Source organism: Streptomyces rubrogriseus (genome assembly GCF_027947575.1).
Classification (GTDB): domain Bacteria; phylum Actinomycetota; class Actinomycetes; order Streptomycetales; family Streptomycetaceae; genus Streptomyces; species Streptomyces rubrogriseus.
On record NZ_CP116256.1, the window covers coordinates 8238638 to 8350430 of the forward strand.

Genomic DNA, 111793 nt, shown 5'->3' on the forward strand with positions numbered 1-111793 from the left:
AGCTGGAGGCAGCCGTCCGCCAGGCCGCGCACGGCCTCCGCGAACTGCCACATGACCGCCGGGTCCTCCGGCGAGCCGAAGTTCAGGCAGTCGGAGACCGCGAGCGGCTTCGCGCCGGTCGTGGCCACGTTGCGGTAGGCCTCCGCCAGCGCCAGCTGCGCGCCCGTGTACGGGTCGAGCTTGGCGTAGCGGCCGTTGCCGTCGGTGGCGATGGCGACGCCGAGGCCGGACTCCTCGTCCACCCGGATCATGCCCGAGTCCTCGGGCTGGGCGAGGACGGTGTTGCCCTGCACGAAGTGGTCGTACTGCTGGGTGATCCACTGCTTGGACGCCTGGTTGGGCGAGCCGACCAGCTTGAGGACCTGGGCCTTCAGCTCGTCGGACGTGCCCGGCCGGGGCAGCTTGTTCGCGTCGTCGGCCTGGAGGGCGTCCTGCCAGTCGGGGCGGGCGTAGGGGCGCTCGTAGACCGGGCCGTCGTGGGCGACCGTGCGCGGGTCGACGTCGACGATCTTGCCGCCGTGCCAGAAGATCTCGAGGCGGTCGCCGTCCGTGACCTCACCGATCACCGTGGCGATGACGTCCCACTTGTCGCAGATCTCCAGGAAGCGGTCGACCTTCTCCGGCTCGACGACCGCGCACATGCGTTCCTGCGACTCGCTCATGAGGATTTCCTCGGGCGAGAGGGTCGAGTCGCGCAGCGGGACGTCGTCCAGGGTGACGCGCATGCCGCCGGAGCCGTTCGACGCCAGTTCGCTGGTCGCGCAGGACAGGCCCGCCGCGCCGAGGTCCTGGATGCCGACGACCAGCTTCTCGGCGAAGGCCTCCAGGGTGCACTCGATGAGGAGCTTCTCCTGGAAGGGGTCGCCGACCTGGACGGCGGGGCGCTTGGAGGGCTTGGCGTCGTCGAAGGTCTCACTCGCCAGGATCGACGCGCCGCCGATGCCGTCGCCGCCGGTGCGGGCGCCGTACAGGATGACCTTGTTGCCCGCGCCGGACGCCTTCGCGAGGTGGATGTCCTCGTGCCGCATGACGCCGATGGCACCGGCGTTGACCAGCGGGTTGCCCTGGTAGCAGGCGTCGAAGACGACCTCGCCGCCGATGTTGGGCAGGCCCAGGCAGTTGCCGTAGCCGCCGATGCCGGCGACGACGCCCGGGAGGACGCGCTTGGTGTCCGGGTGGTCCGCGGCACCGAAGCGCAGCGGGTCCACGACAGCCACCGGCCGCGCGCCCATCGCGATGATGTCGCGGACGATGCCGCCGACGCCCGTGGCCGCGCCCTGGTAGGGCTCCACGTACGACGGGTGGTTGTGCGACTCGACCTTGAAGGTGACCGCATAGCCCTGGCCGACGTCGACCACACCGGCGTTCTCGCCGATGCCGACGAGCATGGCGTCGGACTGGGGTGCCTTCTCGCCGAACTGGCGCAGGTGCACCTTGCTGCTCTTGTACGAGCAGTGCTCGGACCACATGACGGAGTACATGGCCAGCTCCGCCCCGGTGGGGCGGCGGCCGAGGATCTCGACGACCCGCTCGTACTCGTCCTTCTTCAGGCCCAGCTCGGCCCAGGGCAGCTCGACGTCGGGGGTCGCGGTCGCGTGCTCGACCGTGTCCAGAGGCGTCCGGCTCATGCGTTGACCAGCTTCTTGAGGATCGAGGTGAAGAACGGCAGTCCGTCGGTACGGCCCGTACCGATCAGCGACTCGACGGCGTGCTCGGGGTGCGGCATGAGGCCGACGACGTTCCCGGCGGCGTTGGTGATGCCGGCGATGTCGTTGAGCGAGCCGTTGGGGTTCAGGTCCAGGTAGCGGAAGGCCACCCGACCCTCGGCCTCCAGCTCGTCCAGCGTGCGCCGGTCGGCGACGTAGCGCCCGTCCATGTTCTTCAGCGGGATGTGGATCTCCTGACCGGCGGTGTAGTCGCTGGTCCAGGAGGTGTCCGCGTTCTCCACCCGCAGCTTCTGGTCGCGGCAGATGAAGTGCAGGTGGTCGTTGCCCAGCATGCCTCCCGGCAGCAGGTGGGCCTCGGTGAGGATCTGGAAGCCGTTGCAGATGCCCAGCACCGGCAGACCGGCCTTCGCCTGGTCGATGACGGTGTCCATCACCGGCGAGAAGCGCGCGATGGCGCCGGCGCGCAGATAATCGCCGTACGAGAATCCGCCGCACAGCACCACGGCGTCGACCTGCTTGAGGTCCTTGTCCTTGTGCCAGAGGGCGACGGGTTCGGCTCCGGCGACGCGGATCGCGCGCTGCGTGTCCCGGTCGTCGAGAGAGCCGGGGAAAGTGACGACGCCAATACGAGCGGTCACTTCGCCGCCCCCGCGACCACGTCTTCGGACTCGACCTTGACGGTGAAGTCCTCGATCACGGTGTTGGCGAGGAAGGATTCCGCAAGATCATGGATGCGGGCGAGGGCGGCGTCGTCGACCGGCCCGTCCACTTCCAGTTCGAATCGCTTTCCCTGGCGGACGTCCGAGATCCCTTCGAAACCCAGTCGCGGCAGTGCGCGCTGCACCGCCTGGCCCTGGGGGTCGAGGATCTCCGGCTTGAGCATGACGTCGACTACGACGCGTGCCACTGGCACTCCCGGTGTGTGGTGCTGAGCAGGTTCCTTCAGACTACCCGTACAAAATTTCTACGCGCGTAGCCTTGGAGGAAACTACGTGAGCCCAGTCACGATTCGGCATCGGGAGGGGGCGGTCACGAAAAGCTTCGGGAAAGATCCCGGATCGGGCGCGGACACCTATTGCGCGACGGACACGCGGGCAGATTTAGTCGGTCTTCCCATTGCAATGCCGGGCACTGTACAAATGAAATGTCATTAGCCGATACTTTGCCCAATTACAGGCGAACAGTCGGCATCATCGCGGCGTCTCGGCACGTTCGGGCACGTCATCGCGGAGATGCCGCACGAAGGGACCGATATTCGTGGCGCAGCGTGTCGTGGTCACTCTCTTTGACGACATCGACGGCTCGGAAGCGGCGGAGACGATCGCCTTCGGAGTCGACGGCCGGATGTACGAGATCGACCTGAACGAAGCCAATGCCCGGAAACTGCGCAAGGCGCTCGAGCCGTACGTCTCGGCCGGCCGCAAGCGCTCCCGGTCCGGCAAGGCCTACCGGCAGACGGAGGTCGCCCCCGACCCGGCGGCGGTCCGCGCCTGGGCCCAGGCGAACAAGATGGACGTGCCCGCGCGGGGCCGGATCCCGAAGAAGGTGTACGAGGCGTTCGCCGAGGCGCGGTGAGCCGTGCGTGCGGTACGCCGTGCGTGCGGTGAGCCGGCGGGAGCGGCCGACGGCCGCTCAGCCGCCCCTCGCGGCAACCGACTTGCGCGGCACCCCGGGTGATCAGCTAAAGTCTGGAGCACGCCGAGGGGCGAGGCCGAAAGGCCCAGCTCACGGAACATGCGGGTGTAGTTCAGTAGTAGAACATCCCCCTTCCAGGGGGAAGGCGCAGTGTGCAATTCCTGTCACCCGCTCTGCACCGCCGTACCAATGGTCCGATGGGATCAGGTAGGCTGGTGCTCGCACCGATCGGTGAACGCCGGTCGGGAGCAACTGCGGACGTAGCTCAGTTGGTAGAGCGCAACCTTGCCAAGGTTGAGGTCGCGAGTTCGAGCCTCGTCGTCCGCTCTGGCATCAGACCCCGGTCCCTGGGACCGGGGTCTTTTCGTGTGCCCGGGCCCGGGTGCCCGGCGGCTCTGACATTTGTCATGTCCGGTGATGACGGCTCGCACTGTCGCACCGCCCGGTGCGCCGGAATGCTCGAAGCATGCAAACGAACGAGCACGAACACGTGATTGAGGTCACCGACCTTCGGCGTGTGTACGGGGGCGGGTTCGAGGCCGTGCGCGGAATCGACTTCTCCGTGCGCCGCGGTGAGGTCTTCGCCCTGCTCGGCACCAACGGCGCCGGCAAGACGTCGACGGTCGAGCTCCTGGAGGGGCTGGCCGCCCCGGCCGGCGGACGGGTGCGGGTCCTCGGACACGACCCGTACACCGAGCGGGCCGCCGTGCGCCCCCGCACCGGGGTCATGCTCCAGGAGGGCGGCTTCCCCTCCGAGCTGACGGTCGCCGAGACGGCACGGATGTGGGCCGGGTGCGTCAGCGGCGCCCGGCCGCCGGCCGAGGTGCTGGCGCTGGTCGGTCTGGAGGCGAAGTCCGACACCCGCGTGAAGCAGCTGTCCGGGGGCCAGCGGCGCCGCCTGGACCTGGCGCTCGCGCTGCTCGGCGACCCCGAGGTGCTCTTCCTCGACGAGCCCAGCACCGGCCTGGACGCCGAAGGCCGCCGGGACACCTGGGAGTTGGTGGGCGCCCTGCGCGACCAGGGCACGACGGTGCTGCTGACCACGCACTACCTGGAGGAGGCCGAGCACCTCGCCGACCGGCTCGCGATCATGCACGACGGCCGGATCGCCGCCACCGGCACCCCGGCCGAGGTGACCGCCGCGCAGCCGTCCCACATCTCCTTCGAACTGCCCGACGGCTACTTCGTGGGCGACCTGCCGCCGCTGGCCGAACTCGGGGTGAGCGACCACGAGATCGACGGCCGGACGGTGAAGCTGCGCACCCGGGAACTCCAGCGCGCGGCCACCGGCCTGCTGGTGTGGGCCGCGCAGGCCGCGGTGGAGCTGCGCCGCCTGGACGTGCGCTCGGCCTCCCTGGAGGAGGCCTTCCTCAGCATCGCCAAGCAGGTGTCGGCGAGGTCGGACGGCACCGCGACGGACACGACGGAGAAGGAGTACGCGGCATGAGCGCCACGGACGCACCGGCCCGCGCGAAGGGTCCCGCCCGGACGGCGGTCACCACGCCGAGGAGCCGCATGACCGCCCTCGCCCGCGCCGAGCTGATCCTGCTCGGGCGGAACAAGGGCACCGTCTTCGCCGCGCTGTTCATCCCGTTCGTGATGCCGTTCAGCGTGCGGGCGGGAGCCGAGGAGATGGACCTCGGCAAGGCGGGGCTGACCATCGGCACGCTCGTGCTGCCCGCCGCGATCGGCTTCTCCCTGCTGTTCGCCGTCTACTCGGCCCTCGTCGGCGTCTTCGTCGTCCGGCGCGAGGAACTCGTCCTCAAGCGGCTGCGCACCGGCGAACTGCGGGACGTGGAGATCCTCGCGGGCTCCGCCCTGCCGGCCGTGCTCAGCGGGCTCGTGCAGTCCCTGCTGCTCGCGGTGGGCTGCGCGGTCCTGCTCGACCTGCCGGCGCCGTCGGCACCCCTGCTGAGCGTCGTCGGTCTGCTGCTGGGCCTGGTGATGTGCGCCGCGCTCGCGGCGGTCACGGCGAGCTTCACCAGGACGGGGGAGAGCGCGCAGGTCACGCCGCTGCCGTTCACGTTCGTGTCGATGCTCGCCTCCGGCCTGTTCTTCCCGCTGGAACTGCTGCCCGACCGGGTGGCCTCGGTGTGCGAGCTGCTGCCGCTGACCCCCGTCGTCACCCTGGTGCGCGGCGGCTGGACCGGCGACCTGTCGGCGGCCGAGACGCTGGGCGCCGCGGCGACGGCGGTGGCCTGGACCGTCCTCGCGGTGTTTGCTGTACGGCGGCGGTTCCGGTGGGAGCCGCGGCACTGACGTGCGAGTCGAGCGGGAGTGGCGGACGGATGCGCAGGCCGGGCGGTTGGTGGCGGCTCAAGAGCACGCCGGAGAAGGTGGAGGCGTACACGCGCTGGTCGTTCCACTTCTACGGCATCGTGGAGATCGCCGTGATGGGGCTGTCCGCGTTCGGACGGCTCGACGCGCGGCTCGCCGCCGTGCTCTTCCTGACGGTGACCGCGCACGCCACCGTCCTCATGCTGGTCGCCTCCCGAGCGCTGGACTGGGAGCTGGGTCAGCGGGGGAAGCCCGTACAGCTGCTGCGGGCCCTCGCCGTCCTCACCGTGGTGGTCTCGGCCACGGCGCTCCTGCTCGCCAAGCGCGGGGCGGGCGGTGACGACGTGGGCGAGGTCGCGGGCATGGCCTTCGGCGGCGTGGTGACCGTCGGCTCCGGGGTCCTCGCGCTCGGAGCGCGCAACTGGCGGCACACGGTCGCGCTTGTCACCGGTTTCGCGGCCGGCTCCGGGGTGCTGGTGGTCCTGCTGGGCGCTCCGGTCCAGGCCGGGCTGGCCACCGCGTGCGTGGTGCTGCTGGGCAGCGGCTTCGTCGCTTTCGCCTGCGTGTTCTCCGTCTGGCTGCTCAACGCCGTCTACGCGCTCGACGAAGCCAAGGAGACCCGGGCCCGGCTCGCCGTCGCCGAAGAGCGGCTGCGGTTCGGCCGGGACCTGCACGACGTGATGGGTCGGAACCTGGCGGTGATCGCGCTCAAGAGCGAACTGGCCGTCCAGCTGGCCCGGCGAGGCAGGCCCGAGGCCGTGGAGCAGATGATCGAGACCCAGCGCATCGCGCAGGAGACGCAGCGCGAGGTCCGGGACGTCGTGCGGGGCTACCGGGAGGTCGCGCTGGAGGTGGAACTGGCCGGTGCCCAGGGCGTGCTCTCGGCGGCCGGGATCCTCTCGCAGGTCACCGGCGAGACCGGCGACCTGCCCGGTGAGGTGCAGTCGGCCCTCGGCTGGGTGGTGCGGGAGGCGACGACGAACGTGCTGCGGCACGGGGACGCGGAGAAGTGCTCCGTGACGATACGTCCGGCGGAGGGGCGAGTGGTGCTGACGGTGGAGAACGACGGGGTGCCGGAGACGACCGGCGCCCCGGGCGGCACGGACGGGCGCCCGGCGGGCTCCGGCCTCGCCGGGCTGCGGGAGCGGCTCGCCGCGGTGGGCGGGACGCTGGAGGCGGGGGCCGTCGGCAAGGGCGTGTTCCGGCTCACGGCCGAGGTACCGCTGCCCGTCGGCGGCACCGCGCTGGAGGTCGCGCCGTGACGACGACCGTGCGCGTCCTGCTCGCCGACGACGAGCACCTCATCCGCGGGGCCCTGGCGGCCCTGCTGTCCCTGGAGGACGACCTGGTCGTCGTCGCCGAGGCGGCCACCGGCCCCGAGGCACTGGCGATGGCGCGGGCGCACACGCCGGACGTCGCCGTACTGGACCTCCAGATGCCCGGCGCCGACGGTGTGAAGGTCGCCACATCACTGCGGGCCGAGCTGCCCGCCTGCAAGGTGCTGATCGTGACCAGTCACGGGCGCCCCGGCCATCTGAAGCGGGCGCTGGCGGCGGGGGTGCGCGGGTTCGTCCCCAAGACGGTCAGCGCCCAGCGGCTCGCCGAGCTGATCCGCACGGTGCACGCCGGAAACCGTTACGTCGACCCGGAGTTGGCCGCCGACGCGATCTCCGCCGGGGACTCGCCGCTGACCGCGCGCGAGGCCGAGGTGCTGGAGCACGCCGCCGACGGGGCGCCCGTCTCGGAGATCGCCGAGCGGGCCGCGCTCGCCGAGGGCACCGTACGGAACTACCTGTCGTCGGCCGCGAGCAAGCTCGGTGCGGAGAACCGGCACGCGGCGGTGCGGCTCGCGAGGGAGCGCGGTTGGGTATAGTGGCTGTCGCGCCACGGAGAAATCCACGGCACGCAGTGCGAACGTAGCTCAGTTGGTAGAGCGCAACCTTGCCAAGGTTGAGGTCGCGAGTTCGAACCTCGTCGTTCGCTCCAGACGAGAAGCCCCCGGTTATCGGCCGGGGGCTTCTTCGTGTGCGGCCTTCTGCGGCCTCTGCCGCTACGACCAGCTCTGGCCGGTCAGCAGCTCGTAGGCCTCCACGTACTTGGCGCGGGTGGCGTCCACGACCTGCTGCGGCAGCGGCGGCGGGGGCAGCTCGCTCCCCCGGTCCCAGCCGGACTCGGCCGAGGTCAGCCAGTCCCGCACGAACTGCTTGTCGTACGACGGCTGCGCGCGGCCCGGCTGCCACCGGTCGGCCGGCCAGAAGCGGGAGGAGTCCGGGGTGAGGACCTCGTCGGCGAGGACCAGGTCGTCCCCGTCGAAGCCGAACTCGAACTTGGTGTCCGCGAGGACGATGCCGCGCTCGCGGGCGATGTCCCGGGCGCGGGAGTAGACGGCGAGGGTGGCCTGGCGCAGGGCGGCCGCGGTGTCCGCGCCGACCTGGCGGGCGACCTCCTCGTAGGAGACGTTCTCGTCGTGCTCGCCGACCTCGGCCTTGGTGGCCGGGGTGAAGATCGGGGCGGGCAGCTCCGAGCCGTCGACCAGGCCCTCGGGGAGGGCGAGGCCGCACACGGTGCGGGTCTGGTCGTACTCCGCCAGGCCGGAGCCGGTGAGGTAGCCGCGGGCCACGCACTCCACGGGGACCATCCGCAGCGACTTGCAGACCAGGGCGCGGCCCTCCCAGTCGGCGGGGGCGCCGGGGGGCAGCTCGGTGCTCAGGACGTGGTTGGGGGCCAGGTCGGCGAGCTGGTCGAACCACCACAGGGAGAGCTGGGTGAGGACCCGGCCCTTGTCCGGGATCTCGGTCGGCAGCACCCAGTCGTAGGCGGAGATGCGGTCGCTGGCGACCATCACGAGGTCGCCCGCCTCGTTCCGGTACAGCTCGCGCACCTTGCCGGTGTGCAGATGCACCAGACCCGGAACCTGGATCGGCTCGGGCTTTTCAACGAATCCGGACACGGTTCCTCCCCGTGGTTCTGAACAATACGTCGATTGTCCCGTACGTCGGGGGGAGGGCGACGAGCGGGGCAGGCAGGGACGGGGGCGGCCCGGGGTGCGCGGCTCAGTCCCGTTTGCAGATGCGGTCCAGGAGGTTGGCCGTGGCGCGCTGGACCCGCGGGTCGACGTGGCCGGGGCGGTCCAGGGCCGGGGACCAGGCGAAGGTGCCGGACGCGAAGACCCAGGCGCCCGACGGGGCCCGATACAGCGACGTCTCCTGGTGGCGCCGGACGCCGTCCACGTCGGCGTACGGGGAGTGGGCGAGCAGGACCCGCTCGTCGTGCTCGGGGAGCGCGGTGCGCGGGAAGTAGCGGTCGGCCTCGCCCGCCACCAGGTCCTCGATCTCGTCGCCCTCGTGCGCCCCGGTGGCCTCCCAGAGCCAGTGACCGGCGTTGCGGACGATCATCGGGTGGGGTTCGGGGACGCGGCCGGCGTACTGGATGCCGAGCAGCTGCTGCTCGGGGCGGTCGATCTCCCGCCACAGCGCGGGCCGGCCGGGGCCCTTGCGTTTGCGGCAGGTCAGCAGGCGGTCGGCGACACCGGAGGGCGAGGGGGCCAGCTCCACCTGCCAGTACATGGTGTTGGCGGAGAGGAAGACCAGGGACGTGCCCCGGTCGCGGGCCAGTTCCGCGGTGCGGCGCATGGCGGTGGACCAGTACTCGTCGTGGCCGGGGAAGACCAGGCCCCGGTAGCGGGCCGGGTCGACCCGGCCGGAGTGCAGGTCGCGGGCGTCGGCGTAGGCGAGGTCGTAGCCGTAGCGCTCGGCGAAGCGGATGAAGTCGTAGGCGTGGCCCACGTGGAGGGGCAACCCGGCGCCCGCGTACGGGCGGTCGAAGGAGACGGTCGTCGCGGCGTCCGCCTCGCCGAGGAGCCGGCCCTCCTCGTCCCAGGCGTGGTAGAGGCTGGCACCCGTGCGGCCGTCCTCGGGATAGAGGTTGTACGCCTGCCAGGTGACGTCGGGCAGGAGGAGGAGCAGGTCGGCCGGGTGGTCGTCGCGGACCGTGAAGGGGACGTGGGAGCGGTAGCCGTCGGCGGTGGTGAGCACGGCCACGTACGCGCCGATGTTCCAGTACGTGGGGATCTGCAGGCGCCAGGACAGCCACCAGTGGTGGCAGGAGACCGTGCGGTCGGCGGCGAGCGGCGGGGGCTGGACGATGCCGGACAGGCGGGGGCTGGTGGTGATCTTGGCGGCGCCGTCGCCGCCGTAGTGCCCGATCCGGTACACGTCGACGCTGAACTGCTGCGGCGGGTCGACGGTGACGTGGAAGTCGATGGCCTCGCCGGGGGCGGCGGCTCCCGTCGCGGTGAAGCCCTTGATCTGGCGGCGGACGTCGTCCGCGGCGCGGGGGCCGCCGCCGGAGTCGGTGCCGGTTCCCGTGCGGGTGCGGGTGCGGGTGCCCGTGGTGGTGCCGGTGGTGGTGTCGGTGTCGGTGCGGTCCTGGTCCGCGTACCAGGCGACCACCTGGCCGGTGTCGCCGAAGTACGTCTCGCCGCCGCGCAGCCAGGGGACGGGCCCCTGGCCGAAGGGGTCCGTCACGGCGTGCGCGAGTGCTCCCGACTCCCAACGGCGGATCTGCTCGGAGCCCATGGGACAGTCCCCTCCCTCGTGCCCCCGTGGTCGTGCGTATGACGAACGCCTTTGCCATGTGCGCGATCGGTCCCAGCACATCACATTTCGCACGCGGGCTGTCACTGTTCGTCGCGAACTGGCCGAAAGTGGAATGGGAGGGTCCGATTCGTTGGAGGCCCGGGGGATCAGACCAGACGCACCGGCTTCTCGGGACGTATGCCGAGGTCGGTCATCCAGGCGCGCAACGGGCCCGGGTCGCCGGTCTCGACGAGGCTGAGCACGCTGGGCGCCAGGTCCGCGGAGCGGGCGCCGTCGAACAGGAGCGAGGGCCCGTCGAGCCAGTCGAGACCGGGGGCCGCCCCGGCGGTGTCCATCGCCGCGCAGCACACCATCGCGGTGATGTGCGCGGTGAGGATCTCGCGCCCGGTGCGCGGGGGCTGAAGCGGGAGGAGGGGGAGCGCGCGGTCGTCCCAGAGGGCCGCGTCGGGACCGGTCCCGGCTCCCGGTTGCGGGGTCGGCGAGGTGGCACCGGCCGCGGCGGGCCGCGCCTGGGCCTCCTCGCGGGCCAGCTGCGCGCTGAGCCCGGCGGCCAGGGCGGCGCCACGGGCGGTGGTGCCGGCGAGATCGTCCTCGTCGTCCACGTCGTCGGCGGCGTGGACGGCGTGGACGGCGTCGTCGGCGTGGAGGGCGTGGACGGCGTGGACGGCGTCGTCGGCGTGCGGCACGTGCGGGGCCTCGTCGTCGGTGTATGGCACGTGCGGGGCCTCGTCGTCGGCGTGCGGCACGTGCGGGGCCTCGTCGTCGGCGTGCGGCACGGGTGGGTGCGGGGTGCCGTCCCCGGCCGGTGCCTCCGTCCCTGCCTCGGGGGCCGCTGCGGTCTCGGTGTCGGCGCCGGTGACAGGGGGGACGGTGACCGCGTTGTCCGGGGTCGTGAGGTGGTCCAGGACGCGGGCCAGGGTCGGGCCGTCCGTGCCCGGTGCGACGCCCCCGGCGGCGCGGCGGACGCCCAGGGTGTCCAGCACGCGGTGCAGGCGGGCCGCGTCCGTGCGCCAGGTGCGGTCGACGACCTCCTCGGGATACTCGTCCCACCCCACCGGCGACCAGTCCGGGCCGGTCTCGGCGGGCCCGCCGTGGAACAGACGCGCGGCGAGGAGCGAGACCGCCTCGTCCATCACCCCGGGCTCCTCCAGCAGGTCACAGGCGGGGCGCTCGCCCAGCCGGGAGGCGAAGCCCTCGGCCAGGCGGTCCCGGCGCGACAGCTCCGTGAGGGCGGCGACGACACCGACGTCCAGCCGGGAGGGCCAGCGGCCCATCCGCCAGGCCGGCAGCGCCACCCGGGTCAGCAGCCGGTCCCAGCCCGCGTACGCGAGCCCGACCTGCTCCTGCGCGACGATCCGCAGACCGTAGTCCACAGCCTGTGCACGCTCGGCGGCCGCGGCCGCGACCCCGCGCTCCATCTCGGTCGCGTGACCCCGGCAACTGCGCAGCAGCAGCCGGGACGCCCAGCCGAGGCCCGCGCACGCCACGCGGGACAGCGGATCCCGTCGGCCCGCCGAGGCCACCGCCACCGCGGCGTCCAGGCCCCGTATGAAACGCCGGGCCGCGGCTATGTCGGGGTGGGCCGAGGGCCCCGTACCGGCGACGACCGGGGCGAGGACGGCGCGCAGCTCGCCCACCCGCATCCACCACAGGAACGGTGAGCCGATGACCAGGACGGGCGCGGCGGCCGCGCTCCGCCGGTGGGCGGGGCCGCTCAGGCCGGCCGGGTCGTCGTCGTGCTTCACCGCCGGGGGCGGGCCGTGGGCCGGGTGGGTCCGGTCCTCCAGCCAGCTGTCGCAGTCCGGGGTGAGCGCTATCGCGGAGGGGGCGGGGACGTCGAGGCGGTCGGCCAGGTCGCGCACCATCCGGTAGAGGTCGGGCGCCGACTCCTCGGCGACCGTGACCGTGGGGGTCACGGCGGGCCGGGAGCGGGCCACGACCAGGGCGACTCCGGCGGCGGCCAGCAGCACGAGCAGCGCGAGGACGGACACGACCCAGCGCAGGACGTCCCAGGCGGCGCCCGCCAGATGCCCGGTGGAGCCGCCGACGAGGAGGATCACGGCGACGGCGGCGGGCAGCAGGGCCACGGCCAGCGCGCGGCTGCGGACCCGCAGCACCGCCAGTGCCCGGGCACGCGCGGCCTGAGCGCCCATCTCCACACCACCGATACCGGTCACGGCCGGACCTCACCCCCTCATCGCTGTCCTGTCTGTCCTGGACCGTCCTGCTGCTCTTGCGTGCTTCCGCTCTTGCTCACTCCACCCACTGTGGCACCCAGCACTGACATCGCAATGCCGGTGGGCCAAGTGCCGGAACGCTTGCGCGGCACCATAGTTGGGGCCCCCGCCCCCGTCAGCCGTATGGCCCATCGGTCACCCGATGGAATGGCTTTGGGGAAAGGTGAAGACGGACAGCAAAGGTCAGGCCCCGACTCCTGAGACGGAGCCGGGGCCTGCCGGGTTCGGTGACGGGGCGACTGCGGGGCTACGCGCCCGCCGCCTTCGCCGCGATGTCGGTGCGGTGCTGCGAGCCGTCGAGGCCGATACGGGCGACGGCCCGGTAGGCACGGTCGCGGGCCTCGGTGAGGTCGGCGCCGGTGGCCGTGACGGACAGGACGCGGCCCCCGGCGCTGACGACGGCGTCGCCCTCGGCGCGGGTGCCGGCGTGCAGCACGTAGGCGTGCGGGGCGTCCTCGGCGGCCACCGCGTCGAGGCCGGTGATCGGGTCGCCGGTGCGCGGGGTGCCGGGGTAGTTGTGCGAGGCGACGACCACGGTGACGGCCGCCTCGTCGCTCCAGCGCAGCGGCTCGAGATCGGCGAGGTTGCCGGTGGCGGCGGCCATCAGCAGACCGGCGAGCGGGGTCTTCAGCCGGGCCAGCACGACCTGGGTCTCGGGGTCGCCGAAACGGGCGTTGAACTCGATCACGCGCACACCGCGCGAGGTGATCGCGAGCCCGGCGTAGAGAAGTCCGGAGAACGGGGTGCCGCGGCGGCGCATCTCGTCGACCGTCGGCTGGAGCACGCTCTGTACGACCTCGTCGACCAGCTTCGGGTCGGCCCAGGGCAGCGGAGAGTAGGCGCCCATGCCACCGGTGTTCGGGCCCTCGTCGCCGTCGAGGGCGCGCTTGAAGTCCTGGGCGGGCTGGAGCGGGCGGACGTTCTCGCCGTCGGTGACGGCGAACAGGGAGACCTCGGGGCCGTCCAGGAACTCCTCGACGACGACGCGGTCGCAGGCGTTCGCGTGCGCGCGGGCCGCCTCGACGTCGTCGGTGACGACGACGCCCTTGCCCGCGGCCAGCCCGTCGTCCTTGACGACGTAGGGCGCGCCGAAGGCGGCGAGGGCCGCGTCGACCTCGGCGGGGTCGGTACAGACGTAGGAGCGGGCCGTGGGCACGCCCGCGCCGGCCATCACGTCCTTGGCGAAGGCCTTGGAGCCCTCCAGCCGGGCCGCCTCCCCCGAGGGGCCGAAGACCGGGATGCCGGCCTCGCGGACGGCGTCGGCGACCCCGGCGACCAGGGGCGCCTCGGGTCCGACGACGACCAGCTCGGCGCCGAGCCGGGTGGCCAGCGCGGTGACGGCCGCGCCGTCGAGGGCGTCGACCTGGTGCAGTTCGGCGACCTCGGCGATACCGGCGTTGCCGGGTGCGCAGTGCAGCGCGGTGACGTCGGGGTCGAGGGACAGGGAACGGCACAGGGCGTGTTCGCGGGCGCCGCCGCCGATGACAAGGACCTTCACGGGGTGAAGCCTAATGGGAGCGGGCCGGTGCGGTTTGTGCGGGCTTCCGAAGGGACGGGAGGCGGAGACTCGTACCTTCCTCCAGGCCCGGCGGCAGACCGACGGCGGCTACTCGTTCGTGATCTCCTCGACCACCGTGGCGCCCAGCTCGCGGACCAGCAGCTCCTTGCCGGAAAGAGCCGACTCGTCGAGGTCCGGGTCGTCGTCCTCGGGGATGTCGTCTTCGGGGGAGACCGGGGGCGGCTCGGGTGCCGAGGGCCGGGGAGCGGGCGCCGGGGCCGACGCGGGGGCCTGCGGTGGCGCGGCGGGCGTGGACGCGGACGCCGAGGGCCGCTGGGCGGGCGCGCCCCCGCCGAAGCCGCCACCGCCACCGCCACCGAAGCCGCCACCGCCCCCGGATCCGCCGCCGAAGCCACCGCCTCCGGATCCGCCGAGGCCGCCGGAGGAGCCGGAAGGGCCGGAAGGACCACCGGCGGGCGGGGGCGCCGCTCCGCCGCCGGACGGGTCGACCACCGCGTCGATCTTCCACTGCACGTTGAACTGCTCGGCCAGGGCCTGCCGCAGCACGTCCTCGCTGCCGCTGCTCACGAAGTTGTCTCGGGCGCCGGCGTTGACGAAGCCGAGCTGGAGGGAGGTGCCGTCGAAGCCGGTCACCTGGGCGTTCTGGCTGAGCAGGATCCAGGTGAAGCGGCGGCGGTTCTTGACCGCTTCCAGGATGTTGGGCCAGAGCGAACGGGGGTCGACCCCGGAAGCACCCGGCGGCGGCGAGACGGACGCGGGGGCGGGGGCGGCCGCCGCTGGAGCCGGCGCCTGGGCCGGAGTCGCTGCGGGGCCGGAGGCGGGGGCAGCCGGGGTCCGGGGCTGTCCACCGCCCGTCGGTGCCGCCGTGGGCCATCCACCGGGGCGGCGCCCGCCACCCGCGGGGGCCGCGCTCGGCCAGGCACCGGGCGCGGGCGCCGGAGCGGGAGCGGCAGCAGGTGAGGGAGCGGGCGCAGGTGCGGGAGTCGCAGGCGAAGGTGGCGCAGGCGCAGGAGCGACGTCGGCGGAAGAGGGCGCGGCCTGCGCATGTCCGCCACCGGTGGGAGCCCCACTCGCGTCGGAGGCGGGGCCGGCACCGGTACCAGCACCGGCACCGGCAGCCGTGTCGGCGGAAGGGCCGCCGCCCGGTGCGCCCGCCGGGGTCCCGGCGCCCTGCCCCCGTACCGCCGCACGGGCCGCGGCGGGCCCGCCGCCCGGCGGCACCTGAGCCGCGACGGGCGCCCCGGCCCCCGCACCGGCGTGCGCCTCGGGCCCAGGCGCGTACCCCATCGCGGGAGCGCCCGCACCGGCCGAGAACTGCACCCCGCGCTCGATCCGGTCCAGCCGGGCCATCACCGACCGCTCGTCGCCGTACGCGGCGGGCAGCATCACGCGCGCGCAGATCAGCTCCAGCTGGAGGCGCGGCGAGTGGGCGCCGCGCATCTCGGTGAGCCCCTCGTTGACGATGTCGGCCGCGCGGCTCAGCTCGGCGGCGCCGAAGGACCGGGCCTGCTCCTGCATCCGCTCGACGACGTCGGCGGGGGCGTCGATGAGCCCCTTCTCCGCGGCGTCGGGCACGGCGGCGAGGATCACCAGGTCACGCAGGCGCTCCAGCAGGTCGGTGACGAAACGCCGCGGGTCGTTGCCCCCTTCGATCACCCGGTCCACCACCCCGAAGGCGGCGGAGCCGTCCCCGGAGACGAAGGACTCGACGACGGAGTCGAGCAGCGAACCGTCCGTGTAGCCGAGCAGGGCGGTGGTCATGTCGTACGTCACACCGTCGGCGCCGGCGCCCGCGAGCAGCTGGTCCATGACGGACATGGAGTCACGCACGGACCCCGCCCCGGCCCGCACGACGAGCGGGAGCACGCCCTCCTCGACCGCGATCCCCTCCCGACCGCACACCTCGGCGAGGTAGTCGCGCAGGGTGCCGGGCGGCACGAGCCGGAACGGGTAGTGGTGGGTCCGCGACCGGATGGTCCCGATGACCTTCTCGGGCTCGGTGGTCGCGAAGATGAACTTCAGGTGCTCCGGGGGCTCCTCGACGACCTTCAGCAGGGCGTTGAAGCCCTGCGGCGAGACCATGTGGGCCTCGTCGATGATGTAGATCTTGTACCGGCTGGAGGCGGGCCCGAAGAAGGCCTTCTCGCGCAGGTCACGGGCGTCGTCCACACCGCCGTGCGAGGCGGCGTCGATCTCGATGACGTCGATCGAACCCGGTCCGTTGCGCGCGAGGTCGCGGCAGGACTGGCACTCGCCGCACGGGGTCGGCGTGGGGCCCTGCTCGCAGTTCAGACAGCGGGCCAGGATCCGGGCGCTGGTCGTCTTGCCGCAGCCGCGCGGACCGCTGAACAGGTACGCGTGATTGACCCGGTTGTTCCGCAGCGCCTGCTGCAGCGGGTCGGTGACATGCCCCTGCCCGATGACCTCGGCGAAGGACTCCGGGCGGTAACGGCGGTAGAGCGCGAGAGACGACACGCATACGAGGTTATAGGCGCCCACCGACAACCGGACCGCCCGCAAAGGAGACGCCCCCCACGCACCCGCCAGAGCCGACCTACCCTTGCTGCCTTCCGGCCCTGGGGGAGTTCAGTCAGATAGCGCCGCGTGAGGGGCTGGGCCACACGTTACCCGATGTGGGGGCCTCAGAACGAGTTCGCAAGCACTCCCCGGCGTCATGTAATGTTCTCGGCGGAGGATTCGCCTAGAGGCCTAGGGCGCACGCTTGGAAAGCGTGTTGGGGGCAACCCCTCACGAGTTCGAATCTCGTATCCTCCGCCAGTGCCTCACCGGGCACGATGTCGAAGGGCCCCCTGGAAACAGGGGGCCCTTCGACGTGTTCGGTGGCGTACGAGGTACGCAGGCCGAGGCGCGCGTCTTCAGTCCGGTCGGTTCGCCTCGGGTTGTTCCGCCAGTGTCTTGATCCGGAGCAGGCGGGTCTCCCAGGAGCGGCCGATGCGGTCGAGCTCGCGGGCCAGTGCGCCGAGGCGGGCGCCGACGGCGACGTGGACCACCTCGCGTCCCCGCCGCTCGGACTCGACCAGGCCGACCTCGCGCAGCACCTCCAGGTGCTTGACGATCGCCTGCCGGCTCACCGGCAGGGCCCTGGCCAGCTCGGACGCCGACACCGGGGCCTCGCCGAGCCGGGCGAGTATCTCCCAGCGCGTCGGGTCGCCGAGCGCCGCGCACACCGCGGGCAGGGCGGGGGCGGTCACCGGTGCCCCGTGGCGGGCGTGGTGGGCGTGGTGGGCGTGGCCTGCTCCGCGTACGCCTTCGCCGCGGCCAGTTCGGTGAGCCAGCCCTTGTCGTTGCCCTCGCGCTGCTCGAGCCAGGTCGCCGGGTCGTCGGCGAGGCCGGAGAAGCCGCTCTCCACCACCCGCAGGGTCACCCCGCCGCCGTCCCGCTCGTCGATCCAGAACTCGACCAGGGTAGAAGGGGCCGACTCGTCGCGCGAGGGGGTGCCGATCCACCGGAACGCCGCGTAGCGCGGCCTGTCCAGCTCCACCGTCCGGAACCGGAACTCACCGAGGGACGGATGGCGCACCACCGCCGTGTCGCCCTCGTACCGCACGTCCTGGTCCGCCTCGACCACGCCGTCGTTGACGTACCAGCCGGGCCGGGCCACCAGCTCCCACACCCGGTCGGCCGGGGCGTCGATGTCGATCTGCCGGGCGATCCGGTCCAGCTCGGCCGTATCGGTAGCGGAATGTGCCGACTCGTTCATGACTGGTCCCCTTCTCCGTACTGCTGAGTGCCGCGTTGGGTTGTATTGCAATTAAACGGTTGCACATCGAGGGCCTATTAGCAACCTGGCGGTTGCACATCATGTCCCCGCGTTGCTCCATCGAGGGGGAGTCTCGCGCGGACAGGTCGCACTCTCACCCGGTTGAGCCGCCCGGGGGCCGCTTTGCGGGTAGGGAGCGGATTGGTCTGTTCCGTTTCCAGCGAAGGAGGGCCGGTGGCCGAACGCATTGTTCATCGACGCGGTTATCGAAAGGGCCTCGGCGGTGAGATGTGCGCCGAGTTCCTGGGGACGTTCGTCCTGATCCTGTTCGGCATCGGGTCGGTGGCCGTCGCGGTCGCCGGGCTGCCCGGCTCGGGCCGGCAGACCGCGGACTTCGGACCCGCCAACTGGCTCATCATCTCGTGGGGGTGGGGCCTTGCCGTCGTCTTCGGCGTGTACGTCGCCGGGGGCATCAGCGGGGCCCACCTCAACCCCGCGGTGACCCTCGGGTTCGCGGTGCGGCGGGACTTCCCGTGGCGGAAGGTGCTGCCCTACTGGCTCGCCCAGGTCGTGGGCGCGTTCGTCGCCGCCGCGCTCGTGTACGCCTGCTACCGGTGGGCGATCGACGCGGCCATCGCCAAGGCGGGCGAGACACGGGAGACGTCCCTGAACACGTACTCGATCTTCGCCACGTTCCCCGCGGAGTACTTCGGCGACTCCTGGTGGGGTCCCCTGCTCGACCAGATCGTGGGCACCGGGATCCTGCTCCTGCTGATCTGCGCGCTCATCGACACCCGCAACACGGCGCCGATGTCCAACCTGCACCCGTACCTCATCGGGCTGGTCGTCGTCGCGATCGGCCTCGCCTTCGGCACCAACGCCGGGTACGCGATCAATCCGGCCCGCGACTTCGGCCCGCGCCTGTTCACCTTCTTCGAGGGATGGGGCGACATCGCCCTGCCCGGCACCTTCCAGTGGTTCAGCGGCTACTGGTGGATCCCCATCGTCGGCCCGCTCATCGGCGGGGTCGTCGGGGTCCTGGTGTACGACCTGCTCGTCAGCCCGGTACTGAAGGCCAGGCTGGTCGAGCGCGAGGAGGGGCCGGCCACCGAGGAGCCCTCCTGACGGCGGCCGGGGCCCCGGTCTCCTAGCGGTCGGCGATGTCCTCGCGGAGTCCGTCGGAGAACTCCCACCACGACAGCGGAAGCCAGTCACCGTTGACGAAGGCGTCGACGGTGGCGCCGCGGCCGCGGACGGTCACCGTCGTGCCGGGCGGGTAGGTGGTGCCGGACAGGCCCGGCACGGGAACCAGCAGAGTTCCCAGTCGTTGCGCTGACACCCTCTGGCCTCCTTTCGCGGTGTGCGGCGGGCGTCTCGTACGCCCGAGATTCCCGAGATTACCGACTTGCCCCTTCTCATCGACCGGAGAACGATGAGAGATGGGTCACGGGAATCCGCGCGCGGACGGAGGTCACGACCATGAAGGCTGTTGTCTACAAAGGACCGTTCTCTGTAGCGGTCGAAGACGTCGAGAAGCCGGACATCCAGCATCCGAACGACGTGATCGTGCGCGTCACGTCGACCGCGATCTGCGGCTCCGACCTGCACATGTACGAGGGGCGCACCGCGGCCGAGCCCGGCATCGTCTTCGGTCACGAGAACATGGGGATCGTCGATCAGGTCGGGCAGGGCGTCACGGGGCTGAAGAAGGGCGACCGCGTGGTCATGCCCTTCAACGTCGCCTGCGGCTTCTGCACCAACTGCGCCGCGGGCTACACGGGTTACTGCACGACCGTCAATCCCGGCTTCGCGGGCGGTGCGTACGGCTATGTGTCCATGGGTCCCTGGCAGGGCGGCCAGGCCGAGTACCTGCGCGTCCCGTACGCCGACTTCAACTGCCTGAAGCTGCCCGAGGGCGACGCGCACGAGACCGACTTCATCCTGCTCGCCGACATCTTCCCGACCGGCTACCACGGCTGTGAACTCGCCGACGTGCGTCCCGGCGAGAGCGTCGCCGTGTACGGGGCCGGTCCGGTCGGGCTCATGGCGGCCTACTCGGCGCTGCTGCGCGGCGCGAAGAAGGTGTTCGTCGTCGACCGCGTCCCGGAGCGGCTGCGGAAGGCCGAGGAGATCGGAGCGGTGCCCGTCGACTTCTCCGCGGGCGACCCGGTCGAGCAGATCAAGGAGCAGACCGAGGGCGCCGGCACGGACAAGGGCGTGGACGCCGTCGGCTACCAGGCGACGGCGGGCGGGACGGGCAAGGAGGAACCGGCGACCGTCCTGAACTCGCTGGTCAACACGGTCCGGCCGACCGGGGCCCTGGGCGTTCCCGGGCTCTACGTCCCGGCCGACCCGGGCGGTCCGGACGAGCAGGCCAAGCAGGGCATGCTCCTCGTCGCGATCGGCAAGCTCTTCGAGAAGGGCCTGCGGGTGGGGACGGGTCAGTGCAATGTGAAGCGCTACAACCGGCAGCTGCGCGACATGATCATCGAGGGCAGGGCGACGCCGAGCTTCGTCGTCTCCCACGAGCTGCCCCTGGACCAGGCTCCGTCCGGCTACGACAAGTTCGACAAGCGGATCGAGGGCTACACGAAGGTGGTCCTGCACCCGTAGTGCCCCTCAGGACACGATCCGTATCCGGCGCTGCTCGCTCACCTGGTCCACCTCGGACACCCTTACGGTCGCCTTCATCGTCCAGACGCCGGGCAGGGGCAGCGTGAGGGTGTTCGCGCTCCAGTAGCCGCCCCGGTCGACCAGGTCCGCCTCGATGGGGCCGACGTCCTTGTCGGGGAGGGTGAAGGAGAGGCGCAGCTCGGGTACGGCGGCCAGGCTGCCGTCGGGGCCGAAGACGACGACCTGGACGGAGTTGTCGCCGGTGCGGCCGGGGTCCAGGGTGATCTGGACCGTGCCGCGGGCGGCCGTGCCGATCTCGAACGGGATCGTGGTGACGGACGCGGGCAGTACACCGCCCGCCGGTACGGCCGTCCGCGCCGCCTCCTCCGCCGCACGGCCGGGGAGGGTGGCGGTCAGCACGGTCGTCACCGCCAGGACGACCGCGGCCACGGCTGCCTCGGCGAGGACGGAGCGGCGCAGGCCGCGGCGGAGGGCGGCCTGGGCGGCGGTGTCTGCGGCGGCCGTGGTGTCTGCGGCGTCCGGGGCCGTGGTGGCCTTGGCCGTGGTGGCCGTGGCCGTGGTGGCCGTCGCCGTGGTGGCCGTCGCCGTGGTGGGTGGTTCCGGCTCCGGCTGTGACTCCGGCTCCGGAGGGCCGCCCGCCGGTTGGGGGATCCGCTCGCGAAGAGTCGTCCGGCCGGGCTCGCGCACGGCGAGCGCCGCCGTCGCCAGGGCCGTCGTCCATCTCCGGGACACCGCCGCCCCGGCCAGCAGTACGGCCACCAGGAGCACCTTGACCAGCAGCAGCCGGCCGTACGTCGTGCCGGTGAGCGCCTGCCAGGAGCCGAGGCCGCGCCAGGACTGGTAGACGCCGGTGGTCACCAGGACGGTGACGGCGGCGAAGGCGACACGGGAGAAGCGGGCCACGGTGGCGGCGTCGGCGGTCGCGCGCAGGGTGAGGATCAGGGCGGTGAGGCCGCCCAGCCAGACCGCGGTGGCGAGCAGGTGCAGGGTGGAGGACGTGATCGCGAGGGGCACCTGGACACCGGCGGAGGCGTGTTCCGCGGCGGCCCACGTCAGGGCGAGGCCGACGGCCAGGGCGGTGCCCACCGCGCCGGCGAGCGGGGTGCGCTCCCCCAGCCGGTCCGCGCGGGACGCCCGGACGAGGAAGAGCGCGACCGGGGCCAGCAGCGCCAGCCTGATCAGCAGCAGCACGCCGGGGCGCGCGGTGAGGGTGTCGGCGAGCGCCTCGGCGTCCAGGGCCGACGACGGCCCCGTACCCGCCTCGTACGGGGCGCGCAGCACCAGCAGGGCGACGGTGGCCGCCAGCAGGGCCCACCAGCCCGCCACCAGCGGGCGGCGCAACGGGGCCGGGTCCGGCGGGCGGCACAGGGCGGCGAAGGCGGCGGTGCCGATGAGCAGGGCGGCGGCGAGGTAGGCGAGGTAGCGGGCGAGTTTGTGGAGGGTCGCGGTCAGCGGGTTTTCGGTGGGGCCCGTGTCGACGGGGGCGGACGTCTGCGACGGCTTGCCCACGGAGAAGGTGAACGCGCCCGACACCGGGTGGCTGTCGGCGGACACCACCCGCCAGGCCACGGTGTACGTGCCCTCCCCCAGGCCGTCCGGCAGCGCGACCCCGGCCGTGTCGGACCGGCCGTCCGCGTGCCCGGCCGCCCCGGTGCGGACGCGGTGGCCGCCCGGGTCCAGGACGCGGAAGGAGTCGTCGCGCAGGCCGACGGACTCGCTGAAGGTCAGGGTGACGTGGCCGGGGGCCCGCTGGAGGACCGCTCCGTCGGCGGGGGCGGTGGAGCCGAGGGCGGCGTGGGCGGCCGCCGGCCCGGCACCACCGAGGAGGAGCAGGACCAGCATGGCGCCCAGCAGCACCAGCCGCCGGAGTCCCCGGCCGCCCCGGAGGTCGAGCCAACGGTCCCGGCCCGGCCGGGAGAAACCCCGGGAAGGGTTCCCGTCACCTCGGTCGTTGTGGTCCCACCGCTGTGTCCGGTCGCGTCCTCCCCCTCTCCCCCGGCGTCCAGCGTGCGCATCGTCACCACACCTCACGTCGCATCTCCGTCGTCGGGACCCACTGCCTCGGGGATACGTACGGACGCGGCGGCCGTCCCGCTCACCGGGCTGCCCGGCGGCTCCTCACCACGACGGGCGGGCCGTCACCCCGCCGTCCACCACGAGGTCGTGGCCCGTCACCCAGGACGCCAGCCGCGAGGCCAGGAACACGCACGCGTCCCCCACGTCCTCCGGGCGCCCGAGCCGTCCCGTCGGTGCCGCCCGCCGCCACCGCCGTACGCCCTCCGGCCAGGCCTCGGCGAGTCCCTCGCGGTCGACGAGGCCGGGGGAGACGGAGTTCACCCGCACGCCCCACGGGCCGTACTCCAGCGCCGCCGACCGGGCGTGCATCACCACCGCCGCCTTCGAGGCGCTGTAGTGCGCGTGCGCGGGAGCGGGGGCGCCCGCCTCGATGGAGGCGATGTGGGTGACCGTGCCGCCGCCGTCCTGGGCGCGCATGACGGCGGCCGCGGCCTGCGTGCACGCGAAGACGCCGGTCAGGTTGGTGTCCACCACCTCCCGCCACTCGGTCGCCGTCATGCCGGGCAGTTCCCGCAGCGGCTGCACGCCCGCGTTGTTGACCAGCGCGTCGAGCCGGCCGCCGCCCCACTCGGCGGCCTCCCCGACCAGGCGCCGGCAGGCGTCCTCCTCGGTGAGGTCGGCGCGCAGGACCGTGGCGCGCCCGCCCCGGCCGCGGATGCGTTCCGCCACCTCCCGCGCCGACTCCACCGCCGTACGGCAGTGCACCGCCACCGCAGCGCCCTCCTCGGCGAAGCGCAGTGCGATCCCCCGGCCGATGCCGCCGCCCGCGCCGGTGACCAGGGCGATCCGTCCCTCAAGGAGGCGGGTGGAGGCGGGGGAAGGGGTCGAAGAGGTCATGGGCGGCACAGTGACACGATCCGGGCCGCCTCGGCCGGGTAGCGCGCCGTGAGTTCGGCGGCGTCGCCGTGCTCGTAGTCCCCGTAGGTGAAGCCGGGCGCCATCGTGCAGCCGAAGAGCGACCACGCGCCGCCCGCGCCCACCCGGCCGCCCATCCACGTACCGGCGGGCACCGTGTACTGCACGTGCTGCCCGCCCAGGACGTCCGGTCCCAGCACGGCCGTACGCGCGCTGCCGTCCGGGGCGAGGAGGAGCAGTTCGAGGGGATCGCCGAGGTAGAAGTGCCAGACCTCGTCGGCGGGCAGGCGGTGCAGGGCGGAGAAGTCGCCCGGCCGGGCGGTGAGCAGGGCGACGATGGCGGAACCCGCGGGGCGTCCGTCCGGGCGCCCGGGGCCCGCCCAGGTGCGCCGGAACAGTCCGCCCTCGCGCGGAATGGGCTCCAGTGCGTAGTGCGCGATCAGGTCTTCGGCGGTCGGTGTCGGCGCGGGAGTCACGCGCCGAACGCTACCTCCCGCCGCAGGAAGGCCAGTTGCGCCTTCTTCTCCGGCAGGTACACGTCCGGCAGGTCCACCTCGGGCAGGACCACCGCGGGACCGGCGGTGAAACCCTGCTTGAGGAAACGGGCGATCGCCTTCTCGTTGGCCACGTCCGGGTCGACCACGATCCGCGTCCGGTCCAGGCCCAGCAGCACGTACGCCATGAGGGCGCCCGACAGCGCGGCGGTCCAGCCGGGGCGCGCGCCCTCGGTTCCGGCGGGGGCGAGGAGCAGGTGGACGCCGATGTCGCCCGGCTCGGCGGCGTAGCACTCGCTCACCCGGTCGGCAGCGGGATCGTAGGTCTGGAGCAGGGCAGCCGGCTCGCCGTCCTTCACGACCAGGTAGGCGTGGTGGGTGTCGAGGGTGTCCATGTGCGCGTACACGGCGGCGACCTGGTCGCGCGTCAGGTCGTTCATGCCCCAGAAGGCGGCCCGTTCCTCGCCCACCCAGCCGTGGACCACCGCGGCGTCCGCGGCGGGGTCCAGGGGCAGGACGCGGACGGTGCCGAAGCCGTCGAGGTGCTGCTCGTGGACCGGGGTGCGGGCGGCGTACGGGGTCGCGGGTGCGTCAGTCATCGGATTCCTTCGTGAGCCGGTCGAAGTCGGTGACCACCGGGGCGAGTTCGCCGCCGAGCCACAGGGGCTGCTGGTCGTGGTGGTGGGGTGAGCCGGGGAGGCCCGAGGCGCCGTGCGGCACCACCCAGCGGCTGTTCGCGCGGTCGGCCAGGTCCCAGACGTACCGCGCGGCCGGGCCGCGTGCGGCGCGGTCGGTGAGGCCGGGCACCGGGGAGGTGCACAGGACGCAGTCGTGGTCGCCGGAGAGGCCGGGTTCGTCCCCGGGGGCGGTGGCGGCGTCCGGCAGCGCCCGCCAGGGGGCCAGGCGGTGGGTGTCGCCCCAGGTGCCGGACGGCGGCGACGCGGCGACCTCCTCCAGCGCGGCGCGGACGGTCGCGGCGCGGTCGATGCCGTACAGGTCCTCCGCGCGCAGCAGGTGCTCCAGGGCGTGGCCGAGGCGCGGCACGAGCGCGAGCCACGGCAGGAGCACCTCGGGGTACGCGGGCGGCACGGACGCGGGGGCGAGGACCGGGTGCGCCGCCAGTCTTCGTACGACCGCCGCGCGCACGGCCGCGTACGCCGCGGCGTCGGTGCTGTCGGCGTCCATGCGCCGGTCCCAGGCGAGGATGCGGTCGCGCAGGGCGGCGGCCTCGGGGGTGAGGGGAGTGAGGGGGGTCGGTGTGGCCTCGGGGGGCGCGAGGGGCGCGGCGGTCGGGGTGGCTTCGGGTGTCGGGGTGGCTTTGGGTGTCGGTGCGGCTTCGGGCGGCGGTGCGGCTTCGGAAGCCAGGGCGGCTTCGGGCGGCGGTGCGGCTTCGGAAGCCAGGGCGGGATCCGGAGGCACGGCCGCGAGGTGGGACAGGAGGGGGGCGGCCGAGCCCAGGTGGGTGTCCGTGTGGATCGCGGGCATGTCCGCCGCCGACCAGTGCTCCTTGTCCGCGAGCAGGGCCTTGATGCGGTCGGCGCGGTGCGGCGGGGCGAACTCGACGCCCAGGGGCGTGGCCGGGCCGCGCTGGTTGGCCATCACCGCGACGCCGTCGGTGAGGCCGGCGCGGGGCGGGGTGTGCCAGCCGGTCCACTCGTGGCCGGGCTCCCAGGCGGGGACCGGTCGCAGGCCGTTCGCGGCGGGGCGCACGGGGACGCGGCCCGCGACCCGGTGCAGCAGGCCGCCCTCCGTGTCGGCGGCCTGCACCACGTTGACCGGCTCGGCCCACGCGTCCAGGGCGCGGTCCACGTCGGCGACCCGGCGGGCCCGCAGCAGCGGCAGCAGGGCGCCGAAGCCGAGGTCGGCGGTGACGCGGGGCGGGTAGCGCAGGCTGAGGGCGGCCGGGGTGCCGTCGTCGAGGCCCTCGGGGCCGCCCGCGATCACCGGGCCGCGGTCGGTCTCGATGATCTCGACCTCCACCGTGTCCTCCCCGGCGACGTGGATCGTCTCCGTGTGGCGGGCGGCGCGGTGCCAGGTGCCGTCGGGGCCGAGCGCCTCGACTCCGGCGCCGGTGCGGCGCAGGCGTTCGCGGTAGAGGTCCTGGTAGTCGGCCATCGCGTTGGTGATGGCCCAGGCGACCGTGCCGGTGTGGCCGAAGTGCGCGACCCCGGGGACGCCGGGAACGGCGAGGCCGACGACGTCGAACTCCGGGCAGGACAGGTGGATCTGCTGGTAGACGCCGGGGTCCTCGATGAAGCGGTGCGGGTCGCCCGCGATCAGTGCGTGTCCGGTCGTGGTCCGCTCGCCGCTCACCAGCCAGCCGTTGCTGCCCGCGGTGCCGGGGCCGTCGGCGGCGAACAGGGCGACGGCCTCCGGGCCGAGGTGGGTGGAGATGTGCTCGCGCCAGAGCTTGGCGGGGAAGCCCGCGAAGAGGATGTGCGTGGCGAGCCAGACGCTGAGCGGGGTCCAGGGGTCCCAGCGGCCCGGAGCGAGGCCGGTGCGGGCGAACTCCGGGGCCGGGTTCGGGTGCCCGGTCCCGGTGAGCCCGTCGTTCACGCCGTCCGCGTACGCCCGCACCCAGGCCGCCGTCTCCGGGTCCTTCCGTTCCAGGGCGGCGAAGCAGCGGCGGGCGGTGTCCGCGAGGCGGGCGCGGCGGGCGAGCCGGTCCCAGGACAGGGCCTCGGGGCCGAGGAAGGACGCGGAGGTGCCCTGGGCGCGGTGCCGCTCGACCTCCAGTTGCCAGGCGCGGTCGCGGGCGGTGACCCGGCCCTGGGCACGGGCGAGTTCGTGCGGGGTGTCCGCGCGCAGGTGCGGGATCCCCCAGGCGTCGCGGTAGGTCTCGGCGCTCACCCCTGTGCCTCTACTTTCCTTTAGGTTAGGCTCACCTAAGTTTGTGCGTCGTGGCCGAATAGTACGTGAAAGGTGAAGGAAACATGGGGCAGGGGCGGGGCTGGGAGGGCGCGGTCCTCAAGCTGATGCGCGCGAAGGACTTCGAGTTCACCGTGACGGGCGTGGAGGACGTGACCCCGCACTACCGGCGGCTGCGGCTGAGCGACGGCGGCATGCTTGCGGTGACCGGGGTCCACCCCACCATGTGGGTGCGGCTGTGGTTCGACAACGCGGGCAGGCCGCACCAGCGGGGGTACACGTTGGTCGACCCGGATCCGGCGGCCGGGACCTTCGCCATGGAGTTCGCCCTGCACGAGGGGTGCGCCAGCGACTGGGCGCGGGCGGCGAAGCCGGGGGACACCGTCGAGGCGACGGTCCAGGGCACCGGGTTCGAGGTGCCGCAGCCCGCTCCCTCCCGTGTCTTCGCGGTCGCGGACCCGGCGTCCCTGCCCGCGCTCAACTCCCTGCTCGACGCGTTCGGGTCGGTGCCGGCGACCGTCTGGTTCGAGGGGGACCCGGACGACGGCCTGCCGTTTCGTACCGACTCCGGGCGGCACGAGGTGCGGGCGGTCGAGCGGCGGGACGCGGGGGCGCGGCTGGTGGCGCGGGTGAAGGAGGAGCTGCCGGAGCTGCTGTCGGCCTCGTCGGAGCCGTACGTCTGGATCGCCTGCGACACGGCGACGACGCGGGCGCTCTCGTCGTACGTCCGCAAGGAGCTGGGGGTGCCGAAGCAGCGGGTGAACGCGCTGGGGTACTGGCGCGCGACCTGAGCCCGTACGCGCGATCATCGGGACCATGGACGTCACACTTCACCTCGCCCAGGACCCCGAGGCCGACGAACTCCTCGGGCGCAGCCCGCTCGCCGCGCTGGTCGGCATGCTGCTGGACCAGCAAGTGCCCATGGAGTGGGCGTTCAAGGGTCCCTCGACCATCGCCCGGCGCATGGGGGCGGAGGACCTCGACGCGCACGACATCGCCGCGTACGACCCCGAGTCGTTCGCCGCGCTGCTGTCCGACAAGCCGGCCGTCCATCGCTACCCCGGTTCGATGGCGGGGCGGGTGCAGCAGTTGTGCCGGTACCTCGTCGAGACGTACGACGGTGACGCCGAGGCCGTCTGGCGGGGGGTGAGCACCGGGAAGGAGCTGCTGAAACGGCTCCAGGAACTGCCGGGGTTCGGCAAGCAGAAGGCCCAGATCTTCCTCGCGCTGCTCGGCAAGCAGCTCGGCGTCCGTCCCGAGGGGTGGCGCGAGGCGGCGGGGGCGTACGGGGAGGCGGACTCCTTCCGGTCGGTCGCGGACATCAGGGGGCCGGAGTCCCTGACCAAGGTGCGCGCGCACAAGCAGGAGATGAAGGCGGCGGCCAAGGCGGCGAAGGCCTCCGGCAAGTAGGTACGGCTGCGGCTGCGGCGGGGTGGGGGTGCGCGTAGCGCGGTGCGTGCGGTGGGTGGGTCGGGGTCGCGCCGGGGGGTGTCCGTCCTCGGAACGGCGCGGAATCGGTCGGCCACAGAAGCGAACTTTGTTGACGCGCCAACCGCTGCGGGCGGACACCCCCCGACACGACCCCTTCTCGCCGTACGCGGCTCCCCCGCCGCGTCGCCCCCGCCGTCCGCTGCGGGCAGTCGCCGCCCCCCGCCGCCGCTGCGGGCAGTCGTGCCGCTGGGGCGGCACGGGTGGGCGCAGCGGCACCCCGCAACGCCGGGCCGCGCCGGAGCGCATCAGCCCCGTGGCCCAACCCAGGTGGCATCCGTGTGGCGTCTGCTCCCAGCATGGGGCATGACCGAACCACCTAGCGGGTCCCCCGGCGGGACGCCGTACGACGACCGCGGGGTGCACGCCCGGCACGGGACGACGCACGGCCCGGCCTCCGGACACCAGGAGCCCGAGCCCGCCTTCGAGGGGCCGCTGCACCTCCTGTCCCGCGCCGCCTGGCAGACCGTGCTGTTCACCGGCATCGCCTCGCTGATCCTGGGCATCCTGGTCCTGGTCTGGCCCGGCGCCTCGCTGCTCGCCGCCGGCGTGCTCTTCGGGCTCTACCTCGTCATCAGCGGCGTCCTCCAGCTGGCCGCGGCCTTCGGTACGCACCGCAGGACCTCGCTGCGGGTGCTGGCCTTCATCAGCGGCGCCGTGTCGATCCTGCTGGGTCTGTTCTGCTTCCGCGGCCCCCTGCAGTCGGTGCTGCTGCTCGCGCTGTGGATCGGCATCGGCTGGCTGTTCCGCGGCGTCACCCAGATCGTGGCGGCCGCGCACGACCCGACGATGCCGGCGCGCGGCTGGCAGATCTTCCTCGGCGCCGTCACCGTGGTCGCCGGCATCGTCCTGATCGACTCGCCGGTCGAGTCGGCCACCGTCCTCATGCTGGTCGGCGGCTGGTGGCTGGTCGTCGTAGGCGTCGTCGAGATCGTGACGTCCGTGCGGCTGCGCGGGCGGGCGCACCAGGTTCCCCGCGCGCTGTGAGCGGCGCCCCGCCTACGCCGAGCGGGCGGATTACGTCCCCGGCGCGATGGACGGCGTACGCCGGGCGGGGACACGACTGAGGTGAGACCCGCACCGCACGCCGCCGTCCGCCGGGACGCCTGTCTGCGGGCCCTGGTCCTGTTGCTCGTCCTGCTCGTGCCCTGCACGCACGTGGCGGCCCAGGCGGCACCGGTCGCGCCGGTGGCCGCGGCGGCCGGCATGGCGGGGGAGTACGACCATCTCGACACCGTCCTGAGGGCGCCGGGGCGAAGCGGCCGGCGGGTCGTTGTGGCTCGGCCGGTTGCGCCGCCCTTCGCGGCGGGGCGTCGGGCTCATCTCCGGTTCGACGCCCGTACCGACCGGGCCGCCGTCCTCCCCCGCGGCCCCCGTTCCGTGGTTCTGCGCTGCTGACCGCGCCGGACCGGCCCGACCGCCGGTCCCCCGCGAACCCGACACGCGAACCAGGAACGAGGAATCGACATGCCCAACGACCCCTACGCCGTCCTGCGCGCCCTCCTGCGCGCCGAGGCGGCCCGCCGTGCGCCCAGGCCCGCCGCTCCGCAGGCGGCCGGCGAACAGCAGCGGCCCGCGCGGGAACGGCGGCGCGGCTGACGTGAGGGCCGGGCGGCGGGGGCGGTCGGGCGCCGTCTCCGCCGCCCGCGGAGCGCCCCGCGGTCGCCGAACTCGCACCGGCCCTGCCGATTGATCCGGTTTGCGGCGGCTTTTCCGGCGCCGCACTCCGGCGCCATGGCTGCGCCCGCAACGCCGGGGCCGGTAGGCTTTCCGTGTGATCTTCAAGCGCATCGGAAACGGCCGGCCGTACCCCGACCACGGCCGGGAAAGCACCCGGCAGTGGGCGGACGTCGCGCCGCGCCCGGTCCGCCTCGATCAGCTCGTGACGACCAAGGGCCAGCTCGACCTGGAAACGCTCCTGGCCGAGGACTCCACCTTCTACGGCGACCTCTTCGCACACGTCGTGAAGTGGCAGGGCGATCTGTACCTGGAGGACGGTCTGCACCGGGCGGTGCGGGCCGCGCTGCAGCAGCGCCAGGTGCTGCACGCCCGGGTCCTCGAGCTCGACTGACGACGCCGGCGGCGCTTTCGGTTGACCCTTTCGGGTTGCCTTGCGCCGAACCTCGGAACGTCGACTGATCATCTAATAGGCATCCCTGCTCCGGCGCACTACGCTGCGCCCATGAGCATGCTGACTCCTCCCGGCATGGGTGGCCAGTACAAGATCACGGGGGACAAGTACCCGCGGATGCGCCCGGCCCGGCGACGTGGCCGGTTCGCGGTCGTCGCCGTCGCCTGCGTCACCGTTCTCGGGGTGCTGGGCTGGGGCACGCTGCAGCTCATCGACGTCTTCACCGGCGGCGACAAGGCCTCGGCGGCCGGTGCCGCCGGCTGCGCCACCACCGCCAGGGCCAGTGCCTCGCCGGCCGCCGTGGTGCTGCCGAAGCCCGGTCAGGTCACCGTCAACGTGCTCAACGCGACGACCCGCGGCGGCCTGGCGCAGAAGACCGCCGACGAGCTGAAGAAGCGCGGCTTCCGGGTGGGCGACGTGAGCAACGCGCCCAAGGAGTACGACAAGAAGGTCGCCGGCACGGGGCTGCTGCTCGGGCCGACCGCCTCCCTCAAGACGTCGCTCACCGTGCTCGGCACCCAGTTGCCCGGCGCCGAGCACCGCGCCGACGCGGCCCGCAAGGGCGCCGCCGTCGACCTCATCATCGGCAACGGCTTCAAGGGGCTGGCGAAGCCCGCGGACGCCGACACGGCGCTGGCCGAGCTGACCGCGCCGCGGTCGACGCCCGCCGCGGAGAAGAAGGGCTGCTGAGCGGGTCCGGGACTTCGCCGACCGCTACTCGGCCGCTCCGTACATGCGGTCGCCCGCGTCGCCGAGGCCCGGGACGATGTAGCCCTGCTCGTTGAGACGCTCGTCGACCGAGGCCGTCACGACCGTCACCGGGGTACCGGCCAGCTCGCGCTCCATCAGTTCGACACCCTCGGGGGCGGCGAGCAGCACCACCGCCGTCACGTCGTCGGCGCCGCGCTTGATCAGCTCCCGGATGGACGCGACCAGCGTGCCGCCGGTGGCCAGCATGGGGTCCAGGACGTACACCTGGCGCCCGGACAGGTCGTCCGGCATGCGCGTGGCGTACGTGGAGGCCTGGAGCGTCTCCTCGTTGCGCACCATGCCGAGGAAGCCCACCTCGGCGGTCGGCAGCAGCCGGACCATGCCGTCGAGCATGCCGAGACCGGCCCGCAGGATCGGCACCACCAGCGGGCGCGGGTGGGAGAGCTTGACGCCCGTGGTCCGGGAGACCGGCGTGTGGATGTCGACCTGTTCGGTGCGGACGTCCCGCGTGGCCTCGTAGGCGAGCAGGGTGACCAGCTCGTCGGCGAGACGGCGGAAGGTCGCGGAGTCGGTGCGCTGGTCGCGCAGCGTGGTGAGCTTGTGGGCGACCAGGGGGTGGTCGACGACGTGGAGACGCATGTCCACCACATTAACCGGGCCCCGTGGGGGCGGCGTCCCCGCGGCGGGCAAGGCCCGGGGCGGGGCTCCACTCGTCCGCGGGCGTCAAACCGCCCGGTCGGGGGAAGGTGGGAGGGACAGACGCTGGGTGGTGAGACTGTGCCTGACCGGGACTTCCACAACATGCCGTCCCCCGGCGCCGAGCGGGGTGCGGAGCGCGGGGCCGAGCCGAGTGCGGTGCCGCAGGGGGAGCGGGAGCGTGAGCGGGAGGCCGAACGGCGCCGGCGCCGGGCCCAGTTCCTGCGTGACCTGGCGGAGGCCCGGCAGCTGCGGGACCGCGTGCAGCCGCGCCGCGCCAAGACCGCCCGGCTGCGGCACGCGATGCGCATGCGCACCTTTCGCTGGTAGTTCCCCGGTGGTCCCGCCGCCCGGGAGAACTTCCTGACCCGGCCGGGGAAGATCGCGCGCCGCGCCGACGTTGGTGGTGACGGACGTACGCGGGGACCGCGAGAATCCGCGTACGATCCGCACGTGGCGGCGACAAGGGCGCTGCTGGGCGGCTGCCCGGGTGCGCACCTTCCGGGACGCCGGTCAAAACAGCCGGACACAGGGCGCCGAAGACGTCCCCTGAGTGCCTTGTTTCTGCCACGATTCCGAGTGGGTGGGGCTCGGAGCACCGCTCCCCCGCCCGTAGCCTCCGCCGGGGGGATCCCCAACCGGCACGCCTAGGACCAGTGGGAGAGTCACGGTGTACTTCGCCGCACTGCTCGCGCGCACCGAAGACGGGTGGGAAGCGAGCGACACGGAGCTCGACGATGTGGAAAGCCTGTCGGATCTTGCCGACCTGGCCCGGGAGGCCTCTCCCGACGAGGACACGGTGCTCGTGCTGATCGAGCAGGAGGACGCGTGGTTCGGAGTCGTCCGGGTGGACGGCGAGGAGGACCCCCGTATCTATGTGTCGGACGCCGCCGCGGCCGCCCGCAGCAGCTACGGCGAGATCCTGCTCACCGACGAGCTGCTCGGCCGGGAGCCGGGTGACGACGGCGACGACCTCGACGACCTCGACCTCGACGGCACCGAGGACGGCGAGTCCGACGACGAGGAGGACGAGGACGGCGGCGGCTCCGACGCGACCGCCGGCTCGGGCGAGGCCGTGCCGCACGGACCGGTCGGCGACGCCGAGGTCCTCGACGACTTCGGCGTGAGCGAGAAGGAGCTGCGCTCGATGTCCGGGGACGCGGTCGGGGAGATCGCCGAGGCCCTGGGCGCGCTGGACGTACTGGAGACCGTCCGCTGACCGGGCCGGCCGAGGAGGATCCCGAGGGGGCACCGCCCGATCCGGTGCGCGACCGGTGGCGGGCCGCGATGCGGCTCGCCCTGGCCGAGGCCGGACGGGCCGCGGCGGGCGGGGACGTGCCCGTCGGCGCCGTCGTCCTGGCGCCGGACGGACGTACCGTGCTCTCCGCCGGGCACAACGAACGCGAGGCCACCGGGGACCCGACGGCCCACGCCGAGGTCCTGGCGATCCGGCGGGCCGCGGCGGAGCTGGCCGAGTGGCGGCTGTCGGGCTGCACGCTCGTCGTCACCCTGGAGCCCTGCACGATGTGCGCGGGCGCGCTCGTCCAGTCCCGGGTGGACCGCGTCGTCTACGGCGCCCGCGACGACAAGGCGGGGGCGGCCGGGTCGCTGTGGGACGTGGTGCGCGACCGGCGCCTCAACCACCGTCCCGAGGTGATCGAGGGCGTGCTCGCGGACGACTGCGCCCGGCTGCTCACGGACTTCTTCCGCGGCCGCTGACCCGGCGTCCGGACGGTTGTTCGTCGGCCCCAATACCGATTTCTGAGCACGCCGCTCCGTGCTGTAAGGTCTCTCTCGGTAGCGTGTCCGAGCGGCCGAAGGAGCTCGCCTCGAAAGCGAGTGTGGCGCAAGTCACCGAGGGTTCAAATCCCTCCGCTACCGCTTTTGAAGGGCCCCGTCGAAAGACGGGGCCCTTCGTGCGATCATGAGCGACCGAAAGGCGTGGGTCGAAAGGGACAGGGGAGGCCGCGGTGGCGGTGAACTCGAAGAAGATCGCCGTCTATGTGGTCGTGGTCTTCGTGCTGTACGTGATCATCACTGATCCGGCCAAGGCAGCCGACTACGTGCAGATAGGTTTCCAGGGCATATCCGACGCGGCGGGCGCCGTGGGCGACTTCATGACCTGGGCCGCCAACGGAGGAGAATGATGATCCGCCATCTCGTGCTGTTCAAGCTGAACGACGGTGTCGGGCGCGACGACCCGCGCGTCCTGGCGGGCGTCGAGGCCTTCCGGGCGCTCGGCGGCCGGATCGAGGACCTCCGCTTCTGGGAGTGCGCCTGGAACATCAGCGACCGGCCCATCGCCTACGACTTCGCCATCAACTCGGCCGTGGACGACGCGGACGCGCTCAAGCGCTACCTCGAACACCCGGCGCACCAGGCGGGCGTCGCGCTGTGGCGCGAGTTCGCCACCTGGGTGATCGCCGACTACGAGTTCTAGTACGACCGCGCCTTCCGGCTCCTGGGCTCCGACGCCCTCGGCCCCGTACCTGCCCGGTGCGGGGCCTTTTCGCGTTCACTCAACACGACCTTATGCGGTGCTTGCACACAGTGGACATGTCTTGTGATGCTATGACCGCTTTTGACGGATGAGTTGACGGAAGAGTTGACAGATCACGAGGTGGAGTTGACCGTGCCGGCCAGTACTGCGCCTCAAGCACCGCCCGCGCCGCCCGCCCAGGCCCAGGCCCAGGACCAGATCCAGGAGGCTCCGGCGCCGCAGCGCAGCCGGGGCGCCGACACCCGGGCCCTGACCCAGGTGCTGTTCGGCGAGCTGAAGGGCCTCACCCCGGGCACGCCGGAGCACGACCGGGTGCGCGCGGCGCTCATCGAGGCCAACCTCCCGCTGGTGCGCTACGCCGCCGCCCGCTTCCGCTCCCGCAACGAGCCGATGGAGGACGTCGTCCAGGTCGGCACCATCGGGCTCATCAACGCCATCGACCGCTTCGACCCGGAGCGGGGCGTGCAGTTCCCGACGTTCGCGATGCCCACGGTGGTCGGGGAGATCAAGCGGTACTTCCGCGACAACGTGCGCACCGTGCACGTGCCGCGCCGGCTGCACGAGCTGTGGGTGCAGGTCAACAGCGCCACCGAGGACCTGACCACCGCCTTCGGGCGCTCCCCGACCACCGCCGAGATCGCCGAGCGACTGCGCATCACCGAGGAGGAGGTGCTGTCCTGCATCGAGGCGGGGCGGTCGTACCACGCCACCTCGCTGGAGGCCGCGCAGGAGGGCGACGGGCTGCCCGGACTGCTCGACCGGCTCGGCTACGAGGACCCGGCGCTGGACGGGGTCGAGCACCGGGACCTCGTGCGCCACCTGCTCGTCCAGCTCCCCGAGCGGGAGCAGCGGATCCTGCTGCTGCGCTACTACAGCAACCTCACGCAGTCTCAGATCAGCGCCGAACTCGGCGTCTCCCAGATGCACGTCTCGCGGCTACTGGCGCGTAGTTTCCAGCGGTTGAGGTCCGCGAACCGGATCGACGCGTAAGCTCGGCCCGGAGTCCGGGCGGAGTCGAAAGCGCGAGCGAGGGGTCACCGGGGAGAGCGAATCGCTCACCAGGGCCGTTGCGGACGGAATCGGGCTGAAAGCCCATCAGACCCCCTGTTTCCAGGGGGTATTCGCATCTCGGATGTCGACATGTCACTACAGCGCGTTGCCGACATGTGACATTCTGCCGGAGACGCGTTTGCCGGAGCTTCGGCTCCGGTATTCAGGTGAAGGCTGCGTTCCCGGCGTGGGAGCGTGTGCCGCGACCGTCCCGCGACCCAAAGGGGGTGGCATGTCCGCAGAACAGGGCAGCTCGAAGGTGCTCGCGCTCGCGGAGAGCGAGACCGCGCCCGACTCGATCGAGGCGTTCGGCCCCGTCGAGCCCGTCGGCCCCATCGACTCCGTCGGCCCGGCCGGCTCCGTCGACGACGCTCGGGCCGGCGACGCCGTGCCCGGCCTCGACGCCGTGCCGGCCCAGTCCCTCCCGGCCACGGAGGCCATCGACACCCGCACCCTGTCCCGCTCCCTGTTCCTGCGGCTCGCCGCCCTCGACCAGGACAGCCCCGAGCGTGCCTACGTCCGGGACACCCTGATCGAGCTGAACCTCCCGCTGGTGCGCTACGCCGCCGCGCGCTTCCGGTCCCGCAACGAGCCGATGGAGGACATCGTCCAGGTCGGCACCATCGGCCTGATCAAGGCGATCGACCGCTTCGACTGCGAACGGGGGGTCGAGTTCCCCACGTTCGCCATGCCGACCGTCGTCGGCGAGATCAAGCGGTTCTTCCGCGACACCTCGTGGTCGGTGCGCGTCCCGCGCCGCCTCCAGGAGCTGCGGCTGGCCCTGACGAAGGCCAGCGACGAGCTGTCCCAGAAGCTGGACCGCTCGCCGACCGTGGCCGAGCTGGCCACCGTCCTCGGCGTGTCCGAGGAGGACGTCGTCGACGGCCTGGCCGTGGGCAACGCCTACACCGCCTCCTCGCTGGACTCGCCCGCCCCGGAGGACGACGGCGGCGAGGGCTCGCTCGCCGACCGCCTGGGCTACGAGGACACGGCGCTGGAGGGCGTGGAGTACCGCGAGTCCCTGAAGCCGCTGCTGGCCAAGCTGCCTCCCCGGGAGCGGCGGATCATCATGCTGCGCTTCTTCGCCAACATGACGCAGTCGCAGATCGGCGAGGAGGTCGGCATCTCGCAGATGCACGTCTCCCGGCTGCTCACCCGGACCCTGTCGCAGCTGCGCGAGGGGCTCATCTCCGACTGAGCCCGCGCCACGGGAGAGCCCGTACGACAGCACGGCGACCGCCGTGGCACCTCGGGGGTGCCGCGGCGGTCGCCTTCGTACGGGCCGGTATCCGCAGCAGGGGGCCGGTACCCGCGCCCGCTCTAGCCGAGCGCCAGCCAGGCCACGGCCGCGACGACGATCACGGCGGCCACGATGCCGACGATCAGGCCGACGCGGGGTCCGGAGGAGGCGGCGGGGGCCGCCTGCCGGGTCTGCGGGGCGTCGTCGACGAACGCGCGGAACATCTGGGTGCTGCCTGCGGGGTCGTTGGTGCCCTGGGGGCCCTGGGTGTTAGCCATGGGCCGAGACACTAGCGAATCCGCGAGTGCGGCCCAAGTGCGGGGCCGCCGAGCCCTCTTGGCCCGCGCCACCCCTTATCACCTGCGCGTTTACTTTCGCAATACTTGTCTTTGCCAACTTTTTATGCCGCACCGACCCTTTTTGTTTGCCTGTAGCAACTAACTGTCCTTATGGTTGCCCTAAGCAACGAATCGGGAGGTGCGCATGGCCGAGAAGGCGCAGTACGAGGAGCTGATCCGCCAGTTCAGCGCCTTCGGCGCCGTGAAGCGGGAGATGGGGCGGCTGCTGCCGTCCGACTGTCCCGGCGGGTCCGTCGCCGTACTGACGCTGCTCGGCCGCCACGGGGACATGCGCATGAGCAAGCTCGCGGAGCTGCTCGCGGTGGACATGTCGGTGACCAGCCGCCACGTCGCCCACGGCGCCGAGCGAGGCTGGATCGAACGTTTTCCCGACCCGGCGGACAAGCGCTCGCGCATCCTGCGCCTGACGCCCGCGGGGCAGGACCAGCTCGACGAGATCGCCGAGCGGACCACCCAGCTGCTCTCCCACCGCCTGAGCGACTGGTCCGACGACGAGGTCGGCCAGCTCTCCCGGCTCATGGCCCGCCTCAGGGCCAGCTTCGACGACTGCCGGGCCCCCGCGGCCCGGCCTCCCGCACTGTCCGGGGACGAACAGTCCACCCGTACACCCGCGATCACCACGTAAGTAAAGGAAGTCCATGGCAACGACCACACCAGCCGGTGTGCGGGCTCATGCCAAGCACGGGGGAGGCTCCACCGGAGACGCTCCGATGACGCACCGGCAGATCATGGAGGCACTGTCCGGGCTGCTGCTCGGCATGTTCTGCGCGATCCTGTCCTCGACCATCGTCACCAACGCCCTGCCCGAGATCATCGGGGACCTCGGCGGCGGCCAGAGCGCCTACACCTGGGTCGTCACGGCCTCGCTGCTGACGATGACCGCCTCGACCCCCCTGTGGGGCAAGCTCGCGGACCAGTTCAGCAAGAAGGCCCTGGTCCAGATAGCCCTGATCGTCTTCGTCATCGGTTCCGTCGTGGCCGGTCTGGCGCAGAACCCCGCGATGCTGATCACCGCGCGGGCCATCCAGGGCCTCGGCGCCGGCGGTCTGTCCGCCCTGGCGCAGATCATCATGGCCGCGATGATCGCCCCGCGTGAGCGCGGGCGCTACTCCGGCTACCTCGGTGCCACCTTCGCCGTCGCCACCGTCGGCGGCCCGCTGCTCGGCGGCGTCATCACCGACACCAGCTGGCTCGGCTGGCGCTGGTGCCTCTACGTCGGCGTGCCCTTCGCGATCCTCGCGCTGATCGTGCTCCAGAAGACGCTGCACCTGCCCGTGGTCAAGCGGAAGGTCAAGGTCGACTGGGCCGGCGCCTTCTTCGTCACCGCGGCCGTCTGCCTGCTGCTCGTCTGGGTCACCTTCGCCGACGACAAGTACTCCTGGATGTCCTGGCAGACCGCTGCCATGGTCGGCGGCGCCATCGTGCTGACGCTGATCTTCCTCCTCGTGGAGTCGAAGGCCAGCGAGCCGATCATCCCGCTGCGCCTGTTCAGGAACCGCACCATCACCCTGGCCTCGCTGGCCTCGCTGTTCGTCGGTATCGCGATGTTCGCGGGCACCGTCTACTTCAGCCAGTACTTCCAGCTGGCCCGGGACAAGTCCCCGACCATGTCGGGCGTCATGACGATCCCGATGATCGGCGGCCTGTTCGTCTCGTCCACGGTCTCCGGCATCGTCATCACCAAGACCGGCAAGTGGAAGCGCTGGCTGCTGGCCGGCGGCGTGCTGCTGACGGCGGGCCTGGGCCTGCTCAGCACGATGCGTTACGACACCGCGTACTGGCACATCGCGATCTTCATGGCGCTGATGGGCCTCGGCGTCGGCATGATGATGCAGAACCTGGTGCTCTGCACGCAGAACCAGGTGGAGCCGAGCGACCTGGGCTCCGCGTCCTCCACGGTCACCTTCTTCCGGTCCCTCGGCGGCGCCGTGGGCGTCTCGGTGCTCGGCTCCGTCATGTCGACCCGGATCAGCCACTACGCCACCGACAGCATCGGGCAGCTCAAGCCCGAGGACCAGATGGCGGCCGGCAAGGCCCTGGGCTCCGGGCAGATCCCCGACATGGACCTGCTGCCCGCGCCCATCCGCACCTGGCTGGAGAGCGCCTACGGGCACGGCATCGCCGACATCTTCCTGTACGTCGCGCCGATCGCCCTGCTCGGTTTCCTGGTGACGCTGTTCATCAAGGAGGTCCCGCTGCGCACCAAGGGCGCCCTCGCCCAGGCGGCGGAGTCCTCGGCCGAGGCCGCCCCGCCGGTGGCGGGCACCCCCGCGGAGGCCGTCCGCGTCGCCGGCGAGCCGGTTCCGGCCGGTGCGATGGCGGCCGTGTCGGCCACGCCGTCCGGCGGCCCGGCCGTCGCGGACACCGCGGTCTCCCCGGCCGTCGGACCGGCGGCCACGCAGCGGCTCGCCGCCGTCGCCACGACGGCCGGCTCCGGAGAACCGCAGGCCCCCGTCTCCGGCGGCATCGCGGTGCGCGGCTTCGTCCGCGGCGCCGAGTCCGCCCCGGTCCCGCAGGCCGCGGTCACGCTGATCTCGCTGGCCGGCCGTCAGCTCGGCCGGTCCGTCGCCCAGGCCGACGGCTCCTACGCCGTCGACGCGCCGAGCGCCGGGTCGTACGTGCTGATCGCCTCCGCCGACGGCTTCCAGCCGCAGGCCTCCACCATCGTCGTCAACGACGAGCCGGTCGCCTACGACATCCTGCTCAGCGGCACCAGCGGGCTCACCGGCCTGGTCCGGGCCATGGAGGGCGGGCTGCCGGTCAAGGACGCCATGGTGATCGTCACCGACGTGCGCGGTGACCTGCTGGCCAGCGCCACCACCGGTGAGGCGGGCGAGTTCGCCTTCACCGAGCTGGTGCCGGGCACGGTGACCGTCGCGGTCAACGCCGCCGGCTACCGGCCCCGCGCCCTGCCCCTGGAGGTCGGCGGCACCGGCGTCACCCGCGTCGAGGTCGACCTCCAGGCCGGGGCCCAGGTCCAGGGCGTCGTGCGGGCCCCGCACGGTCCGCTGGCCGACGCCCGGGTCACCCTGGTCGACGCGGCGGGCAACGTGGTCGGCACGGCCACCACCGGGGCGGACGGGGCGTACGCCTTCACCGACCTGGACGCCGGTGAGTACACCGTCATCGCGACCGGCTACCCGCCCGTGGCGACGGCCCTGACGGTCGCCGGCCCGGGTGCCGACGGCCACGACATCGAGCTCGCCCACCCCGGCGAGTAGCAGAACCCCGGCCCGTGGTGGCGTGCGCGCTCTGAGCGGAGGTGCGCCCGCCCACCACGGGCCGGTTTCTTTACGACCACTTTCTGAGCCTTTGCAGGGAGAAAACGGGATGGGACTGACCGCGAGGATCCGAACGCGGGACGGATGGGCCGTGTCGCACGCGGTCGTCACGGTGACCGACATGACCGGCACGCAGGTGCTGCGCGCCGAGGCGGACACCGAGGGCGCCGTGCGGGACACCACCGCGCTGACGCCGGGGGCGTACACCGTGATCGTCACCGCGGTCGGCTACGCGCCGGCCGCCTCCAGCGCGATCGTCACCGCGAGCGGCCGGGCCGAGGTCGGCACGGTGACGCTGGCCCGGCAGGGCGGCACCGAACTGCCCCCGCCGGGGCCGTGGACGGTCGACCCGGCGCACTCCAGCGTGGCCGCCGTCGCGCAGCACCTGGGCATCTCCAGCGTGCGCGGCCGCTTCACCGACTTCGCCGCCACCGTCGAGATCGCCCCGGACGACGTCACCAAGTCCCGGGTGGAGGCGGTGATCAAGGCGGCCTCCATCGACACCGGCAACGGCATGCGCGACACCCACCTGCGCTCGGCCGACTTCCTGGACGTCGAGCGCCACCCGGAGATCACCTACCGCTCCACCGGTGTCTCGGAGGCGGGCCCGGACCGCTGGACCGTCCACGGTGAGCTGGGTCTGCACGGGGTCGTCCGCGAGGTCGACCTGGACCTGGCCTACCTCGGGACCGGGGCCGACCCCTGGGGCGGCACCCGGGCGGCCTTCCGCGCGACGACGGAGCTGCACCGCGAGGACTTCGCCATGAACTACAACCAGGTCGTCCAGGCCGGCATCGCCGCCATCGGCACGACGCTCCGGGTCGAGCTGGACATCCAGGCGGTCCAGGGGGAGTCACTGCCCGCGGTGTGAGGCACTGCCGGACGCCCGGGCCACCACCTGGGCGCACAGGTCCCGGAGTTTGACGTTCCGGTCCTGTGAGGCCCGGCGCAGCCGCTCCAGGGCCCGGTGGGCGTCGATGCGCTCCCGGGCCATGAGCATGCCGACCGCCTGGTCTATGACGCTGCGGGAGAGCAGGGCGGTGCGCACGTCGGCCGCCGAGGCCTGCCGCCGTTCGATGCGCAGGGCCTCGTTCACCGCGTCCGCGGCCCGCTCCGCGAAGGCACGGGCCGCGTCCAGCCCCTGGGCCAGGGAACCGGGCACGAGGCCGTAGAGGTTGAGCGCCGCACCCGTCTCGCCCTCGATGGGCAGCGGCAGCGCCAGCACACAGCGCACGCCGGTGGCCAGCGCGTACTCCGTGTACGCGGGCCAGCGCGTCTCCTCGGCCAGGTCGGCGGAGTACTTCGGGTCCCCCGACTCGGCGGCGTCCACGCAGGGGCCCGAGCCGTTCTCGTACTGGCGCAGGTCCAGGCCGCTGGGCAGGCCGGTGCTGCCCGCCAGCGTCATCAGCCGGTCGGCGCGGCGCACCGTGACCGAGCAGGCCACGGCACCGGGCACCTGCACGACCGCCCGGTCGGTCAGATCACGCAGCAGGGTGTCGAGACCCTGGCTGCGGGCCATGGCGTGGTCGAGCGTGGCCGACATCCGGTCCGTGTCCGTCGCCCGGTCGACGTCCGTCGCCCGGTTCGTGTCCGCGTCTCGGCCCGTGTCCGTTTCCCTGGTCCGCGAGGTCATGACCGTACGGATGTCCCGTCACCGCTCGGTCACGCCTCTGCCGCCCGTACCCGAGTTGGCGTCGACGATGCGGCGGGCCAGGTCGCGCAGCTTCACGTTCTCGCGCTGGGAGGCCTTCACCAGGGACTCGAAGGCGCCGCCCGCGTCGATGTCCAGACGCTCCATCAGGATGCCGGTGGCCTGGCCGATCAGGTCCCGGGTGCGCATCGCCTCGGTGAGCTGCTCGCGCACGGTCGCCGAGTCCAGGGCGAGGGAGACGTGCGCGGTGAACAGCCGTCCGATGCGGGTGGCGTCCTCGTCGAAGGCCTGCGGCTTGCGGGCGTACGCGGTCAGCACGGTCAGCCGGCGCCGGTCGGCGCGCAGCCGCAGGGACAGCGTGGAGCGCAGGCCGAGCCCGGACAGGACGTTGCCGCCGCCGTCGGTCTCGCTGTCGTCCGTCCGCACCACGGGCGTGGTCCACAGGCGCTCCCAGTCCGGGTGCGGGGTGTGGCCGCCCTGCCGGGGATCGGCGGCAAACCGCACGGTCTCGTCGGTCCAGGCGAGGGAACGCAGCCGGCCGCCGCGCTGGATCTCCGAGATGGCCGCGTGCTCGGCCTCGGGCAGCAGGCGTACCGCCAGTGCGACGGCGGTGTTCATGGTGTCGCCGGGGGAGCCCGTCGCGTGCAGTTCACCGGCCGCGGCGGTCAGGGCTTCGGCCAGCTCGAAACCCACTGGAAAACGCGGCAAATCAGTAAATTCGGACGCAGCCACCACGAACCTCTTCGGCAAGCGCGGCCTCACGGCCGTGCGCAGGAGAGCTCCGCAGCACATTCCCGACTGCGAGCACAGGACGAACAGCACTTTAGCTGCTCGGTTGCGTGCCGGTGACGCTCGGCCGACGGTCCGGGCGGGCCCGCGGCCGGGCGAGCGGCGCGCCTTCCGCGCCGCCCCGCCGCATGGTGCAATGGGGACCGGGTCAGGAAGCGGCCCGGCCGGAAGCCCGACGGACGTCTGTCAGGTGAGTGCTGTGACCTTCCTCCCCCAGCCCTGCGAGCCGTGTGAGCCGGGTGAACCGCCAGGGTGCGTCGTGCTCGCGATGCCCGGCGAGATCGACTTCTGCAATGCCGCGGGGCTGCTGCCCCTGATCATGACCGCCGTGGAGCAGCGCTCCGACGGACTGCGCCTGCTCGTCCTGGATCTCTCCCCGACCAGTTTCATGGACTCCCAGGGCGTCCGCCTCGTCGCGGCCGTACGCCGCCGGCTGCCCGACCACGTTCCGCTGCGCGTGGTGGCCGTCCCGAAGGGCGTACCGAGCCGCGTCCTGGAACTCTCCAACCTGCGCCGCGACGTGCCGGTCCACGACAACCTCGCGGAGGCGCTGCGCACCGCGAGCGGGATCGCCGGGAGCGGGACGGCGGGGAGCGGCACGGCGGCCTAGGCTGGCGGCATGGCACCGAACATCGCGACGAACACCCGTGTCTCACTGGACGAGTTGCTGGACTTCGTACGCCCCCGGCACCGGGCGATCCTGCTCACCCGGCGGGCCGACGGCAGCCCCCAGGGCTCGCCGCTGACCTGCGGGGTCGACGACGCCGGCCGGATCGTCGTCTCGACCTACCCCGAGCGGGCCAAGACCCGCAACGCGCGCCGCGACCCGAGGGTCAGCCTCATCGTGCTCAGCGACGAGTGGAACGGCCCGTGGGTCCAGATCGACGGCACCGCGGAGGTCATCGACGCGCCGGACTCCGTGGAGCCGCTCGTGGAGTACTTCCGCAACATCTCCGGCGAGCACCCCGACTGGGACGAGTACCGGCGGGCCATGGTCAAGCAGGGCAAGTCCATCGTCCGGGTGACACCGGAGAAGTGGGGGCCGGTGGCGACGGGCGGTTTCCCGGCGCGGCTGGCGGCGGACGACTAGGGCCTGCCCCGGAGGCCGCACACCGGGCTGGACCGTCGGCGCCGGAGGGAACGGCCGGCGCCGGGTCGGTCAGGCCTGTTCGACCATCGCGTCGATGCCCGCGACGAGCAGGTCGAGGGCGAACTCGAAGTCCCGGTCCAGCATCTCCGCCACGGTGTCGCCGCCCCGGGCCGCCATGATGTCCTGCGCGTCCTCGATGACGCCCGCGGTGTCCGGCACCTCGGTCACCGCGGTCATCGAGTCCTGGAAGTACTCCTCCGGACTCAGCCCGGTGTCCGCCACCCGGGCGAGGAAGCGGCCCTCGATGGTGCCGTAGCCGTAGACGAACTGGAAGACGGCCGAGATGGCGCCGGTCAGGCGGTGCGCGGGCAGCCCGCTGCGGCGCACGACGTTCTGCACCGCGCGGGAGAAGGCCAGCGAGTGCGGCCCGATGTTGAGGTAGGTGCCGACCAGCCGGGACGACCAGGGATGGCGCACCAGCAGCGCCCGGTTCTCCCGCGCCAGGGCCCGCAGCTCCTCGCGCCAGTCGAGCCCGGCGTCCGGGTCCGGGTGGCGCAGCTCGCCGAAGACGGCGTCCAGGGCTAGCTCGAGCAGCTGGTCCTTGGTGTCGACGTACCAGTACACGGACATGGCGGTGACGTTCAGCTCGGCGGCCAGGCGGCGCATCGAGAACCCCGTCAGGCCCTCGGCGTCCAGCAGCCGGACGGTGACCCCGGTGATCCGGTCCCGGTCGAGCCCGGACGGCTGCCCCCCACGGCGACCGCCGCGCCGCCCCTCCCCCGACAGCCACACGCTGTCCCGCGGCCCCTCCCGCCCTGCCTTCGCCATGCGCGCCTACCTCGCTCTCACCGTCACCGGTCATGCTAGGCGCCCCTGAAAGGGGCGCGGGGCGTGACGATATGCGGCTCCGCCGCGCGGGCGCGACCAGCCCCGGCCGACCCGCGGCCGTGAACATGCCCCCACTCCCCGCCCCCTCAGGCACCCGCCCCCTCAGCCGCCCACCCGCTCCGCCCGCCGCAACAACACCGCCGCCACCACTCCGCCCAGCAGCACCGCCACCGCTCCCACCAACTGGCTGCTCTCCACTCCGGAGGAGAACGCGTCCAGGACCCGGTCCCGCTCCCCCTCTCCCCGCGCCGAGGCCAACGCCGCCGGCAGCGACGTCGCCGCGACCGGCGCCAGCGCCGCGAACCGGGAGTTCAGCACCGCCCCGAGGACGGCCACGCCCAGCCCGTTGCCGAACTCGGCCAGCGTGCCGTTGACGCCCGCGCCGACCCCGGCCTTGGCCGGCGGGATCGCGCTCATCAGCGCGTGGGCCATCGCCGGGTTGCCGAGCGCGCACCCCACGCCGATCAGCAGCAGTCCCAGCAGCGTGCCGGCGTAGCCGTGCCCGGTCAGCGTGGCGATGGCCACCAGGCCCGCCGCCATCAGCACCATGCTCAGCAGCACCGCCACCGGCGTGCCGAGCCTGGCCAGCCACTTCGCCGCCACCCCGGAGAAGTTCAGCAGCACCACCGTCAGGGCCAGCGGCGCGGTCCGCAGCCCGGCCTCCAGCGGGCCGTACCCGAGCACGAACTGCAGGTGCTGGGTGAGCAGGAACAGCGCACCGCCCATGCCGAAGGTGATCAGCACGAGACCGGCCACCGCGCCGGTGAACCGCTGGTCGCGGAAGAAGGTGAGGTCGAGCATCGGGTACGGGACGCGGCTCTCCCAGTAGGCGAAGAGCGCGAGCACGCCCACGGCGACGGCGGCGGTGGCCAGGACCCGGCCCGACGTCCAGCCGTGCTCCGGGCCGGAGATGATCGCGTAGACGAGCGCGGCCATGCCGATCGTGGAGAGGAGGGCGCCGAGCAGGTCGGGGCGGTCGCCCTGCCGGTTCTTCGACTCCGGGACCAGGGTCACGACCGCGACCAGGCCGAGGGCCACCACCGGCAGGTTGATCAGGAAGATCGCACCCCACCAGAAGTGGTCCAGCACGAAGCCGCCGATCAGCGGCCCGCAGGCGAAGCCGAGCGCGCTGACCGCGCTCCAGATGCCGATGGCCTTGGCGTGCTCGGCGGGCGCGAAGATCTGCATGACCACGGCCAGCGTGGTGGTCAGCAGCAGGGCACCGCCGACGCCCATGCCGGCCCGCGCCGCGATCAACTGCTCGGTGGTCTCCGCGAGCCCGGCCGCCAGCGAGCCGGCCCCGAACAGGGCGAGGCCGGTGGCCAGCATCTTCTTGCGGCCGTACCGGTCGGCCGCGCTGCCCGCGGTGAGCAGCAGGCCGGACTGGACCAGCGAGTAGGCGTTGATCATCCACTGGATGTCGGAGGTGGCCGCGCCCAGCTCGTTGGTGAGCGAGGGGATGGCCACGTTCAGCACGGTGTTGTCCAGGACCACCGTGAGCTGGGCGAGGCTGATGACGCCGAGGATCAGCCAGCGCTGCGGGTGGCCCTGGACCGGGGGTGCGGGTTCCCGTTCGCGTTCCTCGGCGGATTCCTGGGGTGACGTCGACATGTTGTACAGCGTATAGGAGAGCCCTATACGCTGTACAACGGTTTCCCGTCCGGGACGGCGGTCAGGCCGTCGGCGACGTCAGGTCGTAGAAGGTGGCCGAGCCGACCGTGACCTCCTTGAAGTTGTCCTCGACCCATGAGGTGATCTGGGACGCGCTACCGGAGTCGCCGCCCATGCCACCCCCCGCGCCGCCACCGATGAAGTAGTGGATCCGGCCGTCCGCCACGTACTTCTTGAACTGGGCCAGGGTCGGCGACGGGTCGGTGCCGTTGAAGCCGCCGATCGCCATCACCGGGGCGCCGGTGCCGAGCTGGTAGCTCGCGGCGTTCTGGGAGCCGATCGCGGCGGCGGCCCAGGTGTACGCGTCGGCGTCGGTCTCCAGCAGCTTCTTCGCCTCGGAGCCCACTTCGGCGCCGTTGAGCAGGCCGCCCATGCCGCCGCCGCCCGCGCCCGTACGGCCGCCCTCGCCGGTCGGGCCGCCGGCCGGACCGCCGTTCTGGCCGTTCGGTGCCTGGCCGTTGGGCGTCTGGCCGTTCTGGTTGGTGCCTCCGGCGCCCGGAGCGGTGCCGCCGCCGGGGAAGCCGCCGCCACCGGGCCCGCCCTGTCCCTGTCCCTGTCCTTGTCCCTGACCCTGACCCTGACCAGGGGGGTTCCCGCCGCCCGGGAAGCGGCCGCCGCCGGGGCCGCCGCCCATGCTCGCGCCGGCCGGACCGGCCGTGACGATGGAGCCGCTGTGCCCCTCCCGCACGGTGCTCAGCGTGTACGCGGTGGGTGCGGCCAGCGCGGCCACGAGTCCGAGGCCCGCCGCCGCGAGGGCGGTCCGCCTCCCCAGCCGCCCCGCGAAGACCAGCCCCAGCGCGGCGACCAGGCCGCCGACCAGGACCGGCACCTTCAGCCAGGGGAGGTAGTCGGGCGTCCGGTTGAGCAGCACGTATCCCCAGGCCGCGCTCGCCGTGACGGCGGCGGCGAGGGCGATCGACGCCCAGGGCCGCTCGCGGCGTTCCCACAGCGTCGCGGCGCCCATGCCGGTCACGGCCGCCAGGTACGGCGCGAGGGCCACCGTGTAGTACTGGTGGAAGATGCCGGCCATGTAGCTGAAGACGGCCGCCGTCATCAGCAGCGAGCCGCCCCAGACCAGGAAGGACGCGCGTGCTCCGTCCGTGCGGGCGGCGCGGCGGGTGGCGACCAGGCCCGCGACGAGCAGGATCAGGGCGGCCGGGAGCAGCCAGGAGATCTGGCCGCCGATCTCCGAGTTGAACATCCGGTCCCAGCCGGTCTCGCCCCACTGTCCGCCACCGCCGCCGCCCATGCCGCCGCCCCCGCCGCCGACGCTGCCGGTCTCCTCGCCGTTGAGGCGGCCGAGGCCGTTGTAGCCGAAGGTCAGCTCCAGGAAGCTGTTGTTCTGCGAGCCGCCGATGTACGGGCGGGACGACGCCGGCCACAGCTCGACGACCGCGACCCACCAGCCGCCGGAGACGACGATCGCGGCGGTCGCCAGCGCGAGCTGGCCGAGGCGCTTCCTGAGCCGCACCGGCGCGCAGACGCCGTAGACCAGGGCGAGGGCGGGCAGGATCAGGAAGGCCTGGAGGGTCTTCGCCAGGAACGCGAAGCCGATCGCCGCGCCCGCCCAGACCAGCCACTTGCTCCGGCCGTCCTCCAGCGCCCGTACGACGAGGTAGCAGGCGACGGACATCAACAGGGCGAGGAGCGCGTCCGGGTTGTTGAACCGGAACATCAGCGCGGCGACGGGCGTGAGCGCGAGCACGGCGCCCGCGATCAGTCCGGCCGCGGGGCTGAACCGGCGGCGGACGGCCGCGTACACGACGGCGACCGTGCCCACCCCCATGAGCACCTCGGGCACGAGGATCGACCAGGAGGAGAGGCCGAAGATCCGCACCGCCAGCGCCATCGGCCACAGCGCGGCCGGGGGCTTGTCGACGGTGATGGCGTTGCCCGCGTCGAGCGAGCCGAAGAAGAACGCCTTCCAGGACTGGCTGCCCGCCTGTACGGCCGCCGAGTAGAAGGAGTTGGCGTAGCCGGAGGCGCTCAGGTTGTAGAGGTAGAGGAGGGCGGTGGCCAGCAGGAGGCCGAGGAAGGCTGGGCGTACCCAGCGGGGGTCCTCGGGGCGGCCGCGCCAGACCCGGGCGAGCCGGGGCCGCCGCGAAGGCCGGGGCTGCCGGTGGGCGGGCGGCGCCGCGGACGGCGGTCCCCCGTCCTCGCCGACGGGGGTGGGCGTGCCGTCGGCGTGCGTGGTCGGGTCGTAGTGCGTCGTCATCGGGCGTCGCTCCAGGTGCGATGCGGGTCGGGAAGGTGCGGGTCCGGAAGGTGGGGGTCCGGAAGGTGGGGGTCCGGCGTGTGGGTCGTGGGCTGCGCGTCCGGGAACACCCAGGCGCGGAAGAGCAGGAAGCGCAGCACGGTGGCGGCGAGGTTGGCGGCGATCAGCACCGCCAGCTCGGTGGAGTGGTCCGGGTGGGCGGTCGCCGCGCTCAGGGCCGCCAGCGAACCGCTGGTCAGCGCCAGGCCGATGCCGAAGACGACCAGCCCCTGCGCCTGGTGCCGCACGGCGCCGCCCCGGCCCCGCACCCCGAAGGTCAGCCGCCGGTTGGCGGCGGTGTTGGCGACCGCCGAGACCAGCAGCGCGAGCGCGTTGGCGAGCTGGGAACCGGCGAAGTGCCGGAAGCCGCTGTAGAGGAGCAGGTAGAAGAGGGTGGACAGGGCGCCGACCACGCAGAAGCCGACGAGCTGCCGGGCCAGTCCCTGCGGTACGCCGGTCAGGTCGCGGTCGCGCGGATCGTCGCCGAAGGGGCGGGCCAGCCGGTCCAGGGGGAGGGAACCGGTGGCCAGGGCCCTGCCGACCCGCCACACGCCCTTGAGGTCCTCGGTCGCCGTCCGCACGATGTGCACGGTGGAGTCCGGGTCGTCGACCCAGTCGACGGGCACCTCGTGGATCCGGCACCCGGCGCGTTCGGCCAGCACCAGCATCTCGGTGTCGAAGAACCAGCCGGTGTCCTCCACCAGCGGCAGCAGCACCTGGGCCACGTCCCGGCGGATGGCCTTGAAGCCGCACTGGGCGTCGGAGAAGCGGGCCTGGAGGGAGCCGCGCAGGATGAGGTTGTAGGTGCGGGAGATGAACTCCCGTTTGGCCCCGCGCACCACCCGTGAGCTGCGGGCGAGCCGGGAGCCGATCGCGAGGTCCGAGTGGCCGGAGATCAGCGGCGCCACCAGCGGCAGCAGCGCGTTCAGGTCGGTGGAGAGGTCCACGTCCATGTAGGCGAGGACCGGGGCGTCCGAGGCCGACCAGACGGTCCGGAGGGCCCGGCCGCGCCCCTTCTGCTCCAGCCGGACCGACCTGACCGCCGCGAGGTCGGCCGCCAGACGGGCCGCGACCCGCGGGGTGCCGTCCGTGGAGGCGTTGTCGGCGACCGTGATGCGGAAGGCGTAGGGGAACGTCCGGTTGAGGTGCTCGTGCAGTCTCCGGACGCACGGCCCGAGGTCCTTCTCCTCGTTGTAGACGGGGACCACTACGTCCAGGACAGGCGTACCGGCTCCTGCGGCCGGGAGGTGCTCCCGCGCCGGCAGGGAGCCGGGAGAAGAGTCGGTTCGCATGGGACCGACTCTTCTCAACTCCCCTGTCGCACCCGTGTGGTGGTGCTGTGCTGTGCCTGTGAGAACGCTCGCCCGTCCGACCGGTCGTTGACCGCGGACAGGGACCGGTCGTGGACCGCGGGGAGATACACGGTGAAGACCGTCCGGCCCGGCGCGCTGTCCACCGTCACACCACCGCCGTGCGCGGCCGTCACGGCCTGCACGATGGCGAGCCCGAGGCCGGTCGAGCCGGTCGCACGGGACCGCGCGGAGTCCCCGCGCGCGAACCGTTCGAAGACGCGCGGCAGCAACTCGGCCGGGATGCCCGGCCCGTTGTCCGCCACGTCCACGCACAGCCACGGCCCGTCGCGTCGCACGCGCGCGGTGACGGTCGTGCCCGGCGGGGTGTGGTTGCGGGCGTTGCCCAGCAGGTTGACCAGCACCTGCTGGAGCCGGGCCGGGTCCGCCGACACCAGGGCCGGTTCCTCGGGCAGGTCCAGCCGCCAGGTGTGGTCGAGACCGGCCGCGCGGGCGTCGCTGACGGTGTCCACGACCAGCGGTACGAGGTCGGTGGGGCCGAACTCCAGCGGGCGTCCCGCGTCCAGGCGGGCGAGCAGCAGCAGGTCCTCGACCAGCAGGGTCATGCGGCCGGCCTCGGACTCGATGCGGCCCAGCGCGTGCCGGGTGTCGGGGCCGACCTGTTCGCGTCCCCGGCGGGTGAGTTCGGCGTAGCCGCGGATGGAGGCGAGCGGGGTGCGCAGCTCGTGGCTGGCGTCGGCGACGAACTGCCGTACCCGCGTCTCGCTCTGCTGCCGTGCGTGCAGGGCTCCGTGCACGTGGTCGAGCAGCCGGTTGAGCGCGGAGCCGACCCGGCCGACCTCGGTGTGCGGGTCGCACTCGGACTCCGGGACCCGTTCGTCGAGGTTCACCTCGCCCGCGTGCAGCGGCAGTTCGGAGACCCGGCCGGCGGTGGCCGCGACCCGGCGCAGGGGGCGGGTGGCGACGCCGACGATGACGGCCCCGGCGAGGGAGGCGGCGACGAGGCCCGCGGCCGTGACGCTGGCCTCCACGAGGATCAGGGTGCTGATGGTGCCGTCGACGTCGGAGGTGGGCAGAGCGGCGTAGTAGCCGTCGTGGTACTCGACCCGGTAGTCACCGAGGCCCGGGATCTCCACGGTGTGCGCCTCCCCGTCCCGGGGGACGGAGGCGAGCGCGGTGCGCTGGCCCTCGTCGAGGGAGACCGCCGTCGTCCCGCTGGGGTCCGTGCTCTCGTCGTCCTTCTCGCCGTACTTGGCGTCGACGACGGCACCGTCGCGGGTCTCGGCGACGATCGTGTCGCGCGGCTGCGGACCGCCGTGCGTGACGAAGTCGTCGAGGTCCATCCGCTGCTTCACCCCGCCGCCGGGCCCCGGTTCGCCCGGCGGGCCGAAGCCGGACACCCGGGCCGCGACCTCGCGCACCTGGCCGTCCAACTGCTCGTACAGGTGCGAGCGCAGCGCGACCGTCGTCACCGTGCCGATCACCGCGCACACCACCGCGATCAGCGCCACGGACGCGACGACGAGCCGCGTCCGCAGGGTGCGCGGCCGCGGTCGTCGCCGCCCGCTCACGAGACCGCGGGCTTGATCAGGTATCCGGCGCCGCGCCGGGTGTGGATCATCGGCTCGCGCCCCGCGTCGATCTTCCGGCGCAGGTAGGAGATGTACAGCTCCACGACGTTGGCCTGGCCGCCGAAGTCGTAGGACCACACGCGGTCCAGGATCTGCGCCTTGCTCAGCACCCGCCGGGGGTTGCGCATCAGGAAGCGCAGCAGCTCGAACTCGGTGGCGGTGAGGTGGATGCCGTCGCCGCTCCGGGTGACCTCGTGGCTGTCCTCGTCGAGGGTGAGGTCGCCGACGACGAGGACGGAGTCGGAGCGCCGGTCGGCGGCGCCGGAGCGGCGGATCAGACCGCGCAGCCGGGCGACGACCTCCTCCAGGCTGAACGGCTTGGTGACGTAGTCGTCGCCGCCCGCGGTCAGCCCGGCGATCCGGTCCTCCACGGCGTCCTTGGCGGTCAGGAACAGCACCGGCACGTCCGGCAGGTCGCGGCGCAGCCGCCCCAGCACGCTCAGGCCGTCCATGTCGGGCAGCATCATGTCCAGTACGACGGCGTCGGGCCGGAAGTCGCGCGCGGTCTGGACGGCGCCGTGGCCGTCGCCCGCGCTGCGGATCTGCCAGCCCTCGTAGCGCAGGGCCATGGACAGCAGTTCGGTGATGGACTGCTCGTCGTCCACTACAAGCACCCGGACGGGGCTCCCGTCCGGCCTCAGCAGTTCGGTGCGCCCCTGGGGCGAGGTCGTGGTCATAGCGGTCACCTTGTCGGGACGCTCTGAGAAGGCCCTTTCCCCAACCTGTGATTTCTCTGAGAAACGCACGGGCACCGCGCGGGCACCGTCCGTCAGCCCTCCGCCGCCGCCCGTCGACCCTTCGCCACCGTCCGTCAGCCCGCCGCGGTCAGGCCCTCGGCCGTGAGGGTGAGGTGCCGGACCAGCACCTCGGCGGCGGTGTCGGCGTCGCGGGCCAGCGCCGCCTCCTCCAGCCGGCGGTGTTCCTCGACGCCGTCCCGGCCGGGATTGCGGTGCGTGGACCAGCGGCGGGCCAGTTCGCTCGCCGTCCACAGCCGGTCGAAGGTCTCCAGCAGCACGGGGTTGCCGCAGCCCTCCATCAGGGCGCGGTGGAAGAGCCGGTGCGCCTCGGACCACGCCTCGCTGTAGTACTCGCCCTCCTGAGGCGTGTACGCGGGCGTGCGGGACAGCCGGTGGTGGGCGGCGCGCACCCGGGCCTCCCAGTCGACGTCGCCGCGCTCGACGGACATGCGCAGCAGGACCGGTTCGATGGTGCGGCGGGCCTCCGCGATCTCCTGCCAGCGCCGGTCGGAGTAGGCCGGGACGGCGAAGCCGCGGTTGGGCAGCCGGTCGGCGAGCCCGTCCCCGACCACCCGCACGAGGGCCTCGCGCACCACGGCCAGGCTCACGCCCTGCTCCTTGGCGAGGTCCTGCGGCTTGAGGGCGGCACCGGGGGCGTGGTCGCCGCGCATGATCGCGTCCCGCAGATGGGCGTAGACCTGCTCGGAGAGCATCCGCTTGCCCGCCGGCGGGGGCGGCTGGGGCGACGTGGGGCCGGTCTGAGTCATAGGAGCAGCATAGACGATCGCTTGGATAATCGATTATCAGTGTTATGGTCGATTGCAGCGGCCGGCCCACACGGACCGGCCCGGCCGAAAGGAACGACGCGATGAGCGCCAACGACCCGTTCGCCCGCCTCCCCGAGGCGGCCTCCTTCACCCTCACCAGCACGACCGTCGCCGACGGCGCCGCCTGGCCGCCCGCGCAGCACTCCTCCGGCGTCCCCGGCGGCAAGGACGTCTCCCCGCAGCTGTCGTGGAGCGGCGCGCCGGAGGGCACCCGGAGCTACGCCGTCACCGTCTACGACCCCGACGCCCCCACCGGCTCCGGGTTCTGGCACTGGGCGGTCGCCGACATCCCGGCCGCCGTCACCGAGCTGCCCGAGGGCGCCGGCGACGACAGCGGCGCGGGTCTGCCCGAGGGCGCCTTCCAGCTCCCCAACGACGCCCGCGCCGCCCGCTACATCGGCGCCGCCCCGCCGGCCGGGCACGGCCCGCACCGGTACTTCGTGGTGGTGCACGCCCTGGACGTCGAGTCCATCGGCGTCCCGGCCGACGCCACCCCGGCCGTCCTCGGCTTCACCATGGCCGGGCACATCCTCGGCCGCGCGGTCCTGACCGTCACCGCCGAGACCTCCGCCTGACCCACCGCGTGTCCAGGCTCATCGACACCACGGAGATGTACCTCCGCACCGTCCTGGAACTCGAGGAGGAGGGCGTGGTCCCGCTGCGCGCCCGCATCGCCGAGCACCTGGACCAGAGCGGCCCCACCGTGAGCCAGACCGTCGCCCGCATGGAACGCGACGGCCTGCTGCGGATCGCCGCCGACCGGCATCTGGAGCTGACCGACACGGGCAGGCGGCTGGCGACGCGTGTGATGCGCAAGCACCGGCTCGCGGAGTGCCTGCTCGTCGACGTGATCGGCCTGGAGTGGGAGCAGGTCCACGCCGAGGCCTGCCGCTGGGAGCACGTGATGAGCGACGCCGTCGAACGCCGCCTCCTGCGCCTGCTGCGGCACCCGACCGAGTCGCCCTACGGCAACCCGATCCCGGGCCTGGAGGAACTGGGCGGGGCGAACCCCGCGGCGCCGCGCCCGTCCGCCCCCGCCGCCGCCGCCGGGAGCACGGTCAGCCTCGGTGACCTGCGCCCCGGGCCGGACGGCGTGAGCGCGGTCGTCCGGCGCATCGGGGAGCCGGTCCAGGCCGACGGTGGCCTGCTGGCCGCCCTGCGGCGGGCCGGGGTGCGGCCCGGCGCGGTCGTGCGCGTCACGCCGTGGCCCGGCGGTGTGCGGGTCGGCAGCGACGGCCGGACCGCCCGGCTCCCCGCACGTACCGCCGCGCACGTCTTCGTCGCCCCGCTCTGACCCCGGTGGGCACCGACCGGTTCCGGCGGCCGGTGCCCACCGGGGACGCCCCTCAGCTCCACTGGCTCTCCCGGCTCTCCGGCAGCCCGAACAGCCGGGCCGCGTTGTCGTGGCACACCCCGCGCAGCCACGCGTCTCCCAGCTCCAGCCGCTCCAGGGCGTGCAGTTGATGCAGGTAGGGATACGGGATGTTGGGGAAGTCGGTGCCGAGCAGGACCCGGTCGCCGAGGTCCGCCAGCCGGGGCAGCGCCCGGCGCGGGAAGGGCGCGAGACGCTCGCTGAAGTCGGTGAACGCCATGGTCGTGTCCAGCCGCACCTCCCCGTACCGCTCGGCGAGGTCCAGGAAGTCCTCGTACTCGGGCATCCCGAGGTGCGCCACGACCAGCCGCAGCCGCGGGTGGCGGGCCAGGACCCGGGCGATCGGCTCGGGCCCGGTGTGCTTGCCGGGCGCCGGCCCCGAACCGCAGTGGACGACGACCGGTGTCCCCGCCTCGGCGAGCACCCCCCACGCCGGGTCGAGCAGCTCGTCGGCCGGGTCGTACGCCCCCACCTGCACGTGCGCCTTGAAGACCCGCGCCCCCGCCTCGACGGCCCGGCGCACGTACGTCTCGACGCCCGGTTCGGGGAAGAGGGTGGAGGTGTGCAGGCAGTCGGGCGTGCGGCGGGCGAAGTCCACCGCCCAGTCGTTCAGCCACTGGGCCATGCCCGCCTTGTGCGGATAGAGCATGGCGGTGAAGGCCCGCACCCCGAACCTGCGCAGCAGCTCCGCGCGTTCGTCCTCCTCGTGCCGGTAGGTGATCGGCCACTCGACCCCGCCGGTCAGCGGCCCGAGGGCGTCGAAGTAGGCCCAGACCTTGCGCAGCACCCGCTCGGGCATGAAGTGCGTGTGCACGTCGACCAGCCCGGGCAGCCCGAGCCCCTCCCAGAACCGGCGGACCTGCCCGACTTCGTGATCACTCATGCGGCCACGATCGCGCCCCGCGCTCACCTGGACAAGGGGGCGAGGGGACGAGGAGGCGAGGGGGCGAGGGGACGAGGTCAGAACAGCCCGTCCTGTACTCCCGGCGCTCGTCTGATCTCCCGCAGGGGCACCGCACACGGCTCGCCCCCGGCCGACACCAGCTCCCACCCCGTCATCAGCCGTGTGTCGAGCACGACGACCCCCCGCTCCGTCGCCAGATGCAGATCGGGCCCGGCGGCCGCCACCAGCTCACCCCCGATCGCGCCGCCCGCCACCAGCTCGGCGACCTCCGCCACGGCGGCCGGCCCGCGCTCCGCGCCCGCGATCCCGAAGACGCCCGCGTGGTCGACACCCCGGAACGGCTCCGGCGTCAGCGCCTCGGGCCAGCCGCCGAGCGCCACCGCCCGCGCGTGCAGCCCGGCGATCTCGGCCGCCCGCTCCGCCTCCGACTCGGGCAGGGCGTCCCGCACCGCGCGCTTGTGGGCGTACGGGATGCGGTCGGGCACGCCCAGCGCGGCCCGCAGCAGCTCCTCGGTCCGGCGCGCGGCCATCAGCGGACCGCACCCCAGCCAGCTGAAGCACACGGCCCCCTGCTCCAGCAGCCGGGCGGACCCCCGTTCGTACGCGGTGATCCCCACCTTGACGAGGCCGGGACCGAACCAGGCCAGATAGACGTGGTACGGCCGCGGATCGTCGGCCATGGTGTCGGCGGCCACCGAGTGGGCCCGGTCAAGGCGTGCGCACTCCTCGCACCGCGCCCCCGTACTGCGCCCCGACACCCCGGCCCGTACCGGACACGCGTGTCCCCGCGCTCCCACGCACGTCCGCACACCCCCCTCGGCGACGCCGAAGGCCACCCGCTTCCCCCGGACCAGCGCACTGCGCCGGCCCCCGACCCACGTCAGCACGGGACCGTCCGCCGCCCACCGCAGCCCCGCGCACTTCCATGCCTGTGCCATCCCCACCGACAGTAGGGGGCAGCACTGACAACGGGCGGGCACTCACTCATGGTGAGCGCCCGCCCGGACGTACCGTATGACCATGGCAGAAAGTGAACCGATGTGCCCCGAGCGCCTGCTCCTGGAGCACGTCACCAGCCGCTGGGGCACCCTGGCCCTGATCGCTCTGCTCGACCGCCCCCACCGCTTCGGCGAACTGCGCCGGGAGATCGGCTCGGTCAGCGAGAAGATGCTGACCCAGACCCTGCGGACCCTGGAGCGCGACGGCCTGGTCCACCGGGACGCCGCGCCCGTGATCCCGCCCCGGGTGGACTACTCCCTCACCGACCTCGGCCGCGAGGCCGCCGAACAGGTCCGGGACCTCGCGCGCTGGACCGAGCGGCGGATGGCGGCGGTCGAGCGGTCCCGGGGGGCGTACGACGCGGCCAGGGTGTGACGCGCCGCCGCCCCCGACGGCGTCACGACTTCAGGACCGCCTTCATGACGCTCTTGGCGATGGGCGCGCCGAGCCCGCCACCGGAGATGTCCGCGCGGGAGATGTCCATGTCGGTCGGGTCGATGAACACGGCCACCGCGACGGAGGACCCGTCGTCCTTCTTGCCGTAGGAGACGAACCAGCCGTACGGCACCTCGTCGTTGACGTCGACACCGCGCTGCGCGGTACCGGTCTTGCCGCCGACCGTGATGCCGTCGATCTGGGCGCGGCGGGCGCTGCCCTCCTTGGCGGTGAACTCCATCATCTCCTGGACCTTCTGCGCGGTCTCGGCGGAGACCGCCTCGCTCATCACCGTGGGCTCGGTCTTCTCCAGGGTGTCCAGGTCCGGGCCCTTGACCTCGTCGACGACGTAGGGCTGCATCACCTTTCCGTCGTTGGCGATCCCGGCGGTGACCAGGGCCATCTGCATCGGCGTACTGGTGAGGCTGCCCTGTCCCATGCCGGTGAGCGCGGTGCCGGGCTTGTCGAGGTCCTCGGGGTAGAGGCTCTTGGTGGCGAGCAGGTCGCCGAAGTCGTCGGAGTAGACGTCCTCGTTGAAGCCGAACTTCTCGGCCGTCTCGCGCATCTTGTCCTGCCCGAGCTTGGAGGCGGCGTCGAGGAAGACGTTGTTGCAGGAGTGCTGCATGGCGGTCTTCATCGAGGCCTTGTTGCAGACCGCGTCACCGGCCTCGCTGCCGATCTTGTTGGTGGACTGCGGCAGCGGGTACGGGGAGACGGCGTCCGTGCGGGCGTCGACGTCGGTGACGATGCCGTGCTCCAGCGCGGCGGCCGCGGTGAGGATCTTGAAGGTGGAGCCCGGCGGGTAGGTCTCCCGCAGCGCGCGGTTGGCCAGCGGCTTGTTCTTCTTCTTGTCCAGCGCGACGAAGCGGTCGGACTCCTTGAAGGTGCTCCCCGCGAACGTCGACGGGTCGTAGGAGGGCGCCGAGACCATCGCCAGCACCTTCCCGGTCTGCGGGTCGAGCGCGACCACGGCCCCCCGGGCGCCCTTCAGGTCGGTCAGCCCGTCCCAGGCCGCCTTCTGCGCCTTCGGGTCGATGGTGGTGACCACCGAGCCGGCCCGCCGCCCCTCACCGCTGACCACGTCGGCGAACCGCTGGAACGCCAGCCGGTCGTCCTTGCCGGTGAGGATGGAGTCGTAGGTCTTCTCCAGCAGCGTCATGCCCTGGGCCTGCGACGCGTATCCGGTCACCGGCGCGTACATCGGACCGTCGACGTAGGTGCGCTTGTACTTGAGGTCGGTGGTCTCGGTCTCCTTGGAACCGGTGACGGCCCGGCCGCCGACGATGATGTCGCCGCGCGGGGTGGCGAACTGCTCGATCTGCACCCGTCTGTTCTTGGTGTCGGAGGCCAGCTCCGGGGCCCGGACGTACTGCAGCCAGTTCGCGCGGATCAGCAGGCCGAGCACCAGCAGTCCGCAGAAGATCGCCACGGCCCTCAGCGGCTTGTTCACCGTCGGCCCCCGTCGATGTGCGGCCGGTCGGATATGAAGACTGGTCCTCTCAACATGCGCACACCCTAGACACAGTTGCGGACCGTACTCACGTCCGGTCGGCCACCGCACCCGCCGTGTCGCCCAACTCCCGCTGCCCACGGCCTTCGAGCCCCGTCGGCGACAATCCGTCGGAACCTGTCGCTCACGCCACTGGGACACCCTCCGTGCCCTGCATAGCGTGCCCGCATGAACCTCGCCGGCCTCCTTCCGTACGTCATGCCGATCGGCATCGGCCTCCTCGTCGTCCTGCTGCTGTCCCTCGTCCCGGACCCGCACCGCCGCCCACTGAACGCCCTCGGGATCGCCGGTGCCGGGGGCGTCTACTTCTCGGGCGGCGGCCTGGGCGCCTGGGAGCTCCCGTTCGGCGCGCTCATGCTCTACGTCGCCTACCGGGGCCTCACGTCCTGGACGTTCATCGGCATCGGCTGGCTGCTGCACACCGCGTGGGACGTCGTCCACCATCTGAAGGGCAACCCGATCCTCCCCTTCGCCCACGACTCGTCCCTGGGCTGCGCGATCTGCGACCCGGTCATCGCCCTGTGGTGCCTGCGCGGCGGCCCCTCCCTGCGCGCACTCCTCGCCGGGCGTCGCGTTCCGCGGCGGCGGGCCGTCACGTGAGGGGCGACCCGCCCTGACCGCTCCCCGTGCAGCCGGTCGCCGCCGGCACGTCACGGCACCGCTCGTCCTGGTGCGACTGAAGCGCGACGCCACCGAACACGACGACACAGACCAGGCCGACCACGACGGCCTGCCCGGCCACCGTCACCACGGCCCCGGCCCGCGCGGCGACCGCGGCCGCCACCCCGGCGAGGACCCCGACGCCGCCGACGGCGGCCAGGTAGTTCCACAAGGGATCGGGCGGGACGCTCTCCGCCGGATCGAGACTCAGTCCGGACAGGAACCAGAGCCCGAAGATCACCGCCAAGGCGATCAACTCCAGGACCACGAGACCGCATCCGGCCCCGATGTCGGCACCAAGGTCGGCACGGCGCCGACGTCCGGAGCCGGTGGTGGCGTCGAACGCCGGCGGAGCGACAGGCAGGTCCATGTCCGCCACTCTGGCCCGCACACGGAACGGGCACATGAGTACGCCTACTCAGCTGCCCCAAGAGAAAGCGGAAGCCCCGTGGAGAGATCCACGGGGCTTCCGCCGCACTGTGCACTCGGCAGGATTCGAACCTGCAACCTTCTGATCCGTAGTCAGATGCTCTATCCGTTAAGCTACGAGTGCTTGTCTTGTTCAGTTTTACCGCCGCTCCCGTTCCTTCCGGCCCGTTCGCGGCGACAGGAAGAACATTACATGACTGCCGCCGTCATGTGAAATCCATTGGCCGCACCCCTTGTGACCTGGGCAAATGCCGGTTGCGGGCGGTCGGCAACACAGAAGCCCCAGCCGGGTGGGCCGGGGCTTCCGTGTTCGTGCGGAGGCGGAGGGATTTGAACCCTCGATGGGCTTTAAGACCCAAACCGCATTAGCAGTGCGGCGCCATAGACCGGACTAGGCGACGCCTCCAGACAACAGCACCGTCTCGCGGGCGAGCGCGAGTGGCGCGTGCCGATGATGACACAGTTGAGCGCGCTGTCACCAATCGGCCCCTACGGTACTAGGCGGGCAGGCCGCAGAGCAAAGCCCTTACGGCGTAGTCCACCGGGCCGTCGCGCAACGTCCGGGCGGCCGGCGCGTTGGTCAGGTCATGTTCCAGGTGACCCGCACCCCCGCCGCCCGCCTCCTCGGCGCCGCCGCCCTGTCCGCCGCCGCCCTCGCCTCCGTCTGCGCCGCGCCCTCGGCCGCGGTCGCCGGTCCCGCCGCTCCGGAGGGTGACCACCTCACGGTCACCGTCCGCGACGCCGGCCCGGACATGGACGGCACCTACGAGCTGTACTGCCACCCCGTCGGCGGCGACCACCCCGACACGGAGGGCGCCTGTGCCGTCGTCGACCGCGACACCCGGTGGGGCCAGGAGGTCTTCGCGCCGGTCCCCGAGGGCACCGTCTGCACCATGCAGTACGGCGGCCCCGCCACCGCGCGCGTCACCGGTACGTGGGCCGGACGCCCCGTCGACGCGACGTACGACCGGCGCGACGGCTGCGAGATCTCCCGGTGGGACCGCATGGTGCCGCTGCTGCCCGAGGTGGGGGCCCCGGCCCGGTCGTAGGGCCCGGACGGTCACCGGTCACACGTTCTACGTCACTTCCTCGTGCGACCTCCGTCCCATCCCACACCGTCCGAGGGGCCCCCTCCCTTAGACTCCCTCGCGTGACACGTCGCGGGCCGATTGGCAAGATGGCCCAGGCGGTCGGCAAGTGCGGTAACAGGAGGGAAGCGTCTCGTGAGCAGCAGGCCATCCCGAGGCGCTGCTCGCCTCGCAGCCATACTGGACGCGCTGCCGGACGCGTTGGTCCTGGTCAACGCGAACGGCACCGTGGTCAACGCGAACACCATCGCGCTCGAGGCGTTCGAGACGCCGGGCACCGCGCTGGTCGGGCGGGGGCTCCTTGATCTGCTGCCGCAGTTCGACTCGCGGCTGATCCCGGGCTCCATGCGGCGCCCCGACCACATCGACCCGCGGGCGCGCACCAAGCCGACCCGGATGGTCGCCCGGCGCACCGACGGCTCCGAGTTCCCGGTCGAGGTCACCAGCGCCAACCTGGAGACCGGCCAGCAGGCCTACGACACCTACGGCTACACCGGCGACGAGCTGCTGATGCTGGTCGTCCGCGACCTCTCCGGCACCGTCGACACCGAGGCCGAGCTGGCCCGTTCGCAGCGGCAGACCGAGATGATCCTGCGGGCCGCCTCCGAGGGCGTCGTCGGCACCGACACCGACGGGCGGATCGTCCTCGTCAACCCGGCCGCCGCGCAGATCCTGGGCTACCGGGCCGGTGAACTCGGCGGGCGCGAGCTGCACACCCTGGTCCTGCACTCGCGTGCCGACGGCTCGCCCTTCCCGTACGACGAGTCGCCGCTCGCCGACACCCTGCGCTCCGGGCGCAAGCACCGGGTGCGCGGGCAGGTGCTGTTCGCAAAGAGCGGGGACCAGCTGCCGGTCGACCTGACGACCGCGCCCGTGCGCGACGGCGACCAGCTCGTCGGCGCCGTGATGACCTTCACCGACCGGCGCCCCTACGACGCCCTCGTCAAGGAGCACGAGGAGGCGGAGCGGCGGCACGCCGAGGAACTGGAGCGGCTCGCCGAGGAGCACGCCGCCGAGCTGACCGCGCTGCGCCAGCGGCACGTCGCCGAGCTGGAGGAGCTGAAGGAGCAGCACGCGGAGGAGATCGCCGCGGACGCCGACCGCTACGCCGCCCTCGGCGAGCGGGAGAAGGACCGGTACGAGGCGATCGCCGGGCGGCACGAGCAGCTGCTCACCCTCCTCGGCGACTCCCTGCGCGGCCCCCTGGACGAACTGCGCCGGGAGCTGGCCGCACTCGCGTCGGACGACGCCGGGCAGTTGTGGCCCGAGGCCAACCAGGTGCTGCACCACCTGTCGGCCGGCTACTCGCGCATCACCACCCTCATCGACAACGTCCTCGGCTACCAGCGCCTGGACGTGGGCAACGAACAGGTCGCCCGTACGAAGGTGATGCTCGACGCCGTCGTCGCGGCGGGTGTCGACGGTGCCGTGGAGCTGATCGGGCCGGGGCGGGTGCAGTTCGCCGTGCACGCGCCGCCGATCGAGGCCGAGGTCGACCCCCGGCTGCTGGCCACCGCGCTCGCGCACCTGGTCGCGGACGTCGCCGGCGTCGACGCCACCGGCAACTCGCCCGTGTCGGCGACGGGCGGCTACCTGGACAACACCGTCGTGGTCGCGGCGGCGCAGCGCGGCGAGGTCGTACGCATCGAGGTGCGCGGGCCGTACGCCGGGGGAGACCCGGTGCACGAGCCGATCGTGCGCGGAATCGTGCGGGCGCACGGTGGCGTGCTGCAGACGCACGACGTGCCGGGCATGAGCGGCAGCGCGTTCGTGCTGGAGGTGCCGATCGGCGGCGGCGCGGGTGCCGTCACCGCCCAGGGCGCCGAGCTCGCGCAGATCGCCCCCGCCGTGCCGGACGCCCCTGCCGACTCGGCCGGTGGCGTGGGTGCGCAGGGCAGCACCGTGGCCGTTCGCGAACCGGCTCACGGGGGCGGACGGCGGCGGGCCCGCCGGGCCTCCGTCGACGCGTTCCTGGAGAGCGGGGTCGCCGAGGCGCCGGGCGGCGCGGGAGCCGGGCCCGAGGCGGACTCCGCTCCGACCGGGCGGCGCAGGAGGCGCGCGGCCCAGGCCGAGGCGCAGGCCGGGGTCGAGGCCCGGGCCGGGGCCAGCGCTCAGGGGCAGGGCGGCGACGTACCGGGTCCGCTGCCCGTGCCCGCGCAGGCGGGGCCCGGCGCGGGTGCCGGGGCCGGTGGTACCGGGCGTCGGCGGGGACGGCCCGCGGAGAGTTCGGGCGCCGAGACGGCCGGGGTGCCCCAGGCCGCGCTCGGCGGGGTGTCCGAGGGTGCCGTCGTCATGGCCGGCGAGCACGGCGGCGGGGCCGCGGCGTCCAACACCGGTCTGGGCGGGACCGTGCCGCCACAGGGCGTCCCCGCGCCCACCGGACGCCGGGCCGGGCAGGACGGCGGTGAGCAGCACGCGCTGCCTCCGGCGCTGCCCGCGCAGGCCGGCGGGTCGAACCCGGCAGACCTGGCCGACCCGGCGGACCCTGAGGCCTCCGACCGGCCGACGGGGCGCCGACGCCGTGCCCTGGCCTCCGCCAACGAGCGCGCCGCCGCGCAGGAGGCCGCTCCGCGCCAGGTGTTCGCCCTGCCGCCCGCCGACGCCGACGCCGACCGTCCTTCCGAGGGGGCGGCAAAGGCTCAGGGACGGGTTCAGGAGCCGGGGCAGGTCCAGCCCGGTCGGGTCCGGGTGCCGGGACCCGCCGCTCCCGGTGACGCCGTGCCCGACGAGGGCCGCCACGACGCCGTACCGCACGACCAGTCCGAGGACCACACGCCGCCGCAGCCCCATCCGGCCGAGGCGCCCACGGGACGCCGCCGACGGGCCGGGGCCGCCCGCCCGGCCGACGAACCGGTGCCGGGCCAGGACCAGGCCCAGGACCAGGACCAGGACCAGCGTCAGACGCGGAGTGCGCCCGCCCAGGGCATCCCGGTACAAGGAGCGCCGCCGGTGCACGGAGCCCCCGTGCCCGCCCCGGCCGCCGCCCCCCATACCGAGGCACAGGCACCCCGGCCCGCCGAGTCCGGTGCCGACGCCGCGGCGCCCGCCGCCCCGGGAAGCCCGCGCCCGCGCCGCAGCCGTGGCCCGCCGCCGCGGACACCCAGGGCGCCGGCACGCCCGTACCGCCCGGCACGCCCGTACTGCCCGGCTCCCCGTACCGCCCGGCGCGGCACCGGCGCCTGCGGCACCTGCGGCACCTGCCGCCCCGCAGGGCGTTCCCGCCACCACGCCGAGCCGGGGCACCCCGCTGCCGCCCGAGAACGCGCCCGCCCCTCGCGCGGCACAGCCGCTGCCCGCCGAGGCGTCCGCGCCCGTCGACCCGAACTCGACGCAGGGACGGGCGATCAGTGTGCGGACCCTGGGCCAGGGCGTGCCGTTCAACCGGCAGGCGGTCCAGGTGCAGCAGCCGTCGGCGACCCCGCCCCGCACCAGCCGGGCGGCGGCGGCCGACGCCGCAAGCTGGGCACGCCACCCGACCCGGCGAGCGGCGGGACGGCGCCGTCGGCCCGCCCGCACCCGCCCGCCGAGCAGCCGCCGGGCGCGCAGCCGAAGAAGCAGGCCCCGCCGCAGCCCCCGAGGCAGGCCCAGGACCAGCCGTCCCTGGCCGGCGGTCAGGGACGGCTCGCGCCGGTCACCGAGGGCGCCGGACGGTCGTACGCCATAGGGGCGCCGGACCGGAACGCCGCCGAGGGGCCCGAACCGCTGGACGGACCCGGCGGGGCCGTGGAGGTGGCCGATCCGCCGCGCCCGCAGCCGATGGACGACGAGCTGCCGCCGGAGCCGCTGGACAACCCGCGCCGGCTGCTGGTGTGGCCCGCGCCGGACGTCTCCACGCAGCAGGCGCTCAGCGACCGCGGCTACCGGCCGGTGATCGTGAACTCGCGCGAGGAGGTCGACGCGCAGATCGCGGCGTTCCCGGCCGCGCTGTTCGTGGACCCGCTGACCGGGCCGATCACGCGTACGGCGCTCCAGTCGCTGCGGCAGGCGGCGGTGGCGGCCGAGGTGCCGGTGCTGGTCACGGCCGGGCTCGGACAGGCCTCGCGGGACGCCGCCTACGGCGCCGATCCGGCCGTCCTGCTGAAGGCGCTCGCGCCCAGGGACAGCGAGCAGCATCCGCCGCGCGTCCTGCTGATCGAGGAGCACGCGGAGATCGCGCTGGCGCTGACCTCGACGCTGGAGCGGCGCGGGATGCAGGTGGCGCGGGCGGCGAGCGACGCCGACGCGGTGACGCTGGCGGGCCAGTTCCGGCCGAACCTGGTCGTGATGGACCTGATGCGGGTGCAGCGGCGCCAGGAGGGGTCCGCCGGGATCGTCGACTGGCTGCGCGCCAACGGGCAGCTCAACCGCACCCCGCTGGTCGTCTACACCGCCGCCGTCGACCAGGACGACCTGCCGCGGCTGGCCTCGGGCGAGACGGTGCTGTTCCTGGCGGAGCGTTCCACCAGCGGTGAGGTGCAGTCCAGGATCGTCGAGCTGCTCTCGCGGATCGGGACCAACTGAGGGCGTCCGCGGCGGCACCGGCCGACGGGTCCCTCCGGGTCACCGGTCGACGATGCGGCGGGCCGCCTTCTTGATCGAGGCACGCAGGCCGTCGGTGTCGGCGTCCCCGCCACCGACCAGGATGCGTTTCATCTGCGGCACCACGACCGCCCAGTTGGCCATCGCGACCAGCAGGAACAGGAGGTCGGGCGCCGGGATGGCGTCGGTGATCACGCCGCGCTCCTGGCCGTCCCGCACGGCGGCGACCTTGCGGGCATAGTGCTCCTGGCGCTCGGCCTCGTGCGGCAGCTCGGCGGTGCCGTACTCCATGCCCTCCCAGAAGAGCAGGCGGAGCAGCTCGGGGTGGGCGGCGTGGTAGTCGAGGAGGCGGTCGATCCAGCCCTCGATGTCGTCCGGGTCGACGGGGACGGAGATCGCGAGGTCGAGCATCTTCTTCTCGAGGACGGACGCGAACAGCTCGCCCTTGTTGCCGTAGTAGGCGTAGATCAGCTGCTTGTTGGCCCTGGCCTCGGCCGCGATGCGGTCGATGCGCGCGCCGGCGATGCCGTGGCGGGCGAACTCCGCCACCGCCGCCTCGAAGATCCGGGCCTTGGTGGCCTCGGGGTCCCTTGCTGCCATGGGGCCAGGGTAGCCGGACGGGCGAACCAACCAACTATTTGGTTGACACGACTCGGGAATGCGGGCGAGACTCCCCGGGTTAGTTCCAACCAACCAGTTAGTTGTTAATGCGCGCTCGAAGGAGTCGCTCCGCCCATGCCGTCATCGCCGTCCTCCACCACTCCCGCCCCCACGTCCACCCCGGCCGCCGGGAGGGTGCCCTCCGGGAAGGGGCCGTCCGGCGCCGCCGCACGCCTCTTCCTCCCCCTGATCGCCCTGTGCACCGCCGTGACGGCCGCCAACATCTACCTCGCGGCGCCGCTGCTCCCCCTCATCGCCCACGACATGGGTTCCACCCCGTCGGGGGTCGCCTGGCTCGCCTCGGTCGCCCAGCTGGGATACGCGGCCGGCCTGCTCTTCTTCGCGCCGCTCGGGGACAGCGTGAACCGGCGCCGCCTGGTCGCCGCCCTCTCGCTGGTCGCCACCGCCGCCCTGCTCGCCGCCGCCGCGTCGGCCGGGACCGGCGCGCTCGCGGGCGCCGTCCTGGTCGCCTCGGCCGCCACCGTCGTACCGCAGCTCCTCGTCCCGCTGGTCGCCGAACGCGCCCCCGCCGACCGCCGGGCCCGGCACGTCGCGGCCGTCATCGCGGGCCTGTTCACCGGCGTCGTCGCGGCCCGGGTGCTCGGCGGTCTCGCCGGGCAGGCCTTCGGCTGGCGGGCGGTGTTCGTGGGCGCCGCCGTCCTCACCGCCGTACTGGGGCTGGCGACCGCGTACATCCTGCCGGTGGAGCGGCGACAGCGGCGGGGGCCGCTGTTCGCGGGGCTCGTCGCGATACCGGGACTGGTGCGCCGCTCGCCCGACCTGTGGCGGGCGTGCGTGCGGCAGGCGGGGATGTACGGCGCCTGGAGCGCCCTGTGGACCTCGCTCGCCCTGCTGCTCACGCAGGACGAGGGGTACGGCATGACCACCGCCGCGGCCGGACTGTTCGGCCTGTTCGGGCTGGCGGCGAGTGTCGTCGCGCCGCTCGCCGGGGGAATGGTCGACCGGTTCGGCGCGGCCAAGGTCGTACGGTCCGCGTACGCGCTGGCCGCCCTCTCGGTGCCGCTGTTCTGGCTGGGCGGCCAGGTGATGGCGGCACTGTGCGCCGCAGCCGTCCTGGTGCACGCCGCCCTGGTCGCCTCGCACGTCGCCAACCAGACCCTGGCCCTCACCACGACCTCGGCCCCGGCCACCGCCAACACGGCGTACGTCGTCGCCGGCTTCGCGGGCGGCGCGCTGGCCTCGGCCCTCGCGGGGCCCGCGTTCGGCCACTGGGGCTGGGGCGGCGTGTGCGCCGTGGCGGGGGCCTGGCTGGTGCTGGGGTGGACGGCCACGGCCGTACGCCCGGCGCGGACTGCGCGCACTCCCGGGACTGCGCGGACCGCGCGGACCGCGCGGTGAGGGCGGAGGGGGTGCCGGGCGGGAGGCCGTGCGGCCCGCCGACCGGCATCCTCGTGCCCGCGCCGGTCAGAGGCGGGTGACGTCGAGACCGCCGTCGGCGTACTGCCGGCGCAGCACCTTCTTGTCGAACTTGCCGACGCTCGTCTTCGGCACCGTCTCGATGACCGTCCAGCGTTCCGGCAGCTGCCACTTGGCGATCTTGCCGTCCTCGGCGAGGAAGGTGCGCAGGGCGGCGAAGTCGGTGCTGGCGCCCTCCCTGAGGACGACGGTGGCCAGCGGACGCTCGCCCCATTTGTCGTCCGGTACGGCGACGACCGCGGCCTCGGCGACGTCCGGGTGGGCCATCAGCGCGTTCTCCAGCTCGACCGAGGAGATCCACTCGCCGCCGGACTTGATCACGTCCTTGGCCCGGTCGGTGAGGGTGAGGAAACCGTCCGGGGAGATCGTGCCGACGTCACCGGTCTTCAGCCAGCCGTCCGCGCTGAACTTGTCGTCGGGACGCAGCGGATCGGCCCCGGGGCCGTTGTAGTAAGCACCGGCGATCCAGTTGCCGCGCACCTCCAGCTCACCGGCGGACTCGCCGTCCCAGGGCAGGCGCTCGCCGCCGGGACCGGTGAGCCGGGCCTCGACGCCGGCCGGGAAGCGCCCCTGCGTGAGGCGGTAGGCGAACTCCTCCGGCGTCCCGACCACGTGGGCCGGCGGCCGGGCGATCGTGCCGAGCGGCGAGGTCTCCGTCATGCCCCAGGCGTGGCAGACCCGCATGCCGAGCGCGTCGAACGCCTCCATGAGGGAGGGGGGACAGGCCGAGCCGCCGATGGTGACCTGGGTGAGGGACGAGACGTCGCGGGGCGTGGCCGTCAGCTCGGCCAGCAGGCCCTGCCAGATGGTGGGGACGGCGGCGGCGTGCGTCGGCCGCTCGCCCTCGATCATCGCGGCGAGGGGCGCGGGCTGCAGGAAGCGGTCCGGCATCAGCATGTTCACGCCGGTCATGAAGGTGGCGTGCGGCAGCCCCCAGGCGTTGACGTGGAACTGCGGGACCACGACCAGCGACGTGTCCTGGTCGGTCAGGCCCATCGACTGGGCCATGTTGACCTGCATGGAGTGCAGGTAGATGGAGCGGTGGCTGTAGACCACGCCCTTGGGGTCGCCGGTGGTGCCGGAGGTGTAGCACATGGCGGCCGCGGCCCGCTCGTCCAGCTCGGGCCAGTCGTAGGCGGTCGGCTTCCCGGCGATCAGGTCCTCGTACTCGTGCACCTGGACGGCGGCCCCGTCCAGCAGCGAGCGGTCGCCCGGCCCGGTGACGACGACGTGCTCGACCGTCTTCAGGTGCGGCAGCAGCGGGGCGAGCAGCGGCAGCAGCGAACCGTTGGCGAGCACGACCCGGTCGGCGGCGTGGTTCACGATCCAGGCCAGCTGCTCGGGCGGGAGGCGGAGATTGAGGGTGTGGAGGACCGCGCCCATGGAGGGGATCGCGAAGTAGGCCTCGACGTGCTCGGCGTTGTTCCACATGAGGGTCGCCACGCGTTCGTCGTCGCCGACGGCGAGGTCCTCGCGCAGGGCGTGCGCCAGCTGGGCGGCGCGGGCACCGATCTCGGCGAAGGAGCGGCGGTGCGGCTCGTCCTCACCGGTCCAGGTGGTCACCTGCGAGCTGCCGTGGATGGTCGACCCGTGGGTCAGGATCCTCGATATCAGCAGCGGTACGTCCTGCATCGTGCTCAGCACGGTGTCCTCCCGGGGCGACATTGCCTACGCGGCGGTAAGGGTTGCGCTGATTCTGCGCACATACCGCGCGGTATGTCACTAGTCCCGGGTGATCGATCAGTGGGCGGCGCCGAATACGCGATCCCACCGGGTGTTCACACACCGGGTCATTACCGCACGAACCCCAGCTCAGGGTCCTCGCGGAGCTTGCCGAGGGCCCGGGAGACGGCCGACTTCACCGTGCCCACGGAAACTCCGAGCACTTCGGCCGTACGGGCCTCGCTGAGGTCCTCGTAGTACCTGAGGACGACCATCGCCCGCTGCCGGGCGGGCAGCTTCATGATCGCCCGCCACATCGCGTCGTGCAGGGCCTGCCGCTCCGCCGGGTCGTCGGCCCCGGTCACGGGCTCCGGCTCGGGCAGCTCGTCGCAGGCGAACTCGTCGACCTTGCGCTTGCGCCACTGCGACGTCCGGGTGTTCAGCAGCGCCCGGCGCACGTAGCCGTCCAGGGCACGGTGGTCCTCGATGCGCTCCCAGGCCACGTAGGTCTTGGTGAGCGCGGTCTGCAGCAGGTCCTCCGCGTCGCTCGGGTTCGCGGTGAGCGACCGGGCGGTACGCAGCAGCACCGGCTGGCGTGCCTTCACGTACGACGAGAACGACGGGTACGGGAAGGTCTGCGTCCGTGCCGTGGACGCGGCCGGTGCGGCGGCCCTCGCCGTGGCCGGCGCCATGACTGTGGCGGCGTTCGAAGCGCTGGTGCAGACGGGTGTGGTCATGGCTCAACGCTATGAGCGAGGGAGCACCCGGCGGATCGGCCGCAGGTCCCGAAGCCGAGTCCGCCTCAGGTTGTAGGGGTGGTGTTGGCCCCACCTCCTGTAGGTGGAGTGGGGGAGGAGGGGTACTGCGGGTTGACCCCTGAGGGTTCGCACGAGGCAAGCACCCGTGGGGGCGCGGAGCACCTGCGAGGCGCACTCCGGCAGGGGGCAGGATGCCCCCGCGAGGCCTGCACCCGGCGAGGACGGCCCGGCACCCGCAGCACGGCCGACGCGGACCCGGCCGACGCTGACCGGGCCATCCCGGGCACGACTGACGCGGGCGTGGTCGCCCCGGGCGCGGCCGGCGCGGGCACGGCCGACGCGGGCCTGGTCGACGCGGGCCTGGTCGGCGCGGGCACGGCCTGACGCAGACACGGCCTGACGCAGGCACGAAAACGTCCGGGCGACGGTACCTGAGTACCGTCGCCCGGACGCACTGCGACCCCATGAAGCACACCCGCACAAGTACCGAGGGGCCGGCGCGGCAGCGCACCCGCGCCGGCCCCTCAGCTCACCACCACAGCGGGGAGAAGGTGACGGCCACGTTGTCGTTGCCCTGGTTGATCGACGTGAAGGCGGAGCCGTCGACCTGCGCGGTGTTGCTCTGGTTCGAGGCCCCCGAGCCGACCGCCTGCTGCTGCGTGGTGGACGAGTTGCCGTTGTTGTCGTCGCCGACGCCGCTGCCGATGATGCCCGCGGAAGCGCTGGCGGCGGTCGCGTTCGATCCGTCGTCCGCGAAGGCGCCGTTGTCCGCCGTCGCCACCCCGCCGAGGAGAGCGGCGGCGAGCGGAAGGGCGGCAACGGCGGCGACGACACGGGCGGTACGGATGCTTGCCATGTTGTTCCTCCAGAACAAGTGCGCACCGGCTTCCAGCCGACAACGCGAGAAGTACGTGAACTAGGGCTGTTGCCAAGGCAGTTGGCCGACCGCCTCGACGCTGTGCACGACGTCGCGTGATCAGAGTTGCCCACCGAATCCCCGGCGAACCACCCCGGAAGCCCTGATTCGCCCTCAAGCGTGAGGACAAGTCGATAAACCCCTTTGCTTCCCTTCCTCCCCATGCCGGGACAGCACGGACGACTCCACCTCAAGCCCCGCAAGAGGTGAAGCGTTCCGCCACTTTCTCCCCGCACCCCTCCCTCCCCGGCGTGTCGCATCCCTCACCCTTCCCTTTCTCGAACATACGTACGAACATAGACCCATGGCCACCACCGACCGGCGGGCCAAGACGCTGGCCCTCGCACACGCCCTGTCAGCCGCGGAACGCGGACTGGCCGTCATCCCGCTGGCCCGGACGAAGCTCCCGGCGCTGCGTTCCCCGCACCGCGACGCCCCGGCCACCGAGCCCTTCGCCTGCCGCGGCGAGTGCGGCCGCTTCGGTCACGGTGTCCACGACGCCTCCACCGACCCGGACCGCGTCCGCGCGCTCTTCGCCGCCGCCCCGTGGGCCACGGGCTACGGCATCGCCTGCGGCCTTCCGCCGCATCACCTGATCGGGGTCGACCTGGACACGAAGTCGGCGGCGGTGCCGACGGACTCCGCCACCGCCCTGCGCGAACTGGCCCTGCGCCACCTGTTCACGATCCCGCCCACGGTCGTCGTCCTCACCCCCAGCGGAGGCCGCCACCTCTGGCTGACCGGCCCGCCGGACCACGTCGTCCCCAACTCGGCGGGCCGCCTCGCCCCCGGCATCGACATCCGGGGCGCCGGCGGCTACCTCGTCGGCCCCGGCTCCCGCACCCGCCACGGCGCCTACACGATCGCCCCCGGCACGTCCCACCTCAGGCCGGCGCCCTGCCCGCCCGCGCTCCTGCGCCTGCTGCTCCCGCCCCCGGTCCGACGTGCCGACGGCGAGTCGACGGGCGACGGACGCGGCCTCGTCCAGTTCGTGCTGGCCGCCCACGAGGGCCAGCGCAACACCCGCCTCTTCTGGGCGGCCTGCCGCGCCTACGAGAACGGCGTCGGCGCGGCCCTCCTCGCCCCCTTGCTGGACGCCGCCCGGACCACCGGCCTGACCGAACGCGAGGCCCGAGCGACGATCGCGTCGGCGGCCCGCATGACGGCCCGACACCCCTGACGGACCCGACCCCGAGCCCCGCAGCCCGCAGCCCGCAGCCCGCAGCCGCCCCCACGCGACACGGCCCACCCGGCACAAGCAACCGAAAGACCCCGATGCACGACCGTCCCAGAGTGCCGACCCTGTCGCTGACCCGGATCGTCCTGTCCTGCGGCCGCAGCGTCGAGCTGACCGAACTGCGCCTGACCCCGACCTACGGCGACATGCCGGCGGGCTACCCGTGCCGCCCCGTGAACGACCTGCGCATCCGGGCACTCCTGCACACCGCCGCCGGGTTGTCCCCCACCGTGCCGGTGCACCTGATCCCACCGCCGCGCGAGTACCCGGACCAGTACGCGGGCGCCTTCGGCCCCGTCGAGACACTCCCGCGCGTGGCCTGCGTCGGCCGTTTCTCCTCCATGCCCCTGGCCCCGGCCAAGGACCCGGTCGCCCACCGCTCCGGCCTGACCGTCATCTGGTTCCAGCCGACGCCCCGGGTCCCGGACCCGTACGACACGGACCCCGCCCTGCGGCAGGTCGACTGGACGTCCTTGGCACAGGACTACGAGTTGGAAGGCCTGCCGTACGGCCCCTGAGCCCCCGGCCGACCGCTGCCGCTCTCCCCCGTGCCCCTGCCCGCCTCCGTCTCGTCCTTCTGCCACGGCCGGACCCCCAGCTCGCCGGTGGTGCCGAGGTCGAGGTGCGGGGCGACCGTCACCGGGTCGGACCCGGCCTCGGCCCGGACCCTGACGTAGGGCACGGTCACCGCCTCGCCGAACTCGGTGGTGTTGCGCCACGCCAGCCCCGACACGGCGGACTCCCCGGGCAGCAGCGTCACCGGCCGCGGCGGCCCCTCGTCCCCGCCCGCCATCGGGATGCCGTCGGTACCGCGCAGGATCTCGATCCCGTCCACCGGCCGGTGCTCGGCGTCGAGCAACTGCAGTACCGGGTAACCCTCCAGGGAGTACGTCCGGCTCCCGCAGTTCTCCAGGTGCAGCCCCACGACACGCAGCCCCATCGCCGCGTCGCCCTGGTCGGCGGTCAGCCGCAGCCCGGACGCCGGGCAGGAACTCGCGGGCGCCGGCGCCTCGTCGGAGGGCACCCGCTCCACGTCGAGGATCCGCACCCGCCCGGCATCGAGCGCCCCGCCGCCCGGATACGCACCGTGCTCAAGAGTCCTCCGCACGGTCTTCCCCGCCCCCACGGAGGCCACCGTCTCCTCGACGTTCGACATCGCCCGGCCCTGCTCGTCCATCAGGGAGAAGGTGATGGTGTACGTGAAGGGCTCGGCCCCCGGGTTGGTCACCTCGTACTGAACGGCACACGGCCCGGCCGCTCCCCCGCCCCCCGGCAGACTGTCCGCCGTGACAGACACCCCGGGCCGCTGACTCGCCTGCCCACCGGGCGAAGCACTCCCCCCGGCCCCGTCCCGCTCCACGGTCCCGAGGACCCGGACCCCGTCCCGCTCGGCACCGGCGCCGTTCGCGCCACCGGAAGCCCCGTCGCCGGCGGCGGCACCGCCCGCACACGGCCCCTTCGTCTCCCCACCACCCCCTGCCGCGGACCCGGCGGTCTCAGTACCGCAGCCACCCAGCACAAGACCGGCCACAAGAACACCGGAGACCGCCAACACCGTGCGGAACGGGGGAATTCGCATCGCCCCACCCCACCAGCCCCACCGCACCCGGGCCATGGCGGAAGCCACACCTCCGGTCACAGCCCTGTCACAACCACAACGCCGACGGCCCCTGACCACAACACCTGGTCAGGGGCCGTCAAACACCGCGGTGGGTGTGGGATTTGAACCCACGGTGACTTGCGCCACGACGGTTTTCAAGACCGTTCCCTTAGGCCGCTCGGGCAACCCACCTGTGCGCCGTCCACCAGGGGCGGAGCGGGTACAGCGTACCGGGCCGGGGCGCCGCGCGGGGTCTGTGGTCGCCACCTGGTGCGTAGCCCCGGGACAGCGGCCCGGGGCTGCGTCGGCTCTGCTATTCCGGGATCGTCACTGCTGGGATTCCCTTTCTGTCACAGGGTGATCAGGGCGCGGCCGGCGTGCTTGGGGTCGGCCAGGGGTCTCAGCGCCAGGCGGACCAGGGCGAGGGGATTGTCGTCGCCGGCTATGCGGTTGGCGCTCAGCTCACCGCAGGAGGCGCACTGGTGGATGATCATCCACTCGCCGTCGGTGCGGACGGACATGCCCAGCGCCTCCATACGCCCACGGCAGTCCGCGTCGCGGTCCCCCGGTGTCTTCCGGTCGACGTGCAGGCTGGCCAGACAGTTCGGGCAGTGGTTGCGGTGCGCGGTGCCCGGGGCGGCCGGGGAGACGTCGAGGCGGCAGGACGTGCACCGGAAGTCGTTGGCGCGGTGGCCGCCCCGGGTGTGCAGGACGTCCTTGTGCCGCTGCGGACGCCGCCGCTGTTGCTGCCCGCGGCTGCTGTGGTTGTTGCGTGGCATGGTGCCGCTCCTTTCCTGGGAGGCGGTCAGAGTGTTCCGAACGCTTCGAGCGGGAAAGGGGGTTGGGCCAGCGGGCGGACCGCCATGCGCATCAGGATGAGCTGGTTGTCGTCGGTGCGGACCGGGTTCGAGGTCAGTTCGTCGCAGCGCACGCAGCGGTGGATCACCCTCCAGTCACCGGTGCGGAGCACGGCGATGGCGATCGGGGACATCCGGCCCTCGCAGTCGCTCGGGCCGCCCTCGACGTGGTCGAGAACGTGCCGGGAATGCAGGCAGGAGGGGCAGTGGTTGCGCGGCGCGCCGTCGGCGGCGTACGCGGACACGGTCAGCCCGCACCAGGCGCAGGCGAAGGTGCTGAGGTTGAGAGTGTTGTTGTTGGTGGTGTGGCTGGACACCCGGGTGCTCCTTGCTGGGAAGTGATCGAGACAGCAAGAGCAGGCCGAGTGGCCTCGTCAGAAGGCAGCCCGATGGCGCCGCAGGTCGGCGCACGGACAGGTCAGAGCACCGGAGGACACGTCCGGCAGCCGCCAGTGGAAGCGAGCGGCGAAAGGCGGCGGACGGTCACGCGGTGTGGCGAGGCGCACTCGGCGCGAGCCGGGTCATCAAAACACCCTCTTCTGGGGCGCAGGGGCCCATAACGAATCAGAACGATCAGTTGAGGTTAACAGGGCACCTTCCGGCGGCGTCAACGCATTATTCCGCCCGTGCGGGGCTCAGGCGCGGTGTGCGGGGCGGGCCGCGGCCCAGGCCGCCTCGATCATCGGGAAGATCTCGTCGAGGGCGGCCTCGGGATCGGGGGCCTCGCGGGACAGCGAGTAGGCGTCGATCACGAACCTCGCGAGGGTGCGGGCGGCGGTTTCGCTCCGGGTGAGGGTGGCGTCGGCGGCGATGGCCGTGGCCAGGGCCTCCGCGTGGCGCAGGCGGACCGATTCGTCGTACTTCCGCAGGGCGGGGGACCCGTCGATCATGCGCCAGATCGGGGCCGCGCTGTCCGCGGTGCAGTGCCGGACCAGGGCCAGGATCTCGCGGCGCAGAGCGGGGATCAGCGGCTCGTGCGGGGCCCGGTCGGTGACCGCCCGCGTGAGGCGGTGCTCGAAGTCCTCGTCCTGCTCGAAGACCAGGGCCTCTTTCGAGGCGAAGTGGGAGAAGAGCGTGGTGACGGCCACGTCGGCCTCGGCGGCCACGTCACGGATGCCCACCGCGTCGTACCCGCGTTCCAGGAAGAGCCGCAGCGCGGTGTCGGCGATCTTCTGGCGGGTCGCGGCCTTTTTGCGCTCGCGGCGGCCCGACTGCTGCACGGTCATGACGCGAAGGCTAGCAGGTAGGAAACAGTAACCGTTATGAAAAGCTATCCGGTAGTGCTACGTTCGGCGGCATGAGGAAAGTGAGCTTCGCCGAGTTCGGCGGTCCGGACGTTCTGCAACTGGTCGACGCCGAGGAGCCCCACGCGGGGCCTGGTCGGATACGCATCGCCGTACGGGCGGCGGGCGTGAATCCCGTCGACTGGCGGGTCAGGGAAGGGCAGGTGCTGGGGGCCCATCCGGTCGAGTTGCCCTCCGGGGTCGGGCTGGACGCCGCCGGTGTGGTGGACGAGGTGGGCGAGGGGGTCACCGGGGTCGAGGTCGGGGACCGGGTGTTCGGCGAGGGCGCCGACACCTACGCCGAGTTCGCCGTGCTCGGGGCCTGGGCGCGGATGCCGGAGGGGCTGAGCTTCGAAGAGGCGGCCGGGTACCCCTCCGTGGTGGAGACCGCGCTGCGCGTCATTCGGGAGGTCGGTGTGCTCCCCGGGCAGACGCTGCTGGTCAGCGGGGCTTCGGGGGGAGTCGGGTCGGCGGTGCTGCAGATCGCCCGCGAGCGCGGTGTCACGGTGATCGGTACGGCCGGTGCCGCCAACCAGGAGTACCTGCGCGACCTCGGTGCCGTCGCCACGACGTACGGCGAGGGCTGGGTCGAGCGGGTGCGGCGGCTCGGCGATGTCGACGCCGCTCTCGACCTGGCCGGTTCGGGTGTGATCCGGGAGTTGGTCGAGCTGACCGGGAGTCCGGAGCGGGTCGTCAGCATCGCCGATCTGGGGGCGCCCGAGTTCGGCGTCCGGTTCTCCGGTGTGGCCGGAAGCGTGCCGGCGGCGCTCACCGAGGCCGTCGACCTGATCTCTCGCGGGAAGCTCCACATCCCGGTCGAGAAGTCGTACTCACTCGCCGAGGCCGCGTCGGCGCACATCGACAGCCAGGCCGGTCATACGCGCGGGCGCCGGGTCCTCGTGATCTGAGCCTGCCCGAAGCGCAGCGCGGTGTCCGGTCCCGCGGGCCCGGCCGCCTGCCTCACCGAAACGCACTTCGCCACCGGAGCCCGGCCCCGGTGGCGAAGTACGTGATCGTGGTGTGCGGAGAGCGGCGTCAGTCGTCGCCGAGCTTCGAACCCAGGGTGACCTCGGCGGTGTGCTGCTTGCCGCCGCGCTGGTAGGTGACGGTGACCTCGTCGCCGGGCTTGTGGGTCCAGATCTCGCCGATCAGGGTCGGGCCACTGTCGATCACCCGGTCGTCGAGCTTGGTGATGACGTCACCGGGCTTGAGGCCGGCGTCGTCGGCGGGGCCGCCCTTCTCGACCGGGTCGGAGCCGCCCACGCCCTGCTCGGTGAGCTTGGCGCCGTTCGTCGTCTCCTCCAGGGAGACGGAGGCGCCGATCTTCGCGTACACCGGCTTGCCGTTCTTGATCAGCTGCTGGGCGACGAACTTCGCCTGGTTGACCGGGATCGCGAAGCCCAGGCCGATGGAGCCGGCCTGGCCGGTGCCGAAGCCGCCGTTGCCGGTCGACTGGATCGCGGAGTTGATGCCGATGACGTTGCCCTGCGCGTCCAGCAGCGGGCCGCCGGAGTTGCCCGGGTTGATCGACGCGTCGGTCTGCAGGGCGCTCATGTAGGACGCCTTGCTGTCCGCGCTGCCGTCGCTGGAGGCCACGGGGCGGTTCTTGGCGCTGATGATGCCGGTGGTCACGGTGTTGGACAGGCCGAAGGGCGCGCCGATGGCGATTGTCGAGTCGCCGACGGCCACCTTGTCGGAGTCGCCGAGGGGGAGCGGGTTCAGGTCCGAGGGGGCGTTCTCGAGTTTGATGACCGCGACGTCGTAGCCCTGGGCGTGGCCGACCACCTCGGCGTCGTACTTCTTGCCGTCGGGGAAGGTCGCGCTGAGCTTGCCGCCGTCGACCGCCTCCGCCACCACGTGGTTGTTGGTGACGATGTGGCCTTCCTTGTCGAAGACGAAGCCGGTGCCGGTGCCGCCCTCGCCGTTGCTCCCCTCGGCCTGGATGGTGACCGTGCTGGGCAGCGCCTTGGCCGCCACGCCGGCGACGGTGCCCGCCTCACGCTTGACCGAGCCGCCGGTGTCGGAGGCAGAGACCGTGGTGGAGCCGCCCTCGTCGTTGTTCCTGGCCAGGGTGTAGCCGAGGCCGCCGCCCAGGCCGCCCGCGACCAGCGCGGCGATCAGGACACCGGCGAGCACACCACCACGTCCGCGGCCCGGCTTCGGTGCGGGCTGCTGGTACGAGGCGCCCCAGCCACCCGCGCCCCAGCCGCCGGCCCCTTCACCGGGGCCTTCGCCGAAGCCGTTGCCGTTACCGGTGCCGTGGCCGTTACCGGTGCCGTGGCCAATGCCGGCGCCGGTGCCGGTGCCTGTGCCGTTGTCGCTGGGGAAGCTGCCGCCGTAGCCGTTGTCTCCGCCCGCGCCGTACGTCGGGGTCGGCGTCGGGGTGGCGGCCGACTGCGCCGGGGTGCCGGGCGGCTGGGGCGGGGGCCACGAGGCGTCGGGAGCCGTGGAGCCGTCGGACGCCGGGTCCGGGGCCTGGGCGGGGGAGCCGCCGGGGCCTCGGGGGTGGCCGCCGGGGGCTGCTGCGGCGCGGGGGGCTGGGCGGAGGCAGCGGGAGCATCCACCGGCACGGGAGGTGCGGACGGGGCGGGGGGTACCGCGGTGCCCTCGTTCTCGGTGCTCACAGCTTTTCTCCTCGTTCCACGGCTGTTTGTCGCTCACCCTGGTCGCGCTCAGCCACGCTCACGCGCTGCTCCACGGTCCGGCGCGATGCGGATGTGCTGGTGATTTTGTATGCCATCAGCTTTTCCCACGGGCCGTCAGAGCACCATAAGCGGTTGCTGTGGGTCCCCGACCGTCCTTTACATAGGTCATCAAAGACTAAACGGACACGTTGCCCTTTCCGCCGATGGCACGTCTACCCGCCCGCGGTGGCACCATGACGCGGTGACCCACGCACGACAGCACCGGATTCAGGTCGTCGCCCACCGCGGTGCCTCCGAGGAGGCGCCCGAGCACACCCTGGCCGCGTACCGGAAGGCGATCGAGGACGGGGCGGACGCCCTGGAGTGCGATGTGCGCCTGACCGCCGACGGCCACCTCGTCTGCGTCCACGACTGGCGCGTCAACCGTACGTCGAACGGCCGCGGCGCGGTGTCCGCGCTGGAGCTCGCCGACCTCGCCGCCCTGGACTTCGGCGCCCGCCGGACCCGGGAGTTCTGGCGCACCCGCGACGAGCAGCCCGACTGGGAGCACCGGCCCGAGGACCGGGAGGAGACCTCCGTCCTGACCCTGGAGCGCCTGCTGCAACTGGTCGCCGACGCGGGTCGGCGCGTGGAGCTGGCCATCGAGACCAAGCACCCGACCCGCTGGGCGGGGCAGGTGGAGGAGCGGCTGCTGCTGCTCCTGAAGCGGTTCGGACTCGACGCCCCGGACTCGGCCGAGGACTCCCCGGTGCGGGTGATGAGCTTCTCGGCGCGGTCGCTGCACCGGGTGCGGGCCGCGTCGCCGACGCTCCCGACGGTCTATCTGATGCAGTTCGTCTCGCCCCGGCTGCGCGACGGGCGGCTGCCCGCGGGTGTCCGGATCGCGGGCCCCTCGATGCGGATCGTGCGCAATCACCCGGCCTACATCGAGCGCCTGAAGCGGGCCGGCCACCAGGTGCACGTATGGACGGTGAACGAGACCGCGGACGTGGATCTCTGCTCCGACCTGGGCGTGGACGCCATCATCACCAACCGGCCGCGCGCGGTCCTGGACCACCTCGGCCGCTGATTCGTCCACGGCTCTTGACCCGGCGGCCCCGCTGCCCCATTCTCCGGTCTCGGCCACACCGACCAGATCCAGCCAAGTGACTACAGGGAGTGCTCCGGCGCGTTCGGTACGTGTTCGACCGTGTCGAATGCGTCACCGTGCGGGGTTCGGCCGGTTTCCGGCTCAGGGCGATGGGGCATCCACACCGTGGCGTGGGGCGAAGGAGGTCTCGGGGGTGGCGTTGGTGGTGGCACAGGAAGTGCCCACGTCGTCGAGCATGGCCGTGCCCCATGGCCCTGCGGGCGTGGGGGAAGCGAGACACCGCATGCGTGATCAGTTGCGCAGGGGTGGCGTGGCGGAATCGGTCATCGACGACGCCGTACTGGTCCTTTCCGAGCTGTTGAGCAATGCGTGCAAGCACGGTCGCCCGCTGGGCGACGCCCTGGCCGGGGACGGCGACGTCCGGGCCGCGTGGCAGGTGGACGCGGGCGGCCGACTGCTGGTGGAGGTCACGGACGGCGGCGGCCCGACCCGCCCGGCTCCGGCGACCCCCTCGGTCACCGCGCACGGCGGCCGCGGGCTGAACATCATCACGGCGCTGGCCGACGACTGGGGCGTACGGGACGACGCCCGCGGGGAAGTCACGGTCTGGGTCGTCGTCCACGACGACGTGCACGACCCCGACGCCGGGCACCGGCGCGACGACTTCGCCGCCCGCATCTCGGCACCGGCGGTGTCGGAGATCCCCGGCCTGGACTTCGCCGACGCCTTCGACGACTTGGGGTGACCGGCCTCCGGACGGGACGACCGGGGGTGACCGGCCTCCCGACGGGACGACCCCGGGTTGACCGGCCTCCCGACGAGCGACCCTGGGGTGACCCGGCCTCCCGACGGGACGACCCTGGGGCGACCGGCCCCCCGGCGACCGGTGGGCCCACCCGCCGCTCGACGACCGAGGACGACCCGCCATACGACGGCCAAGGGCGACGGCTGCCCAGGAGCCCGAGCGGTCCGGCCGTTGGACGGCCCGAGCCCACCCGCCGTACGGCGACCCGGGCTGGCCCGCCTCACGACAACCGGCCCCCTCCCGATGGCCGGAGCCGACCCACCGTGCGGCGACCAGGGCCCGCCCTCTTCTCCACGGCCGAGGCCGGCCCGCCCCTCGGCGGCCGGATCCGACCCGTCGTCCGACGGGCCCGGGTCGTCCCGTTCGACGGTCCGGCCGACCCCTTCGACGCCCCGGGCCGGCCCGGCGGCCCGCGTTCCGTGTGGGGCGGGGCGAGTTGTCCACAGGCGGCCCGTCGTCCACAGGGTCCCGTCGGCCGGTGTGGGAACGGCTAGGCTCGCGCCCGTACGAGTAGAGCCGTAACCGGGAGACACCCACGATGGCCAAGAAGCGACCCCAGACCAAGGCCAAGCGGCCCCAGCTCGACGATGCCGAGGTCCCGGTCGTCGGTGCCCGCGAGCCCTGCCCCTGCGGCAGCGGCCGCCGGTACAAGGCCTGTCACGGCCGGACCGCCGCGCAGGCCACGACCGCGCTGGTGCAGCGCCCGTTCGAGGGGCTGGCCGGTGAGTGCGACTGGGTGGCGCTGCGGGAGCTGGTGCCGGCGGCCACGGTCGAGCTGACCCTGCGGGACGGGCTGCCCGAGGGCGTGCCCTCCGTCACGCTGGCCACGGTGCTGCCGATGGCCTGGCCCGCGCTGCGCCGCGACGACGGCTCGGTCCTGCTCGGCCTGCAGAACGACACGGCGTCCGGCGACATCAGCCGCGACCTCGCCGACACCCTCGCGCGTGCGCTGACCGCCGACCCGGGCACCCCGGTGCAGGGTCGCCGCGCGCCGGCCGACGGTCCGCGACTGCAGGACCTGCTCGCGCCCGAGGGTGCCTTCGAGCCAGAGGTGCACTCGGGCTTCGAGTTCTGGGTGCCGGACCCGGAGAACGCCACGCCGGACGTCACCGCCTCCCTGGAGCGGGCCAACGCCGCGGCCATCCCGACCGTCCGGCTGCAAGGGGTCGACGCCGCCTACTGGTGCGAGACCCCGGACAAGAACCACCTGCGCTGGGTCATGCCGCACGAGGAGGAGCGGCTTCTGGACGCTCTGGCCCGGCTGCACGCGGCGGGCCGGTCGTCCCTCGGCGAGGGCACCCGCCTGGTCGGCTCCTTCCGCGCCCACGGTCTTACGGTGCCGGTGTGGGACCTGCCGAGCGAGGTCACCGCGCAGGACATCGAGAAGCCGGCCGCGGAGTTCGCCGAGCGGCTCGCCGAAGCGCTGGCCACGGATGCTCCGCTCACGCACGACGAGCGCCGGGCACGCGGCGGACTGACCAACCGACAGGTCACGCTCAGCTGACGCACAGCCGCACCGCCCGCCTCCGGCTGACCGACCGGTCAGCCGGAGCGGCGGTCCGTGGACGGTGACACCGGTCACAACTCCCGGTGAAGACAGGCCAGTCGGTGACCGGAAAACAGGAGATCGAATTTGCTAACCGCCGATCTCTTGTTACCGTTCCAGTAGCCCGGTTGCTGGTGCATCCCCCGTCGCCAGCAACCGGGTCTTTTCATGCCCCCGGTCGCACACGCGCCGCAATCGCCGGTCAACTCCCCGTTCCCGCAGGGTGGTTGCTCCCACCCTCCGCACCGCTCCCGGCACGCAGCAGCAGCGGCCCGTAACCGGCCCGGCGCGCGAACTCCGCGACCGCGGAGTACCCCGCCAACCCGCCGCGGCCCGCGCCGCCGGTGCTCTCCGGCGGCGTCTCGCAGGTGCCCGGCTCGTCCTCGGCGCCCACCGCGCAGCGCATCCGCACGCTGCGCCCGTCGGGCCCCATGAGGCTCAGCACGCTCTCGAGCGGGCCGCCGGTGGCGTTGCGGTAGTAGGTCCGCGCCCAGGTCTCCGCACCCCGGGCCAGGACACAGGTCTGCGCCTCGACGCCTGCGGGGGAGGTGAGTTCGGGGCCGCAGCGCGCGGCCAGCGCCGGGCCGGGCGGCAGCGGCGAACGGGCGGGGGCGGCCCCCTCCGTGGCCGGGACCGCGGACGCCTTGCCGTCACCGCCCCGGGCGAGGAGCGGGACCGTCACCGCGGACTCCCCGTCCGTGTCGTCGCCGGGAGGCCCCGCGGACGCCACCGCGAACGGCAGTACGACCGCGCACACCACGATCCCCGCGAGCCCGTACAGACGGATCCGCCGTCGGTCCGGCCCACCGCGGCACGTCCCGGCGCGCTGCGGTCCGACGGCGCGGTGCTCCCCTGCATGAAGCGGCATGGGGCGGACGATAACGACCGAGGGCGGGCGCGGACCCGGCGCGCGCCGGGCACCCCTACAACTCGGGCGCGCTCACACCCGTACGAGTGAGGGCGTCGACCACCGCGTCCACCACGGCCTCCACGTCGGGCACCCAGGGCGAGGCGGAGCCGGGCAGCGGCGCCCGCTCCCAGCGGACGGTGCCGGTGCCGGTCTCGGACGGGGGCAGCGCGAGGTAGCCGCCCTCGCCGTGGAAGCGCAGGGAGCCGGGGACGAAGTCCTTGGCGTAGAGCAGCTCCCCCAGCTGCTCCATGGAGTAGGGCTTCACCAGCAGCGCCCAGCGCGCGGGCGAGGCGACGACCGGGCCGAGCCGGAGCCCGGCGCGGTCGAGCGCGGCGAGGGCGTGGGCGGCCGAGCAGGGCGGGCAGGGAGACTGCGCACGGGGCGCCGCCCCCGGTGGCCAGCACGATCGGCGCGGCCGGCCGGTTGGCCCACCACCAGCGCACCATGCGCGCGTCGGTGGTCGCCGCGAGGAGGCCGGGGTCGAAGGGATGAGCGCCCGGCACCGGGCACTCGGGGTCGGGGCAGCCGCAGCGCGACCGCGACCGCGGGTCCGCCACCGCGCCCGGGAGTACGGGCCACTGCCATTGTGTCGCGTAGGTCAGGGCCGCGCCGATCAGCTCAGGCTGCCCGTCGTCGTGCTGGGACAGGAGCCTGCGTCGCCTTCCGAGGATCTCGCGCATGAGCGCTCGTTCCTTTCCGTTGCACGCCTGGCAACACCGTGGTCACTTCACACCATGTGTCGATCACTTCGCTGTGCGTTGCTGGTGGCGCATCACACCCCTGCCGAGGGGCGCTCCCACGAGGAACACCTCCGCCAAGGGCAAGGGAAACCCCTGTGGGTCGAGCACGGTCGAGCACTGACTTCGTCCGTGACGGTACCGGCCACCGCGTCTGGCAGAAGCAAGGGCGTGGCGCGGGGGTGGCGAAGTCTGGCGTTTTGCCGTCGCGCGTATTTCTCTTCGCCTCCGCCACGGGAGGATGGGGCACGGTCGTCGGTGGATAGGACGCCCGGGTCCGTCGCCGGGTTCCAGGTGGCCCCCAACCACCCCCGGCCTTCTCCGAGTACGTACCCATCACGACCGCTGTGACGCTCCGTGAAGCACCCCCAGTCGACCGCAACAAGGCGTCCTCCGGGGCAGTTTCAAGCCAATTTCGCTTTTCCGCAAGGGGTCGAGAAGGAGGCCGCTCACACCTCATGGACACCAGGAATCCCGGCAGGACAATGCTGGACATCCCCTTACGAGTGCGTGTACATGTGGAGACACTGCTGGCGGCGCAGAATGACATGGGGGTTTGCGATGCTTTTGAGCAGTAAGCGCCGGTCGGGAGGCCGGACGCCATGAACGCCCCGCACCCTGCGAAAGTGGCCGGAATCGATTCAACGGTCCCGTCCCCCGCACACACTGTCGCGCCCGCCGCCGCGGGCACCTCCCCGGCGGCCGAGTCCCGCCCGGCGGACGCCGCAGCCGTCACGGACGCCTCGGGCACCCCTTGTGCCCCAGGTGCCCTGCTCCAGGACCGGCTCGCCGGCTGGGTCTCGGACCTCACGACCCTGCACGAACTGACCGAACGCCTGGTCCGCACGGGCACCCTCGCCGACGGCCTCCAGGAAGTGCTGCGCGCCGGATCCGCCCTGGTCGGCGCCCGCCGCGGGCTCGTCGTGCTGGAACCGGCCGACGGCCTCGGCCCCTACACCACCGTCGGCCTCGGACTCGCCCGCGCCGATCTCGGCCACATCGAGACCGTGCCCCGAAGTGCCCTGCCCCACGGGCGGATTCTGGACGGACCGCCCCTCGCCGAGGACGGCATCGCCGAACCCGACCTGCTCGCCGAGAAGACCCTCGACCCCCGCCACCGCGAGGTCGCCGCCCGCCTCGGCTACGCCGCCAGCTACGCCCTCCCCCTGTCCGCCGAGGGCACCCCGCGCCTCGGCGCCGCCGTCTGGCTCTACGACGAGCCCGCCGAACCGGGAGAACGGCAGCGTCACCTCGCCGGCCTGTACGTCCGCTACGCCGCCCCGCACCTGGCACGCCTCCTGGAGGTCGAGCGCACCCGCACGTCCATGGCGACGATGGCCGAGGAACTGCTGCCCTCCCGGCTGCCCCGGGTGCCCGGCGTGCAGCTCGCCGCCCGGCACCGCACCGGTCCGACCGGCGGAGGCGACTGGTACGACGCGCTGCCGCTGCCCGACGCGGCGCTCGGCCTCTCCGTCGGGTCCGTCACCGGGTCGGGGCCCAGCGCGGTCGCGGCGATGGGCCGGCTGCGCGCCTCGCTGCGGGCGTACGCCGTGATGGAGGGCGAGGACCCGGTCGCCGTCCTGTCCGACCTGGAGCTGCTGCTGCGGCTCACCGAGCCGGCCCGCTCGGCCACCGCGCTGTTCGGCTACTGCGAGCCCGCGCTGCGCCGGATCACCCTGGCCGGCGCCGGGCACAGCCCGCCCCTGCTGATCGGGGAGCGGCGCACCGAGTTCGTCGAGACCTCCCTCTCCGCGCCGCTCGGCATGCTCGCCTGCTGGGAGGCGCCCAGCGTGGAGCTCCAGACCGAACCCGGAGAGACGGTTCTGCTCTACACCGACGGGCTGCTGCACCGCACCGGCGACCCGGCCGACCGCGCCTTCGCCCGGCTGCACGCCGCGGCGGCCGGCGTCTCCCGGGCCGCCCGGCAGGACCCGGACGCGGTCGTCGAGCACGTGCTGCGCACGGTGCTGCCCGACGGGAAGGCGGAGGCGGACTCCGAGGAGGACGTCGTCCTGCTGGCCGTCAGGTTCGAATAGCGGACACTGACGCCCCGCATGCCGCGCATAACGGACGGTAGCGCACGGGGCGTAACAGGTCCTTCGGCCCTGGGCCCCCTTCCGTACGACCGTACGATGGGGGGTGGTCCAGTGCCGTATCGAGGAGGATGACCGTGGCGGAGGAGCTCACACCGGAGAATCCGGCGATCCCGGAGACCCCGGAGGAGACCGAGGAGCCCATCAAGCAGCGCAAGAACGGCCTGTACCCGGGCGTGTCCGACGAGCTGGCCGAGAACATGAAGTCCGGCTGGGCCGACACCGAGCTGCACGGCCTGGAGCCCATCGCCCAGGCCGCCGAGACCGCCGCCCGCCGCGCCGCCCTGTCCGCCCGCTTCCCCGGCGAGCGCCTGGTGATCCCCGCGGGCAACCTGAAGACCCGCTCCAACGACACGGAGTACTCCTTCCGCGCCTCGGTCGAGTACGCGTACCTGACCGGCAACCAGACCGAGGACGGCGTCCTGGTCCTGGAGCCCGAGGGCGACGGCCACACCGCGACGATCTACCTGCTGCCGCGCTCGGACCGGGAGAACGGCGAGTTCTGGCTGGACGGGCAGGGCGAGCTGTGGGTCGGCCGCCGCCACTCCCTGGCCGAGGCCGGAGAGCTGTACGGGATCCCCGCCTCCGACGTCCGGGAGCTGGCCGACAGCCTGCGCGAGGCCACCGGCCCCGTGCGTGTCGTGCGCGGCTTCGACGCCGGGATCGAGGCGGCCCTGACCGACAAGGTCACCGCCGAGCGGGACGAGGAGCTGCGCGTCTTCCTGTCCGAGGCCCGACTGGTCAAGGACGAGTTCGAGATCGGTGAGCTGCAGAAGGCCGTCGACTCCACCGTGCGCGGCTTCGAGGACGTCGTGAAGGTCCTCGACCGGGCCGAGGCGACCAGCGAGCGCTACATCGAGGGCACCTTCTTCCTCCGCGCACGCGTGGAGGGCAATGACATCGGCTACGGCTCCATCTGCGCCGCGGGCCCGCACGCCTGCACCCTGCACTGGGTCCGCAACGACGGCCCGGTCCGCTCCGGCGACCTGCTGCTGCTCGACGCGGGCGTGGAGACGCACACGTACTACACCGCCGACGTGACGCGCACGCTGCCGATCAGCGGCACGTACAGCGAGCTGCAGAAGAAGATCTACGACGCCGTGTACGACGCCCAGGAGGCCGGCATCGCGGCGGTGAAGCCGGGCGCCAAGTACCGCGACTTCCACGACGCGTCCCAGCGCGTGCTGGCCGAGCGGCTCGTCGAGTGGGGCCTGGTCGAGGGCCCCGTCGAGCGCGTCCTCGAGCTGGGCCTGCAGCGCCGCTGGACGCTGCACGGCACCGGCCACATGCTCGGCATGGACGTCCACGACTGCGCCGCCGCGCGCGTCGAGTCGTACGTCGACGGCACGCTGGAGCCCGGCATGGTGCTCACCGTCGAGCCGGGCCTGTACTTCCAGGCCGACGACCTGACCGTGCCCGAGGAGTACCGGGGCATCGGCGTGCGCATCGAGGACGACATCCTCGTCACCGCCGACGGCAACCGGAACCTGTCCGCCGGGCTGCCGCGCCGGTCGGACGAGGTCGAGGAGTGGATGGCAGCGCTGAAGGGCTGACCGGCGCCCACCGTACGACGGCCGGGCACCCGCGCGGGTGCCCGGCCGTCGGTGTGTCCGGGCCCTGCCGTCACACCGCCACCAGCGGGGCGTTCTCGCGCCACTTGAGGACCTTGTCGAAGCTCACGACGGCACCGGTCCGCCCCGGCGCACTGCCGATGTGGACGTGGTCGGCGAGCTCCCGGATGAGGCACAGGCCGCGACCGCTCTCCGCCTCCGGGGACGCCGGGCGACTCGCACCGTGCGGCCCGCCCGGGGCGGGGGCGGGAAAACCGGGGCCCGCGTCGGCGACCTCGATCCGGCACCGCTCGCCGTCCAGGTAGGCCGTGACCCGGTACGCCTCGCCGGGGCCGCCGGAGCCGTCGTCCCCGCCGTGCTCGACGGCGTTCGCGCAGGCCTCGCTCAGGGCGACGGAGAGGTCGAAGGAGATGTCCGGGTCCACGCCCGCGGTCTCCATGGTGCCGATCAGCAGGCGGCGGGCCAGGGGCACGCTCGCAGCCTCGCGCCGCAAATGGAGTGACCACCAGATGCTCATGCTCCAGCCTCCCGGCCGCGGCTCGACATACCGATACGTATTGCCCCTTACGGCGTGGCGTAAGCCCGCCGCACCCGTGACACCGCTCATCTGGCGGATGCGTCGCCGCCGCCGACCGGTGTATGCGGGGAGGCTCGGAACAGAATGTGACCTTCCGCGCCTGTCCCCGCTTTCCGGTCGTACGGCACCTTGCGGACCTGCCGTACGGCGTGCGGGTCGTGAGTGCGATGATGAGCCCGCCATGACTGCCCCCCACCCGCCAACGGCGCGCTCCGGGAACGATCTCCGGATCCTGCGGGCCGCGGTGTTCGCCGCGGTCTGCGTCGTGCTGGCCGCGGCGGGGCACACCCTCGCCTCCTGTGCCACCGTTCCGCTGTGGTCGCTGGGCGCGGGGTTCCTCGGGGTGGTCCTGGTCGCCGCGCCGCTCGCCGGCCGCCGGCGCTCGCTGCCCGGCATCGCGGTACTGCTCACCGTCGGACAGACCGCGCTGCACACCCTGTTCGGCCTGGGCCAGCACGGCACCGCCGCGGCCACTGCCGCCACTGCGTCCGGTACGGCCGCCGGGTCCGGCGGCGGGGCGGGCGCGCTGTCCGACGCCTCCCTGGTCCAGCAGGCCGCACGGCTGGTCTGCGGGACCACCGCGGCGGCCATCAGCCCGACCCAGGCGCAGCGGATCCTCACCGACGCGCGGATCACGCCGGACGTCCACACGGGCGCGGGCGCGGCGCAGCATTCCGCCGACGCCCTGTCCAGCGCGGGGGCCTCCGCCGCACTGCTGCCGTCCCTGCCGATGCTGCTCGTCCACGTCCTCGCCGCCCTGGCCGCCGGCTGGCTGCTGCGGCGCGGCGACCTGGCCGTGGCCCGGCTCGTCGAACTGTCGGCGCACTCGGCCCAGTCCATGGCCGAAGCGGCCTTCGTACGCGCCCTGCGCGCGGCACTGTCCCTGGTGCGCGCCCTGCACGCAGGCCTGGCCGGCGCCCCCGGCACGGGTCCGCGTCCGCCGCGTCCCGGACTGTGGGTGCCGCCCCGGCCCCGCACCACCGCGCTCCAGCACACCGTCATCAGGCGCGGCCCGCCGAGTGACGCGTTCGCCCTCGCCGCCTGACACGACGCGACCGCCGTCCCGCTTCGGGAGGGGCCGCCGTCGTGCGGCACGCGCGCGTGCGCGCATTCCTCCCGTCACCCGGCACCGGCCCAGCACCGGTGTCCCCACGAAGCGGAGTACCCCTTCCATGAAGGCTTCCCGTATCGCCGCCGTCGGCGCCGTGTCCGGCATCGCCGTCCTCGCCCTGTCCGCCCCCGCCTTCGCGCACGTCGGCGTGCAGCCGGAGGGCGTGGCCGCCAAGGGCGGCTACGCGGTCGTCGACTTCAAGGTCCCCAACGAGCGCGACAACGCCTCCACCACCAAGCTGGAGGTCAACTTCCCCACCGACCACCCGCTGGCGTCCGTCATGCCGCAGCCGGTCCCCGGCTGGAAGGCCGAGGTCACCAAGGCCAAGCCGGCCAAGCCACTGGAGTCGCACGGCAAGCAGATCACCGAGGTCGTCACCAAGGTGACCTGGACCGCCGACGGCAAGGGTGTCGAGCCGGGCTACTTCCAGAAGTTCCCGGTCTCCATCGGCGCGCTGCCCGAGGACGCCGACCAGCTGGTGTTCAAGGCGATCCAGACGTACTCCAACAAGGAGGTCGTGCGCTGGATCGAGGTGCCGCAGGAGGGCCAGGACGAGCCCGACACCCCGGCTCCCGTGCTCAAGCTGTCCGCCGCCGAGGACGACGCCCACGGCGCGTCGGGCTCCTCGGACGCCAAGGCCGAGGACACCGGGGCGGACGCGCAGAACACCGCCGCCGACGCCTCGTCGTCGGACTCCGGCTCCGGTGACGGCAGTGACACCACCGCCCGGGTCCTCGGCATCGTCGGCATCGTCGTCGGTGCCGCGGGCGTCGCGTACGGCGTGCTGGCCGGCCGGCGGCGCAACTCCGGCGCGGCGGCCTAACAGCGCCGTGCCGGTGCGTCGGCGGGACCTCGCCGGCGCATCATCTCGTCCGGTGCGCGCCGGACTCCGTCCGTCGGTCCTCCGACGGGCCCCGGCGCGCACCGGAGCACCTCACATCTGGGACATTTTTCTATGCGCAAGAAGACGTTCGCCACGGCCGCCCTGCTCGCCGCCGCCTGCCTGACGCTGTCCGCCTGCGGCAGCGGCGCCGACAGCGACAAGCCCGTGACCGTGGTCTCCGAGGACAACAGCCAGCAGGCCGCCACCGTCCTCGACAAGCCGTTCGAGAAGCCCGACCTGGTCCTCACCGACACCCAGGGCAAGAAGTACGACCTCCGCGAGCAGACCGCCGGCAAGCCCACCCTGATCTACTTCGGCTACACCCACTGCCCCGACGTCTGCCCGCTGACCATGAACAACATCGCCGTGGCCAAGAAGCAGCTCTCCCAGGCGGAGCAGGACAAGCTCCGCGTTGTGTTCGTCAGCACCGACCCGGAGCGCGACACCCCGGCCGCGCTCGGCAAGTGGCTCAAGGGCATCGACCCGCAGATCGTCGGCCTCACCGGCGAGTTCGACACCATCCAGGCCGGCGCCCGCACGCTCGGCATCTCGATCGACCCGCCGACCAAGGACAAGGACGGCAAGATCGTCTCGACCCACGGCACCCAGGTCGTCGCCTTCTCCCCGAAGTCCGACGCGGGCTACGTCCTGTACGGCGAGGACGCCACGGTCGACGACTACACCAAGGACCTCCCCAAGCTCATCAAGGGGGAGAACCCGTGAGGCGGCCCGCGGGAGGTCCCGTGAGGCGGCCCGCGGGAGGTCCCGTGAAGCGGCCCGCGGGAGGTCCCGTGGGGCGGCGCCCCGCACTCGCCGCCGTAGCGGTGATCGGCGCCCTCGCACTCGCGGGGTGCGGCGGCTCGGACTCCGGCGCCGACTCCGCGTCCTCCGGCGCCGAACTCTCGGTCGACGCCGCCTACATACCGCAGCCGGTGTCCGACTCGATGGCGGCCGGGTTCCTCACGATCACCAACGAGGGCGACTCGGCCGACGAACTGACCTCCGTCACCAGCGAGGCCGGCGAGGTCACCGTGCACGAGACCGTCGACGGGACCATGAAGGAGGTCGACCGCCTCGAGGTCCCCGCGCACGGTCAACTCGTGTTCAAGAGCGGCGGGAACCACCTGATGTTCGAGAAGCTGAAGCAACAGCCGAAGCAGGGACAGTCCGTCGCCGTCGAACTGCACTTCGCCCACGCCGACCCCGTCACGGTCAAGCTGCCCGTGAAGGCGGCCACCTACCAGCCCGCCACCGGACACTCCGGGCACTCCGAAGACTCCGGACACTGAGGGAGGGACCACCTTGACGCAGACCATCGCCCCGCGCCTGCGGACCCTGGTGCTGCTGCTCGTGGCCGCGGCCTGCGCGCTGCTGGCCGGCGCCGGACCGGCCTCCGCACACGCCGCGCTGACCGGCAGCGACCCCCGGGAGGGGGCGGTGGTCGACACGGCTCCGGCCCAGGTGTCGCTCACCTTCTCCGAGTCGGTCTCCACGGACGACGACTCACTGCGCGTCCTCGATCCCAAGGGCAAGCGCGTCGACGACGGCAAGCCGTCCGGCACGGGCGGCACCACGTACTCCGTGAAACTGCACGCCGGGCTGCCCGACGGCACGTACACCGTGACCTACCAGGTCGTCTCCGCCGACAGCCACCCGGTCGCCGGCGCCTACACCTTCTCCGTCGGCGCCCCCTCCGAGACCTCGGTCACCGTCTCCGGGCCGTCGGCCGGCGGCGGCTTCGTCGGCGGGTTGTACGGCGTCGGACGGTACGTGTCGTACACCGGGTTCGCGGTCCTGGTGGGCGGCGCGGCCTTCGTCCTCGCCTGCTGGCCGCGCGGCTCCGGGGTGCGCGTCCTGCAGCGGGTCGTCGTCTCCGGGTGGCTCGCGCTGACCGCCGCCACCCTCCTGCTCCTCCTGCTGCGCGGCTCGTACACCGGTTCCGGGAAGTTCGCCGACGTCTTCGACCTCAACCTGCTCGGCGAGGTGCTGCAGACCAAGCCCGGCGCCGCGCTGGTCTCCCGGCTGCTGCTGCTCGCGGCGGCCGCGCTGTTCATCGCCGTGCTCTTCGGCGCGTACGACAAACGGGAGGACGAGGAGAAGCGGGACCTCACCTTCGGGCTCGCGGTCGGCGGGAGCGTCGTGGCGGCGGGCCTCGCGGCGACCTGGGCGATGTCCGAACACGCCTCCGTCGGCCTCCAGGCCGGGCTCGCCATGCCGGTCGACGTCGTCCACCTGATCGCCGTCGCCACCTGGCTCGGCGGGCTCACCGCGCTGCTCGTCGCCCTGTACCGCGCTCCGGCGGACACACCGGTGCCCGCCCTCGCCGTACGCCGGTTCTCGCGCGTCGCCTTCGGCAGCGTGATCGCGCTGGTGGTGACCGGCACCTACCAGTCCTGGCGCCAGCTCGGCTCCTGGACGGCCTTCACCGACACCCGGTACGGGCAGCTGCTCCTGGTGAAGATCGGGCTCGTCGCCGTACTCGTCGGCGTCGCCTACTTCTCGCGGCGGTGGACGGCACAGCTGGCGGAGGCGGCACCCGCCGTCGCTGGGGCTGCGGCTGCACGGCGCGCGGAGAAGGGGGCCGGGAAGGCGGGCACGAAGGCGGGCACGAAAGCGTCCGGAAACGCGTCCGCGAAGGCGGGCACGAAGGCGCCCGGGAACGCGAAGGTCGCCCAGAAGGAGTCCGGCACCGCGAAGGCGTCCGGCACCACGAAAGGCTCCGGCACCGCGAAGGGCTCAGGCGGCTCCCAGCGTGCCGCACAGCTCGCCCGGCAGCGCGCGGCCGTGGACGCCGCCCGGCAGAAGCGGCAACGGGACGCCGATCCGAACCGCTTCGGACTGCGCCGCTCCGTGCTCGCCGAGGCGGGCATCGCGGTCGTCCTGCTGGTGGTGACCACCGTCCTGACCCAGACCGAGCCGGGCCGCACCGAGGAGGAGGCCAAGGCCGCCGGCGGGTCCTCCGCGGCCGCCTCCGCGCCCTCCACCGGCGCGGTGACCCTGGACATGCCCTTCGACACCGGCGCCCAGAACGGCAAGGGAGTCGTACGGGTCGAACTCGACCCCGCCCGGGTCGGCGCCAACGACATGCACCTCTACGTCGAGCGCCCGGACGGGACCGCCTTCGACATTCCCGAGGTGAAGGTGGCCCTCACCCAGAAGGCCAAGGACATCGGGCCGCTGCCCGTCGCCCCCGACCACATCACCACCGGCCACTGGTCGGCGAGCGGAGTGCAGATCCCGATGGCCGGAGACTGGGAAGTCGCCCTCACCGTGCGGACCTCCGACATCGACCAGGTCACCATCTCCAAGAACACGCAGATCGGCTGAACCGCACCATGCCCGACCAGTCCATTCCGCAGACCCGGGACCCCGAGGCGACCCGCGGGACGCCCGGACCGCTCGACTCCGACAGCCCCGGGGCAGTCACCGCCCCGGAGGGCGTATCGCGCCGGCGGCTGCTGGGCACCGCCGGTGCCACCGGGCTCGTCCTCGGCGCGGCGGGCGCCGCCGCGGGATACGCCGCCGCACCCTCGTCCGCCGCCACCCCCCTCACCTCGCTCGGCAGCGAGCGGGCAATGTTTCACGGGAAACATCAGCCCGGCATCACCACTCCCATGCAGGCCCGCGGGCACCTCGTCGCCTTCGACCTCACGGCGGGCGCCGGGCGCAAGGAGGCCGCCGCGCTGCTGCGCCGCTGGTCCGACACGGCCCGGCGGCTGATGGCGGGCGAGCCGGCCGGCAGCCGTGACACGGACGTGGCCCGGGACGCCGGGCCCTCCTCGCTGACGGTCACCTTCGGGCTCGGGCACAGCTTCTTCGGCCGGACCGGGCTGGAGAAGCAGCGCCCGGTCGCGCTCGACCCGCTCCCCGACTTCTCCTCCGACCACCTCGACAAGAACCGCAGCAACGGCGATCTGTGGGTGCAGATCGGCGCCGACGACGCGCTGGTGGCCTTTCACGCCCTGCGCGCGATCCAGCGGGACGCCGGGGCCGCCGCCCGGGTCCGCTGGCAGATGAACGGCTTCAACCGTTCCCCCGGCGCCACCGCCCACCCCATGACCGCCCGCAACCTCATGGGCCAGATCGACGGCACCCGCAACCCGAAGCCCGGCGAGGCCGACTTCGACCGGCGGATCTTCGTCCCCGAGGAGCCCGAGGCCGGGAAGGGCGGTCCGGCCTGGATGGCGAACGGCTCCTACGTCGTCGTACGCCGCATCCGCATGCTCCTCGACGACTGGGAGGAACTGTCGGTAAAGGCGCAGGAGGAGGTCATCGGGCGCCGGAAGTCCGACGGGGCACCGCTGTCCGGAGGGAGCGGGGCCACCGAGTCGACGGAGATGGACCTGGAGAAGACGGACGGGTCCGGAGAACTCGTCGTTCCGATCAACGCCCACGCCCGGATCACCCGCCCCGACCAGAACGGCGGCGCGGCGATGGTCCGCCGGCCCTTCTCGTACCACGACGGCTTCGACGCCGACGGTGTCCCGGACGCCGGGCTGCTCTTCGTCTGCTGGCAGGCCGATCCGCTGCGGGGTTTCGTGCCCGTGCAGCGCAAGCTGGACCGGGGCGACGCGCTGTCGCAGTTCATCCGGCACGAGGCGAGCGGCCTGTTCGCGGTGCCGGGCGGGGCGGCGGAGGGAGAGTACGTGGGTCAGCGGCTGCTGGAGGGGTGAATCCGGGGGCGCGTCACCCCGCGGAGGGGCTTGTGCGAGACGCGTGAGCCGGGTGTCCCGGGGCCCATTAGGGTGAGGACATGCCAGCCAGTTACGCGTATCTCGGCCCTGAAGGCACCTTCACCGAAGTCGCCCTGCGCACGCTCCCGGAGACGGCGACCCGGGAACTGGTCCCGTACGTCTCCGTGCAGTCCGCGCTCGACGCGGTGCGCACCGGCGAGGCCGAGGCCGCGTTCGTGCCGATCGAGAACTCCGTCGAGGGCGGCATCACCACCACCCTCGACGAGCTGGTCGCCGGCCAGCCGCTGATGATCTACCGCGAGGTGCTGCTGTCCATCACCTTCGCGCTGCTGGTCCGGCCCGGCACCAAGCTGTCGGACATCAAGACGGTCACCGCCCACCCGGCCGCACAGCCCCAGGTCCGCAACTGGATCAAGGCGCACCTCCCGGACGTCGCCTGGGAGTCGGCCGCCTCCAACGCGGACGGTGCCCGACTGGTGCAGGAGGGGCGGTACGACGCCGCCTTCGCCGGTGAGTTCGCCGCGGAGCGCTACGGTCTCGAGGTGCTGGAGGCCGACATCCACGACGCGGAGAACGCCCAGACGCGCTTCGTGCTGGTGGGCCGCCCGGCCCGGCCCGCGGCGCCGACCGGGGCGGACAAGACGTCCGTCGTGCTCTGGCAGCGCGACGACCACCCCGGCGGCCTGCGCGATCTGCTGGGCGAGTTCGCCACCCGGGGCGTCAACCTGATGCTGCTGCAGTCCCGGCCCACCGGTGCGGGTATCGGCAACTACTGCTTCTGCATCGACGCCGAGGGGCACATCTCCGACCGGCGGGTGGCCGACGCCTTGATGGGCCTGAAGCGGTCCTGCCTCCAGGTGCGCTATCTGGGTTCGTATCCGCGTGCGGAGGTCACGCCCGCCGATGTGGACGCTCTGCGCCCGGGCACCTCGGACGAGGCGTTCGCGGCGGCGGCGGACTGGGTGGCGCGCTGCCAGGACGGCCGGTTCTGACCGTCGGGCCTATCTGCTGATTTTCGTTGTCCACAGAAGTTATCCACAGGTCCGCTTCTCGACCTGGGGACAAGTCGACAACGAAGGGGCATTCAGTCGACATATCCGCCTACGGCCCCCCGCTTCGCCCACAGGGGCCCAGGTCACCCTTCGTCCACCTGTTTCTTGCACCCCATTCTCCGGAGTGACACCGGGTGCCCCGTTTCCACTCGAAAGTGGGGGCCTGGAGGGTTTGGACGGCATGACTTCCGGAATGAGGAATGATCACTTCCGTGCATCCACAGATCTTTCGCACAGCCTGTGGATAACTTTTCCGGACGGTGGACTCCTGTGGACAATCACGCCCCAAGTCCCGTTCTCCACAAGGAAATCCGGTCAACCCGGCGCCCGTGCGGCGCCTCGATCCGGGGACTCCGCAGTGCTTCATTGACCCGCCGAAGGGGAGGTGCGCCCCGCGTACGGCAATAGCGGGTCGAGACCCGACACCACGCACCGGTAGCCTTGACCGCGTGATTGACCTTCGCCTGCTCCGTGAGGACCCCGACCGTGTGCGCGCCTCGCAGCGCGCCCGTGGAGAGGACGTCGCGCTCGTCGACTCCCTCCTGTCCGCCGACGAACGGCGCAGGTCGTCCGGCGTCCGCTTCGACGAGCTGCGCGCCGAGCAGAAGGGCCTCGGCAAGCTGATCGGCAAGGCCGCCGGGGACGAGAAGGCCGAGCTGCTCAAGCGGGCCGAGCAGCTCAAGACCGACGTCAGGGCCGCCGACGCCGAGCGCGACGCGGCCGACGCCGAGACCCAGGAGCTGCTCCAGCGGCTCGGCAACCTCGTCCACCCCGACGTGCCCGTCGGCGGCGAGGAGGACTTCGTCACGCTGGAGACGCACGGCACGCACCGCGACTTCGCCGCCGAGGGCTTCGAGCCCAGGGACCACCTGGAGCTGGGCCAGCTGCTCGGCGCCATCGACGTGGAGCGCGGCGCGAAGGTCTCCGGCTCGCGCTTCTACTTCCTGACCGGCGTGGGCGCCCTCCTGGAGCTGGCGCTGGTCAACGCGGCGATCGCACAGGCCACGGCGGCCGGCTTCACGCCGATGCTGACCCCGGCCCTGGTGCGCCCGCAGTCGATGGCCGGCACCGGCTTCCTCGGCCAGGCCGCCCAGGACGTCTACCACCTCGACAAGGACGACCTGTACCTGGTCGGCACGTCCGAGGTGCCGCTCGCCGCGTACCACATGGACGAGATCCTGGACGGCGACCGCCTGCCGCTGCGCTACGCCGGCTTCTCGCCCTGCTTCCGCCGCGAGGCGGGCTCGCACGGCAAGGACACCCGGGGCATCTTCCGTGTGCACCAGTTCGACAAGGTCGAGATGTTCTCCTACGTCCTCCCCGAGGACTCGCAGGCCGAGCACCAGCGCCTGCTGGAGTGGGAGAAGCAGTGGCTGACGTCGCTGGAGCTGCCGTTCCGGGTGATCGACGTGGCCTCGGCCGACCTGGGCTCCTCGGCCGCGCGCAAGTACGACTGCGAGGCGTGGATCCCGACCCAGGGCAAGTACCGCGAGCTGACCTCGACCTCGGACTGCACCGAGTTCCAGTCCCGCCGGCTGTCGATCCGCGTCCGCGAGGGCAAGAAGGTGCGCCCGCTGGCCACGCTCAACGGCACGCTGTGCGCCGTTCCGCGCACCATCGTGGCGATCCTGGAGAACCACCAGCAGGCCGACGGCTCGGTCCGCGTTCCCGAGGTGCTGCGCCCGTACCTGGGCGGCCGGGAGGTCCTGGAGCCGGTGGCCAAGTGACTGACACCGGCACCGCCACGGTCCCAGGCACCGGTTCCGCCGGGGGCTTCCCCTACCGGCTGATCGCCACCGACCTCGACGGCACACTGCTGCGCGGCGACGACACGATCTCGCGGCGCACCCGTGACGCGCTCGCCGCGGCCACCGCGGCGGGTGCCGCCCACATCGTGGTCACCGGGCGGGCGGTGCCCTGGACCCGGCACATCCTGGACGACCTCGGTTACGACGGGCTGGCCGTCTGCGGCCAGGGCGCGCAGGTCTACCACGCCGGGGAGCACCGGCTGCTGACCTCCGTGACCCTGGACCGGCAGCTGGCCGGGGTGGCGCTGGCCAAGATCGAGGCGGAGACCGGTCCGCTGTACCTGGCGGCGAGCCGGGACGGGCTGGAGGGCGACGTGCTGGTCGGCCCGGGCTACGCGGTCGGGGGCGACCTGCCGGCCGTGCCCTTCACCGACGCCTCCGACCTGTGGTCGGCGCCGCTGAACAAGATCTACATCCAGCATCCGACCCTGTCGGACGACGAGCTGGCCGAGACCGCCCGCCGCGCCGCGGGCGGCTTCGTCACCGTCGTCATGGCCGGGGCGGGCGTCGTCGAGCTGTTGCCCCTGGGGTTGTCGAAGGCCACGGGACTGTCGCTGGCGGCCCGTCGGCTCGGTCTGAAGGCCGCGGACACGATCGCGTTCGGCGACATGCCCAATGACGTCCCCATGTTCGGCTGGGCGGCCCGGGGTGTGGCGATGGCCAACGCCCACGAGGAGCTGAAGGCGGTGGCCGACGAGGTGACGTCCTCCAACGACGAGGACGGCATCGCCGTGGTCCTGGAGCGTCTGTCGGCCTGATGCCGACGCGGGGGCCCGGCTCCTCGCCTTGGCCCCGGCACACGGTCCGGACGGCGCCGGCGTCCCCGTCGGTCGGCCCACGCGGGGTGACCCGCGTGCTCGAAGCGGCCTCCCGTTGCGCCGGCGCCGTCCGTCCTCGTGCATCCCCCACAGTGCCGCTACGGGAAGCCGGGCGCCACCGATTAAAGCGGACGTACTCCGCGTTCCCGGCGGCTCGCGGTCACTCCTCCCCGGCGAGCGTCAGCGACCGCAGCTTCTGGCCGGCGTACCAGGTGGCGAGCACGGTCACCGCGGCGAGCAGCACCGTCGCGGTCGGCAGACCGACGTCGGAGGTCACCAGATTCCCGTCGGCGACCTTCTGGGCCACCGCCAGCGACCACTGCTGGACGCTCAGCGTGCGGGCCCCCGGCACCAGGGAGCCGAACAGGGCCTCCCAGACGAGCGCGTAGACGAGCCCGAAGACCACCGCGTGCCGGGACACCGTGCCCAGCAGCAGGAACAGCGCGGCGTAGGCGATGGAGGCGACCAGCGCGGCGATCGTGTAGGCGACGGCGACCTGCTGGCCGTTGCCGTTGAGGATCAGGCCCGCGAGCAGCGTGGGAACGGCGGAGAAGACCATCGTCACGGCTATGGCGACGATCAGCTTGGTGAAGATGATCGTCGGCCGCTTGATCGGCTTGGACAGCAGGTACACCACCGAGCCGTCGTCGATCTCCGGGCCGATGGCGCCGGTACCGGCGATGACGCCGATGATCGGCACCATGGTGGCGAGGGCGAACCCGCCCAGCACGTCGACCGAGGTCTGGTCGTCGGCTCCGGCGAGCGCGCGCACCGCGACGGCGATGACGAGCAGCAGCAGGGGGAGGACGCCCAGGATGAGGGCCCGGCGGCGGCCGAGCAGGGCCCGGTAGGTGAGTCGGGCGACTGTGGGGTCGTACATTCTTCGGCCTCCTACGCCGCGACGAGATACGAGAAGACGGACTCGAGGGACTCGTCGGACGGCGAGACCGTGAGCAGCCGGATGCCGTGGTCGCGGGCGACCTTCGGCAGCAGGACCGTGAACCGGCCGAAGTCGACGGCCTGGATACGCAGGGCACCCTCGGCGAGGTCGACCTCGATGCCGGAGGTCGACGGGTCGGCGATCAGCGCGGCCGCCAGGGCCCGGTCGTCGCTGGAACGCACCAGGTAGCGGTGCGGCCGGTCGGTCATCAGGCGACGGATCTTGCGGAAGTCGCCGCTGGCCGCGTGGCGTCCGGCGACGATGACCTCGATGTGCCAGGCGAGCTGCTCGACCTCTTCCAGGATGTGCGAGGAGAACAGCACGGTGCGGCCCTCGTCGCCCATGCGCCGCAGCAGGTCCATCAGCTGCATGCGCTGGCGCGGGTCCATGCCGTTGAACGGCTCGTCGAGCAGGAGCAGCGACGGCTGGTGGACGAGGGCGGACGCCATCTTCACGCGCTGACGCATGCCCTTGGAGTACGTGGCGATCTTCCGGTCCTGGGCGTAGGCCATCTCCACGGTGGCGAGGGCCTCGTCGGCCGCCCTGGCCCCCAGCCCGTGCAGTTCGGCGTTGGCGAGGACGAACTCGCGGCCGGTGAGGAAGTCGTACATCGCCTCCCGCTCGGGGACGATGCCGATGTGCTTGTAGATGTCCTCGTTGCGCCAGACCGGCTGGCCGTCGAGGGTGACGCTGCCGGTGGAGGGGGCCAGGAAGCCGCCCATCATGTTGATGAGGGTGGACTTTCCCGCTCCGTTGGGGCCGAGCAGGCCGGTGACTCCGGGGCCGATCGTCATGGTGATGTCGTTGACGGCGACCACGTTGCCGAACCAGCGGGAGACGTGGTCGATGTTCAGCGTGGTCACAGTCCCACCTTCTTGTAGCGGCGCATCAGCAGGCCGTAGGCACCGGCGATCAGGCCCAGGGTGACGAGGACGTAGACCGCGCCCTCGCCGTTGCTCGGGCCCACCCCGCCGGGGGAGGCGGAGGTGGCGCCCAGGAAGGCGGACTGCACTCCGTCGATGAGGGTGATCGGCGAGAACAGGCCTATCCAGGCGACGGCCCCGGAGCTGCCCTGGACGTCCGCGATGGCCTGGAGCGTGGAGACCGCGCCGTAGGTGATGGTCAGGACGGCGATGACGGCCGCGATGCCGAAGCCGCGGCGGGGGGTGACCGATGCGACGACCAGGCCGAGGCCGGCGAAGAGCAGGGAGAGCAGTGCCACGGAGACCAGTCCCTGGGCGAACCCCTTGGTCTGGTCCGCGAAGTCGAGTTTGGCGAGCAGTGCGCCCACGTAGAGCACCAGCAGGGGTGCGGCGGTGAGGATGAACAGGGCCGAGGCCATCGAGGCGTACTTGGCGCGCACGTAGTCGGAGGTCTCGATCGGCCGGGAGAAGTACAGCGGCACGGTCTTGAAGCGCAGGTCGCGCGAGACGGACTGGGGGGCCTGGGCCGCGACGTAGAGACTGATGACGGCCTGCAGGACGATCGCGTAGCGCGTGTAGTCCACGGGCAGGTCGTTGGCCTTGGTGGCGACGGCGACCGCGACCATGATGCCCGCCGGGAGGCACATCACCACGAAGAGCAGCATCGGCAGCACCTTGGACTTGGCCGAGCGGCCGAGGCCGTAGGCACCGCGCAGGGACTGCGAGTACAGCGAACGGCGGGCGTAGGCGCGGCCGAGGCGGGGGCCGTCGTAACTGCGGTAGCCGATGTTGTGGATGCGGGTCTGGTCACCCGGCACCGTGGCTGCGGGCTGTTCAGCTGCCATGGCCGACCGCCTCCTTCCGTGCTGCGTCGCTGTCGGTGAAGACCTCCGAGATGTGGTGCCGGCGCTGCTCCATGCGGACCAGGCCGAGGCCGAGGTCGGCTATGACGTCGCGGACCAGGTCGTAGGTCTCCTCGCCCGCCGAGGTGAGCAGCAGGACGTGGCCGGCGCCGGGCAGGCCGCTGCCGTCCTGGACGCTCACTCCGCGCGCGTCGAGCGCGTCGCGCACCGCGCGGGTGCCGTCGGGGTGCTCGTCGGTGTCGGTGACCTCGATCGCGAGGGTCGTGGTGGTCTGGGTGAAGTCCGTGGTGGAGCTGGAGCGCAGCAGCTTGCCGCCGTCCACGACGACGACGTGGTCGCAGGTGCGTTCCAGTTCGCCCAGCAGGTGCGAGGTGACCAGGACGGAGATGCCGAAGTCGGTGTGGATGCGGCGGATGAGGCCGAGCATCTCGTCGCGGCCGACCGGGTCGAGGCCGTTGGTCGGCTCGTCGAGAAAGACCAGCTGGGGGTCGTGCACCAGGGCCTGCGCGAGCTTCACGCGCTGCTTCATGCCCGTCGAGTAGCCGCCGATGGGGCGGTAGCGCTCCTCGTAGAGGCCTACGTGGCGCAGGGTGTCGGCGGTGCGCTCGCGGGCGGCGGTGGGCGGCAGGCCGGACATGCGTGCCATGTGGACGACGAACTCGGTGGCCGAGACGTCGGGTGGCAGGCAGTCGTGCTCCGGCATGTAGCCGACCCGCTCGCGGATGTCGGCGCCCTTGGTGGCGACATCGAGTCCGAGCACTTCGGCCCGGCCCTCGGTGGCGGGAGACAGACCCAGCAGGATCTTGATCAGGGTGGACTTGCCGGCGCCGTTGGCACCGACGAGTCCGGTCACACCGGGTCCGACGTCCACGGAGAGCCGGTCGAGCGCGGTCACCCGGGGGAACCGCTTGCTCAGGCTTTCGGTCGCGATCACAGTCACGTCAATGACAGTAGTGACGTCCGCCACTGCGGTCGTCAGACCGCAGAGCCGTCTTGGCGTCAGTCTCGAGTAGTACGGGCCCGTAGGGGATGCCGTACCTGAGAGCCACGGCACCGACTTCCGAGGCCGCACCGGCCACCCTATTGACGTTGGGTCTAACAACTGGGAGATTCGGCGGCGTCGTGTTACGGGCGAGTAGCACGGCCGGCGGCGGGGCTGTGGGCGGTCGAACCCCACCTCGGTTTCCGGGGTACGGGCGCGAAGTTCGAGGAGATCCTGGTCGACACCGACTCCGCGGATCCCGAGGAGAGCGCCTTCTGGCTGGACGACGATCTGCCGCACGTGCGGCGCTGGACGGAGGGGACATGACGGTGCTGGACGGTGCGCGGGAGCGCTGGGTGCGCACGGGCGGGGTCGAGCTGTGCGTGGCGGAGCTGGGCGATCCGCGGCGGCCCACGGTCGTCCTGGTGCACGGCTACCCGGACAGCAAGGAGGTCTGGTCCAAGGTCGCCGCCCGCCTGGCCGACGCCTTCCACGTGGTCCTCTACGACGTCCGCGGCCACGGCCGGTCGAGCGCGCCGAGCCCGCTGCGGGGCGGCTTCACGCTGGAGAAGCTGACGGACGACTTCCTGGCGGTGGCCGACGCGGTCAGCCCGGACCGCCCGGTGCACCTGGTGGGCCACGACTGGGGGTCGGTGCAGTCCTGGGAGTTCGTCACGGTCAAACGCACCGAGGGGCGCATCGCCTCCTTCACCTCGATGTCCGGGCCCTCCCTCGACCACTTCGGGCACTGGATCAACAAACGCCTCAGGCGTCCCACCCCGCGCCGGGTCGGACAGCTTCTCGGCCAGGGCGCCAAGTCCTGGTACGTCTACCTGCTGCACACCCCCGTGCTCCCGGAGCTGGCCTGGCGCGGCCCTCTCGGCAAGCGCTGGCCGGGCATCCTGGAGCGCGTCGAGAAGGTGCCCGGCGGCGACTACCCGACCTCCTCCCTGCCGTCGGACGCCGCGCACGGGGCATGGCTGTACCGGGACAACGTCCGGCCCCGGCTGCGCAGGCCGCGCGAGGACGCCTACGCGCACGCGCCCGTGCAGCTCATCACGCCCCTCGGCGACGCGTTCCTGTCGGAGCGGCTCTACGACGGCCTCGAGCTGTGGGCACCGCGGCTCACCCGGCGCACGCTGCCCGCGAAGCACTGGGTGCCGCGCACCCGGCCGGACCGGCTGGCGGACTGGATCACGGAGTTCGTCACCGCCACCGAGGACGGCCGGTCCGAGACGGCGGCGAACGGGAAGTACGCGGACCGCTTCGGCGGGCAGCTGGTCCTGGTCACCGGTGCGGGCAGCGGCATCGGGCGGGCGACGGCGTTCGCGTTCGCCGAGGCCGGAGCGCGCGTGGTGGCCGTCGACCGGGACGCCGGGGCCGCCGCCCGGACCGCGGAGCTGTCCCGGCTGATCGGTGCTCGGGACGCCTGGGCGGAGACCGTCGACGTCTCCGACGAGCAGGCCATGGAGAAGCTGGCGGCCAGGGTCGCCGCCGAGTACGGCGTGGTGGACGTGCTCGTGAACAACGCCGGGATCGGCCTGTCGGGCTCCTTCTTCGACACCACGCCGGAGGACTGGAAGAAGGTCCTCGACGTCAACCTGTGGGGCGTGATCCACGGCTGCCGTCTGTTCGGCCGGCAGATGGCCGAGCGCGGGCAGGGCGGCCACATCGTCAACACCGCGTCGGCGGCGGCCTTCCAGCCCTCCAGGGCACTGCCCGCCTACGGCACCTCGAAGGCGGCCGTGCTGATGCTGAGCGAGTGCCTGCGCGCCGAGCTGGCCGACCGGGGCATCGGCGTCACGGCGATCTGCCCCGGCCTGGTCAACACCAACATCACGTCCACCGCGCACTTCGCGGGCGTGGACGCCGAGGAGGAGAAGCGCCGGCAGCGGCGCACCGCCCGGCTGTACGGGGCGCGCAACTACCCGCCGGAGAAGGTGGCGGACGCCGTGCTGGAGGCGGTCGTGCGCAACAGGGCGGTGGTCCCGGTGACGCCTGAGGCGCGCGGCGCCCACCTCATGTCCCGGTTCGCACCCCGGATGCTGCGGCGCCTCGCCCGGGTGAAGCCGCCGGTGTAGTTTCCACAGGTTCCCCCAACCAGCCTGTGGATAACTCGACTTGACTGTGGATCAAACGCCGGCGACAAAATCGATCGCGTGACGCGCGTCTCACTAGGCAAGCTGATGCCATGCAACAAGAACGCACGGTGAAGGTGTCCAAGTACCTGTCGAAGCACCTGCGCCACCAGCCGGAGCGGATCGGGCTCACGCTCGACGAGGGCGGCTGGGTCGAGATCGACGCACTCGTCGCAGCGGCGGCGGCGCACGGCTTCCCCTTCACCCGCCAAGAGCTCGACCACGTGGTCGCCACCAACGACAAGCGGCGCTTCGCGGTGGAGGGCACCCGCATCAGGGCCAGCCAGGGCCACAGCGTCGAGGTGGATCTGCGGCTGCCCGTGGCCACCCCGCCGCCGTACCTCTACCACGGGACCGTGGCCCGGCATCTGGAGGCCATTCGGGCCGAGGGTCTGCGGCCGATGAACCGGCACGACGTCCACCTCTCGCCGGACCGCGAGACCGCGACCCGGGTCGGGGCCCGCCGCGGCCGACCGGTCGTCCTCCCGGTGGACGCCGCCGCCATGCACCGCGACGGACACGTCTTCCACGTCAGCGCGAACGGGGTCTGGCTGACGCAGCACGTGCCGTCCCGCTATCTGCGCTTTCCCGCTCCGCACTGACCCCGCATGATCGAGGGCATGGAGCACCTGCCCACCACCCAGTCCGCCGTCACCGCCCTCCGCGCCGTCGCCGCGGAGTACGCGCTGGAGATCGAGGTCACCGACGACATCGGCGCCGACCAGACCTCCCGTCACAGCGCCGCCGGGGTGGGGGTGACCACCGACAGCGACGGCTCTCTTCCGCACGAGGCGTTCGTCGAGTTCGGCGGCGTTCCCCGGGTGAGCGTCCGGCTCTTCCACGAGGGCGACGCCCTGCTCACCGTCGAGAACGTGGAGTTTCCCGACGTCGAACGCGACGACGTGCCCGCGTTCCTGCGCTCCGTCTTCGGCGGCCTGGCCCACGTCCAGGGCCGCCGCTTCCCGCCCGGATACCGCCTGATCGTTCCGCTGCCGGGCGACCGGGCCCACAAGGAACACGTGTCGATGCTCCTCCTCACACCGTGGCTGAGCAGCCGCGTACGGTGACGACAGAGGGTGTTTCACGTGAAACCGGGGGCAGCCGCTTAGGCTCGGAGACATGAGTCTGCGCCTGAGCACCGTGATCCTTCCGTACCGCCGCTGGCACGAGGGCGGCCGTTCGACGTGGACGCGCGCCGAGCAGCTCGGCTTCCACACCGCCTACACCTACGACCACCTCTCCTGGCGCAGCTTCCGGGACGGCCCGTGGTTCGGTGCCGTGCCGACCCTCACCGCCGCCGCGGCCGTCACCGAGCGGCTGCGTCTGGGCACGCTGGTCACCTCGCCGAACTTCCGGCATCCGGTGACGCTCGCCAAGGAACTGATCTCCCTCGACGACATCTCCGGCGGGCGGATCACCCTCGGCATAGGGGCGGGCGGCACCGGCTTCGACGCCACGGCGCTGGGCCAGGAGCCGTGGACGCCGCGCGAGCGGGCGGACCGGTTCGGCGAGTTCCTGCCGCTGCTCGACCGGCTACTGACCGAGGACGCCGTGTCGTACGAGGGCGACTTCTACTCGGCGCACGAGGCCCGCAACATCCCGGGGTGCGTACAGCGGCCCCGGCTGCCCTTCGCGGTCGCCGCGACCGGGCCACGGGGGCTGGCACTAGCCGCCCGCCACGGCCAGGCGTGGGTGACCACCGGTGACCCGAAGCTGTTCGAGAACGGCACCCCCCAGCAGTCGGACCGTGCGCTGCGGCAGCAGGGCGACCGGCTGGCCGACGCCTGTGCCGCGATCGGCCGCGAGGTGGGCGAGCTGGACCGGGTCCTCCTCACCGGCTTCACACCGGAGCGCAGCCGCCCGCTGGAGTCCGTGGACGCGTTCGTGGACTTCGCCGGACGCCACCGCGACCTGGGCTTCACCGAGCTGGTCGTCCACTGGCCGATCCCGGACTCGGACTTCGCCGCGGACGAGAAGGTTTTCGAGCGGATCGCGATGGAGGCACTGGCCCAGCTGAAGGAATGAGGGCGTTGGAATCGAGCGGAGACCGGGAGCCGGGCAGGAGAGCCGTAGCTCACATATGTGCGGAGCCGCGCACGGGCGTGCACGCATATGCGTGACAATGACCGGGTGACCTCAGCGACCCGACAGCCCGAGCCCCCGGCCGCCGCCACCCGCCCGCGACTCATCGCCACCGACCTCGACGGCACCCTGCTGCGCGACGACAAGTCGGTCTCCCCGCGTACGGTCGCCGCGCTGGCCGCCGCGGAGAAGGCAGGCATCGAGGTCTTCTTCGTCACCGGACGCCCCGCCCGCTGGATGGACGTCGTCAGCGCCCACGTCCACGGGCACGGCCTCGCCATCTGCGGAAACGGCGCCGCCGTGGTCGACCTGCACGGCGGCCCCGGCAGGCACAGGTTCGTGAAGGTCCGCGAGCTGGCGCAGGAGAACGCGCTGGACGCCGTGCGGCTGCTGCGGGAGGCGGCGCCCGGCACGGTGTTCGCGGTCGAGCAGACGTACGGCTTCCACCAGGAGCCGGCGTACCCGAAGCTGCACATGGAGGTCCCCGACGACCTTCTGCCCGCAGAGGAGATCCTGGCGCCGGGCGGGCGCGCCGCCACCGAGCCCGTCCTCAAGATCCTCGCCTTCCATCCGGAGCTCGACCCCGACGGCTTCCTCACGCTGGCCCGCCTCGCCATCGGCGACCGCGCCAACGTCACCCGGTCCAGCCCCAGCGCGCTGCTGGAGATCAGCGGCCCCGACGTCTCCAAGGCCAGCACGCTCGCCCTGTGCTGCGCCGAGCGCGGCATCTCGCACGAGGAGGTCGTGGCCTTCGGCGACATGCCGAACGACGTCGAGATGCTCACCTGGGCGGGCCGGTCGTACGCGATGGGCAACGCCCACCCGGACGTGATCGCCGCCGCCTCGGGGCGGACGGTCGCCAACAACGAGGACGGGGTGGCGGTCGTGATCGAGCGGATGCTGGCGGACCTGACCTGACCCTCCGCCCCGGCGGGCCGCCCGGTCCCGCGCCGCCCCCGGTGCCGTCACAGCGGTACCCCGCGTTGTGACAGCCACGGCACCGGGTCCAGTGCCGAGCCCATGTCCGGGGTGACCCGGACCTCGAAGTGCAGGTGGGGTCCGGTGGAGTTGCCGGTGCTGCCGGACTGCCCGATCCACTGCCCGGCGTCGACCCGGTCGCCCTGGTCGACGGCGACGGCGGCGAGATGGGCGTACTGCGTGTAGTAGCCGCCCGCGTGCTCGATGACGACCTGGATGCCGAAGGCCCCGCCGCAGGACACCTTCAGGACCCGGCCCGTGCCGACCGACCGCACCGGTGTCCCGACCGGCACCGCGAAGTCCTGGCCGGTGTGCCGGTGCGCCCACCGGGACCCGCCACTGCCGAAGGAAGCCGACAGCTCGTAGGCCTCGACCGGGGCCACCCAGGCCGGACCGGAGAGCACGTCCGGCTGGTCGAGGCGGACCGCGCCGGGGCACGCGCCGGCCGCGACGGAGGAGTCCGCCTGCCCCTCCAGCCGGGACCGCACCACCTCCAGCTTGCTCTCGATCTCCTTCTTCAGCTTCGCCAGGTCGGCGTTGCGCTTCTCCAGCGCCTGCCAGGCCGCCCGCGCCCCGGCCTCCTGGTCGGCGAGCCGGGCCTCGGCCCGCAGGTTCTTCCCGATCGCCCGGTCGACGGCCAGATTCGCCCGGGAGACGGCCCGCTGACCGCGCATCAGCTCCTCGGGGTCGTCGGCGAGCAGCATCCGCGCGGTGAGCGGGAGTCCGCCGCCGTCGCGGTACTGGGCGCGGGCGATGCGGCCCAGGTCCTCGTGCATGGCGTCGATCTTCTGCCGTTGCCCGTCGAGCCGGCGCTCGTACTCCAGGGCCTTCGACCGTTGCGCCTCGGCCTCTCGCCGCCCGTCCTCGTACTGCCGGGTGGCCTTCGCCGCGTCCTCGTACAGCCGCGCCACCTGCGGGCCGAGACCGGCCCCGGGCCCGGTGTCCCCGTCCATGCCGTCGGTGGGGCGGGCCGCGAGCAGGGCGAGTGCGCACAGCAGCACCGGAACCAGCAGCGAACGTCGGCGGGATGAGCGCATGTCAGCGATCGTGGACCTGCCCGGTGCCCCAGGTCTCGTTCAGGTCGTACGAGTGGGGGACCCGTTGCTGCACACGGCTCAGCGCGCCTGCTGCACACGGGGCAACGCGGCGTAGGCGGCACTCAGTGCGGCGCCTCCCACACCACCGTCGTGCCGCCGCCGCCCGCCCCGATGCCCGGCCCGAGCCGACTGGCGCCGCCCACGGTCTCGGCGCGGCGCTCGAGGTTGCGCAGCCCGCTGCGCCGGCCGCCCTCGGGAACGCCGACACCGTCGTCCGCGACGGTCAGCCGAACGCCCGGCCGGCCGTCCCGCAGGGTCGCCGTCGCGTCCACGACCACCTCGATCCGTTCGGCGTGGGCGTGCCGGAAGGCGTTGGACAGGGTTTCGCGCAGCGCGGCGATGAGGTTCTTGCCGGTCACGTCGCCGACGGCGGTGTCGACCGGGCCGACGAAACGGTGCGAGGGGGTGAAGCCCAGCGGGGCCGCGGCCATGGTGATCTCGCGCAGTACGCGGGTGCGCAGTCCAGTGGGCGCCTCGGCCGGCTGCTGGAGCGCGAAGATCGCCGAGCGGATCTCCTGGATGGTGACGTCGAGTTCGTCGACGGCTCCGCCGACCCCGTCGCGCACCTCGGGCACGGCCGACCTGCGCTGGGCGCTCTCCAGCATCATCCCCGTCGCGAACAGCCGCTGGATGACGAGGTCGTGCAGGTCCCGGGCGATCCGGTCCCGGTCCTCGTACACGGCGAGCCGTTCCCGGTCGCGCTGCGCCTCGGCCATCGTGAGCGCCAGTGCGGCCTGCGAGGCGAACCGGTCGCCGAGCGCGCGCTCCGTCCGGGTGAACGGGCGCTCCCCCCGGGCGCGCGGCATGACCAGGCTCCCGAGGACCTTCCCGTCCCGGCACAGCGGCACCAGCATGACCGGGCCGTAGGAGCGCGCGGGTCCGGCGTTCAGGCGGGGGTCGGTGGCGGCGTCGTCCACGAACACGGGCCGTCCGGCGAGCAGTTCCGCCACGATGCCGTTCTCCGGTGGGATGACCGCGCCGAGGGCGTTCGTGGGATGCGGCGCGTCGACGGCCACGATCTCCAGGCCGCCCCCGTCGGCCGGCAGCAGCACGATCCCGGCGGCCGCGCCGGAGAGGCGACGGGCCTGCTCGGCGACGGTCTGCAGGGCGTCGTCCGTGTCGCCGCCGGACAGCAGGGCGGTGGTGACGGCGACCGATCCGTCGATCCACCGCTCCCGCTGCTGCGCGGCCTCGTGCAGTCGCGCGTTGCCGATGGCGATACCGGCCTCCGTGGCCAGGACCCGGACCATGGCGAGATCGTGGTCGTCGAAGGGCTCACCCGCGTGCTTGTCGGTCAGGTAGAGGTTGCCGAAGATCTCGCCCTGCACACGGATGGGGACGCCCAGGAAACTGCGCATCGGCGGATGGTGCTCGGGAAAGCCGCACGAGCGCGGGTCCCGGGTCAGGTCGGTCAGCCGGACCGGCTCGGGATCGCGGATGAGCGCGCCGAGCAGTCCCTTGCGGCCGTCCGGGAGGTGGCCGACGCGCCGTACCGTCGCCTCGTCCAGGCCGTGGTGCACGAAGTCGGCGAGGCCGTCGCCGTCCTCGTCGACGACGCCGATGGCCGCGTACCGGGCGTGCGCCAGGTCGGCGGCCGTCTCGCAGATCCGGCGCAGTGTGGAGTGCAGCTCCAGTCCGCTGCCGACGGACCGCATGGCGTCCAGCAGTTTCGGCACCCGGGCCAGTAGTTCGGCCGAGGCCTCCGCACGGGGCGGCGGGGAGCCGGAAGGCGGCACTGGGGGCATGACCCGAGCCTAATGAGACCTTTTTGTTCAGGAAAGTCGTATTACGGAAGATTTTCGCAGACCGAGGCCGGGCCGACCGGTCACACCGCTCCCACCAGCAGTTCCGCCGCCGCCTCCCGCCCGGCCATCTCCCGCAGCGGCCCCGGCACCGCCGCCAGCTCCGCGTACGTACCGCGCTGCACGACCCGGCCCCGGTCCAGGACGATCACCTCGTCCACGGCCCGCAGTCCCGCCAGCCGGTGCGTGATCAGCAGGCTCGTACGGCCCTCGGTGGCGGCCAGCAGGTCGGCGGTGAGCGCGTCGGCCGTCGGCAGGTCGAGGTGCTCGGCCGGCTCGTCGAGCACGAGGACGGGGAAGTCGGCGAGCAGCGCCCGGGCCAGGGCGAGCCGTTGGCGCTGGCCACCGGACAACCGGGCCCCGTGCTCGCCGACCAGCGTGTCCAGACCGTCGGGCAGGCTGTCGGCCCACTCCAGCAGCCGGGCCCGGGCCAGCGCGTCGCGCAGCTCGGCCTCGGTGGCGTCCTTCCTGGCCAGCAGCAGGTTCTCGCGGACCGAGCTGTCGAAGAGGTGCGCGTCCTGGGCGCACAGCCCGACGAGGCGCCGTACGTCGTCGCCGGCCAGGGCGTAGGCGTCGACACCGGCCAGCGTGTAGGAGCCCGCCGCCGAGTCGAGGAAGCGCAGCAGCACCTGGGCGAGGGTGGTCTTGCCGGACCCGGAGGGTCCGACCACGGCGACGCGGCGCCCCTGCGCCAGGGTCAGGTCGACCCCCGCCAGCGCGTCCCTGTCCTGCCCGGGGTACCGCGCGGCCAGCCCTTCGATGACCACCGGGAACGGCGAGGCGGGCGCCTGCCTGGGCAGCTCCGGCTCCCGTACCGGATCCGGCGCGTCGAGCACCTCGTACACGCGCTCGGCACTCCTGCGCACACGCTGGCGGTACTGCACGGCGAGCGGCAGTCCGAGGACGGCCTCGAAGGCGGCCAGCGGGGTCAGGACGACGACGGCCACGGCCACGCCGGCGAGTCGGCCGTCGGTGACCGCCTGAACTCCGACGAGGGCGGCGCCCGCGACGGTCAGGCCGGAGACCAGCGCGGTGAGCCCGTCGCCCAGCGCGGTGGCCGTGGCGGCGCGCGAGGCGATCCGGGTGAGAGTGCCGTCGGCCCGCCGGGCCCCGGCGGCACGACCGGGCAGGGCACCGGCGACGGTCAGCTCGGCGGTACCGGTGAGCAGCTCCGTCACCCGGGTGGCGAGCACACCCCTGGCGGGGGCCAGCCGGCGCTCCGCGCGCCGTGCCACGGCCGCGGTGAGCAGCGGAACGCCGACACCGGCCGCGAGCAGGCCGACCGCGAGCACGACGCCCGCCTCCGGCAGCAGCCAGGCCGTGAACCCGACCGAGGCGGCGGAGACGACCAGTGCGCTTCCGGCGGGCAGCAGCCAGCGCAGCCAGTAGTCCTGCAAGGCGTCGACGTCGGCGACGAGCCGGGACAGCAGGTCGCCCCGGCGGCTGTGCCGCAGCCCGGCCGGGGCCAGCCGCTCCAGCCGCCGGTACACGGCGACCCGCGTGTCGGCGAGCATCCGCAGCACGGCGTCGTGCGACACCAGCCGCTCCGCGTAGCGGAACACGGCCCGCCCGATGCCGAAGGCCCGCGTCGCCGTCACGGCCACCATCAGATACAGCACCGGCGGCTGCTCGGAGGCCCGCGAGATGAGGTACCCGGAGGTCGCCATCAGGCCGACGGCGCTGCCCAGCGCCAGACTGCTGAGCAGCAGCGCGAGGCCGAGCCGCCCACGCCGGGCGCCGGACATGGCGCGGACCCGGGACAGCACGCCTCCCCGCGCCTTCGCGGCGGGCTCGGCGGACGCGGTGGCGGGCTCGTCGACGGGGCCCGGAGCGGCGGTGCGCGGGACGTCCTGGGCGACGACCGGCGACCCGCTGGTGTGCTCGGCCCCGGCGAGGCCCGCCGGCGCGTCCAGCCGCACCACCCGGTCGGCGACCTCCAGCAGCGCCGGACGGTGCACCACCAGCAGGACCGTACGTCCCTGCGCCAGTCTGCGGACGGCGTCCACGACCTCCGCCTCGGTGGCCCCGTCCAGGGCCGCCGTCGGCTCGTCGAGCAGCAGCACCGGCCGGTCCGCGAGAAACGCCCGGGCCAGCGCCAGCCGCTGCCGCTGCCCCGCGGACAGGCCGGTTCCGTCCTCCCCGAGGACGGTCGCCGTGCCCTCGGGCAGCGCGTCCACGAACTCCAGGGCGCCCGCGTCCCGCAGGGCCCGGCGTACCGCGGTGTCGTCGGCGTCGGGCCGGGCCAGCCGGACGTTCTCCGCGATGGTGCCTGCGTACAGGTGCGGGTGCTGGGGCACCCAGGCGACGCGGGCGTGCCACTGCGCGACATCGAGCGAGGCGAGGTCGGCTCCCCCGACCCGGACCCGCCCACCGGTCGGGGGAACGAAGCCGAGCAGGGCGTTCAGGAGCGTCGACTTGCCCGCACCGCTGGGACCGAC

The 111793-nt window shown here is 72.9% G+C and carries 104 protein-coding genes, 8 tRNA genes, 1 other RNA gene and 3 pseudogenes (2 of these 116 cut by a window edge); 62 read left to right on the top strand and 54 right to left on the bottom strand.

The annotated features are described in order from the left end of the window. The 3 genes in view from purL to purS are tightly spaced (each overlapping or abutting the next) and all read right to left on the bottom strand, a layout consistent with a single transcriptional unit that may run on beyond the window. Positions 1 to 1628: the 5' portion of a phosphoribosylformylglycinamidine synthase subunit PurL gene (gene purL / locus Sru02f_RS37230; protein WP_109029035.1), read on the bottom strand. Its footprint begins 631 nt before the window's first position; the window shows 1628 of its 2259 coding nt (coding positions 1–1628); the start codon lies at positions 1626 to 1628; its stop codon lies beyond the left edge, outside the window. Then, entirely contained in the window at positions 1625 to 2305 is a 681-nt protein-coding gene (gene purQ, locus Sru02f_RS37235) for a phosphoribosylformylglycinamidine synthase subunit PurQ (protein WP_109029036.1), read from the bottom strand. The genes purL and purQ overlap by 4 nt, the downstream gene beginning before the upstream one ends. Beyond that, on the bottom strand, positions 2302 to 2574 hold the full coding sequence (gene purS / locus Sru02f_RS37240; RefSeq protein WP_003974895.1) for a phosphoribosylformylglycinamidine synthase subunit PurS: 273 nt from the start codon (positions 2572 to 2574) through the stop codon (positions 2302 to 2304). Before purS ends, purQ begins: the two co-directional genes overlap by 4 nt. Positions 2575 to 2924: 350 nt before the next feature. On the opposite strand from purS, the gene Sru02f_RS37245 reads away from it, so the two are divergent. The 8 genes from Sru02f_RS37245 to Sru02f_RS37280 all read left to right on the top strand — a co-directional run bounded on the left by Sru02f_RS37245 (position 2925) and on the right by Sru02f_RS37280 (position 7565). Continuing rightward, a complete protein-coding gene (locus Sru02f_RS37245; RefSeq protein ID WP_003974896.1) occupies positions 2925 to 3242 on the top strand; it encodes a histone-like nucleoid-structuring protein Lsr2 in 318 nt (105 codons plus the stop codon). 161 nt (positions 3243 to 3403) lie between these two features. After that, a tRNA-Gly gene (locus Sru02f_RS37250) sits at positions 3404 to 3475 on the top strand. Positions 3476 to 3556: 81 nt separating this feature from the next. Further along, positions 3557 to 3629, top strand: a tRNA-Gly gene (locus Sru02f_RS37255). A gap of 139 nt (positions 3630 to 3768) precedes the next feature. Then, entirely contained in the window at positions 3769 to 4749 is a 981-nt protein-coding gene (locus Sru02f_RS37260; RefSeq protein ID WP_109029037.1) for an ABC transporter ATP-binding protein, read from the top strand. Beyond that, positions 4746 to 5561 carry an ABC transporter permease gene (locus Sru02f_RS37265; RefSeq protein ID WP_109029038.1) on the top strand — a complete coding sequence of 272 codons (816 nt, stop codon included), beginning with the start codon at positions 4746 to 4748 and terminating at the stop codon, positions 5559 to 5561. Before Sru02f_RS37260 ends, Sru02f_RS37265 begins: the two co-directional genes overlap by 4 nt. Before the next feature lie 29 nt (positions 5562 to 5590). Further along, positions 5591 to 6841: a sensor histidine kinase gene (locus Sru02f_RS37270; protein ID WP_109029039.1), complete on the top strand. Its 1251-nt coding sequence runs from the start codon at positions 5591 to 5593 to the stop codon at positions 6839 to 6841. Then, positions 6838 to 7452, top strand: a complete 615-nt coding sequence (locus tag Sru02f_RS37275; RefSeq protein ID WP_164276969.1) for a response regulator transcription factor — start codon at positions 6838 to 6840, stop codon at positions 7450 to 7452. Before Sru02f_RS37270 ends, Sru02f_RS37275 begins: the two co-directional genes overlap by 4 nt. Positions 7453 to 7489: 37 nt before the next feature. After that, a tRNA-Gly gene (locus Sru02f_RS37280) sits at positions 7490 to 7565 on the top strand. A gap of 64 nt (positions 7566 to 7629) precedes the next feature. Here Sru02f_RS37280 and Sru02f_RS37285 read toward each other — a convergent pair. The 6 genes from Sru02f_RS37285 to ffs all read right to left on the bottom strand — a co-directional run bounded on the left by Sru02f_RS37285 (position 7630) and on the right by ffs (position 16549). Continuing rightward, positions 7630 to 8529 (bottom strand): phosphoribosylaminoimidazolesuccinocarboxamide synthase, encoded by a 900-nt coding sequence (locus tag Sru02f_RS37285; RefSeq protein WP_109029040.1) that lies wholly within the window; start codon positions 8527 to 8529, stop codon positions 7630 to 7632. 103 nt (positions 8530 to 8632) lie between these two features. Beyond that, positions 8633 to 10156: a N,N-dimethylformamidase beta subunit family domain-containing protein gene (locus tag Sru02f_RS37290; protein WP_109029041.1), complete on the bottom strand. Its 1524-nt coding sequence runs from the start codon at positions 10154 to 10156 to the stop codon at positions 8633 to 8635. A 167-nt stretch (positions 10157 to 10323) separates the two neighbouring features. Next, positions 10324 to 12354, bottom strand: a complete 2031-nt coding sequence (locus Sru02f_RS37295) for a hypothetical protein (RefSeq protein ID WP_109029042.1) — start codon at positions 12352 to 12354, stop codon at positions 10324 to 10326. A 307-nt stretch (positions 12355 to 12661) separates the two neighbouring features. Beyond that, entirely contained in the window at positions 12662 to 13912 is a 1251-nt protein-coding gene (gene purD, locus Sru02f_RS37300) for a phosphoribosylamine--glycine ligase (RefSeq protein WP_109029043.1), read from the bottom strand. A gap of 108 nt (positions 13913 to 14020) precedes the next feature. Continuing rightward, positions 14021 to 16408: a DNA polymerase III subunit gamma and tau gene (locus tag Sru02f_RS37305; protein WP_109029044.1), complete on the bottom strand. Its 2388-nt coding sequence runs from the start codon at positions 16406 to 16408 to the stop codon at positions 14021 to 14023. A 46-nt stretch (positions 16409 to 16454) separates the two neighbouring features. Beyond that, positions 16455 to 16549: signal recognition particle sRNA small type (gene ffs, locus Sru02f_RS37310), an RNA gene on the bottom strand. A 74-nt stretch (positions 16550 to 16623) separates the two neighbouring features. Between ffs and Sru02f_RS37315 the strand changes: the two genes are divergently transcribed. Then, positions 16624 to 16711 (top strand) — tRNA-Ser (locus Sru02f_RS37315). Positions 16712 to 16809: 98 nt separating this feature from the next. On the opposite strand, the gene Sru02f_RS37320 is transcribed toward Sru02f_RS37315, so the two are convergent. Beyond that, on the bottom strand, positions 16810 to 17145 hold the full coding sequence (locus tag Sru02f_RS37320; RefSeq protein WP_003974904.1) for an ArsR/SmtB family transcription factor: 336 nt from the start codon (positions 17143 to 17145) through the stop codon (positions 16810 to 16812). Next, positions 17142 to 17654 (bottom strand): SRPBCC family protein, encoded by a 513-nt coding sequence (locus tag Sru02f_RS37325; RefSeq protein WP_109029045.1) that lies wholly within the window; start codon positions 17652 to 17654, stop codon positions 17142 to 17144. Before Sru02f_RS37325 ends, Sru02f_RS37320 begins: the two co-directional genes overlap by 4 nt. Before the next feature lie 288 nt (positions 17655 to 17942). Between Sru02f_RS37325 and Sru02f_RS37330 the strand changes: the two genes are divergently transcribed. Further along, a complete protein-coding gene (locus Sru02f_RS37330; RefSeq protein WP_174854989.1) occupies positions 17943 to 18779 on the top strand; it encodes an MIP/aquaporin family protein in 837 nt (278 codons plus the stop codon). 22 nt (positions 18780 to 18801) lie between these two features. On the opposite strand, the gene Sru02f_RS37335 is transcribed toward Sru02f_RS37330, so the two are convergent. Continuing rightward, positions 18802 to 18993 (bottom strand): hypothetical protein, encoded by a 192-nt coding sequence (locus Sru02f_RS37335; protein WP_030190387.1) that lies wholly within the window; start codon positions 18991 to 18993, stop codon positions 18802 to 18804. A gap of 140 nt (positions 18994 to 19133) precedes the next feature. On the opposite strand from Sru02f_RS37335, the gene Sru02f_RS37340 reads away from it, so the two are divergent. After that, positions 19134 to 20267 carry a glutathione-independent formaldehyde dehydrogenase gene (locus Sru02f_RS37340; RefSeq protein WP_109029047.1) on the top strand — a complete coding sequence of 378 codons (1134 nt, stop codon included), beginning with the start codon at positions 19134 to 19136 and terminating at the stop codon, positions 20265 to 20267. A gap of 6 nt (positions 20268 to 20273) precedes the next feature. Here Sru02f_RS37340 and Sru02f_RS37345 read toward each other — a convergent pair whose 3' ends face one another. The 5 genes from Sru02f_RS37345 to Sru02f_RS37365 all read right to left on the bottom strand — a co-directional run bounded on the left by Sru02f_RS37345 (position 20274) and on the right by Sru02f_RS37365 (position 26563). Further along, positions 20274 to 22145, bottom strand: coding sequence for a copper resistance CopC/CopD family protein (locus tag Sru02f_RS37345; protein WP_109029048.1), 1872 nt, complete (start codon positions 22143 to 22145; stop codon positions 20274 to 20276). 261 nt (positions 22146 to 22406) lie between these two features. Next, on the bottom strand, positions 22407 to 23201 hold the full coding sequence (locus tag Sru02f_RS37350) for an SDR family NAD(P)-dependent oxidoreductase (RefSeq protein WP_109029049.1): 795 nt from the start codon (positions 23199 to 23201) through the stop codon (positions 22407 to 22409). Next, the gene (locus tag Sru02f_RS37355) at positions 23198 to 23695 is read right to left on the bottom strand and encodes a cupin domain-containing protein (protein ID WP_109029050.1); all 498 of its coding nucleotides are present in this window, start codon (positions 23693 to 23695) and stop codon (positions 23198 to 23200) included. Before Sru02f_RS37355 ends, Sru02f_RS37350 begins: the two co-directional genes overlap by 4 nt. Continuing rightward, positions 23692 to 24312: a GNAT family N-acetyltransferase gene (locus Sru02f_RS37360; protein WP_109029051.1), complete on the bottom strand. Its 621-nt coding sequence runs from the start codon at positions 24310 to 24312 to the stop codon at positions 23692 to 23694. The genes Sru02f_RS37355 and Sru02f_RS37360 overlap by 4 nt, the downstream gene beginning before the upstream one ends. Next, positions 24305 to 26563 carry a penicillin acylase family protein gene (locus Sru02f_RS37365; protein ID WP_109029052.1) on the bottom strand — a complete coding sequence of 753 codons (2259 nt, stop codon included), beginning with the start codon at positions 26561 to 26563 and terminating at the stop codon, positions 24305 to 24307. The genes Sru02f_RS37360 and Sru02f_RS37365 overlap by 8 nt, the downstream gene beginning before the upstream one ends. Positions 26564 to 26646: 83 nt before the next feature. On the opposite strand from Sru02f_RS37365, the gene Sru02f_RS37370 reads away from it, so the two are divergent. The 7 genes from Sru02f_RS37370 (at position 26647) to Sru02f_RS37400 (ending at position 30890) form a co-directional block, all read left to right on the top strand. Continuing rightward, positions 26647 to 27372 (top strand): siderophore-interacting protein, encoded by a 726-nt coding sequence (locus tag Sru02f_RS37370; RefSeq protein ID WP_109029053.1) that lies wholly within the window; start codon positions 26647 to 26649, stop codon positions 27370 to 27372. A gap of 25 nt (positions 27373 to 27397) precedes the next feature. Further along, complete coding sequence (locus Sru02f_RS37375; RefSeq protein WP_003974916.1) at positions 27398 to 27991, top strand: HhH-GPD-type base excision DNA repair protein; 594 nt, start codon at positions 27398 to 27400, stop codon at positions 27989 to 27991. 384 nt (positions 27992 to 28375) lie between these two features. Further along, complete coding sequence (locus Sru02f_RS37380) at positions 28376 to 29056, top strand: HdeD family acid-resistance protein (protein ID WP_109029054.1); 681 nt, start codon at positions 28376 to 28378, stop codon at positions 29054 to 29056. An 81-nt stretch (positions 29057 to 29137) separates the two neighbouring features. Beyond that, entirely contained in the window at positions 29138 to 29467 is a 330-nt protein-coding gene (locus Sru02f_RS37385) for a hypothetical protein (RefSeq protein ID WP_167469258.1), read from the top strand. Between the two features lie 69 nt (positions 29468 to 29536). Further along, entirely contained in the window at positions 29537 to 29668 is a 132-nt protein-coding gene (locus Sru02f_RS37390; protein ID WP_280524860.1) for a hypothetical protein, read from the top strand. 175 nt (positions 29669 to 29843) lie between these two features. Further along, complete coding sequence (locus Sru02f_RS37395; RefSeq protein ID WP_003999914.1) at positions 29844 to 30140, top strand: type II toxin-antitoxin system VapB family antitoxin; 297 nt, start codon at positions 29844 to 29846, stop codon at positions 30138 to 30140. Between the two features lie 135 nt (positions 30141 to 30275). Next, positions 30276 to 30890: a LytR C-terminal domain-containing protein gene (locus tag Sru02f_RS37400; protein ID WP_109029056.1), complete on the top strand. Its 615-nt coding sequence runs from the start codon at positions 30276 to 30278 to the stop codon at positions 30888 to 30890. 24 nt (positions 30891 to 30914) lie between these two features. Here Sru02f_RS37400 and upp read toward each other — a convergent pair whose 3' ends face one another. Continuing rightward, positions 30915 to 31550 (bottom strand): uracil phosphoribosyltransferase, encoded by a 636-nt coding sequence (upp, locus tag Sru02f_RS37405; protein ID WP_003974921.1) that lies wholly within the window; start codon positions 31548 to 31550, stop codon positions 30915 to 30917. Positions 31551 to 31688: 138 nt separating this feature from the next. On the opposite strand from upp, the gene Sru02f_RS37410 reads away from it, so the two are divergent. From Sru02f_RS37410 to Sru02f_RS37445, 8 genes are all read left to right on the top strand, one after another. Continuing rightward, on the top strand, positions 31689 to 31937 hold the full coding sequence (locus Sru02f_RS37410) for a hypothetical protein (protein WP_164272815.1): 249 nt from the start codon (positions 31689 to 31691) through the stop codon (positions 31935 to 31937). A 340-nt stretch (positions 31938 to 32277) separates the two neighbouring features. Continuing rightward, positions 32278 to 32826, top strand: a complete 549-nt coding sequence (locus Sru02f_RS37415; RefSeq protein WP_109029058.1) for a tRNA adenosine deaminase-associated protein — start codon at positions 32278 to 32280, stop codon at positions 32824 to 32826. Between the two features lie 68 nt (positions 32827 to 32894). After that, a complete protein-coding gene (gene tadA / locus Sru02f_RS37420; RefSeq protein WP_109029499.1) occupies positions 32895 to 33326 on the top strand; it encodes a tRNA adenosine(34) deaminase TadA in 432 nt (143 codons plus the stop codon). A 77-nt stretch (positions 33327 to 33403) separates the two neighbouring features. Then, positions 33404 to 33488: transfer RNA gene (locus Sru02f_RS37425), tRNA-Ser, on the top strand. 95 nt (positions 33489 to 33583) lie between these two features. After that, positions 33584 to 33754, top strand: a complete 171-nt coding sequence (locus tag Sru02f_RS37430; RefSeq protein WP_218030698.1) for a hypothetical protein — start codon at positions 33584 to 33586, stop codon at positions 33752 to 33754. Further along, positions 33754 to 34047: a Dabb family protein gene (locus Sru02f_RS37435; RefSeq protein WP_109029059.1), complete on the top strand. Its 294-nt coding sequence runs from the start codon at positions 33754 to 33756 to the stop codon at positions 34045 to 34047. Before Sru02f_RS37430 ends, Sru02f_RS37435 begins: the two co-directional genes overlap by 1 nt. 192 nt (positions 34048 to 34239) lie before the next feature. Next, entirely contained in the window at positions 34240 to 35097 is an 858-nt protein-coding gene (locus tag Sru02f_RS37440; RefSeq protein WP_109029500.1) for an RNA polymerase sigma factor SigF, read from the top strand. A 292-nt stretch (positions 35098 to 35389) separates the two neighbouring features. Next, entirely contained in the window at positions 35390 to 36355 is a 966-nt protein-coding gene (locus Sru02f_RS37445) for an RNA polymerase sigma factor SigF (protein WP_109029060.1), read from the top strand. A gap of 122 nt (positions 36356 to 36477) precedes the next feature. Here Sru02f_RS37445 and Sru02f_RS37450 read toward each other — a convergent pair whose 3' ends face one another. After that, positions 36478 to 36675, bottom strand: a complete 198-nt coding sequence (locus Sru02f_RS37450) for a hypothetical protein (protein ID WP_164272821.1) — start codon at positions 36673 to 36675, stop codon at positions 36478 to 36480. A gap of 205 nt (positions 36676 to 36880) precedes the next feature. On the opposite strand from Sru02f_RS37450, the gene Sru02f_RS37455 reads away from it, so the two are divergent. The 3 genes from Sru02f_RS37455 (at position 36881) to Sru02f_RS37465 (ending at position 40908) form a co-directional block, all read left to right on the top strand. Beyond that, positions 36881 to 37381: a MarR family winged helix-turn-helix transcriptional regulator gene (locus Sru02f_RS37455; RefSeq protein WP_109029062.1), complete on the top strand. Its 501-nt coding sequence runs from the start codon at positions 36881 to 36883 to the stop codon at positions 37379 to 37381. Between the two features lie 13 nt (positions 37382 to 37394). Next, on the top strand, positions 37395 to 39977 hold the full coding sequence (locus Sru02f_RS37460) for an MFS transporter (RefSeq protein WP_109029063.1): 2583 nt from the start codon (positions 37395 to 37397) through the stop codon (positions 39975 to 39977). Between the two features lie 109 nt (positions 39978 to 40086). Continuing rightward, entirely contained in the window at positions 40087 to 40908 is an 822-nt protein-coding gene (locus Sru02f_RS37465; protein WP_109029064.1) for a YceI family protein, read from the top strand. Here Sru02f_RS37465 and Sru02f_RS37470 read toward each other — a convergent pair. Both Sru02f_RS37470 and Sru02f_RS37475 read right to left on the bottom strand, forming a co-directional pair. Beyond that, a complete protein-coding gene (locus Sru02f_RS37470) occupies positions 40891 to 41670 on the bottom strand; it encodes a GAF and ANTAR domain-containing protein (protein WP_109029065.1) in 780 nt (259 codons plus the stop codon). The genes Sru02f_RS37465 and Sru02f_RS37470 overlap by 18 nt on opposite strands. Before the next feature lie 18 nt (positions 41671 to 41688). Next, positions 41689 to 42438 carry an ANTAR domain-containing protein gene (locus Sru02f_RS37475; protein WP_167469260.1) on the bottom strand — a complete coding sequence of 250 codons (750 nt, stop codon included), beginning with the start codon at positions 42436 to 42438 and terminating at the stop codon, positions 41689 to 41691. Between the two features lie 238 nt (positions 42439 to 42676). Between Sru02f_RS37475 and Sru02f_RS37480 the strand changes: the two genes are divergently transcribed. Continuing rightward, positions 42677 to 43087: an STAS domain-containing protein gene (locus Sru02f_RS37480; protein WP_109029067.1), complete on the top strand. Its 411-nt coding sequence runs from the start codon at positions 42677 to 42679 to the stop codon at positions 43085 to 43087. 9 nt (positions 43088 to 43096) lie between these two features. Then, on the top strand, positions 43097 to 43567 hold the full coding sequence (locus tag Sru02f_RS37485; protein WP_109029068.1) for a PPOX class F420-dependent oxidoreductase: 471 nt from the start codon (positions 43097 to 43099) through the stop codon (positions 43565 to 43567). Between the two features lie 69 nt (positions 43568 to 43636). On the opposite strand, the gene Sru02f_RS37490 is transcribed toward Sru02f_RS37485, so the two are convergent. From Sru02f_RS37490 to Sru02f_RS37520, 7 genes are all read right to left on the bottom strand, one after another. Further along, entirely contained in the window at positions 43637 to 44395 is a 759-nt protein-coding gene (locus tag Sru02f_RS37490; RefSeq protein ID WP_109029069.1) for a TetR/AcrR family transcriptional regulator, read from the bottom strand. Positions 44396 to 44557: 162 nt separating this feature from the next. Next, positions 44558 to 46066 carry an MFS transporter gene (locus Sru02f_RS37495; RefSeq protein ID WP_109029070.1) on the bottom strand — a complete coding sequence of 503 codons (1509 nt, stop codon included), beginning with the start codon at positions 46064 to 46066 and terminating at the stop codon, positions 44558 to 44560. A gap of 61 nt (positions 46067 to 46127) precedes the next feature. Further along, the gene (locus Sru02f_RS37500; RefSeq protein WP_109029071.1) at positions 46128 to 48341 is read right to left on the bottom strand and encodes an ArnT family glycosyltransferase; all 2214 of its coding nucleotides are present in this window, start codon (positions 48339 to 48341) and stop codon (positions 46128 to 46130) included. Beyond that, positions 48338 to 49672, bottom strand: a complete 1335-nt coding sequence (locus Sru02f_RS37505; RefSeq protein ID WP_109029072.1) for a bifunctional glycosyltransferase family 2/GtrA family protein — start codon at positions 49670 to 49672, stop codon at positions 48338 to 48340. The genes Sru02f_RS37500 and Sru02f_RS37505 overlap by 4 nt, the downstream gene beginning before the upstream one ends. 14 nt (positions 49673 to 49686) lie before the next feature. Then, positions 49687 to 51261, bottom strand: a complete 1575-nt coding sequence (locus Sru02f_RS37510; RefSeq protein ID WP_109029073.1) for a sensor histidine kinase — start codon at positions 51259 to 51261, stop codon at positions 49687 to 49689. Then, the gene (locus Sru02f_RS37515) at positions 51258 to 51998 is read right to left on the bottom strand and encodes a response regulator transcription factor (protein WP_030863629.1); all 741 of its coding nucleotides are present in this window, start codon (positions 51996 to 51998) and stop codon (positions 51258 to 51260) included. The genes Sru02f_RS37510 and Sru02f_RS37515 overlap by 4 nt, the downstream gene beginning before the upstream one ends. 134 nt (positions 51999 to 52132) lie before the next feature. Then, on the bottom strand, positions 52133 to 52825 hold the full coding sequence (locus Sru02f_RS37520) for a GntR family transcriptional regulator (protein WP_109029075.1): 693 nt from the start codon (positions 52823 to 52825) through the stop codon (positions 52133 to 52135). Positions 52826 to 52926: 101 nt separating this feature from the next. Here Sru02f_RS37520 and Sru02f_RS37525 point away from each other — a divergent pair, with 101 nt between their 5' ends. Both Sru02f_RS37525 and Sru02f_RS37530 read left to right on the top strand, forming a co-directional pair. Beyond that, a complete protein-coding gene (locus tag Sru02f_RS37525) occupies positions 52927 to 53460 on the top strand; it encodes a YbhB/YbcL family Raf kinase inhibitor-like protein (RefSeq protein ID WP_109029076.1) in 534 nt (177 codons plus the stop codon). Between the two features lie 8 nt (positions 53461 to 53468). Then, positions 53469 to 54179 carry a metal-dependent transcriptional regulator gene (locus Sru02f_RS37530; RefSeq protein WP_109029077.1) on the top strand — a complete coding sequence of 237 codons (711 nt, stop codon included), beginning with the start codon at positions 53469 to 53471 and terminating at the stop codon, positions 54177 to 54179. Positions 54180 to 54231: 52 nt separating this feature from the next. Here Sru02f_RS37530 and Sru02f_RS37535 read toward each other — a convergent pair whose 3' ends face one another. Both Sru02f_RS37535 and Sru02f_RS37540 read right to left on the bottom strand, forming a co-directional pair. After that, complete coding sequence (locus tag Sru02f_RS37535; RefSeq protein ID WP_109029078.1) at positions 54232 to 55140, bottom strand: amidohydrolase family protein; 909 nt, start codon at positions 55138 to 55140, stop codon at positions 54232 to 54234. A 77-nt stretch (positions 55141 to 55217) separates the two neighbouring features. Beyond that, complete coding sequence (locus Sru02f_RS37540) at positions 55218 to 56099, bottom strand: DUF2797 domain-containing protein (RefSeq protein WP_167469262.1); 882 nt, start codon at positions 56097 to 56099, stop codon at positions 55218 to 55220. Positions 56100 to 56175: 76 nt separating this feature from the next. Between Sru02f_RS37540 and Sru02f_RS37545 the strand changes: the two genes are divergently transcribed. After that, a complete protein-coding gene (locus tag Sru02f_RS37545; RefSeq protein WP_109029080.1) occupies positions 56176 to 56535 on the top strand; it encodes a winged helix-turn-helix transcriptional regulator in 360 nt (119 codons plus the stop codon). A 22-nt stretch (positions 56536 to 56557) separates the two neighbouring features. Here Sru02f_RS37545 and Sru02f_RS37550 read toward each other — a convergent pair whose 3' ends face one another. Further along, on the bottom strand, positions 56558 to 58045 hold the full coding sequence (locus tag Sru02f_RS37550; protein WP_109029081.1) for a peptidoglycan D,D-transpeptidase FtsI family protein: 1488 nt from the start codon (positions 58043 to 58045) through the stop codon (positions 56558 to 56560). Between the two features lie 228 nt (positions 58046 to 58273). Between Sru02f_RS37550 and Sru02f_RS37555 the strand changes: the two genes are divergently transcribed. Continuing rightward, complete coding sequence (locus Sru02f_RS37555) at positions 58274 to 58705, top strand: DUF6010 family protein (protein WP_109029082.1); 432 nt, start codon at positions 58274 to 58276, stop codon at positions 58703 to 58705. On the opposite strand, the gene Sru02f_RS37560 is transcribed toward Sru02f_RS37555, so the two are convergent. The 3 genes from Sru02f_RS37560 to Sru02f_RS37570 all read right to left on the bottom strand — a co-directional run bounded on the left by Sru02f_RS37560 (position 58698) and on the right by Sru02f_RS37570 (position 59600). Next, the gene (locus Sru02f_RS37560; RefSeq protein WP_174854972.1) at positions 58698 to 59135 is read right to left on the bottom strand and encodes a DUF6234 family protein; all 438 of its coding nucleotides are present in this window, start codon (positions 59133 to 59135) and stop codon (positions 58698 to 58700) included. The genes Sru02f_RS37555 and Sru02f_RS37560 overlap by 8 nt on opposite strands. A 110-nt stretch (positions 59136 to 59245) precedes the next feature. Further along, a tRNA-Arg gene (locus Sru02f_RS37565) sits at positions 59246 to 59318 on the bottom strand. Positions 59319 to 59509: 191 nt separating this feature from the next. Next, positions 59510 to 59600: transfer RNA gene (locus Sru02f_RS37570), tRNA-Ser, on the bottom strand. Positions 59601 to 59781: 181 nt separating this feature from the next. Between Sru02f_RS37570 and Sru02f_RS37575 the strand changes: the two genes are divergently transcribed. Further along, entirely contained in the window at positions 59782 to 60243 is a 462-nt protein-coding gene (locus tag Sru02f_RS37575) for an SSI family serine proteinase inhibitor (RefSeq protein ID WP_109029084.1), read from the top strand. Positions 60244 to 60417: 174 nt separating this feature from the next. Next, positions 60418 to 64782, top strand: a pseudogene (locus Sru02f_RS37580) (PAS domain-containing protein). Between the two features lie 39 nt (positions 64783 to 64821). Here the strand turns inward: Sru02f_RS37580 and Sru02f_RS37585 are convergent. After that, positions 64822 to 65400 (bottom strand): TetR family transcriptional regulator, encoded by a 579-nt coding sequence (locus Sru02f_RS37585; protein ID WP_109029086.1) that lies wholly within the window; start codon positions 65398 to 65400, stop codon positions 64822 to 64824. A 135-nt stretch (positions 65401 to 65535) separates the two neighbouring features. Between Sru02f_RS37585 and Sru02f_RS37590 the strand changes: the two genes are divergently transcribed. Continuing rightward, on the top strand, positions 65536 to 66819 hold the full coding sequence (locus Sru02f_RS37590; protein WP_109029087.1) for an MFS transporter: 1284 nt from the start codon (positions 65536 to 65538) through the stop codon (positions 66817 to 66819). Between the two features lie 66 nt (positions 66820 to 66885). Here Sru02f_RS37590 and Sru02f_RS37595 read toward each other — a convergent pair whose 3' ends face one another. Further along, on the bottom strand, positions 66886 to 68562 hold the full coding sequence (locus Sru02f_RS37595; protein WP_109029088.1) for a long-chain fatty acid--CoA ligase: 1677 nt from the start codon (positions 68560 to 68562) through the stop codon (positions 66886 to 66888). Positions 68563 to 68690: 128 nt separating this feature from the next. Then, positions 68691 to 69296 (bottom strand): SigE family RNA polymerase sigma factor, encoded by a 606-nt coding sequence (locus Sru02f_RS37600; RefSeq protein WP_167469263.1) that lies wholly within the window; start codon positions 69294 to 69296, stop codon positions 68691 to 68693. A 132-nt stretch (positions 69297 to 69428) separates the two neighbouring features. On the opposite strand from Sru02f_RS37600, the gene Sru02f_RS37605 reads away from it, so the two are divergent. Further along, positions 69429 to 69701, top strand: a complete 273-nt coding sequence (locus tag Sru02f_RS37605) for a hypothetical protein (protein WP_167469252.1) — start codon at positions 69429 to 69431, stop codon at positions 69699 to 69701. 145 nt (positions 69702 to 69846) lie between these two features. Here the strand turns inward: Sru02f_RS37605 and Sru02f_RS37610 are convergent, their stop codons facing one another. After that, complete coding sequence (locus tag Sru02f_RS37610; RefSeq protein WP_003974960.1) at positions 69847 to 70173, bottom strand: hypothetical protein; 327 nt, start codon at positions 70171 to 70173, stop codon at positions 69847 to 69849. Between the two features lie 364 nt (positions 70174 to 70537). Here Sru02f_RS37610 and Sru02f_RS37615 point away from each other — a divergent pair, with 364 nt between their 5' ends. Both Sru02f_RS37615 and Sru02f_RS37620 read left to right on the top strand, forming a co-directional pair. Further along, positions 70538 to 71413: a bifunctional DNA primase/polymerase gene (locus Sru02f_RS37615; RefSeq protein ID WP_109029092.1), complete on the top strand. Its 876-nt coding sequence runs from the start codon at positions 70538 to 70540 to the stop codon at positions 71411 to 71413. Between the two features lie 95 nt (positions 71414 to 71508). Next, positions 71509 to 71988, top strand: coding sequence for a hypothetical protein (locus Sru02f_RS37620; protein WP_109029093.1), 480 nt, complete (start codon positions 71509 to 71511; stop codon positions 71986 to 71988). Here Sru02f_RS37620 and Sru02f_RS37625 read toward each other — a convergent pair. The 5 genes from Sru02f_RS37625 to Sru02f_RS37645 all read right to left on the bottom strand — a co-directional run bounded on the left by Sru02f_RS37625 (position 71955) and on the right by Sru02f_RS37645 (position 75153). Then, positions 71955 to 73049 (bottom strand): DUF4232 domain-containing protein, encoded by a 1095-nt coding sequence (locus Sru02f_RS37625; protein WP_167469264.1) that lies wholly within the window; start codon positions 73047 to 73049, stop codon positions 71955 to 71957. The genes Sru02f_RS37620 and Sru02f_RS37625 overlap by 34 nt on opposite strands. Before the next feature lie 128 nt (positions 73050 to 73177). Then, a tRNA-Ser gene (locus tag Sru02f_RS37630) sits at positions 73178 to 73262 on the bottom strand. Between the two features lie 158 nt (positions 73263 to 73420). Continuing rightward, on the bottom strand, positions 73421 to 73849 hold the full coding sequence (locus Sru02f_RS37635) for an RNHCP domain-containing protein (protein WP_109029095.1): 429 nt from the start codon (positions 73847 to 73849) through the stop codon (positions 73421 to 73423). 26 nt (positions 73850 to 73875) lie between these two features. Further along, positions 73876 to 74244 carry an RNHCP domain-containing protein gene (locus Sru02f_RS37640; protein ID WP_109029096.1) on the bottom strand — a complete coding sequence of 123 codons (369 nt, stop codon included), beginning with the start codon at positions 74242 to 74244 and terminating at the stop codon, positions 73876 to 73878. A 318-nt stretch (positions 74245 to 74562) separates the two neighbouring features. Beyond that, positions 74563 to 75153, bottom strand: coding sequence for a TetR/AcrR family transcriptional regulator (locus Sru02f_RS37645; protein WP_109029097.1), 591 nt, complete (start codon positions 75151 to 75153; stop codon positions 74563 to 74565). A 71-nt stretch (positions 75154 to 75224) separates the two neighbouring features. On the opposite strand from Sru02f_RS37645, the gene Sru02f_RS37650 reads away from it, so the two are divergent. Beyond that, complete coding sequence (locus Sru02f_RS37650) at positions 75225 to 76118, top strand: NADP-dependent oxidoreductase (protein ID WP_167469265.1); 894 nt, start codon at positions 75225 to 75227, stop codon at positions 76116 to 76118. A gap of 127 nt (positions 76119 to 76245) precedes the next feature. Here Sru02f_RS37650 and Sru02f_RS37655 read toward each other — a convergent pair whose 3' ends face one another. Beyond that, entirely contained in the window at positions 76246 to 77871 is a 1626-nt protein-coding gene (locus Sru02f_RS37655; RefSeq protein WP_373103702.1) for a S1C family serine protease, read from the bottom strand. Positions 77872 to 78096: 225 nt separating this feature from the next. Between Sru02f_RS37655 and Sru02f_RS37660 the strand changes: the two genes are divergently transcribed. The 3 genes from Sru02f_RS37660 (at position 78097) to Sru02f_RS37670 (ending at position 81254) form a co-directional block, all read left to right on the top strand. Next, positions 78097 to 78924: a glycerophosphodiester phosphodiesterase gene (locus Sru02f_RS37660; protein ID WP_003974967.1), complete on the top strand. Its 828-nt coding sequence runs from the start codon at positions 78097 to 78099 to the stop codon at positions 78922 to 78924. Between the two features lie 127 nt (positions 78925 to 79051). Then, on the top strand, positions 79052 to 79690 hold the full coding sequence (locus Sru02f_RS37665) for an ATP-binding protein (protein WP_003974968.1): 639 nt from the start codon (positions 79052 to 79054) through the stop codon (positions 79688 to 79690). Between the two features lie 598 nt (positions 79691 to 80288). Beyond that, entirely contained in the window at positions 80289 to 81254 is a 966-nt protein-coding gene (locus Sru02f_RS37670; RefSeq protein ID WP_003974969.1) for a DUF5926 family protein, read from the top strand. 244 nt (positions 81255 to 81498) lie between these two features. Here the strand turns inward: Sru02f_RS37670 and Sru02f_RS37675 are convergent, their stop codons facing one another. Both Sru02f_RS37675 and Sru02f_RS37680 read right to left on the bottom strand, forming a co-directional pair. Continuing rightward, positions 81499 to 82164, bottom strand: a complete 666-nt coding sequence (locus tag Sru02f_RS37675) for a hypothetical protein (RefSeq protein WP_109029100.1) — start codon at positions 82162 to 82164, stop codon at positions 81499 to 81501. A 55-nt stretch (positions 82165 to 82219) separates the two neighbouring features. Next, positions 82220 to 82886, bottom strand: a pseudogene (locus tag Sru02f_RS37680) (bifunctional DNA primase/polymerase). Positions 82887 to 83545: 659 nt separating this feature from the next. On the opposite strand from Sru02f_RS37680, the gene Sru02f_RS37685 reads away from it, so the two are divergent. Then, on the top strand, positions 83546 to 84979 hold the full coding sequence (locus tag Sru02f_RS37685; RefSeq protein ID WP_109029102.1) for a PP2C family protein-serine/threonine phosphatase: 1434 nt from the start codon (positions 83546 to 83548) through the stop codon (positions 84977 to 84979). 134 nt (positions 84980 to 85113) lie between these two features. After that, a complete protein-coding gene (locus Sru02f_RS37690) occupies positions 85114 to 86589 on the top strand; it encodes an aminopeptidase P family protein (protein ID WP_109029501.1) in 1476 nt (491 codons plus the stop codon). 70 nt (positions 86590 to 86659) lie between these two features. Here the strand turns inward: Sru02f_RS37690 and Sru02f_RS37695 are convergent, their stop codons facing one another. Then, positions 86660 to 87124, bottom strand: a complete 465-nt coding sequence (locus Sru02f_RS37695) for an ATP-binding protein (RefSeq protein ID WP_109029103.1) — start codon at positions 87122 to 87124, stop codon at positions 86660 to 86662. 241 nt (positions 87125 to 87365) lie between these two features. Between Sru02f_RS37695 and Sru02f_RS37700 the strand changes: the two genes are divergently transcribed. The 9 genes from Sru02f_RS37700 (at position 87366) to Sru02f_RS37740 (ending at position 97490) form a co-directional block, all read left to right on the top strand. Continuing rightward, entirely contained in the window at positions 87366 to 88229 is an 864-nt protein-coding gene (locus tag Sru02f_RS37700; RefSeq protein ID WP_109029104.1) for a hypothetical protein, read from the top strand. 127 nt (positions 88230 to 88356) lie between these two features. Further along, entirely contained in the window at positions 88357 to 89118 is a 762-nt protein-coding gene (locus tag Sru02f_RS37705) for a YcnI family copper-binding membrane protein (protein ID WP_109029105.1), read from the top strand. Positions 89119 to 89250: 132 nt separating this feature from the next. Further along, positions 89251 to 89901, top strand: coding sequence for an SCO family protein (locus tag Sru02f_RS37710; protein WP_003974978.1), 651 nt, complete (start codon positions 89251 to 89253; stop codon positions 89899 to 89901). 68 nt (positions 89902 to 89969) lie between these two features. Then, positions 89970 to 90467 (top strand): copper chaperone PCu(A)C, encoded by a 498-nt coding sequence (locus Sru02f_RS37715; RefSeq protein WP_244941719.1) that lies wholly within the window; start codon positions 89970 to 89972, stop codon positions 90465 to 90467. 13 nt (positions 90468 to 90480) lie between these two features. Then, entirely contained in the window at positions 90481 to 92505 is a 2025-nt protein-coding gene (locus Sru02f_RS37720) for a copper resistance CopC/CopD family protein (RefSeq protein ID WP_109029107.1), read from the top strand. 8 nt (positions 92506 to 92513) lie between these two features. Beyond that, positions 92514 to 93851: an iron uptake transporter deferrochelatase/peroxidase subunit gene (efeB, locus tag Sru02f_RS37725; protein WP_109029108.1), complete on the top strand. Its 1338-nt coding sequence runs from the start codon at positions 92514 to 92516 to the stop codon at positions 93849 to 93851. Between the two features lie 80 nt (positions 93852 to 93931). Beyond that, positions 93932 to 94864 (top strand): prephenate dehydratase, encoded by a 933-nt coding sequence (pheA, locus tag Sru02f_RS37730; RefSeq protein ID WP_109029109.1) that lies wholly within the window; start codon positions 93932 to 93934, stop codon positions 94862 to 94864. Positions 94865 to 95373: 509 nt separating this feature from the next. Beyond that, positions 95374 to 96651 carry a serine--tRNA ligase gene (gene serS / locus Sru02f_RS37735; protein WP_109029110.1) on the top strand — a complete coding sequence of 426 codons (1278 nt, stop codon included), beginning with the start codon at positions 95374 to 95376 and terminating at the stop codon, positions 96649 to 96651. Then, complete coding sequence (locus Sru02f_RS37740) at positions 96648 to 97490, top strand: HAD family hydrolase (protein ID WP_109029111.1); 843 nt, start codon at positions 96648 to 96650, stop codon at positions 97488 to 97490. The genes serS and Sru02f_RS37740 overlap by 4 nt, the downstream gene beginning before the upstream one ends. A gap of 220 nt (positions 97491 to 97710) precedes the next feature. Here Sru02f_RS37740 and Sru02f_RS37745 read toward each other — a convergent pair whose 3' ends face one another. Genes Sru02f_RS37745 through Sru02f_RS37760 form a run of 4 tightly spaced genes read right to left on the bottom strand, consistent with a single transcriptional unit; the run spans position 97711 to position 101210 of the window. After that, positions 97711 to 98430 (bottom strand): ABC transporter permease, encoded by a 720-nt coding sequence (locus Sru02f_RS37745; protein ID WP_003974984.1) that lies wholly within the window; start codon positions 98428 to 98430, stop codon positions 97711 to 97713. Between the two features lie 11 nt (positions 98431 to 98441). Further along, positions 98442 to 99353, bottom strand: a complete 912-nt coding sequence (locus tag Sru02f_RS37750; RefSeq protein ID WP_003974985.1) for an ABC transporter ATP-binding protein — start codon at positions 99351 to 99353, stop codon at positions 98442 to 98444. After that, positions 99350 to 100258, bottom strand: coding sequence for a hypothetical protein (locus Sru02f_RS37755; RefSeq protein WP_109029112.1), 909 nt, complete (start codon positions 100256 to 100258; stop codon positions 99350 to 99352). The genes Sru02f_RS37750 and Sru02f_RS37755 overlap by 4 nt, the downstream gene beginning before the upstream one ends. Next, entirely contained in the window at positions 100248 to 101210 is a 963-nt protein-coding gene (locus Sru02f_RS37760; RefSeq protein ID WP_109029113.1) for an ABC transporter ATP-binding protein, read from the bottom strand. Before Sru02f_RS37760 ends, Sru02f_RS37755 begins: the two co-directional genes overlap by 11 nt. A 210-nt stretch (positions 101211 to 101420) precedes the next feature. Between Sru02f_RS37760 and Sru02f_RS37765 the strand changes: the two are divergent. The 6 genes and pseudogenes from Sru02f_RS37765 to Sru02f_RS37790 all read left to right on the top strand — a co-directional run. After that, positions 101421 to 101585: pseudogene (locus Sru02f_RS37765) on the top strand (M24 family metallopeptidase); the annotation flags it as partial. Further along, positions 101582 to 103339 carry an SDR family oxidoreductase gene (locus Sru02f_RS37770; protein ID WP_109029114.1) on the top strand — a complete coding sequence of 586 codons (1758 nt, stop codon included), beginning with the start codon at positions 101582 to 101584 and terminating at the stop codon, positions 103337 to 103339. The pseudogene Sru02f_RS37765 and the gene Sru02f_RS37770, both read left to right, overlap by 4 nt. 110 nt (positions 103340 to 103449) lie before the next feature. After that, positions 103450 to 103998 carry an RNA 2'-phosphotransferase gene (locus Sru02f_RS37775; RefSeq protein ID WP_109029115.1) on the top strand — a complete coding sequence of 183 codons (549 nt, stop codon included), beginning with the start codon at positions 103450 to 103452 and terminating at the stop codon, positions 103996 to 103998. Between the two features lie 6 nt (positions 103999 to 104004). After that, the gene (locus Sru02f_RS37780; protein ID WP_109029116.1) at positions 104005 to 104463 is read left to right on the top strand and encodes a hypothetical protein; all 459 of its coding nucleotides are present in this window, start codon (positions 104005 to 104007) and stop codon (positions 104461 to 104463) included. 52 nt (positions 104464 to 104515) lie between these two features. Next, entirely contained in the window at positions 104516 to 105421 is a 906-nt protein-coding gene (locus Sru02f_RS37785) for an LLM class flavin-dependent oxidoreductase (RefSeq protein ID WP_109029117.1), read from the top strand. A gap of 87 nt (positions 105422 to 105508) precedes the next feature. Then, the gene (locus Sru02f_RS37790) at positions 105509 to 106396 is read left to right on the top strand and encodes an HAD-IIB family hydrolase (protein WP_164278702.1); all 888 of its coding nucleotides are present in this window, start codon (positions 105509 to 105511) and stop codon (positions 106394 to 106396) included. Between the two features lie 47 nt (positions 106397 to 106443). Here the strand turns inward: Sru02f_RS37790 and Sru02f_RS37795 are convergent, their stop codons facing one another. The 3 genes from Sru02f_RS37795 to cydD form a co-directional block, all read right to left on the bottom strand. Then, positions 106444 to 107493: a M23 family metallopeptidase gene (locus tag Sru02f_RS37795; protein ID WP_109029119.1), complete on the bottom strand. Its 1050-nt coding sequence runs from the start codon at positions 107491 to 107493 to the stop codon at positions 106444 to 106446. A gap of 122 nt (positions 107494 to 107615) precedes the next feature. Further along, positions 107616 to 109298, bottom strand: coding sequence for a sensor histidine kinase (locus Sru02f_RS37800; protein ID WP_109029120.1), 1683 nt, complete (start codon positions 109296 to 109298; stop codon positions 107616 to 107618). 80 nt (positions 109299 to 109378) lie between these two features. Then, positions 109379 to 111793, bottom strand: partial view of a thiol reductant ABC exporter subunit CydD gene (gene cydD / locus Sru02f_RS37805; RefSeq protein WP_109029121.1) — the 3' portion only. The gene runs 1095 nt beyond the window's last position; the window shows 2415 of its 3510 coding nt (coding positions 1096–3510); its start codon lies beyond the right edge, outside the window — the gene reads right to left on this strand; its stop codon occupies positions 109379 to 109381.

Coding starts and splice junctions, on each gene's coding strand:
- Sru02f_RS37780 (WP_109029116.1), top strand. CDS start 104,005: ATGATCGAGGGCATGGAGCACCTGCCCACCACCCAGTCCGCCGTCACC.
- Sru02f_RS37455 (WP_109029062.1), top strand. CDS start 36,881: ATGGCCGAGAAGGCGCAGTACGAGGAGCTGATCCGCCAGTTCAGCGCC.
- Sru02f_RS37595 (WP_109029088.1), bottom strand. CDS start 68,562: ATGTCGCCCCGGGAGGACACCGTGCTGAGCACGATGCAGGACGTACCG.
- Sru02f_RS37490 (WP_109029069.1), bottom strand. CDS start 44,395: ATGGCGAAGGCAGGGCGGGAGGGGCCGCGGGACAGCGTGTGGCTGTCG.
- Sru02f_RS37610 (WP_003974960.1), bottom strand. CDS start 70,173: ATGGCAAGCATCCGTACCGCCCGTGTCGTCGCCGCCGTTGCCGCCCTT.
- Sru02f_RS37700 (WP_109029104.1), top strand. CDS start 87,366: ATGACTGCCCCCCACCCGCCAACGGCGCGCTCCGGGAACGATCTCCGG.
- Sru02f_RS37520 (WP_109029075.1), bottom strand. CDS start 52,825: ATGACTCAGACCGGCCCCACGTCGCCCCAGCCGCCCCCGCCGGCGGGC.
- Sru02f_RS37390 (WP_280524860.1), top strand. CDS start 29,537: ATGCCCAACGACCCCTACGCCGTCCTGCGCGCCCTCCTGCGCGCCGAG.
- Sru02f_RS37485 (WP_109029068.1), top strand. CDS start 43,097: ATGGCACCGAACATCGCGACGAACACCCGTGTCTCACTGGACGAGTTG.
- Sru02f_RS37675 (WP_109029100.1), bottom strand. CDS start 82,164: ATGCCGCTTCATGCAGGGGAGCACCGCGCCGTCGGACCGCAGCGCGCC.
- Sru02f_RS37350 (WP_109029049.1), bottom strand. CDS start 23,201: ATGACCTCTTCGACCCCTTCCCCCGCCTCCACCCGCCTCCTTGAGGGA.
- Sru02f_RS37670 (WP_003974969.1), top strand. CDS start 80,289: ATGGCCAAGAAGCGACCCCAGACCAAGGCCAAGCGGCCCCAGCTCGAC.
- Sru02f_RS37450 (WP_164272821.1), bottom strand. CDS start 36,675: ATGGCTAACACCCAGGGCCCCCAGGGCACCAACGACCCCGCAGGCAGC.
- Sru02f_RS37330 (WP_174854989.1), top strand. CDS start 17,943: ATGTGCGCCGAGTTCCTGGGGACGTTCGTCCTGATCCTGTTCGGCATC.
- Sru02f_RS37325 (WP_109029045.1), bottom strand. CDS start 17,654: ATGAACGAGTCGGCACATTCCGCTACCGATACGGCCGAGCTGGACCGG.
- Sru02f_RS37625 (WP_167469264.1), bottom strand. CDS start 73,049: ATGCGAATTCCCCCGTTCCGCACGGTGTTGGCGGTCTCCGGTGTTCTT.
- Sru02f_RS37665 (WP_003974968.1), top strand. CDS start 79,052: ATGCGTCACCGTGCGGGGTTCGGCCGGTTTCCGGCTCAGGGCGATGGG.
- Sru02f_RS37585 (WP_109029086.1), bottom strand. CDS start 65,400: ATGGCAGCAAGGGACCCCGAGGCCACCAAGGCCCGGATCTTCGAGGCG.
- Sru02f_RS37635 (WP_109029095.1), bottom strand. CDS start 73,849: ATGCCACGCAACAACCACAGCAGCCGCGGGCAGCAACAGCGGCGGCGT.
- tadA (WP_109029499.1), top strand. CDS start 32,895: ATGCGGCTCGCCCTGGCCGAGGCCGGACGGGCCGCGGCGGGCGGGGAC.
- Sru02f_RS37695 (WP_109029103.1), bottom strand. CDS start 87,124: ATGAGCATCTGGTGGTCACTCCATTTGCGGCGCGAGGCTGCGAGCGTG.
- Sru02f_RS37260 (WP_109029037.1), top strand. CDS start 3,769: ATGCAAACGAACGAGCACGAACACGTGATTGAGGTCACCGACCTTCGG.
- Sru02f_RS37290 (WP_109029041.1), bottom strand. CDS start 10,156: ATGGGCTCCGAGCAGATCCGCCGTTGGGAGTCGGGAGCACTCGCGCAC.
- Sru02f_RS37775 (WP_109029115.1), top strand. CDS start 103,450: ATGCAACAAGAACGCACGGTGAAGGTGTCCAAGTACCTGTCGAAGCAC.
- Sru02f_RS37560 (WP_174854972.1), bottom strand. CDS start 59,135: ATGGACCTGCCTGTCGCTCCGCCGGCGTTCGACGCCACCACCGGCTCC.
- Sru02f_RS37650 (WP_167469265.1), top strand. CDS start 75,225: ATGAGGAAAGTGAGCTTCGCCGAGTTCGGCGGTCCGGACGTTCTGCAA.
- Sru02f_RS37535 (WP_109029078.1), bottom strand. CDS start 55,140: ATGAGTGATCACGAAGTCGGGCAGGTCCGCCGGTTCTGGGAGGGGCTC.
- Sru02f_RS37380 (WP_109029054.1), top strand. CDS start 28,376: ATGACCGAACCACCTAGCGGGTCCCCCGGCGGGACGCCGTACGACGAC.
- Sru02f_RS37400 (WP_109029056.1), top strand. CDS start 30,276: ATGGGTGGCCAGTACAAGATCACGGGGGACAAGTACCCGCGGATGCGC.
- Sru02f_RS37785 (WP_109029117.1), top strand. CDS start 104,516: ATGAGTCTGCGCCTGAGCACCGTGATCCTTCCGTACCGCCGCTGGCAC.
- Sru02f_RS37755 (WP_109029112.1), bottom strand. CDS start 100,258: ATGGCAGCTGAACAGCCCGCAGCCACGGTGCCGGGTGACCAGACCCGC.
- Sru02f_RS37515 (WP_030863629.1), bottom strand. CDS start 51,998: ATGACCACGACCTCGCCCCAGGGGCGCACCGAACTGCTGAGGCCGGAC.
- Sru02f_RS37525 (WP_109029076.1), top strand. CDS start 52,927: ATGAGCGCCAACGACCCGTTCGCCCGCCTCCCCGAGGCGGCCTCCTTC.
- Sru02f_RS37710 (WP_003974978.1), top strand. CDS start 89,251: ATGCGCAAGAAGACGTTCGCCACGGCCGCCCTGCTCGCCGCCGCCTGC.
- Sru02f_RS37505 (WP_109029072.1), bottom strand. CDS start 49,672: ATGCGAACCGACTCTTCTCCCGGCTCCCTGCCGGCGCGGGAGCACCTC.
- Sru02f_RS37685 (WP_109029102.1), top strand. CDS start 83,546: ATGAACGCCCCGCACCCTGCGAAAGTGGCCGGAATCGATTCAACGGTC.
- Sru02f_RS37795 (WP_109029119.1), bottom strand. CDS start 107,493: ATGCGCTCATCCCGCCGACGTTCGCTGCTGGTTCCGGTGCTGCTGTGC.
- Sru02f_RS37770 (WP_109029114.1), top strand. CDS start 101,582: ATGACGGTGCTGGACGGTGCGCGGGAGCGCTGGGTGCGCACGGGCGGG.
- Sru02f_RS37590 (WP_109029087.1), top strand. CDS start 65,536: ATGCCGTCATCGCCGTCCTCCACCACTCCCGCCCCCACGTCCACCCCG.
- efeB (WP_109029108.1), top strand. CDS start 92,514: ATGCCCGACCAGTCCATTCCGCAGACCCGGGACCCCGAGGCGACCCGC.
- pheA (WP_109029109.1), top strand. CDS start 93,932: ATGCCAGCCAGTTACGCGTATCTCGGCCCTGAAGGCACCTTCACCGAA.
- Sru02f_RS37495 (WP_109029070.1), bottom strand. CDS start 46,066: ATGTCGACGTCACCCCAGGAATCCGCCGAGGAACGCGAACGGGAACCC.
- Sru02f_RS37790 (WP_164278702.1), top strand. CDS start 105,509: ATGCGTGACAATGACCGGGTGACCTCAGCGACCCGACAGCCCGAGCCC.
- Sru02f_RS37460 (WP_109029063.1), top strand. CDS start 37,395: ATGGCAACGACCACACCAGCCGGTGTGCGGGCTCATGCCAAGCACGGG.
- Sru02f_RS37375 (WP_003974916.1), top strand. CDS start 27,398: ATGGACGTCACACTTCACCTCGCCCAGGACCCCGAGGCCGACGAACTC.
- upp (WP_003974921.1), bottom strand. CDS start 31,550: ATGCGTCTCCACGTCGTCGACCACCCCCTGGTCGCCCACAAGCTCACC.
- Sru02f_RS37555 (WP_109029082.1), top strand. CDS start 58,274: ATGAACCTCGCCGGCCTCCTTCCGTACGTCATGCCGATCGGCATCGGC.
- Sru02f_RS37645 (WP_109029097.1), bottom strand. CDS start 75,153: ATGACCGTGCAGCAGTCGGGCCGCCGCGAGCGCAAAAAGGCCGCGACC.
- Sru02f_RS37435 (WP_109029059.1), top strand. CDS start 33,754: ATGATCCGCCATCTCGTGCTGTTCAAGCTGAACGACGGTGTCGGGCGC.
- Sru02f_RS37500 (WP_109029071.1), bottom strand. CDS start 48,341: ATGACGACGCACTACGACCCGACCACGCACGCCGACGGCACGCCCACC.
- Sru02f_RS37575 (WP_109029084.1), top strand. CDS start 59,782: ATGTTCCAGGTGACCCGCACCCCCGCCGCCCGCCTCCTCGGCGCCGCC.
- Sru02f_RS37470 (WP_109029065.1), bottom strand. CDS start 41,670: ATGACCTCGCGGACCAGGGAAACGGACACGGGCCGAGACGCGGACACG.
- Sru02f_RS37340 (WP_109029047.1), top strand. CDS start 19,134: ATGAAGGCTGTTGTCTACAAAGGACCGTTCTCTGTAGCGGTCGAAGAC.
- Sru02f_RS37745 (WP_003974984.1), bottom strand. CDS start 98,430: ATGTACGACCCCACAGTCGCCCGACTCACCTACCGGGCCCTGCTCGGC.
- Sru02f_RS37620 (WP_109029093.1), top strand. CDS start 71,509: ATGCACGACCGTCCCAGAGTGCCGACCCTGTCGCTGACCCGGATCGTC.
- Sru02f_RS37600 (WP_167469263.1), bottom strand. CDS start 69,296: ATGACCACACCCGTCTGCACCAGCGCTTCGAACGCCGCCACAGTCATG.
- Sru02f_RS37615 (WP_109029092.1), top strand. CDS start 70,538: ATGGCCACCACCGACCGGCGGGCCAAGACGCTGGCCCTCGCACACGCC.
- Sru02f_RS37705 (WP_109029105.1), top strand. CDS start 88,357: ATGAAGGCTTCCCGTATCGCCGCCGTCGGCGCCGTGTCCGGCATCGCC.
- Sru02f_RS37270 (WP_109029039.1), top strand. CDS start 5,591: ATGCGCAGGCCGGGCGGTTGGTGGCGGCTCAAGAGCACGCCGGAGAAG.
- Sru02f_RS37465 (WP_109029064.1), top strand. CDS start 40,087: ATGGGACTGACCGCGAGGATCCGAACGCGGGACGGATGGGCCGTGTCG.
- Sru02f_RS37800 (WP_109029120.1), bottom strand. CDS start 109,298: ATGCCCCCAGTGCCGCCTTCCGGCTCCCCGCCGCCCCGTGCGGAGGCC.
- Sru02f_RS37445 (WP_109029060.1), top strand. CDS start 35,390: ATGTCCGCAGAACAGGGCAGCTCGAAGGTGCTCGCGCTCGCGGAGAGC.
- Sru02f_RS37545 (WP_109029080.1), top strand. CDS start 56,176: ATGACCATGGCAGAAAGTGAACCGATGTGCCCCGAGCGCCTGCTCCTG.
- Sru02f_RS37540 (WP_167469262.1), bottom strand. CDS start 56,099: ATGGCACAGGCATGGAAGTGCGCGGGGCTGCGGTGGGCGGCGGACGGT.
- Sru02f_RS37360 (WP_109029051.1), bottom strand. CDS start 24,312: ATGACTGACGCACCCGCGACCCCGTACGCCGCCCGCACCCCGGTCCAC.
- Sru02f_RS37265 (WP_109029038.1), top strand. CDS start 4,746: ATGAGCGCCACGGACGCACCGGCCCGCGCGAAGGGTCCCGCCCGGACG.
- Sru02f_RS37370 (WP_109029053.1), top strand. CDS start 26,647: ATGGGGCAGGGGCGGGGCTGGGAGGGCGCGGTCCTCAAGCTGATGCGC.